This is a genomic window from Rhizobium sp. M1, from assembly GCF_002531805.1.
Taxonomy (GTDB): Bacteria; Pseudomonadota; Alphaproteobacteria; order Rhizobiales; family Rhizobiaceae; genus Rhizobium; species Rhizobium etli_C.
Window position 1 is genome coordinate 56,389 of sequence record NZ_NWSW01000009.1, and the last position, 115,343, is coordinate 171,731.

Sequence of the window (115,343 nt, forward strand, 5' to 3'; positions counted from 1 at the left end):
CGCTGGAAGAAGTCGGTCAGCCCTATCGGCTACGATTGCTGGCCTTCTCCGAAATGCGCCGTCCTGAATACCGCGCGCTCCACCCCTTCGGACAGATGCCGACCTATGAGGACGGGAATCTGGTGCTTTTCGAATCCGGTGCGATCGTCCATCACATCGCGCATACGTACCCTGGTCTCTTGCCGCTCGACCCGAACGCCCGGTCGCGTGCGGTCATGTGGATGTTTGCGGCGCTGAACACGATCGAGCCCTGCATGTCTTCAGGCAACGCCGACTATCTGTCTGCCCGGCTTAGGGAACTTTCCTCGAAGCTTGGCAATGCTGATTGGCTGGAAGGAGAATTCAGTGCCGCGGATCTGTTGATGGTGACAGTGCTGCGAGCGCTGCGCGGCACCGAATTCCTCGAGAATAACCCAAACCTTAAGAATTACGTCGCACGCGGTGAAGGGCGGCCGGCATTTCGACGGGCGCTGACAACGTCCGCACCTGCGATTCGATCCGCATGACTGCCCGAACGACGCACGCAAAAATCTTCTCATGGTCGTGGGGCATATCGAGCACTTGAAGGAGATCCATATGTCATATGAAACCAGCAGAATTTTCGTGATTGGTGCCACCGGAGCACAAGGAATGTCGGTGGTAAAGGGTCTGGTCGCTGACGGCAAATACGACGTTCTGGCACTTACCCGAGACAGTACGTCGGAGCGCGCGAGACAACTCGAGGAGATGGGCAATGTCTCCTTAATAGAGGGTTCATTCGCTGACGAAGAGGTTCTCCGCAAAGGCTTCCGTGCTTGCAATGGAGCTTTTGTCAATATCGACGGGTTCAACACGGGCGAGAAAACAGAAACCTATCTCGCGATGAGGACCTATGAAATCGCGATCGAGGAGGGGGTCAGGTTCTTCGTTTTCGGCAACCTCGACTATGTGCTGAAAAAGTCAGGATATGATTCGCGTTTCCGAACCGGCCACTATGACGGCAAGGGGCGCGTCGCAGAATGGATTCTGTCGCAAAACAAAGCCAATGCCGACAGGATGGGCGCAGCGATTTTTACGACCGGGCCGTACATGGAGATGGCGTTCTCGCCCTTTACGCCGATGACGCCCAGAATTGAGGAGGGCGTTGTTACCTGGAGGGTGCCGCTTGGGCGTGGAGCCGTTGTCCATGTCTCACTCGAAGATTGCGCATACTACGTCCGTTGGCTTTTCGACAACACCGAACGGTCTGTCGGAATGGACCTTGAGGTTGCCATCGAACATGTGCGTTACGACGAACTCGCTGCGGCGTTCGAGCGTGTGACGGGACATCCCGCAGGTTACATCGATACGGACGTTCATCAGTATTTCGGCGGACCTCTCAAGAACGCGGCAGATCGGCCAGCCGGCTACAATGCGGATCCCGCCGATAGGAGCACGATGAGTTTCAGGGACAACTTCACCGGCTTCTGGAACATGTGGAAACATGACATCACCAAACGCGACTACCTGCTTCTTGATGACATCCATCCCAACAGATTGAACTCGGCCGAGCAGTGGATACGGCGCCATGAGGATCTTGCCCGCCTAAACGGGTCACCCTCGCTCTGGGACAAGCTTCAGCCCGAGGCGTTGCAAAACAGCTTTTCGGTTCTGAAAAGCAGCGAAGATAGGCAGAGGGGAAATGTTGGCGGCCTCTGACACCTTGGCGATGCCAAGCGATGGCCCGAGGTCACGCCGAGGCGAAGACGCTAAAATCAGGAACCTTATTCTCAATCATGCCGAGGCATATATCCGCCGTATTGGCCACAAGAAAACCAACGTCGCCGATATAGCAGATAACCTGGACATGAGCCGGGCGAACATCTATCGCTTTTTCCCAACGAGAGCGGCCATAGACCATGGCGTTTTTGCCAGGCTTACCGACGAGACGCTGTCGGCGATCACGCATATAGCCGGCGGTCCTGATACCGCTCCGACAAGGCTGGTTACAATCCTCCAAGTCCTTCATCGTCGGGTTCGCGACGATCTTATCCATGCGCCGAATATCCACGCGCTCTACGTCGCAGCTTATTTGGACAACTGGATAGTAACGCGCCTCTATCTTCAACGATTGACCGCAATTCTCGCAAAAATCCTCCGCGAGATGAATGCATCATCTAAACAGAGCAATGATGGTTCAGCGGAAACCGCACAAGCTGTTGTCGACGCAATGAATCCGTTTCTGCATCCTCTTCTCGTTGAGTTACGCCTAAAAAACCAGAATGATGTCGACATGGAACTGAGAGGCCAGATCGCATTCGTCCTGAGCGCGCTGGGTGTTCGAGAGGCATAGTCCGTCAAAATGCGAAAATGAGTTGGGAGGGAGATGATGGAGATCGCTTTAAAAATAGCCGGCGGCTCATAAGCGTTCTCCGGGCCGCACGGTGGATCGATTGCGACAGTCCGGAAATCAATCACCCTTGTCGCGATCGCCCCGACCAACGCCCTCGAAAATCCTGCAACGCTGGCTGTCGCACCCAGGAAATTCATGCATGACTTGGCCGCCGCTGGATTGTGGTTGCGTCAACGTCCGCCAGCCTTGTCCTCGCCTCCACCGCTATTGTGTTTCGCCCGTCGGGGTTCGCTCGATGCCGGTCTGCGATTTGTGTATTGCAGAACGGCTGCCGATTGGTGTGTAAATAGGTAGACTGGTGAGATTATCCGGAAGCTAATACACTTCAAATTCTCGATCGCGGAGTGGCAGGCAGACAAGCAAGGTTCAGGCTTTGCACCGATGGTTTCGGGCATGGTCTTCTCATTGGAGCGATAGTGATGGTTTCCACATCTGCGCAGTGGCGAGTCCCACGTTTTTTTGTCTGCTTATTCCTGCTGATCGCGTGTCAAGTCTTCGCGGGACCTGCTCACGCAGAAAAGCGCGCGGCAATCGTCATAGGCAATAGTGACTATCCTTTTGCGCCGTTGAGCAATCCCCAGAATGACGCCAAGCTGATCGCCAATACCCTGACCGAATTGAATTTCGATGTGCTGTTGTTTTACGACCTGAAGAAAGAGGCGGTCAAGGATCTCAAAGAGACCGTTCGGACGCATCTGGTCGGTGCCGATATTGCCGTCTTCTACTATGCCGGCCACGCCTTGCAGGCCAGTGGCCGCAATCTCTTATTGCCCGTGGACGTCGATACCAGCTCTGCGCAACGGGTCGTCGCCGATGCACTCGTCCTCAATGATCTCATCGATATCGTCAAGAACGATCCTGTCGGGCTGAAGCTCTTCATTCTTGATGCATGCCGAAACAATCCGGCTGCAAATTTCCAAGGCCTTCGTCAGGGGCTGGCAGATACTGAGGCGGGAAGCGGGCAGGTCTTGGTGGCGTATGCAACGAGCGCCGGTGAAGTCGCCTATGATGGCACCGGGCTGAACAGTCCCTATTCGTCGGCGCTCGCCAATGCCCTGCAGCGACCGAACCTCGATGTTTATGACACGTTTCGAACGGTTCGCGGCGATGTCAGGCAAGCGACCGGCAATGCCCAAATACCTTGGATCACCGGCTCGATCGAAACGCGGTTCGTGTTCCGGCCACAGGCGGCAATCTTGAACGCGGAAGCAGTCGTTCCGCCCACCGAGACCTCGAGCCCGGTTAATATTGACGAGGTGCTGTGGACCTTCATCAAGGATAGTCCAGATCCTGCCGATTTCGAGCGCTTCGCAAAGATCTTTCCCCAAAGCGCGCACGCGGCCGAGGCGGAAGAAAAGAGCCGTGTCCAGGTTGCTGCCCTTTCGAAACGCGGGCTCTATATCCGCGAAAGCCTTGTCGCCTCATCCATCGCCAGCCAGGTGCCGAGCGCAGGCGACTCCGAGGCCAAGGAGTTCGTCTTCCAACAATCGGGCGAGCGAGCGGTGAGCGAAACGTTCAGGATGTGGCCGAGTTTACTGCCCGAGACGGCGGGCGGGATGCGCAGTCTTGTGACCGAATGCGATCTTTACGGTGCTGACCCGAACGATCCGCAGCGACAAGTCCCCGGCGTCAGTAATGGTCTCGTCAATGTGCGCGACGCGTTGCGGGCCTGCGCCTTTGCGCTTGCAGCAGACCAGAACAATCCCCGGCTGCAGTATCAGCTTGGGCGCGTTCTCGAGATCGCCGGTCGATACAACTGGGCGGAGTATTTCTACAAAGTCGCCGGCGGCCATCAGTATAGCGCGGCTCTCGTCAACCTCGGCTATATGGCACGCATGGGGATCGGCCGGAAGGTCGACTACGATCAGGCTCTCTCCTACTACATGGCGGCCGCAAAAATGGGCAACCTACGCGCGCGCACGAACGTCGGCACGGCCTATATTCTTGGCCAAGGTGTCTCGAAGGAGCCAGAAGAAGGCATTCTCTGGTATCGTCTTGCCGCTTCCAGCGGATGGGCGAACGCTATCACGGCGCTGGGTGACTGCTACAGGCTGGGCACGGGTGTAAAGCAGGATGCCTCGCAGGCGGTAGCGCTTTACATCGCGGCGGCCGACACTGGCCAGATCGACGCCATGGCAAATCTGGGTCAGGCCTATATCAGCGGAGAGGGCACCAAAAAGGACCTTCGACGTGGCTTGGAGACCCTGCTCAAGGCAACGGACATGGGCAACAAATACGCCCCCTATTATGCCGCGAGGCTGTACCTGAAAGGCGCCGATAAACTTCCTGCTGATCGAAATCGAGCGCTTTCCCTTTTCAAGTTATCTGCCAATCGCGGCCTTGAACTGGCCAACCTCGATCTTGCCTTCGGTTACGACAAAGGCAGCTTCACGGGAAAGGCGGATGTGCCGCTTGCCTATTATTATGGGGTGCTGGCCGAAAAGCTGGGCGTCAATCGAGCCGATGAAGCGCGCGCGGCGATCGGCAAGAAACTTGACACGGCAACACGGCAAAAGATGGAAGCTCAGGTCGATCTCTTTCTGGAACAGAACGGCAAATGACGGTCCGGAGCTGACCTGAACGGGGGGCAACGGCATGCGGATGCAGTATCGCTCGATATCGGATCTTCACAAAGCGATCGTCAACGGGTTGCACATGCTTCCTCGCGAGATCGATCTGGTCGTCGGCATTCCACGCAGCGGCTTACTGGCCGCCAACATGCTCGGCCTTGTCGCCAACCTACCGACGACCGACCTGGACAGTTTCATCGAAGGCCGCGTTTATTCGTTCGGTGCAACCAAGAATACGGCGTCGTTCAGGAGCGCATCGGATGTTCGAAAGGTTCTTGTCCTCGACGACAGCATCAACACCGGTGGCGCCATGCGGGAAGCCAAAGCCAAATTGATGGCATCCAAAACACGCGCTCAGTTTGTCTTCGCGGCGGTCTATGGCCTGCGCGATAGCGTCGAGGATGTCGACTTTATATTCGAGGTCGTCGAACAGCCAAGGCTCTTCCAGTGGAATTTCATGCATCACGGCCTGTTATCGAAGGCGTGCATCGACATTGACGGGGTGCTCTGCCTCGACCCGACCGATACTGAAAATGACGATGGTCCGGCCTATGAAGCCTTCTTGAGAAATGCGCGGGCGCTTCACAAACCGACGCGATTCATCGCCTATCTCGTGACCAGCCGGCTCGAAAAGTACAGGTCCTTGACCGAAACATGGCTTCGTACAAATGCGATCGACTATGGCAAGCTCATCATGCTCGATCTGCCGAGCGCGGCGGAGCGTCGGCGGCGGGGCACTCATGCAAGATTCAAGGCCGCCTTTTATCGGCGGTGCGACGCTGAGATCTTTGTCGAGAGCAATCTTAGGCAGGCGAACGAGATTGCCAGGATATCGAACAAGCCAGTCCTTTGCACGGAGACCCACCAGATGGTTTCACCGACCACCTCTTTGCGCCGCTTGTTCAATATGAGAATGCCTTTCGATGCTTTCGCGTTTTTGAGGCGAGAGCAGACAATGCCCGAGGAACTCCGCTATACGATTGCCGACGCGCATGACCGCGCAAAATCTCGAACGCTTGTCACCTGGTTCGGGCCGAGACCAGACGGCTTTCTCGAAGCCATCGAGTCCATTCGCAAGATCTGCACGGCCAAGAACGAATATCCGATCATTGTTCTTTCCGATTTCCATCAGGAACTCATGTCCCGGGCAGAGACGCCGGCCGAATTCATTCCGCAGGTGCACCACCTTCCGTCGCTTTCGCCCGGCCAATATCAGGACTATGTGCGCAGGCGTTACGACCTTATGTTGCGAAAGTGGGCGATCTCGCGTGAGGTGACATTGGGGTTGAGCTTTGAGGAATTCCTTGCCGAGCAATTGTCATAGCGAAAAGGCGGAGCACGCTTAGATAAACCCCTCAATTAATCTTCAGGGTTGAAACGTGCATCTATTCGTTGCTTAAAAAGCCAGGGAGGTCCATCGGGGCTGCATCGGGTCGTAGAAAATAATGAGTTTCAACTTGCGGCCATTGACTTTCGTGGTTTGTGAATGCTTACTAAAATAAGCTGCGGGGAGGGCAATATATGCTTCGCAAGATCTCTATCCTCGGAACGCTGATACTTGCCTCATGCACCTCTCAAGGCTCGAATATGACGCTGGCGTCGATGATCAGCGGTTACCGAGGTGCGCCGACCGCCGCTGAAGAAGTGGCCTGGCGCAACGCACGGCGAAGCAACACCGATCAAGCCTATCGCAATTTTATCAGCAGGTATCCGAACAGTTCCTATGTCGCAGTTGCGGCATCAAGGATCACCCGCTCGGTCAAGCCAAAGCCCGTTGCTGTCAGGAATTTGGAAAGTCCCGAACGTAACTCTTCTTTCGGCCGTAGCGGCAGCGCTTATTGAAGCAGCGGGCCTGACAACTGAGAAATGACTCTGGTAGCATTGATAGACCCAATCTGGCTTTCGAATGCATTTTGATATTGTCCATGCAGCCGATCCTCGATTTTATGGCGGCTCCTCATCCGCGGTGCGGGTCGAGATCCAATCCGCCCGGCAATTCGGCCTCTCGACGGCTCTGCTTCCATTTCTCGGCGTTTCCGACATCCGTTCCAGGCGGTTCGAGGAACGTCTTCTCGACGTTCTTGAGCGTCAGGAGGTGCCGTGGCTGACGGGCGAGGAGCCAGTCGAGTGCGACATTCTCTTCGCGCATAATCCCCTGGCGTTCGCGCACATGCCGGCACGGCCGCTGCGCCTCAGATCGAAGGTCGTCCTCCTTTCGGTCCAGCATCCGCCCTTCGACGGAGTGGGGAATGCGCAATACAATATCGACGTAGTGAAACGAAATCTGGAGAGAATGTTCGGGGCGCCCGTCATCTTCGCACCGGTCGGCCCCAAGGTGCGCCATCAGTTCGAAGACATCATCGCCGGCAGACCTGAGCTCTTGCGTCATGATCTCTTCAATCTCGTCGACCTTGACGAGTGGCCGATCAGGACCGCGCAGCCGCCGCGCGAACGGGCGGTTATCGGCAGACATTCGCGTCGCGATCTCCTGAAATGGCCGGACACCGAGGCTGAATTGCGCGCGGCCTATCCCGACCTTGGCAATGTCCAGGTTAAGGTCATGGGCGGTGTGCCAGACCAGATCGTGCCTTTGATTGGAGCCAACTGGAACATCTCGCCCTATTCGAACAGCGGTGTGCCTCAATTTCTGAACAGGCTTGATTTTTACGTGTTCTTTCACAGCCGGCAATGGGTTGAGGCGTTTGGCATTGGCATTGCCGAAGCGATGGCGAGCGGGCTTGTGACCATTCTGGACCCATCGTTTCGGGACCTGTTCGAAGATGGTGCGGTTTATTGCCGGCCTGAAGAAACAACCAACGTTCTGGAGAGATTTCTCGCCTCTCCCGAGGCCTTCAACGCACAGTCGGCAGCCGCGCGCGCATTGGTCGAGAAGAAGTTTTCGACGAGCCGATACCCGGAAAGAATGCATGCGCTCTATGACGAACTCGGGCTTAGCTCGCCTCCCGCGCTTGCCACGGTTGGCAAGGCCGTTGACGCTGACGCCTTCTCCGCGTCGAGCGGGCGCGCAACGGTCCGTTCCGGGCCGGGAAGACCGCAACGGTCGCTAATGGGACGTCGGCGTGTCCTGTTTGTCGCGACAAACGGCATAGGCCTTGGCCACATCACGCGATTGATGGCAATCGCCGAGCGCATGTCGCCTGACATGGAGCCCGTTTTCCTGACAATGTCGGCCGGATCTTCGATTATCGAAGCACGTGGGCACCCGGTCGACTACATACCGTCCGCCCCGAAGATCGGTGTCACGGACGACAGCTGGAATGAGGTCTTCGCACAGGAATTGCTGGCCGCCGTGGAGGCGTTTGCCATCAACAGCGTCGTCTTCGACAGCAACCATCCCTTTCCCGGCCTGCTGAAAGTGCTGGCCGCCCGTCCCGATCTGAACTGGGTCTGGATTCGCCGCGGGATGTGGGCTTCCCGTCATGGTCTCGATCCGTCGATGCAGCATCGGTTCGACATGGTGATCGAGCCGGGCGAGTTCGCCGCGGACGAAGATCACGGCATCACCGCGCAATTGCGCGCCGGCGTGATCGGCGTTTCTCCGATCCTCCTCGTTGACAATGACGGCAGGCTCTCGCGGGCAGAAGCTGCCTCGGCTCTCGGTGTCGATCCTGCCGGTCTCGTCGCCGTCGTGCAGCTCGGTTCGGAACGAAATTTTGACGTCAGCCGGCTGCGGCCGGCGATCATCGACGGGCTGCTCAAACATGGCGTCCAGATCATCGATGCGGTCAATCCCCTCGCCCCGAAGCGCGAGGATCATATTGGAGGCACCGTGCAAAAGGCGATCTATCCGATCGCCAGATATTTCAACGCCGTCGACCTGATGATAACGAATGCCGGTTACAACAGCTTCCACGAATCTATTTATGGCGGCATCCCGGCAATCTTCGTTCCTAATGAGGCGCCCGAGATGGACGAGCAGGCCATCAGAGCCGCCTATGCGCAAAGCTCCGGTTTGGGGCTCTGTCTGAGAGCGGTGGATGTCGAGCGAGCGCACGAGGCCATCGAACTCGCCCTGTCGGAAGATTTTCTCACCCAGTATCGTATGCGCGCAGCTCGCATCGTTTTTGCCAATGGAGCGCGTGAAGCGGCACTGGCGATTGAAGAGCTGGCATTCTCTGTCAGGACTGATCGCGCGCTTGGGGGATCGATCGCCCGTGTATGACATTTTCGCAGCGCCCGATTGCGCAGGTCAGACAGATCCCCTCCTTTCAGGCGTTGCGGTCTACCGGACGGCCACACGACAGGCATCGGATGGTTGCACTGTTGATGTCACTTCCGAGGCGACGGCCCTTTGTGCTAGGCTTCTCCATCAGGATCGCCGGCGTCACGAGACAGGGGCATTCTCCGCATGGCTGATGATCGCAAGACAACCGTCCAGACGCCGCTCGGATCCGAAGCGCTGACCTTCACGCATTTCATCGGCCGCGATGAGGTCAGCCGGTGTTTTGCCTTCACGGTCGGCTTCATCAGTTCCGATGAAAATGTCGACGCATTGAAGCTGCTCGGAAAACCCTTGTCGGTTGAAGGAGAAAGCGGAGACAAGAAGCGCTGGTTCAGCGGGCTCGTCACGGATTTTCGCCTGACGCGCATCGAGGAGAGGTTTGCCTACTACGAGGCGGAGGTGCGGCCCTGGCTTTGGCTGCTCGGCAACAGCACCGATTGCCGTATCTTCCAGAATATGAGTGTCGTCGAAATCGTCGAGAAGATCTTTTCGAAATACAAGGCGGCAAAATTCGAAAAGCGGTTGCAGGGTTCCTACGAGGCGAGGGAATACTGCGTGCAATATGACGAAAGCGACCTCGACTTCGTGCAGCGGCTGCTTGAGCACGAAGGCATCATGTATTTCTTCGAGTATGCCGAGGGCGAACACACCCTCGTCCTTGCCGATGCGATGAACAAGCTGAAGCCGGCGCCAGGCTATGGGAGCGTCAAGTTCCGGGCCGAGGGCGATCCCGTGCGTCGGGATGAGGAATATATGACGGACTGGGTTTCGACCAGTTCCGTCCAGCCCGGCATTTTCGCTCACACGGACTACGATTTCACCAAGCCGGGCGCCGACCTCATGGCGCAATCGGCGCAACCTTTCTCTCACGCAGAGGCGCAGGGTGAGCATTATCGCCATCCGGGCGCGCATCTGACGGTCGGCCGCGGCGATGCGGTTGCCGTCGTCCGGCGGGAGGAAATTCAGGCGGCACATCAGCGGATCGCTGCCGCCGGCACGGTACGTGGGCTTGCATCGGGCTCCACGTTCAAGCTTGAAAATTTTCCTCGCAAGGATCAGAACGCGGAATATGTCGTGCTTCGCGCCGACTACCGTCTGTTCGACCCCGGCTACCGGCCTGCCGCCGATGCAGGGGAAGAAACCTTCCGGGCAATTTTTCAGGTCGCTCCGACGTCCATCACTTATCGGCCGCCGCGCACCACGACAAGGCCGGTCATGCGCGGGCCACAGACCGCGACCGTGGTCGGCCCAGCGGGCGAGGAGATCTTCACCGACAAATATGCACGCGTGAAAGTGCAGTTCCACTGGGACCGCCTCGGCAAAAAGGATCAGAACAGCTCCTGTTTCGTGCGCGTGTCGCAGACCTGGAGCGGTGCCGGCTGGGGCTTCATCCAGATTCCCCGGATCGGCCAGGAGGTGATCGTCGACTTTCTCGAAGGGGATCCTGACCGACCCATCATCACCGGCAGGGTCTATAACGGCAAGGAAATGCCGCCCTACGAGTTGCCGGGAAACGCCACGCAATCCGGATTGAAGACGAATTCCTCGCCGGGGGGCGGTGGCTGGAACGAATTGCGTTTCGAAGACAAAGCCGGATCGGAGGAGGTCTATTTCCAGGCGCAGAAGGACCACAACCTTTTGATCAAGCACGATCGCAGCAAGCTCGTCCAGCACGACCAGTCGGACCGCATCGACAACAATGCCAAACACTCCGTCGGCGTGAACCTGGACGAGGATGTCGGCAACAACAAGACGACCAAGGTGGGTGTCGACCGCACCGTCAAGATCGGATCGAACGATACCGAGACGGTCGGGGTCAATCGATCTCTGACCGTCGGCGCTAACGAGACGATCAGTATCGGCTCAAACTCGACAGAGACGATCGGCGCCAGTCATACCCAGACCGTCGCAATCGTCCAGACGGTGACGGTTGGTGCCGCACGCGTCGATACCGTCGGCGCGACAGAGACCAGATCAGTGGGCGCGACGCAATCGAACACGATCGGCGCGTCCCGTTCCGTCAGCGTCGGTGCCGGCCAGAGCCACGACATCGGCGCCTCCGACAGCTGGAATATCGGCGCGGACCAGAGCGTGTCGATCGGCGGGGCGCAGACGAGCAGCGTTGGCAAGGCGCGTAGCGCCAAGATCAGCGACGACGATGCGACGGAAATCGGCGGCAGCCGGGCGGTGAAAGTCGCCAAGGGCAGTCTCGTCGAGGTGGGCGAGGATGGAGCGATCAAGATCGGACAGGACCTGCTGATCGAAGCGGGAGACTCGGTCGTCATCAAGTGCGGCTCGGCAAGCATCGCGATGAAGAAGGACGGCACGATCTCGATCGAAGGCAAGGACATTTCGATCAACGCGTCGGGCAAATTCAACGGTAAGGCCTCGGGAGAGGTCACATGGAAGGGCAGCAAGATCAATCATAATTGAGGACGGGTCATATGTCCGACATTCTGGAGCGGATTGAAGGAGTGGTCATCGGGCTGTTGCTGGGTTTCGATGCAGGCGTGCCACTGGTCGTCTTTCCCGGCAACCCCGAGGAGACAGCGCTCCGTGCGAAAAGCTTGGCAGAGCTCACGTCTGCCATGGTCGGGGCTGAGGTAGCGTTGCTCTTCGAGGGTGGGGACCCGTCTCGGCCGCTAATCGTAGGGCGCATCGTCGATCCGGCGCGCGGGGCGCCGGCGCCGAATGTTGTTCGTGACGGCGAGCGTGTGCAGATCACAGCCGGAGAGCGGATCGAACTTCGTTGCGGTAAGGCGACGATCATCATGGAAAGGGATGGGCACATTACCATTCGGGGCACGTATGTGACGAGCCACGCAAGTGCAGCCAATCGCATTCGCGGCGGATCGGTGAACCTCAACTGATGGCAGCCGCGCCCGTTCTTCGCGAAATCGTCCGCCAGCACGCTGAAATGGCTGCGTTCTTATGGACCGTCTACGATTATCACCTCCTTCATCCGGACGAAAATCCTGACATGGATGAGGAGCGGCTCGCTCGCCTGGTCGAGCGACTTGAGGCCCATCTCGATGGGCTACGAGTGGCAGGGGAAACAGGGCAGGAAATCGCCAAGGAGCGATATGCGGAGTTTCCCGAGGCAGGCGAGCTGTTTGTGGTGCGGATGCTGAGCGCCAGACGATCGATCCCTGTGAAAGAGCTGGACCTGGACAAGGTCAGGGAATATTTGACCGCCAACGGCGCAAGCGCTCAGAGATAGCGCGTGTTCATGTCGATGACCTGAATATACAGCTGTCCGTCGTAGCCAAACTCGAACCCCGACCAGGAATTTCCGTCAAACAGGAAGATCTCTTTCCACCCGGTGACGACGAGCAAATCGGGCGACGGCTGCATCGCATAGGCAAAGCCCAACGCCCGGAACTCTTTCAGGACGTGATTGTCCTGGACGAAAACCCCGAAGTCATTGTCGCCCCAAAACCGCGCGCCCTTGAAGTCACATATCGACATGAAATCACTATCGGGCGCCTTAATCTCTTTCAACACATTGTTTCGGTACTCAAAGCAGAAGCCGTCTTCGCAGCCGATGCTGATCGTCGCGTTGGGCGAGACATGGATCGCTTCGATTGAGCGGTTGAAATCGAGCGGGACCTGCCGCCAACGGTCCCCTTGCAGATGGAGGAGAGTGCCATTATTGCCCGCCACATAAAGGAGCTCGGCCGACGGGCCATGCATCGCCCGCAGGAATGACGATATCAAGGGTTGGATCGGCTGCCACGAAATGCCGTCAAAACGACACACGCAGCCGTCCTCGCCGTAGGTGAAGAGCGCCCCGTCGGGCAGGCGAAACAGCTTGTGAAAGAAGGGTTCCGGCGCCCGTGCGGTGCTGTGCGAACCGCCACGCAGGAAATGGGTCAGGCCGCCGACTTCCAGAAGCACATGATCATCCTGCGAACTGCTGATGTGCGACAACATCTGGTTTTCCAGCTGCAAGAGCACGTGAAACCGGGCGCTACGTCCTGTAAAATCCACCAACAGCAGATAGGAACGCCCGCGCTCCCTGTATTCATCGCTCAGTTCAATCGAAACACCAAAAAGCGTGCCGCCAAGATGAAAGCCACGCATCACCTCCAGGTAGACGTCTTGTGCGGGGACGCCATCTATCGTCTTGCGCCCGGTCATGCCACTGTCCTGTGACGCATCGTTCGCATCTCATTAAGCTCCTCCATTGATTTCTTGGGAGGCGGAGGACCGACGACGCTCTGAATGTAAGCCATAAATACCATAGTCAGACATTTCGCGACCTTCTCTTGCGTGGCAGGGCTGGAATTCTTGCACTCCTTGTGTTGTTCGGAGATTGACTTCGTTCCCTTGGCGACAGCTCCGCGTAGCTTAGGCGACCTGCCTGTCTGTGCCTCCAGTTTTGCGTTGTAGTCGTTGACCGCCTTTGTCTTCGTGTCATGGGGAGTGTCCTTGCGGCTCCCTTTGCCGGTTTCCTGGAACCCACCGCCCTTCTTGTGCTTCATCGAACGGATGCAGACACATGGGGCCGTGTGCACACTGTAATCCTTCCACTGATCGTACGAGGTATTATGAGCTCGATCGGGCTGGAAGTATTCGTTTCCGACATAGTGTTCCGATTGATATCCCTGCGGACATTTCTTCTTGTTATGCGGATGCAGACGTAAGTTCATCTTCTGCAGGAGTTTGCCGCACGTTATTCCTCCGACATTTGCCGAGAGCACATGAACCCAAGGTGGCGTGCCGGCCTGTGGCGATGCGTGGTCATTGGTCGCCATATCGCTGAAGCGAATGACCGGCTCGCCATCGAATTTGACGTCATTCGACCAAGAGTGGAAATACTCCTTGCCGATATTTTTGGACGTGATGAGGTTTTTCTTTGGTGCGCAGCCGGCTTCGGTGCCGGTTGTCTTCGACAGATAGGATTTGTTCTTGATGTTGACCGTCTGCCCCCCGATCTTGACCGTGCTCGTGCCCTTGTCGGTGTCGCTCGACGTACCGAAGCTCGGATAGGGAACGGGGACACCCGGTGGCGTCGCGGGCGTCTGAGGCGGAGTGAAACAGGTGTCGGGGAATGCGGCGATAGTCTTTCCATCGGTGTCCTTGCCCGAAATCTCCAATCCGTTCGCAAAGACATTTCCCATCACGGCACCCTGGATAAGAAGATCGCAGCACCGCAAGCACCATTGTCGCTGGATGCCTCGACGAGAACGGGGCTGCCGCCCGAATAGCCCTTGGCGGCTGCGGTCATCGCCATTCCGACCATGATCGGCACGACCGCGGCTCCCACATTGCCGAGCGATTCGGCGGGAGACCGGATATCCTGAAAGTCGTGGGCCCCGCGAACCAGCCGGATCGACGCAAGGGCTGATTGTCTGAACCAATATTGCTCGCCGATGAGATCTGCGATCCTGTAGCCAAGACCCGCCATTTCGATCCCGCATTCAGCCAAGGCCTCCCTGTAAGCCGCCGTCATGCCATCGCCACGCAATGGGAGATGCATCCCGTCTTCATCGAGCCCGTTGTAGATGAAAGCCTGTTCTCGACTGAGCCCCAGCCCAGCGAGTCGGAAATTGCCCTGTCCCGCCCGGCCGCAGAGGATCGCGCCGGCGGCTTCGCCCGGAATGAAACCATTGGCGTTGTCTGGCGTCAGCAGCCGGTTCTCGGCCAGATAGTGCGTGACCGTTCCGGCTGTGAGATAGCTGTCCACGCCAGCGATGACGACGTGTTCCGTGTCCGGATCGGCCAACAATCGCGCTGCTGTTCGCAAGGCGGCATGTCCTGCCGGCCTTCCTTCGCTGATCACGCGCGTGGAGTGGGTGGCCGAATTTCCAAGGAGATCGCCAATTCGGCGTACAAGCTGCAAGCTGTCTTCGATCGGAGAACCGGGACGACCTTCCTCGGGAATGCAAAGTACCAGCTGGGTGGCCATTGCACGGGCGGTGGACAAGGCATCCAAACTTTCTCGAATCGCAGCTGCGACCAGGTAGGCCATACGCTGCTCGCCCACAACTTCGTGGATCAACGGGATCGGAGCGCCGATGATCGGCTCATCCGGGCCCGACTGAAATCGGGTTTCCTGAAATCCATCAATGCGCGAGCGTATGGCAGCGCAGGCCGACGGCGCATCGAGACCAACGGCGGTTACCATCCCGCAGGCGAGGACATCAAGCGCGCGGGTCGTCATGCGCCCACCTCGTCATCAGCGATCATTTCCGTCTGCGTTGCCACGTCCCGGATATATTGCTTGCCTTCTTCCCGAGCCCTTCTCATCGTCGCAGTCGGAGGACCGACCCAGGCCTCCCCGAATTCGGTGATGACTTTTCGTATCCGCACCTCTGCTCGCCAGACCATTGATAGGCGCCTGCTCTCAATATCGAACAGCAGCGTGTCGGGTCGGATGGTCTTGTCGAGCACTATCTCGTCATCGCGAAAAATCGTCATTGGCAGTGCCGTATCGGGCAGCAAAAACCAGGTCTTTCCCTCGGGAGTAAGGTTGATGAGTATCACCTGCTCACCACCTTTGGGGTGAGATATCTGCTGATCGGATGGCGCCATCTGAAAATAGCGCTCATCGAAATCGGGAGGCAGGAACGGGAAGATGTTGTCGATCCAATTCTGGTCATAGGTCCCCGCGAACTCGATCCTGCCGGGACAACCTCGACCATAGGGGCCGAAACTCATCGGCCGATAGTCGCCGAACGGCGAGCGGATCTCTTCGTTGACAGCCTGCGTGTTCGGCAGCCTCAGGCCAGGAATAAAGCGCTGATTGCTCGTGCGCGCCCAACCGGTGCCGTAGGGGTTTTGCTTGTAACTTGCGGGCGTTTGTTCACCGGGATCGAGCCGGTCGATGCCACCCCAGGCCGTGTCGTATGAGAAGGGCTGACGCAGGAAGAGTTCAGCATCCGTCGCGACGAAGGTCGGGCCTCGAGCACGCCATTCGCGTTGACCGAGGACTTCGAAAACCTTTGACCAGTTTCCAATCTTGATTCCGACCGTGACGCGGTCGGCTGGACGGCCCTGCGGAGCGTAGGCGCATCCATTGGCGATGACGTCGCAGAACGCTTTGCGGAACGCGAAGTCGGATTCCCAAAGAGTTGCCGAATAACCCGGTTCGCCAGTGTAGGTGTCGGCCATGACCAGCGGGACTTGCTCGGGCGATTTCTGCGCGACGCCGCCCGCGACATCGGGAAAGTCGAAGGTTCCCTTGACGACGACGACAATGTATTCCCGACCCTGCTTGTCCATGCCCATCGTGAATTCGGTCGGGTAACCGGTCTGGTTCCAGATCCTCATCAGACATGGCTCTCGTCTTCGGGGAAAAACTGCCCAAGCGCGGCATCGGGCATGGCAGCGTCGATCGCGGTTACCTCACGCTCCCATGTCCAGAAAACCATGCCGCGAACCGGGCCATCGCACGCCTTGGACGCTGGGTAAGGCAGTGCCGCAAGGACGCTGGCCAACGCGTCGCCGTCCATTCTATCGTCTCTTGCTGACGTCCCTGTCGCTTCCAGCTGACCGAACCAGTCTGCGGCAACGCTTGCAATCTCAATGGCGGCAAGTGGGGGCGCTGCGGCGATGGTCAGCGGAAACCGCCTGCCGGCACGATCAGCGCTTGCCAGGATCACGCCAGTCATCGCGCCGAATGTCTCCCCGCCGAGCAGAAATCGCAGGACCGGAGCGTCTTCCATCGACCCTTGCGAAAATCGGTGAACCAGATGCTGGCTGATCCACCGATCCCACCGCCCGACGAAGGAGGCCGGCAGGCGGCGAGTGACGAAATCGCCCATCGCCGGCAGCTTTCCGAAGAATCCAGGCAGGATCAAAGCTGCGTCGGGCACGAGAACCTCCCAAACATCTTCAAGTCGAAGGGATTGGCGACACTTGCCGCGCGGAGCTCGAAATCGGCGTAGTAGCCCTGGGCGGCAAGGCGGAGCTTGAAGAGCTCGGCAAGATTGGTCCCGCTCAGCCGACCGGCGCGCAGCATCCGCAGAAACGCCCAGCTTCCAGTCTCGCTGACCATCACTTCCGGCGAACCGTCGAGGGGCTGAAAGGCGAGGGTGATCACACCGGTGCCATCCTTGCCGGGCCAGGTCATTGGCTGCGGGCGCGTCGGGTTGTTGAAGTAGGAGAGACTCTGACCGTCGACATTCAAGGTCACGCGGCTGACTGTCGGCGAAAGATCTTTGGGCTCGAGCGTGAAGGTCAGGATTGGCCCAGCGCCTCCCGGGAAGAGGCTGTCGCGGATCAGCCGCGCCTGTTCCAGCGCCGCCAGAGGGCGGGGATCGAGCTTGATGTCGGAGCGCCATTTCCAGGGGTGGCTGGTCGTGTCGATGTAGTTGACCAGATTATTATTGATAAAACTGTCGATCAGCCCGCCGGGACCGAAGACGCGCTGAAAATCGACGACATTGACATCGATTGCGCTGTCGGGGACGAACGGATAGCGGTTGGTAAGCGCTGCCTGGCAGAAGGGAAGCACGTCGGCACGCCAGATGGCATTGAGCTCTGAAGTGACCGCCCCTGTTGCCAGCGCGCTCGTATTCCCGGCCAATCCGGCCAGCCAGTCGTCTAGCGGATCGGGAAGGGTCACGGCTTGTTTTGCCACTGCACCGGTCAGTTCCGCCAGTCCGCCCTGTCTTTTCATTGCGTCCTGCGCATCCGGGCTTGCCGACACGGTTTGAAGCATGTTCGACAGCGCGGTCAAGGCTGCGACTGCATCATTGAGTGCGGGAGGCTGGCCATCGACCTCGACAATGGCCGCCCTGATGGGTTTGAAATGCTCGGCGACCAGCGCGCCCGAAAGATCTACATCCGACTTGGAGCCGGCTGCAGGCATCATCTTCACGCCCTTGGCGGCAAGTTTGCCGATCTTGCCAAGCTTGGACAAAAGCTTGGATGCTCCTGGCGGAGGAGCCTGGCCGCCGCCGCCGTCATCGGCACGGGTCAGTTCCGTCTCGCGCACGATTGCGGTCAGCAGACGCTTCATTGAGGAATCGGCGCTGGAGAGATCCTTGAGGTTTTCGCTGGCGGTCTGCAGGTCGGCCAGTGGTGCAAGCCTGATGTCACGCATGAAGCTGTCCCACTTGGCGATATAGTCGTCATAGTAAAGCTTGAGGATATCTTGCGAGAGGACGGCGACCGACGGGCTGGCGCTCTCGGAACATCCGCCGGCAAAAACCGAGCGGTCCAGCGCGGCCTGCGTTGCGACGTCTTCGAGCCGGGTTAGGATCACGTTATGGAATCCGTCATAGGTGAAGGCACCGCTGATGCCGACTCTCAGCGTCTTGTCGGAGCGCCGTGCCAGAACCTTCAGGCCATTCGGGCCGACATGATCTGCCGGGATCCATTCCTTCAGCGCCGTGACCTCCGGATCGGAGAGCAGTGCGCTATAGGCGCGCAGCGGCAGCGGGATCGAGCAGATCGTGCGGAGCGCTTCGCCCACCAGCGCTTCGTCAGGAGCGACGAAAGCCTGTTCCGTTGCCATATTGTCGATCGCCGCAAGCTGATGATCCGCTGCCATCTCGGTCTTGAAAGGTGGCACGGGGGCCGATTCAGGTAATTTCTCCGTCCACCATTGCTTGGCGAAGTCCGGGTCCATCGGCGACAGGCCGGTCATCATGCGATAGGTTTTCAGCGCGCCCAACTGGAACTCGGGGTCGCGGATCTGCCGCCACATCGTCGCCTCGAGCAGCGCGACCATGCGAGGTTCCAATATATTGCGCAGGGTGCGGTTATAGGCGTCCGACTGCGCCTGGCGAATTTCGGTTTCAGCGGAAGGACCTATCACGGCAGCTATTCCGCCTGGCTGGTCGGTCCGTGCATTCGCCACTTCCGTGGCGGCTTCGAGCGCCAAATCAAGGTCGAGTGGATCCACCGGCGCCTGGCGTGCTGCAACCGGCGTCAGGGGAAGCTGCAGGGCCTCGAGCTGTTCGGCCTGCGCCGCGAGGGCGGCATCGTTCTTCCGATAGGATATCGTGAACAACAGACCGGCAATGACCACGAACGCTGTTGCTGCTAAGGCGGCGCCACGCCATATCCAGATGCGCCGATCCTCTGCAGCCGGATCGAAGGTGCCGAGGCCCGCCTCCTTGAAAATGACCTTCGTCAGCAGGTCTTTGAGGAAGAAGCTGCGCTTTTCGGCCCGCAACATTGGTGCAACGGGTTGGGCAGGCAGGCCGAAGGATGAGGCCAATGCTGCCGTCAGCCGGTCGATTGCCGTACCTTCCTGGGTGGCGGAGGTCAGATAGATACCTCGCAACCAGGCGCTTTCCGCATATTTGCTTTCGCCGAAGACGGTCTCGATCAGCACACGAACCGGTTCTGAAAGGCTTTCGACCTGGGCTGGGAAACGAAATATTTCCGCCCGGGCGGTCAGGTTCTCCTCGCCTTCGAGACGCGGAATGAGACGTCGTTCGAGCACGCCGGCCAAGGCCGAGAATTCCTCGGTGACTTCGATGCCCTCGATGCGGGCGCGTGGCGGGAAGGTCACTCCCCACACTTGTTCACGATCGGCCGTCGAGAGCGCCCCGAAGAAGCTTTCGAAGCCCTTGATCAGGTCCGCTTTCGTCAGCATGAGATAGACTGGCAAGCGGATCCCGATGCGTTCCTGAAGCTCGGTCAAGCGTTTGCGGATCTGCCTTCCATGCATCCGGATCGCCGCATCGTCTTCCGAGAGCGTGTCTATGCCGAGCGCCACGATGACGCCATTTAACGCACGACGGCCCCTGTGCTTTTTCAAGAGATCGAGGAAGCCCAGCCATTCCGCTGCATCGACCTCCGGCTGGCTCTCCTGCTGAACGTAGCGACCGGCGGTATCGATCAGCACCGCCTCCTCGGTGAAGAACCAATCGCAGTTGCGCGTGCCGCCGACGCCATGAAGGTCGTCGGTGAGATCGATTGGAAAACTCAATCCGGATTGCCGGAGGGCTGTCGTCTTGCCCGTCGCAGGCGGGCCGATAATGACATACCAAGGCATCTCGCGGAGAAACTTTCGGCCGCCGACCTTCTGGCGTTTGAGATCCGCCATGACCTCCCGGAATTTCGCTCCGACGGCGGCAACGCCCTCTTCAGCTGGACTTGGCGGAGCCTCGGGCTGCGGGGCAATCTCGGAAACGAAGAGACGGTTGGCGCGCACCGCACGCCGCCGCGCCGCAACCCACCAGATGATGAACACGAGGAACAAAAGGCCGATGATGACCAGTCGCACGATCTCGGAAGCAAACGGCGCACTGTCTCCGACGCTGACGATAGGACCGAATATCCAGACGATGAGGGACAGCAAAATGAGCCCGATGAAGGTCCAGAGCCAGCGAGAGGTGAGAACAGCCCAGAGGAACCGGAAGATCGCCATCTCAGAGCCTCTTTTGAATAAGGATTTCGATGCGGCGGTTGGCGGCCCGACCCTCGCGGCTGTCGTTTGCGGCAAGCGGCTGTGTCGCCGCGCGTCCTTGCGATTTCAGCTGCCCTGTCGGCACGCCGGAGGCGGCCAGCAATGAGGCAATCGTCGCAGCGCGGGCTTCGGAAAGGCGCTGGTTGTTGGACAGCGGATTGCTCGCTTGCAGCGGGACATTGTCGGTGTGCCCGGTTATGGTAATACCGCCGATCAGCTCCGCATTCTGCTTGAGAACCGCTGCAATGGAAGCAACGAGGGGTTCAAAGCCCTTCGTCAATTCGGGTCTGGCAGACTGGAAAAGCTCCGGTGTGCTTGACTGCAAAAGAAGCGTGACCGAAGAGGCGTTTTCATTTCCCTTCAGGGCCGGCAGCAGGGAAGCGGGCGCTGCGGCGCGAAATTCCGGCAGCAATTGGAAAATAACGGGCTCTACGGGTGGTGCGTTCGGCGGTGGTGTCCGCTTCTCGGGGCGATATATTTCCGCCCGCTCGGGCGGCGGCAGTGCCCGCACCAGCGTTGCGAGCTCCTCAGCCTTGGTATCGAGCCGCATCGACAACAACATGTAAATTGCCGTCGACAGCGCTGCCGCAACGACGGCAAGGACCCAGATCGGCACGGCAAAACGGGATGGCTCGTCAGCCGCCGCAACGCCCTCCCATCTGGGCGAGAGCGGGGCAGCTTCAGCATCGGCGTCACGCAGGAAACGAGCCGCGGCGGCGCGAACGGCGCTGATCGAGCGGTCGCCAGCACGGCCGGGCACACGGTACTTGCCGCGAAAACCAAGCGCCAGGCAGAAATAATAAAGCTCGAGTAATTCCTGATCACGACCGGGATGGCGCTCCAATTCTTCCAACCGGGCAAAAAATTGCGCTCCGGCATCGACATCGCCACGGAGCATGACGACCAGCGGCTGGCGCGGCCACGCGCTTGCTCCACCCCAGGGCGTGTTCAGCGCAAGGTCGTCGAGAAGCGAGGCGACAGCCCAGGCAGCCGAGTCCGCCCGCGCAAGGGCCGAACCCGACGCCACCGCAGCGTCTCGCGCTGAAACGAGCTCTTCCATCAGTCTCGTTCGCAGCACTTCTGGATTGCTCGGTGGCAACGCACTTTCGAGTTCCGGTGCAAATTCGAGCAACTTTGCAAAGGCACTGATCAGTCTGTTTGGATGAGACCGCGCCCTTCTTGCCAGGATTCCGCCAGCAGGAAGCTGTCTTGCGCTCGCCGGGGGCGGGGGGCGGATGCGTGTACGACCCTTATCGCCTGAAAGACCGAATGGATCCTCACTTGCCATGGCGCTACCTGTTAACCGAATAGCAGTCGACTTGCGGTTCGCTGGGCAAAACGCCGGACACGCCGATTACGAAGCCGGGCGAACGCAGAAGGGATTCCCAATGTTCGCTGCGCTGATCGAGTTCAAGGCAGAGACGGTCACCGTCATAGGGGATCTCGCGAGGCTGCGAATGAAGCGGCTTTAGACGGATGCCCGGCAGTCGTGACTTCCACAGGGCCTCGAATTCGTCGGCAGCACCCACCGTCACCTGATCGACGAAGATTTTGCGCAGCGCCTCCTCGGACATGTCACATCCGACCCGCACGACAATGCGACTGGCGGTCAGCAATTCGGGATTGTCGACCCGAACCTTCCAGACATTGGTCGCGTGCTTGAGTACGGGAAGTGCCCGCGACTTCGGCTCGACATAACGCAGGCTGAGCAGCAGCGAACGCAATGTGTCTGCGAGTGCCGCAAAGGCAGGTCCCGGCGCCATGTGCTCATAGGTCGGGAGCTCGGTCAGTCGTCGGGAGCCGGAGCCGTAGGTCGCCATTCGCCCCGCAAGCCCACTCAGCTCGAGAAAGAGTTCAGCCGGGTGAAAAACCTCCTGGGGGAGCATATGGGCCAGCCGCGGACGCGCCGTGTTGGCAAGTTCGAGGACCAGCAGATTTTCCACGCTGCGGCCGGCGCCACCAAGAACCATCTTGCCATGTGCTTCGGCGATGCGGTCGAGCCCGGTTATCACCTCCTGCATCAACTGGCCGTAGAAGGCCACGGCGCCGGTCGTCAGGGCTGGTGGCAGAAAGTTTTCCCCCATCGCGACGCTGCCGTCGGCCAGCAGCCCGTCGACCTTCGCAGCCGGCATCGCGGTATAGCCGCCGGTCGCCTGCAGCGGCGACAGGAGCAGGGCTTGAGGGCGGGCGATCTCGATCTCTTCGGGATCGGCGCCACCATTGACGGCGTCACGCACGCGTTCGATCTGTCCCTTATAACGGGCTCCGGTCGGCTCGTTATGAGCGGCATCGAAACAAGCGCCGCCTGGCGGTTCCAGCGGCAGCGCAAGCTGCACCGCCCCCGCACCCATTTCGCGGGTGATGGTCAATGGCACCGGCGCATCCATCGTCTCGGGAATGGAAAAGGGCGTGCCGTCCGGAAAAATGCCGCGCGCCGACAAGACGGCAACGCGGCCTGCTTCAAGCTGTGCGGTATCCAGCGTAAGGGATCTAAAGCCGAAGGTCTGCAACCTCCCCGCCTGCAGCGCGCCGCGTATCAGGGCCTCGGTATACCGGTCTTGCTGCTGAAAATGCTGCGTCCGAAGGAAGAGTCCCTCGGACCAAAGCACCTTATTCGTATCCGTCATGCTGGAACGCCCTCCTTTCAGGCGAGCGCGAGCGCCATGCCGCCGCTACTCAATGCTACATTCGCCGTCACCGTCGATTCCGGCTTGACCGGGACTGCCTGTCGCCAGACACGGCCGCCGGGCGTCCTGAAAAACGCGACCACTCCGAGGAACGTGGCTTCCGGCGGGAACGCCACCGTCTTGGTGGCCGATCCGCCGGGAGAGACGGTCAATTGGTCGGAGCCGAGAAGGTCTGCCCCGAGTGCGGAAGCAGGGTCGGACTGGAGGGCGAAAATATCGGCAGAATTGAACTTCCCGACATCCTTGAGCCTGAGGACGAGCACGGTCACCGGGCGATCCCCGCCATCAGCGGCAAGATTCATCCCCGCCTGTCCTGTCGCCTTTACGGTCACGGTCGAGGATTTTGGCGGACCGCTCATGCAACCGGAAATCAAGCCTGTCGCACCGAGCATCATCAAGAAACCACGTCGGTTAAGCATCATTCATTCTCCCTCTCTTCATAGCCGTCCCGGAAATCGCTGCCGATTTCGCCGAGGAAGCGCGTTGATGCGCTCCTGGCAATTTCGCGATAGCGTTTCTCGTAAAGTTCCCAGAGCTTTGCCCGTCGCCCGCCGGCAAGCAGCGCGTCCCAGGCCGATTGAGACTTCAATTCGCTTTCTAGCGCCGCCGGATCGAAGCGCTCCACCATCCTTGCCAGCGCGGCCTGGACGCCGCGCCAGGTGCGCACGTGATGGTGGGCGAGATCGCGGATGGAGCCGTTGATCGCCGCTTCGGGCGGCAGGAAGCCGACATTGCGTTGCGTGAGGAACGTCGCGATGACGTCGTCGACGGTCGGCATGAATTTGAGAGGGTTGACCTCGGAGGCCCCGACAACAGTTTGTGCGATCCGGGCCTCGCCCTTTTCTTCGGCCCGCTTGCGCAGGAGATGGATCAACCCTTCCAGCATCATCCGGTACTCCCGGCCAAAATTCTCCATTTGGACGACGGGATCGGCAGACGGAAACTCCTCGCCACGGAAGCCCAATCCGCGCAGAAAGGCGTCGCGCAGGTCGGTCTCGATCGGCGCTGTCTTCTGCTGCCTCGGCTCCGTCTGTGGTTCCGGATTGGCTTGCGGCCCGACTTGTGGTGTGGCGAGCTCCGGAGCCGGCTGCTCTGCAGCCGTGCCCGTCGTAAAAAGATCCCAGGCCCGATTGTCCTGCCGCTGGGCCGGTAGCGGGTCGAGGCTGAACGGATCGTCGAACAGGGGCGCGCTTTTTTTCGGCTCCTGTCGGTCGGGATCGGCAAACGGCGCCGCAGCGGGGTGTTCGAACGGGTCAGGCAATCCGGCGGGTCGCCGGGGGGATTCAACCCGCTCGATGCGTTCCGAGAAGAAAGAATCCCCTTCGAAGCCGATCGGCGGCGGCGATGTCGTTTGTTCAGACGGGCGCTCTGCCTGCATGCTTTGCAGCTCGACACGGACGACATAATTGCCGAGCTGCAGCCGGGCGCCGTCATGCAACGGGGCGGAATTTCCCGCTCCAAGTGGTGCGCGCGCCCCGTCTACGAAGAGGCCGCCGCTTGACGTATCCGTCACCTGATATCGACCGTGAACGCAAGCAATGGTGCAATGGGCACGGGAAACATACATGTCCGGATCGTCGATCCGCCAGTCGGCGTCTGCGCTACGACCGATGACGAGCTCGCCCTCGACGAGCCGCATCTGGCGCACGGCCTGGGGCCTGGGGGACTGTTCGAGGGTAAGGATCAAGGCCATGCGGTGGCCTCCGCAATCTCAGGACGAAAACCAACGAGGGTGCGCATGCACAAATCGGCTGCGTCGCCTCGATCCTGTTTCGGAGCGAGCCAAGCGATATGCCCGAGCCGCGCTTGTCCCAGCTTGGCTGCGGGAACCTCGTCTCGTTTGAGCACGAGCCTGACATCCACATCGAGCCCGTTTCCCATCAGATCGCGGATTGCCGTTTGCAAGGTTGCGCGACGCTCGCTGCCAGGCAGAAAGGCTGCGTAATCTCCAAGCGTCAACGGTCCGACGGAAAGTTCGATCCGTTGCTGTCGCTGGAATGTTCTCGGCCCGATCGTGGCGCTTCTGGCAAGCTGTGCGTGGGCGCCGGCAAGGCGGGACTGGATCCTTAGCGGTATGTCCATCCAGACACCGACAAATTCGCGAAGCTTGAAAGGAACCTTGAAATGATCGCCAAGAAACTGCGTGAGCCTCTCAGGCCCGTCGACTTGATGGGCAAGGGCTGCGGCGTGAGCAAGCTTCGTCAGGTCGATCGCGGTCGGCTGACGCTCAGCCCTGCCTCGCAGGCCGATCCCTGCCATGGCCGCCGCCATGGCACGAATGCGACCGCCCTCGGCGCGCTCGATCTGGACGGCCGGGTGCGCATCCGCCCACGCCCGGTAGAAGAGTGCGATCATGCGATGTTGAAGCACATTGACGAAGTCGACGAACGTGGTGTCGCTGACCTCGCGCATGTCGGCACCGGCAAACCATCGCTGCGACAGGCGATCCAGCACCCAGCGCGTCAGATAAAGCGGCATCGGACCTTCGGGACCGAGCAAGCCGATCGTCGCCACCGTTACCCGGGCGGGCGCTGTTTCGGTGGAAGGCTCGAGCCTTGCGATGTCCTGCACGGCAAAACCAAGCCGTATGTGCTGTCCGAGCCGGGCCGGTTCCCGCTGCGGCGGGCCTGCCTGACCGAAGATCATGTCCGTATTCTCGAGCCGCCGCAGGAGCTCAAAAAAGTCGAACTGCTCGGCAGATCCGACGACTTCATTCTTCAGATCAGGAAGCGGTTGCCCGGCGTTATCGGCCATAGCACATCCTCCTGTTTCTGCAGGATCCGCGCTCTTGTGCGCACGAATCCGTTAATCGCCGCGTAGCGTGCAAAGAGCCTCGAGAGCAGCGCCGTAAGCAACAAGCTGCTATGCCCGGCAAGCACCGACTGGTCGACATGGAGCGTGATGTCGCTGCCGCGGGCAAAGCACATCGGCCCAGCGATCGGCAGGCGCTCGATGAGAGGCCGGGCCTCGACTCGCGCAATGGCGCGTACATGGCGCGAGAGGCTTGGATCTCCCCGCTGTGCATAAAGATCGAGCAGGGCGTGAAGAGGGTCGACCCCGCGGCCTTCCTCCGCCAGGCTGAGAAAATTCAGCGACAATTGCGCGATAAAGCGCCAGGCGAGTTCATCGGCTCTTGAGGCTTCGACGGCGCCGGCCGGAAGCGTTGCCGGAATGGCAGGCCAGGGCTGGCGTAGCGCGCCAAGCAATTGCACGGTCTCGACAGGATCGCCGCTTTCGAGCGTAAGGGAGGGCGTGTCGTCCAGTATCGGCAAGTCCCGGTTGGTGCAAAGGGCCGTCACCTCAATTCGCTTGAGCGGTCGCCCCGCTTTCGACTGTGCCGGGCGTGAGAGCGAGATGAAGACGTCGTCTCCGACATAGGATGTGCGGGTTTGTCCCTGACGAAGCTCGTCCTCGCTCGGCCGCCGTGGGCGACGTTCTGTAAAATAGACCCAACCGTTTGTTCGGTTTTGACCGAGACTGAAAAGAGCTGGTATCTCGGCGTCGGAGCCTTCGCCATCGGCGTCTTCCACACGCACCGCGCGATAGATTTCGAAATCGCGCGGCCGCGTTCGATCGGCGTGGAGGACCTGCCGGGTCCGCCGCGGATCGAACTCGATGACGCTGCAGGAGCGCTCGAACAGGTTGATGATCGGCGTTGCGAAAAGCTCCAGATCCTTGGCCGTGAGGCCGGCAAGCTCCGGAACGGGCCGACGAAGCAGGAAAACCAGTTCCAGCCTCTCGCCGCATTGGCGAACGACCGGCCGCATCCCCGTCACACGCGCATAGTGAAACCGCTCGGGGGCGATAAAATATTCGCGCAAAAGGCGGTAGCCCTCAAAGGTTTCGCGCGTGCGAGGCATGAGCGCCTCGTCGTCAGATATGCCGACCATCTCGGGCGCGGGCAGTGGCTTCAGGGGGTTGTCGCGCCCCTCCGGGCGCGCCCCAACGCCAGCGCAGGCGCCAAATAGCGTATCGAAGAGCAATGGCGCCTTGCTCTTCTCACTGAAATAAAAGTCCAGGCGATCGAGCGTCAAGTCGGCGAGCTTGCCCCTGCCGGTTCGATTGATGGTGATGCTCAACCCGGACGCGCCGGCAACCCCGTCAATGGCGCCGATCCCCGCCGCCGCAAGTGCGCTTCGGTCCTGTATGTAGGTCACGGACCTGATTGTAAGCGGCCAGAGCGTCACGTCCTGGACCGTGGTGAAGATGGATCTTGTCGAAATTCCAGGCCTCACGCTGGAAACGAGCCGCGTTCCCCGCTTCAAAAGGTGACCGGCAAACATGGTTTGAACTTGCTGGCCGGGCTTCAGCAAGGCCATGGCCGTTGCCGGTGCCGGCGAGACGAGGTCGGGATAGAAGTTTTCAAGCACGCTGCGGACATAGCGCGTGCTTTCTGCGTCCACCTTCTGGCGGGTGCGGGCTGCCAGAAACGCGACGCCGTCAAGAAGCCGTTCGACAAAGGGGTCCGGACACGGAATGGTATCCAGAGAAAGATTGCGCGCGATCGAGGGGTGCATATGGGCAAACTCGGCGGCAAGCGCGCGAATATGGCTGAGTTCCTCCTCATAATATTCAAGGAAGACCCGATCCATTTCAGGTGTCCTTCAACTCGGTTCTCGCCGAGCCGTTGTCGAGATCGAGAATGGTGCGGATGCGTAACCGTTCTGGCGCGGGCGTTGTCAGGAGAAGCGCGTCAATATCGATCCTGAGGCCAATCGACTTGTCGCCAAGGCTGACGGTCACCTTGGTTGCGCCTTCTTTGAGCCGGGGCTCGAATGCCGCAAGCACTTGTGCGATTTCCTTGGCGAGTTCCTCACGGTCGAAATCACGCGATGAGCGGCCCGAAAATGGCGGCACGCCGTAATTGACTACACTGCGGCGCACCAGCGGAAAATCTTCAAGCGAGGGAGGGTTCTCGCCTACCAGGTCGGCCTCCGCATCGGTCAAAAGGGGCGAGGATTCGAAACGTTGCACATTGAAAAGCGCCTCGATGTCGCGTCGCACCGCTTCACGAAGCACATCGCTCGAAACGACGACGCCGCGACTTTCCAGTTCCAGACGACGACGTTCCAGGGAAAGCAGACGATGGATGTTCTTCTTCTGCTCGAAACTGAGATCCGTCGCCGACTCTATTTGCCCGACGCCGCCGGCCACCATCGCGTCCAGCCGCTCTGCGTCTATCTCGCTTTGCAACATCTGCCGGAGATCTTTGATCTCGGAGCCGAGCCCCGGCAGGTCATTGACGAGGCGATCCCACAAGGATGGCTGGATCGTTTCGCGGGTTGCGCGCTGGTGCCCGCCAAGCGGTCTCAACTCTCTTCCAACTTCTTTTCGCCAGCCGTCACTTGCCGACATAGACATCCATTTCGACCTCGTCCTTGTCGTCGTAGTTGAAGGTGATGTTCTTGTAGGCGAAGCCGACGCGCTCCTCGATGAGATCGGGTTCGTCCTCGCTTGGCTTCATATTGTACTGGGTGACCGAAGCGTCCTTCAGCGTGATGACCAGATAATCGCTGGTCTCGCCTTCGATCGTTCTGCGCGCGGAGAACTTGACCTCGCCGAGAAGCGTGTTGTCGAACAGCGCCTTCTTCAGATAGGGCGAGGATTTGTCATAATGCTTGATGAAATTGATCATGCCCAGACTGACGCGGCCCCGTCGCGAGAGCGAATTGGGATCGTAGGGGGCGACCATTTCAAACTCCACGCCGTGGATTTCGATCTCGTCTTCGTGGCCATCGCGAACGCTCGGTCCGGTGATATCCGGCACCTTGAGAAAACCGTCAATTTTCATGAATAACCTCCCTTGTGAATTCAGGTCTTCGTCGACGGCAGCTCCGATACGAGACGCAGTGACGCATTGATGCCTTCCAACTGATAATGGGGGCGCAGATAAAACCGGGCATTATACCATCCCGGGCGGCCTTCGACGCTGTCGACCTGAACCTCGGCCGCAGCCAGCGGCCGTTTGGCGCGGGCCTTGTCGTCGGCAAAGGCAGGGTTGGCAAGAACGTAGCGATTGATCCACTCCGTCAGCCAGATCTGCATGTCGGACCGCTCCTTGAACGAACCGATCTTGTCGCGGGCGATTGCCTTCAGGTAATGGGCAAAACGCGAAACCGGGAAAAGATAAGGCAGATTTGCGCTCAGGCGTTCATTGGCCTGTGCATCCGGATCGACCAGGCGCCCGGCGCGCGTCTCGTCATCCTGTAGCGAATGCGCACCGATGAAGGCTGCGATGTCTGTGTTCTTGCGATGCAGGATCGGCATGAGCCCAAGCTTGGCAAGCTCTGCCTCGCGGCGATCGTCGATGGCGACCTCCGTCGGGCATTTCATCGCGACGGTACCATCGTCAGTCGGGAAATTGTGGACTGGAAGATTGATGACCGCTCCGCCGTTCTCGACGCCGCGAATTTGCGTGCCCCAGCCAAACAGCTTGTGGCTTCGATTGATATTGACCCCCATCGGGAAGGCGGCATTCATCCATACGTAGCGATGATGATCGCCCTGGACATCCTCCTCGAAGGCGAAGCTCTTTACCGGAATGGTTTCCGCGCCGTAGGGCAGGCGCGCAAGGACCCGGGGCATCGTCAGACCGATGTAACGCGCATCCTCGCTCTCTCGCAGCGACTGCCAGGACGCGTAGGCGGGCGACGAGACAATCTGTTGCAGATCCTGGGGGTTGGGCAGTTCCTGCCAGCTTTCCATGCGAAAGAGTCGCGGGGCGGCGGCTGCAATGAAGGGCGTGTGCGCCGACGCGCAGATGCCGGACATGTTGCGAAGGAGAGCGACGTCCTTCGGGTGGTTGGAGAACTCGTAGGCACCGATCAGGCAGCCGTACGGGCTGCCGCCAAGCATGGAATATTCGTCCGTATAGACTTTCTTGAATATGGGACTTTGGTCCCACATCTGGCCCTCATAGTCTTCGAGCGTGTCGGCCAGGGCTTCTTTTGAAATATTCATGACGCGGATCTTCAGCTTCTGATCCGTCTCGGTATTGTTGACCAGATACCACAAACCGCGCCATGTTCCCTCGAGCTGCAGCACTTCGGGCGCATGGAGAACCTCGTTGACCTGCTCGGTCAGAAGCTTGTCGATGCCGGAGATCAGGGATTTGATCGACTTGATCGCATTCGAGGAAATTGTCGTCGACTGCGAGCGCGCGCGCGCTGCAAGCGCGAGATTCTGCACCAGGGTTTGCAGCTTGTCGCTGTCATCCTTCTTGACCTTGAAGTCCTTTTCAAGAAGGTCGCTGAATTCCTGAAGATCGACGCCTTCGGCTTCCTTGACGTCGACAGCGGCGGTTCTTTCCTGTTCGGCCATGTTTCAGCCCTCCGACTTGCTGCCATCATCAATCGCCTGGTCGGCGATTTTTGCCAAAAGGGGCTCGTTGTTCAAAAGCTGGGCGATACGCTTTTCGGCGTCGACGCGGCCATCCATGAAGCCCAGCAATTCCTCAAGCTGGCGGCGCATCTTCAACAGTTCGGCGAGCTGCGGAACCTGTTCGGCGATCCGGTCCGGCGCGAAGTCACCCATGCTCGTAAAGGTCAGGTCGACGGCAAGTTCCTCGTCACGCTCTTCGCCGGGCGGTTGGGGAAGCGTGTTCTTGATCCGCGCCTTGACCCGCGGGCTCAGTGCCTCCATGAAGCGACCGAACCGGTTAGCGTCGGTTTCGACAAAGGTCCGGTCCCGCACGGATTTGAGTGCCTCTGGCGTTTGGGACGCACCGGCAAGATCTGCCATCACCCCCATCACGAAAGGCAGTTCGATCGTGGTCGGGCTGCCATATGTTTCCACTTCATAGGCGATCTGGACGCGAGGCGCCCTGTTGCGTTCGATTACCTTCGCCTTAGTTTCGCTCATTGGTGGTCACCTTTTGTCCCAGGGGCAGGTTTCTTGCTTTCCGAAACGCCGGCCAGAAGCCGGAATTCTTTCAGCCCGGAAGGAGCGAGGTCCTCCATGAGCTCGAGAAAATCCATTGGCACCATTCGCTTGATCCTGCGGGCCAGATGGGGAATGGGGCTTGATGGCTCCGTACGGTCGTAAAAGGCGATGATGAGGTCGATGCAGCGCGTGACTTCGTCTCGCGAGCTCAGGCGGGAGGGGAAGACTGTTGCCGGCTGGTTCGGGGCCCGGTCTGGCGCAGCGCTGGTGGCAGCCGACGCAGGTTCGTCGCCGGCGGTGTCCTCTTTCTGACTCTCCTGTTGCGCATTAAGCTTGGTACGCTCCAGGGTCGCCGCCACGCGCTGCAGAAACCGGCTCAGATCCGGCAGGGTAACGCGCAAGTCGCCGCCGATTTGCAGGTTGAGCGACTGTTCGGCCGCCTCCAGAGCTGCGACGGCAGTCCTTGCATCGGCGGCCAGCGCCGCGGCTTCATCAGCGGCCTGTTCGGCAAATGCCGCGCAACCGAACCGCACGCGATTGACCAATTGCTCATGTTCGCTGACGAGCGAGGCCTTCTCGGCCGCACTCAAACCCGGCGCCGCTTCGTTCAGAACGGTGCGGCTGTCGACCGCCCCCTGCTCCAGATCGCGTCCCGTCACCGGGCCAGCGCCACGAGGCGCAAAGAACGTCATTTTGCGCAGATCGCCGAGCAGACCATCCTTGTCATTTTGAAGCTGGATCAGTGCGTTGATGCGGCGAAGAGCGGCTTCGCGTGGAGGCAGGCCGTCGCGAAGCTCCGGGTGCATTGTCTGCCAGTGCATGTCGAAGGTTTGGCCGATCAGGTTCAATCCGTTGGCGAGGCCGGCCAGTCCTCGCTCATTCGCAAGGGCACGCGTTACAATCACGAGCAGCCTGAGATCGCGCCCGTGCGCTCGCAGCTCCTCTGATTTGCGAAGCACGGTCGACCAGTCGACCGGCACTTCCGTTCGTGCGACGGGGTTGTTGCGCTCGTCGCGGCTGATTTCGATCTGGGGCTGTACGAGGCGTTCGAGCTCGTGGAATCGTCCGTCGTTCCGTAGGCTTTCGCCGGACGGGTTGTCACCGTTTATCGGATTCAACCAGAGCGCAGAGTCGAACAACAGATCCCCCGCTTTACCGAATATTCTTCTCGCGATCCTGTTTTAGCATAAAATTTCGCTCTGTACTAATGCCACTTATCGACGAGCGGCATTAATTCCGAGTGTCGATCAATCGGGTCGTCGTCGATAGGATCGAAACCTTCCCGCTGGCAATAACCGCATGTAAATCCTCGGCAAAGGACTTTGTGGATTCAGTTGTGGGGCGAAGTTGCGAGAACAGAGGACGGTCGGTCTGCATCGCGATTATCAGGCTTCTACCGAACGTATTGTCGACCGCGAAGGAAAGCTTTGCGGGATCGGTCGCTCCATCTGCGGTGGAGTAGGCGACACGGATGGTACGCATGCCATCGGACACCGTCCCGAGACTGGCAAGCGCGTTGTCCGGGCGCTTGATGTTGGGAAGGACGTTGAACAGATTGCCGGTGACATCGGCAATCGCGACCCAGAGGTAGCCATCCGTGATCGCGGCCGGAGCCAGCACATCGATGACCGGATTGTCGCCAACCGAGTAGATGCCGGACATATTCGGTTCGGATTTGTCACCATAACCGAGCACGATCGTCATCGGCCCTTGTGGCACATCGGGCAACAATGACTGGACGACACACAACTGTTTGTTGAGCACTGTCGTATCAAATCGCAGATCGCGATCACCCAGACGCGGTGCGAGCCTTTGCCGGAGCGCTTCGATATCTCCGCTTGCCGCAACGTTTCCCCGAATGGCGACTGTCGAGCCAAGAGGAAAGTTTGCCCCTTCCGGTGTCTGGACGACAAGCGAACCGCAGGTCTCCAACGGTGTGATGGCAGATTTCAACTGGTCGGGCGTCAGGCTCCTCGGTCCTGCGGCAATCCGCACGACAGGTTGATAGCCGGCGGCCTTGCTCGCCTCGCTGAACCGGCTGACGACAGTGTCACGTGTTGTCTTGTCGGGAGCAAGGCCGGTCAGGCGGACGGTGCGGTCCGAGACATCGAGCCTCCACTCGTCGAGCCCGTCGGCGGCGGCGAAAAAGCTGTCGATGTCTTGTGCCCAGCGCTCGGAAGGTTCCCCTTTCGCAAGTGTAAGCGCACCCGTGGGTGCCGGCAGCCCGGCTGTGCGCGAAAAACCCGCCAATATCGCCTGTTGCTGGTCGGCATCGGGAGCAAAGCCGGACAAGGTCGGCTGGTGTTGCCCGTCGAGCCCGGCGCTGAGTTTATAGGGTGCCTGGACCGGAAGGCTTTTCACAAACAGGCTCTCGCCAAAGCCGGCAAACCAAAGTCCCGCGATCGCCGCTACGACAGCAGTGGCTAAGATTGCCGGCCAGTGCCACCAGCCCGGACGGGCGCCACTCCCACCTTCCTTCCGGCCGCTGCGATTGGTCCGCAACATCTCCCCCACCTGCTTGACGACGGCCGCAGCCGTTGGCGGGCGTCGCGATGGGTCGGGTTGGGTGAGATCGTCGATCAACGCCTTGAGCGGCTCCGGAACGCCCGCTGTATCCAGCCGGCGCTCCTTGTAGCGGACAACCTCGCCGGGACTCGTTCCGACGTTGGGAATTTTTCCGCGAAAGGTCGCAAGCAAGGATGCGCCGAGGGCATAAAGGTCTGATCGCGGCTCGGCCTGCCCGTGCAATTGTTCGGGCGCTGCATATTCATATTTTCCGGCAAACTCTTTGCCGACGATTGTGCGTGCGCCCGTCTTGCTGTCCTTGGCAATGCCGAAGTCGATGATGACGGCTTCCTCCGGCCGGCCGCTGCGCAAGATGATGTTGTCGGGCGACAGATCGCGATGGACGATCTTGCGTTCGTGTGTCGCAACCAGGCCCTCCGCCACTCTTTGGGCCACGACCAGCAGGTCTCTGGAAGAAATCCCGCCACGTTCGAGATAGTCGTTGAGTGGCGTACCTGCGACGTAATCCATGACCAGATAGACGTAACCCTCGGCTGTCTGGCTGCAGTCGGTATAACGCACGACCGCGTCATGCGAGATGCCGCGCATCTCCTCTTCCCGCTTCATCAATTCCAGATAGCCGGCATCGGCGGACAGCTCCCGCTTGAGTGCCTTGAGCGCCACGACACGGCCGGTGATCTTGTTGCTGGCGCGGTAGACTTCGCCCGTTCCGCCGCGGCCGAGCACACCCTCGATCTCGTAGGTATTGTTGAGGACCTGGTTCTTGCGAAAGATGTCACCGGGCAATGGGTCAATCATCTGCTAACTCCAAACCACGCGGTCACTATTCATCAAAGACATGCGGTTCGAATATTTGTCAAGAACACTATAATGTGGCAGTTTGCCATTGAGATTGAAGACTAGGCTCGTTCATTCGAGAGCACCTGGCAGGAGCCGACCGGCATGCAGCAGAACGTGTCTTCTCACAGCTTCAAACGTAAAGAACTCATCGGCAAGCTTGATCCGATATGTCTGCGCGCATTCAAGGCGGCAGCCGACGCCGCCAAGCTTCGGGGCAATCCCTATGTCGAACTCGTGCATTGGATCGAGCAGCTGGCGCTCGTCGACCGCGCGGATTTCCAGCTGATCCTTGCCGACGCTGGCGTGGACCTCGGGCGCCTTGCAGCCGACATGGCGCGGTCGATCGACAAGCTGCCCTATGGCGCGACGTCCATTGAAGAGTTCTCAGACCACATATTTCACGCTGTCCAGGAGGCCTGGAGTCTCGGCAGTCTTCAATTCGGCTCAGAAGAGGTGCGCGGCGCTTACGTCCTTCTGGCCTGTCGAAAGGTGCCGGTGCTTGATGGCTTGCTGTTGAAGATCAGCGGTGAGTTCGACCGGATCGAAACCGATTCCGTCCTTGCTCGCCTGGACGACGTACTGTCGCAATCGCTTGAAAATAAAGGCAGGCGCGAAGCTGGACAACCGGTGCGAAAGGAGCGACCCGCTGGCGGCGATTCCGCGTTGGCCAAATATGCGACTGATCTGACCAGGCGTGCTCGAGAAGGCAAGATCGATCCGGTTGTGGGTCGCGACCCGGAAATTCGCCAGATCGTCGATATCCTCATGCGCCGACGGCAGAACAACCCGATTCTGACGGGCGAGGCCGGGGTCGGCAAGACGGCGGTCGTTGAGGGCTTTGCGCTTCGCCTTGCGGCAGAGGACGTGCCGCCGCCCCTCAAAGGGGTCGCGCTCCACATGCTGGATGTGGGCTTGATGCAGGCCGGAGCGAGCGTCAAAGGCGAGTTTGAAAAACGCCTCAAGACGGTGATCGACGAGGTTCAGGCATCGGAAACGCCGATCATCCTCTTCATCGACGAAGCACATACGCTGATCGGAGCGGGCGGGGCTGCTGGAACGGGAGACGCCGCAAATCTTTTGAAGCCAGCATTGGCGCGCGGCGAACTTCGCACGATCGCCGCAACGACATGGGCGGAGTACAAACAGCACATCGAGAAAGACCCGGCGCTGACCCGGCGCTTCCAAGTGGTCAAGATTGAGGAACCCAGCGAAGAAAGCGCCGTTCTCATGCTGCGCGGCGTGGCGGGCATCCTCGAGAAACACCATCGGGTTCAGATCCTCGACGAGGCGATCGAAACGGCGGTCGGCCTTTCACATCGTTACATTCCGGCCCGTCAGTTGCCCGACAAGGCAGTCAGTTTGCTTGATACCGCTTGCGCGCGCGTGGCCGTATCACAGCACGCAACGCCGGCCGAGGTTGAAGATCTTCTGCGACGCAAACAGGCTCTCGAGATCGAGCAGGGGATCATCGGCCGCGAAAGGTCCATCGGCATTGAGGTTGCAGAGCGTCAAGCTAGAGTCGACAACGCCCTTGGCGCGGTGGAGACGGCCCTAGCCGAGGCGCAAGCCCGCTGGGAAAAGGAACGGTTGCTGGTGTCTGATGTTCTCGACCTGCGGGCCAGGCTGCGCAGCGAGGGAGTTCCCCTGGATGCGGCGTTGTCGCAACCGGGCGCTACCGCGCCCAATCCGACGGTCCCCGACGAAAATTCCTCAGCGACCCCGGAAGGCGAAAAGGAAGCCCCCGACGGAAATGCCGACCTTGTGCGCCTAAGGGCGATGACGCAGGAACTCGCCGAAATGCAGGGCGAAACGCCATTGATGCTGCTGTCGGTAGACCGCAACGCGGTCGCCTCGGTGGTTCAGGACTGGACAGGTATTCCCGTCGGGCGAATGCTCGCGGGCCAGACTGAAAGGGCGCTCAAGCTCGCCGGAATTCTGGGCGAACGTGTTGTCGGCCAGGACCTTGCCATGGAAGCGATCGCACGCCGCGTAAGGACCAGCCGCGCAGGACTAGGGTCGCCGGAAAAGCCGGTCGGCGTTTTCCTGCTTTGTGGACCGTCCGGTGTCGGCAAGACGGAAACGGCGCTTGCCCTTGCCGAGGCGTTGTACGGCGGCGAACAGAACCTGATCTCCATCAACATGTCGGAATTTCAGGAAGCCCATACGGTTTCGACCCTGAAGGGAGCACCCCCAGGCTATGTCGGCTATGGCAAGGGAGGTATTCTGACCGAGGCCGTTCGCCGCAGGCCCTATTCCGTCATTCTGCTCGATGAGGTCGAAAAAGCGCATCCCGATGTCCACGAGATTTTCTTTCAGGTCTTCGACAAGGGAATGATGGACGACAGCGAGGGCCGACGGATTGATTTTAGAAATACACTCATATTGCTGACCTCCAATGTCGGTTCGGATGTCATCATGAAGCTGACCGGCAACGGGCTCTCCCGAACGCCAGCCGAAGAACTCGAAGCTGCGTTGCGGACACCGTTGCTGCAGGTGTTCCCGGCCGCCTTCCTCGGGCGCGTCATCGTCGTGCCCTATTATCCCCTCTCGGATTCGATGATCGAAGCAATCACTCAGGCAAATTTTGCGAAGATCGCAGAGCGACTGCGGAAGAGCCATAACGCCGAACTGGTCATAGATGAGGGCGTTATCGACTTGATCAAGGCGCGCTGCACCGAAGTGGAGTCGGGTGGTCGCATGATCGATGCGATCTTGACCAACACGCTTCTGCCGGCCCTCAGCACCGGCATATTGAACTGGGCGCTGGATGGTAAGCGCTTGACGAAGGCGACGGTCGGGGCATCTGCGGAAGGCTTCAACTACGCCTTTGAATAGCGCTCAGATGGCATTTGCGGCAGCTGTGCGTCTTTAGCTGACTGCCTGGAATTCGACACGTCGGTTCTCGTCAGCTTTCGGCGTTTGTGGATCGAGCGGAAACTGCTCGCCAACGCCAACAGCCTCGAGCCGTTCACGAGGAATATGACAATCCTCTGTGAAGAAGCGCGCCACTTCCCTTGCACGCAGCATCGAGAGATTCTGATTGTACCTCGCTCCGCCGGAGGCATCGGTGTGACCGACAATGCGAATGAGCTTGATATCCATTTCTTTCACCACACTGCAGAGCTTCTGCAGCATCGGCTTTTGCTCGGGTGCGATGGCAGAGGAATCGAAAGCAAACTGCACGCGGTAGTTAACCTGATCATCGTCAGGTAGCTTCCAGTATGTCTGCGGTGTTGTTATCGTCGCTGCTGCAGTTGTTGGTGAAGTCGCCGCCGGCCCCTGTCCGGAAGTCGGACTGGCCTCGACAGTCTCCTCTTTAGCCGGATTTGCCGAAGCGTCCGGATTGCTGCTCGCTTGAGTGGAGCCGATCTTGGCCGGCGTGGTCTCGGGCGTGGCGATCGGCACTGGCGTTGCCTCCGGCGCAGGCCCGGAATTGGTCAGCACGAGGCCGCGGGACGGCCCCAGCTTGGCGGCTTTGAACAATTCCATTTGCCTCTGGAAACGTTCCTTGAGCGCCGTCTCGTTCAGTTCCTGTGCACGCAATTCACTTTGTAACGTGAAGAATAAAGCGAGAGACACCAGCAGCTTCAAAGTCAGCAGGCGCTTCATTTTAGGTTCCTCTCGGCAAAAATGTTTCGCCTGGCCAAAAAATTACTATAGGATGATCGTGGGTGCAACCGCTTCCGTGGCGGTCCTCACGGCGGAGCGAATGATGAGGTTCTTCCGGTCATGACCCCGGAGTATCCCGATAGCCCATCGACGCGGGTCCCGGGCAGGCCGAAAGGGGCCGGGCTGAGCCACACCGGTCATGTTCGCAACCGCAACGAGGACGCGATACTCATAGATCCCACAGGCGTGCTTTGGGCCGTTGCCGACGGAATGGGCGGTTATGGCCACGGCGACGTCGCGGCAGGCCTGGTGATCGAGCATCTAGCCCTGCTTCCCCATGCGCCAATTTCGAGCGCCGATCTGGTGGGCGCGCTCGAGGCCGCCAATTCCGCCATTCGGCGATGGGCAACCTCGGCCGACGTGGCACAGATGGGTGCAACCGTGGTGGCTGCGCTTCTGCACGGCGGCACTATTTCGCTTGCATGGGCGGGCGATAGCCGGGCCTACCGCTGGCGGGATCGAGAATTACAACAGCTGACGCGTGATCATTCGGTCGTGCAGGAGCTTCTCGACGATGGGCGCCTTTCTCCCGCTGCGGCCTGGCAGCACCCGCAAGCGCATGTTGTAACACGCGCTATTGGAGCGTCCGATCATCTTGTCGTCGAAACCACCGAAGTTTCGTTTTGCCCGGGTGATGTCCTCATTCTTTGCTCTGACGGGCTAACCGACTGTGTGGCGGACGCCGAGATCGCTGCCCTTACGAATGCCGGTTCAACCCCGGCGGCGACCTGTCAGCGATTGATCGATGCTGCTCTCGGTAACGGTGCCCCGGACAACGTCTCAGTGATTGTCGTCCAGATTGATGGAGCTGCGATATCTTGAGGCCAATGAATGCCATCGCGGCCATCGTCATCGGCATGAGCATCATTCTCGCAGCCGTCATCTTTGCGTTTGTCGGAAACCTCTTGCAAGATACGGAGCGTGATCCGAATGCGGGCAAGATAGATCGGCTTACACAGCAACTTGCCCAGCAGGACGGTGAAATTCGGGGGCTGCGCTCTGAATTGAACACCCTCAAAGGACAGATGGCGGATGTCGGCGGCAGGGTGACGGAGTTGGAAAAAGCTCCACCTCCCGAGCCTGCTCAGACAGCCCCTGTCATCAATCCGCAAGCCATCCAACAGACAGAACCTTCCCCCCTCTTCACGGACCAGTTCGGCGGTATGGCACCGCGTGAGGAAGAAGGAAATCTGACTGAACCGATGCAACTGGCCAAGAAGCGTTTCAATGAGAATGTCATACGCCCGACCCCGGCCGTGTTGCGACAGATATTGGGCGAACCGAGAAGCACCTATTCAACCACCTGTGCACCGGTCACCAATCCCAAATTGCTGCATGCACTCGAAACCCGCGACGTCGGCGGTATTCGTCTGACCATGATCAGGCCAGCGCTCGATTCGCTTCAGCAGATCATGGCGCGCCTAAAAAAAGAAGAGCCCGACATCTATGCCGCAATCGGAACCGCGGGCGCGCTCTGTGCAAGGTATGTACGTGGGTCGGCGAAGTCGGTGTCCTCACATGCGTGGGGGGCGGCCGTCGACCTGACGCTCAAGAAGAACCTCGACAACATGGGCGATAACAGCACGCAATTCGGGCTTGTGGTGCTCGCGGAGTTCTTCAACGAGGCTGGCTGGTATTGGGGTGCGGGCTATAGCCGCGAAGATTCTATGCATTTCGAGGTAGGCGAGGCGCTGCTGCGAAAATGGGCGGCCGAGGGCAAGCTGTGAAGAGCGTTTTCGAACCGCCGGGTCCAGCCGCTATGCAGGGAGATGTGCTCGCCGCCCTGGCGCAGCCGCTGCTGGATCTTGCAAAACGGGCCGAAAGCGAAAAGAACCCGGATCCACGCGAGCTTGCGGCAATGGCACGGACCCTCGTCGCCGCGTTCGAAACGGAAGCACGGCGCAGGAAGGTCCCCCAGGACTGGCTCCTGGATGCGCGCGATGCCCTTGTTGCTTTGGTTGATGCGCGAGCGCGCAACAATCCGGCATTGTCAATCCGAAAGTGGGAGCGCGCGCTGGCCGCTGCTCTTCCAATTGGGGGCGTTATGGCGGCCAGCAGCCTCGCCGAACGCGCGAGCGCGGCAGCGAAGGCAGGGCCGGCGAGCCGGGATCTCGCCCGCTTCCTCGGTCACTGTAACGACGCTGTCCAGGCGGCCCTTCTATCGGGCACACGGCATAAAACCCTCGCGGATCGCGGTCTTGCTGCTCTTGTGATCGGACTTTTCCTGGCAATTCTGGCGGTTTGGGCAGGATGGGCGGAATGGCGGTTTGGTGAGCGGCTTTTGTCGCAACTGCCCGATGTCGCACGTGTCGTAGAAGCCGGACGCATGGCAACACCGGCGGCGCGCGCAGCCCAACTCGATGCATTCCTTGCAGGAGTTCGACTTGTTGAGCAGGATGCGCAGCGTTCACCCCTTGGTCTCATTCATCGTTTAGGGATTTTCGATCCAGCAGAGGCCGCACGCCGGCGCTATGGCCAAGCCGTCGACGCCCTGGCCAGCGGCCCGCTTGCTGAAGCCCTTGGTGTTGCTCTCGCCACGGAAGGGGAGGCGACCGCACTTTACGATTCCTTACGCGCCTGGTCTATCTTGAAGGGCACATCGGACTGGCAGCCGCGGTTCCTGGCGGGCTGGATCGAAGATCGAGCCCAGACATTTCCCGGACTTGCCGGCATGGCAATGCATGTCGCTGCCATGTCCAGACCTCCAACAGATCTTGAAGAGCCGGATCCCGAGGCAATTGCTCAAGCAAGACAGTTTGCTTCAGAGGGTTTTGCAAACGAGCGCGCCATGCTGGAACTCGCCCGGGCCGAGAAAACTGCGGGCCTGCCTGCCTGGTCTCTCGGGCAGGCAGCACCTGGTCTCGACAGGATATTGATCCGCAGGTCCGGACTGCCCATCGAGCAGGCCGTGCCCGGTCTTTACACTGAGGCAGGATGGGCCCACGCGCGCTCTGGCGCTGCAGAAGAGGCGATCGGGAAGGCGAAAGCCGAAACTGCCATCCTCTTACACGCCGGAGCCGAGACAAGCGCTGATGCAGTCATGGACCTCCTTCAGAAGCGCACGCTGGAGACGTGGTCTCAATACCTCGGCGATCTTCGTGTTCGGCCATTCACCGACCAACCGAGCGCGGTTATTGTCAGCGGTGTGCTAAGCGCCACCAACTCACCGCTCTCGGCCCTGATCCGTGAGGCATGGCGTCAGGCGGGGGGCACCGACCGCAGCCGCAGCCATGCGAACCAGCTTCGAATTGCCGCGACACTCGGACCTGCCATCCAATTCGTGGAGCAGGGTCGCATGTCGGAAATCTCGCGCCTCTTTGTGTCGCTGAATGTCGCGCTTGCTCTTCTCGACGGAAATTCCGAAATCGGTAAAAAGTCGCTGATGGATGCGCAGGAGCGTGCCAATTCTGTTGTCGCCCTGCAGCAAGCGCCGCTCCTCGTCGTACAAATGGTCGAAGACGTGATCTCGCAGACGGCATCTCCAAAGGCGGTAGAAAAGGCCGAAGATCCTGTCCCGACAGCAAAGCCGCTAGGGGCTTGGGGCGAGATCGCTATGGCTTGCCAGGCTGCTGTCGCGGGCCGTTATCCGTTCTTTGACGGGTCGGACGCGGATATGGCTGAAGTCGCGCGCATTTTCGCGCCCAAGGGGCTCGTGGAGACCTATTTCCGGACGCAACTGGCGCCTTTGATGGATATATCAACGACGCCGTGGCGCTGGAAACCGGGAGCACGGCTTTCTGGTTATGCGCCCGAGAGTGCAACGTTCTTTCAGAAAGCTTCCGCGATCGGCGACGCGCTCTTTCGTCAGGGAACCTCGCCGCATCTCCCTGTATCGCTGGAGGCACTTGCACAACGCGGTGCGGCTACCATCTCGATCGGCGGCGCACACGCGCCGGTTACCACATCAGGCGGGGCAGTGACATTTAGCTGGCCGGGCGATCTGCCATCACGCGGCTTCGAAATCTCCTTCGATAGCGGTAGCGCGGTTGAGAAAAAAAGCACGCCCGGGCCGTGGGGTCTGCTGCGCTTTCTGGACGGGTCCCGCTTGCGGCCACGCGACGGCGGCCGGCGGTTTCTCATAGACGTGCGGGCAACCGGCGCACGCGCCTACCTGCAGATGTCGTTCGCCGAGCCTGCCAACCCCGTCTCCGTGCGCATTCTAATGCGGGAACTGACATGTCCATCGAGCCTCTGACGTCACCACGGATTTAGAGACGGAGGCACTTGTCTGACAAAGTCACATATGCCTCTCCGGCGGGCGACATCCCTTTCGCACTTGACGGCAAATCAAAGTTACTTAATCTAAGCTTCGGCAGGACCCGCTGGGAGGAGGGGCCGGCATATCGCGATCTCTGTCGCGCCATCTTCATCTCCCAAAGCCATGACTCCGGATCGTTCGCCGCCGATTTTTCAACAGGGATAGACCATGCCTCTGACCATTGCCCAACGCCTCGATCGCCTCAAAGTCCGCATCGCCGAGCTGGCGCATTGGCGGGATAGGCAGAGTAGCCCGATCGACGGCTGGACCTTCGAGGGCGAGCCGATCGGCCACCAGCAGGATTGGCCGCATCGCCAGGGCGTCGTGCATTTCGCTGCAAGCGCCGAGGTGCCGGCGGGCTGGCCGCTCGAGGATATCCGCCTGCAGCTCGATCTCGGCGGCGAGAGCCTGATCACGCTGAGCTATCCGGATGGCCAGAGCGAGACATTCGGGCTCGATCCCTATCATCAGGAATTTCCGGTCAAGGGCCGCCGCTTTTCGATCACGACGGAAAGCGTCGCGCGTTTTCCCTTCGGCGAACCGAACCGGGCGCCGAGACTGAACAGGGCCCGCTTCATCTGGCTCGACGGTCCGGCCCATCGCCTGCATCTTCTGTTGAAGCAGGTTTCCGAGGCAATCGAGGTGCTTGGCGATCATGAAGTCGTGCCGCATCTGGTCGATGCCGCCGAGCAAGCCTTGCGCAGCCTCGACTGGCCGTCGGATACGGCGGCCTACGTCTCCCGCACCGCCGATGCCGTGATGCAGCAGAAGATCTGGGAATTGCCGGAGCTTGAGGCGAACCCGGCGGGTCTCACCGACGAACAGAGTGTTTCGGCGGCGTCCGCCTTCGAGGCCCTGACGGCGCGGCTGAAGGAATTGCAGAAGCGCTATCCGCCGAATGGCGAATTGCTGCTGACCGGCCATGCGCATATCGACCTCGCCTGGCTCTGGCCCTATCGCGAGACGCGGCGGAAGATGCGGCGCACGTTCAACACGGCGCTGTCGCTGATGGAGCGCTCCGACGATTTCCGCTTCAACCAGTCGACCGCCCATTATTACGCGCAGATGGAAGAGGAGGATCCGGAACTTCTCGAGCGCATCAAGCAGAAGGTCGCGGAAGGAAAGTGGGAAACCGTCGGCGGCATGTGGGTGGAGCCCGACACCAACATGCCGACCGGCGAAAGCCTCGTCCGCCAGGTTCTTTACGGCCAGCGCTATTTCGAAAAGACTTTCGGCTTCCGTCATACGGTGTGCTGGCTGCCGGATTGCTTCGGTTTCTCAGGCGCGCTGCCGCAGATCCTGAGGCAGGGCGGCATGGACAGCTTCTTCACCATCAAGGTCAATTGGAGCGAGACCAACCATATTCCCTCCGATCTTTTCTGGTGGAAGGGCCTCGACGGCAGCCAGGTGCTGACCCATACCTTCGACAATCCGATGCAGGGCTATAACGGCTTCGTGCAGGCCGATTGCTACGTGCCGACCTGGAAGAATTTCCGCGGCAAGGTGCAGCATCACGCCTCGCTTCTCGCCGTCGGCTATGGCGACGGCGGCGGCGGCGTCACGCCCGAAATGGTGGAGCGCGAAGTGCAGCTGCGCGATTTCCCCGCCATCCCGCAGGCGCGCTGGGGCACGGTCAAGGGCTTCTACGAGCAGGCGCACGGCACGGCACGGGAAAAGAATCTTCCCGTCTGGGACGGCGAAATCTATCTCGAATTGCACCGCGCCACGCTGACGTCGCAAAGCGGCGTCAAGCGCATGCACCGCCACGCCGAACGCGCGCTGATCACCGCCGAGACCCTGGCTTCGCTCGCGCATTTGCTGGGCGCCGACAGGCCCAAAAGCCTCGAAGCGGATTGGCGGGTGGTGCTGAAGAACGAGTTCCACGACATTCTGCCGGGCTCGAGCATCCGTGAGGTCTATCAGGATGCCGAGCAGGAGCTCGGCGGTGTCATCGACCATGCCAAGGCCGAACAGGCCAAGGCCTTGCAGGCACTGTCGGCCCATCTGCCGAAAGGTAGCGTCGGCGATGCGCTTGTCGTCGTCAATTCGTCGCTTGCGCCGCGGCCGCTGAGCGCCACGCTTGCCGACGGCACTGTCGTCTCGGCCGCCGATATCGTCGCCCCTCTGTCCGTTGCGGTCTTCGACCGGCAGGTGCTGAAGCCGGCGGGCGGGCTGAAGGCAGGTTCCGATCGCCTCGAAAACGATCATCTCGCGGTCGTCATCGGCAGGGACGGTGCGGTTGCGAGCCTCGTTCATAAGGCGAGCGGCCGCGAAGCGGTCGACGGCTCGGCAAACCAGCTCTGGGTCTATCCGGCCGACAAGCCGCGCAATTGGGACGCCTGGGATATCGATGCCGATTATGCCGAAAAGGCCGTCCGTCTCGAAGCGCCCGAAAGCATCTCGCTCGTCGAAAGCGGCCCGCACCGCGCGGCGATCCGTGTCGTTCACCGCTACCGCAATTCGAGCGTCACCCAGACCTATGTGCTCAGCGCCAATGCCAAGCGGCTCGACATTGAAACGACGATCGACTGGCATGACCGCCGCACCCTGCTGCGCACCCTCAACCCGGTCGATGTAAAGGCCCGCAAAGCAACATTCGAATGCGCCTTCGGCATCGTCGAGCGGGCGACACACACCAACACCTCCTGGGAACAGGCAATGTTCGAGGCCGTTGCCCATCGTTTCGTCGATATCAGCGAGCCGGGCTTCGGTGTGGCGCTGCTCAACAATGCCAAATACGGTCATAGCGCCCGCGGCAATGTGATCGGCATGAGCCTGGTGCGCGGACCGATCTATCCGGATCCGCTGGCCGACGAAGGCGAGCAGAGCTTCACCTATGCGCTGATGCCGCATGACGGCGCATGGCATGAGGGCGGCGTTCTCGACGAGGCAATCGATCTCAACCAGCCGCTCGTCACAGCGGAAGCTCAAGACCTGTCAGCCGGCACTTTCGCGCCGCTCGCTGTCGACGGCACTCCCGTTGCCTTCTCTGGCCTGAAGCCGGCGGAAGAGGGGGATGGCCTGATCCTGCGCCTCTATGAACCTGCCGGCCGGCGCGGCCGCCTCTCCCTTGCGCTGCCGTCCGGATGGTCGGCCTCGCAGCCGCTCAACATTCTCGAAGAGCCGATGGAGCGGAAAGGACCTGCCGAGATCATGCCGTTTGAGATCAGGACCTGGAAGCTGCAAAGGGCCTGAGACTGCTGTTGAAAGATGACGCCTGGAACAGGATGATTTTAGGCCCGGCCGGCCTAAAAGCCGAATCCTGTTCTAAATTAAAGAGTTAGAGCATGATGTCGTCCGAAAACCGCTCACAGTTTTCGGCATCATGCTCTAGCCGCCTGGATGCTGGCGTTCACCGCTCCCGATCCGCGCCGTCACGCGAACCAGCCCGTTCCATCGGGCTGGTTCTCAGGCCTATCCGTTTTCGGCGCTTGATATCCCGATCGCGCATCCATGTTCCCGGCGCGGCGAAGGTGGAACTTTTTATTATATGTTTATCGCCTGTTAGTGGACCCAGGCCACGGCAAAAGGGCTGCCTTCGAAAGCGAAGGTGCTCTCAAAAGCCGGGCGCACAAACGGCGGTCGAATGAAGTCGATCACCCATTCCGTGGCGGGCAGGGGATATGAGGACTCCTGCTGCGCTCAGCAGGAACCGACACATGCCCGCAAGCATCTTTTCGCGCATCAGCACCAAACTGGCCACGCTTTCCGCCATCGGCATTTTCCTGGTGGCTGTCATGCTTCTTACCGTCTGGCAGGGCGGCCAGCATGTATACGAAAGCGCGAAATATCAGGAGGGCCAGCTGGTCGTTTCCCGTGATCTGGTCGATGCCAAGGCGTCATGGCGCGGCATGCAGATCGGGGTGCGCGATCTGCGTCTCGCCGCCTCCGCCGACGAGATTGCCAAGGCCGCCGATTATCTTGCGGCCCGCCACCACTCGGTGGTCAAATACCTCGACGATGCCATGGGCGGGCTGCGACTGCAGGTCAACAGGGACCGGATCGTGAAGCTCAAAACGCTGGCCGAGAGCCTTTTCAACGCCACCGGCGACATGGTCGACATCGCCAAGGCGAAGCTCGCCCTCAAAGCTGGTGACACGTCCCTCGACGCAAAGGAGAGGGACGCTCAGGCAAGGCTGACGGCGCTTTCGGATGAGGCGGCCAAGCTGATCGACGAAGGAGTGGATTCGGCAAAGGCGATGGCAACAAAGTCTGGCGAGGAGGCGGATACCGCCGCCGTTCTGGTTCTCTTTCTCAATCTCGGCATCGGCCTTTTGACCATCGCCACGCTGATCGGTGCTGCCGTCTTCGGCGCCCGGGTGATCGCAAGGCCGATCGGCCGGATCACCGCGAGCATGAACGATCTCGCCGGCGGCAATCTCGACGCCGACATTCCCTTCGCCGACCGAGGCGATGAAATCGGCCAAATGGCCCGTGCCGTCGAAGTCTTCAAACAGAACGGCGCCAAGGTGCGCGAACTCGATGCCGCCGGCGCGAACAAGCGGGCCAAGGTCATCGAAATGCAGAAGAGCGTCGACGCGGTCATCACGGCGGCGGCAGCAGGCGACTTCACCCAGCGCGCGCCTGAAGAGTTCGGCTATCCCGATCTCAATCGCATCGTCATCGGCCTCAATCAACTCGTCGCCTCGGTCGACCGCGGCGTTGCGGAAACCGGCCGGGTCGTTTCGGCGCTCGCAAATGGCGACCTGACCGAGAATATGCGCGGCGAGCTCCAGGGTTCTTTTGCGGGGCTGCAGAACAACGTCAACACAACGATGAGCAACCTGCGCTCCGTTCTTGGCGAAGTGCGGGCGGCCGTCAACATCATCAACGGCGGCGCCGGCGAGATGCGGACCGCTTCCGGAGACTTGTCGCAGCGCACCGAGCAGCAGGCGGCGTCGCTGGAGGAAACCTCGTCCGCTTTGGAGGAGATCACCGTCGCCGTGAAGCATTCGACCGCGCGGGCATTGGAAGCCAGCCACATGGTCGATGAAGCGAAGAAAGGCACCGGCCAGTCGAGCGACGTCGTCAGCCAGGCGGTTTCGGCGATGGGCCGGATCGAGCAGGCCTCGGGTGAAATCAGCAAGATCATCAGCGTTATCGACGAGATCGCCTTCCAGACCAATCTTCTGGCGCTGAATGCCGGTGTCGAGGCGGCGCGTGCCGGTGAAGCCGGCAAGGGCTTTGCCGTCGTGGCGCAGGAGGTGCGTGAACTGGCGCAGCGCTCGGCCAACGCCGCCAAGGACATCAAAGTGCTGATCAACCGTTCCAGCGACGAAGTCCATTCCGGCGTGAAGCTGGTGACGGCGACGGGCGAGGCGCTTGGCCACATCCAGGATCATGTGGTGAAGATCGACGAGCATGTCCGCTCCATCGCAACGGCCGCCAGAGAGCAATCGACCGGTCTTTCCGAGGTCTCGACCGCCGTCAATCAGATGGATCAGGTGACGCAGCAGAACGCGGCGATGGTCGAGGAATCGACTGCCGCGGCCAACCGGCTGGCGGAAGAGGCGGCCAAGCTCGCCCGACTGATCGCCCGTTTCAAGCTGGATGCCGCGCAGATGGCGCCACGCGCCGCCACCCCGCAAAGCAGACCCGTCGTCTCGCCGGCGCGCGCGCTCGGCCAGAAGCTCGCCGGCGCCTTTGGCGGCCGCGCCGCGACGGCGACGGCCGCGGCTGCTTCATGGGAGGAGTTTTGATAGCGGGATCCTGCTCCAGCCGACGAGCGCAGGCAGCCTTTTGTGCCTGCGCTCGTTCCGGTAATATGATTGGAAAGCGGCGCGCCCAGTGCTGAGCGCAGCAGGTGCTGCTACTTCGACAGGTCTGCCGTTGCCGCGAGAATAACTTTCGCAACGTCGGCCGGCTGCGACAGTTGCGGCGTGTGTCCTGCCGGCAAGCTCACGACGTGAGCCGAGATTTTCTTTGCCATCGCCTTCTGCAGGTCGGGCTGAATCATGTGGTCCTGCTCGCTGACGATGTACCATGAAGGCTTCGTCTTCCAGGCGGCATCGCTGACGTTCTCCTCGAAGTTCCTGCCGCGCACGGGACCTTGCGTCGCCGCCATCAGCCTCGTCTCATCGGCCGGAAGATCCTGGGCGAGGTGCTTTGCGACCCCTTCGAGACTGAGCGTCAGGAAACCCTCCTTGTCCGCGATGATGTGGGCGAAGCCCGAGGGAGCCGGATAATCCTTCGTCAGATCCGCAACCGATTGCCCTTCGGACGGAGCGAACGCGGCAACATAAACCAACGATTTGACATGCTCGTGCCGGCCGGCTTCCGAAATCACGACGCCGCCCCAGGAATGGCCGACCAGAACGACGGGGCCGGTTTGCGTGTCGAGTGCGCGCCGCGTCGCGGCGACGTCATCGGCCAGCGAAGTCAGTGGATTCTGCACGGAAACGACCGTCAGCCCTTCCGCTTGAAGAAGTGGAATAACCTTGTTCCAAGCCGAACCATCGGCAAACGCGCCATGCACAAGCACGACGGTTGGCCTTTGACTCTCCGACGTACCGACGGGTGCGGCGTTTGAGGCTAAAGCGGTGCTGCCCAAAGCAGCGGCCAGAACTGCTTTTTTCGCTAGAGATGACATCAAATACTCCTGTGACGGTTGAGCCAACCGCAGGTTCTGCGGAGGATGGCGGTGAGATGGGAGCATCTGTACGTATGAAATAAATCGGGATAAATGGTCATATCAGATCCGCATTCCAAACAAATCGGCTCAAATGGACAGATTGGCTTCCATGCAGGTTTTCATAAAAGCCGTTGAAACCGGCTCCATATCGGCGGCCGCTGAACTACTCAATTTGTCATCGCAGCTGGCGGGCAAGCAGCTGAGGGCGCTGGAGGATGGTTTGGGGATCAAGCTGTTGAACCGCACCACGCGCAGGCAAAGCCTCACCGACAGCGGTCGCATATTCTATGAACACGCGAAGAACATCCTGGCGGAGATGGAGGCAGCCGAGGCGCTGATCGCTGAAACCCGCTCGATCCCGCGAGGACGGCTTCGCATCAGCGCACCGATCACCTTCGGCAGCCACGCGTTGGCGCCTGAACTACCGGAATATCTGAAACAGCACCCCGAAGTGTCGTTGGACCTCAGCCTCACCAACCGGACAGTAGATCTTGTGGAGGAGGGTTTCGATGTCGCCTTCCGGACCGGTGAGCTTCCGGACAGCCGATTGCTGGCGAGAGGCCTTTCACCTCTTCGCCTGGTCCTGTGCGCGGCGCCGGCCTATCTCAAATCGGCGGAAAAACTGAACAGACCGGAGGATCTGCAACGGCATGAATGCCTGGTGTTCTCGCACACCTCACTTCGCACGCAATGGTCGTTCGAGGGGCCACATGGTCTTGTGTCGGTGCCGATCACAGGCCGATTTTCGACAGACAGTGGTGAGGCCCTTCGTGCCGCCGCAGTGGCAGGTATGGGCGTGCTCCTGCAGCCGCACGAACTGGTGGTCCGAGAGATCGAAGCTGGACGGTTGGTGAGGCTCTTGCCGGACTACGAGCCGCCCGCTCGACCTTTGCACGCGCTGTATGCTCCCGACAGACGAATGACACCGAAACTACGGAGTTTTATAGATTTTGCACTGAAGAAATTCGGCGCGGGGTGGCGGAGGACATCCGGATCACCGTGACCAGTGTGCTGCCGGGCGAAAAGCCTCGGGCCGGGCGGCAAAATTCTCGACGACGAAATCCACGAAAGCGCGGACTTTCGGCGAAAGCTGGCGATTGGAAGGCCAGACGAGCGAGAGCGAACCGAAGGGCGCCATGAAGGCGGTGAGGACGGGAACCAAGTTACCCGCTCGGATATGGGGCTGCGCGACATAGACGGGCAGATGCGCGAGCCCGAGGCCGTCCTGTGCCGCCCGCAGCCCGGCATCCGTATTGTTGAACGTCAGGTTTTTCGGCAAAAGCAGCCGCTCGTATGGGTCGCGGAATGACCATGGCGCGATGCGGCCGCTGGATGGATATTTGAAGTGAATGCAGGCGTGCCCCGAGAGGTCGTTCGGCGTCTGCGGCCGTCCGCGACGATCGAGATAATCGGCACTTCCGCAAACGACGAAATGCTGCTCGCCGAGATGGCGGGCGATCAATCGGGCATCGGCAAGTTCGCCGCTGCGCACGACGGCATCCAGGCCCTCGGCGACCAAGTCTACGACCCTGTCTTCGAAATCGATGTCCAGTTCGATCTCCGGAAATCGCGCGGCGAACATCGGCAGGATCGGCATCAGCAGGTGGTGTCCGACGATATGCGGGACGCTGACCCGGAGGCGTCCTCTCGGCCGCTGCCGGCTTCGCAGGATACCTGCCTCTGCGTCTTGCATATCGTCGATGATGCGCTTGTAGCGTTCGTAGAGGACCGCCCCTTCCTCGGTCAGGCTGATGCTGCGCGTCGTGCGATTGAAGAGCCGCACCCCCAGACGGCCTTCGAGGCGGGCGATCGATTTTCCGATCGCCGATGGCGAAATTCCGGCGACGCGCGCGGCTCCGACATAACTCTGCTGTTCGGCAGCGTATACAAGAGCGAAAAGGCTCGCGAGACCATCCATGCCAACATCCTCATTGGAGACATTTTGTCCGGTATCTAGTTCCATGCGCCGCCGTTGATCAACATTGGGTAGCAACTATCCTTTGTCCGTGAATGATGTCTGGCCTTATCGGCAGGAGTGAACGGCATGCGGGACTACGCAAAAGAACGACCGGAGCACACGGCGAGATACATCGGGGAAAACGACCTGTTTCTGGAAATATTTCGTGGAAGCGCCGGTTCGGAGCGGCCCGCTCGCCCGCCTTTGCTCTTCGTCCACGGCGCCTTCACCGGCAGTTGGATGTGGAGCAAGTACATTTCTCACTTCATGTCAGCCGGATGGAACGCCTACTGCATCAACCTGCGAGGCCATTACAAAAGCCGATCGGTCGATTTTACCAAAGTCACCTTCGAGGACTATCTGGACGACATCCGGCAGGTCATTTCCGAAATCGTTGAAGATTGCGCGGTCCCGCCTGTTGTAATCGGCTTCAGCATGGGAGGAATCCTCAGCCTGAAACTGGCGGAAAGCGTGGAGATTGCCGGGCTGGTGCTGATCGATTCCAGCATTTGCAGGCAGGTGCATGACGAGGTGCCCTATCTCGAGCTTGCGCCACGAATGCCTGGCCTTGTCGTGCCGGCGCCCGCGCGCGACGAGCAAGGCAGCGCCGATGAAACGCTCGAAGATATCGCGTTCCAGCGGAAATACCTGTCCATGGAATCCGGCAAGGCATTCGCTGCATTTTCCTTTCATTTCGGAGCGAAGGGAATTTCCATCGAAAGCGGCAAGATCACCTGCCCCGGCCTGGTCATAACAGCGGTCAACAATGAAGCCGACGATCGTCGGGGCCGGGCGACGGCACGGCATATTGGCGGCGAATATCTGGGTCTTCGAGGGACGACGCATACCGGTTTGCTCGTCGGGCAAAGGTATCGCGAAGCCGTAGGCCACATCATCGAATGGTTGGCACGCTTGGAAGATTGTTCCAGTCAGCCCTCCAAGCCAAGGCCCCGCCGGTAGCCAGCCGACATAGGCTTCCAGGCGCGACAATACCGAAGCTTCGGGCCGTTCATGATGCCATAAGTCGTATCTGGCGCGGTTCCCTTCAACCGGCAATCAGGCGGATAGCCTGGGAACGAGATGCCCTGGCAAGGTGACTGTTTCGACGGCGCGGGCTCCGATAATCATCTCTACGATCGTGTTGATCATTTCATAAGTGGGCTGCTCGTAAGTCGTCAGGCCATAGGCGGGCGCCGCGCCGAGCTCGATATTGTCGAAGCCGACCACCGCAAGGTCTTGCGGAACGCGGCAACCAAATTCACTGCGGGCCGTGGCCATGGCTCCTAACGCCAGAATGTCATTTTCACACATCAATACATCGACCCGTGAGGAGGAGGGGGTCGCGCTTAGATAGGCTCGCACCGCCTCGGCGCCCGCATCGGCACTGTACCGGTCTGCGTTCAGCTCTACGACGCTCCCCACGCCCTTCCGTCGCCAGAAATTCGCGTAGTGATGGCGCCTGCCGAGTGCCGTCGACAGGGTTCTTGCTCCCGTCATAAAACCCGGACGGCGATACCCCTTGTCGAACAGGTAATCGACCATTTGGCTGAGGGCGAGTTCAGCATCGCAGGCGACTGCAGGGACACCGGGAATCTGGCTGTCTCTTGCAAGAACGAACATCGGCGGAAAACCTGGGCCGAGGCGTCGATCGCCGAGAGTTTCCTCGCGAAACGCCGTACCGAACAGAATCACGGCGTCGAATTGCCGTTGGTCGGCATTGATCAGCGCGTGAACGTGATCGAAATGCCGATTGATATTGATCAATACCGTCAATAGTCCCTCCGCCTGCAAGCGCTCGGTGAGCATTTCCAGAACCGGAAGCTTGTGCGGATTGGCGAAGTCGTCGACGAAAACCGCCACTTGATGCGTGATGTTTGTCGCGAGGCTGCGGGCAAGCAGGTTCGGCGAATAGTTCAGCGCCTCGGCGGCCTGAAGCACTTTTTGCCGGCTGACGTCGGTGATGGATGCACCGGGTGTAAACGCGCGGATAACGGTCCATTTCGATACGCCGGCGGCTTCCGCCACCTCTTTCGCTGTCGCCCTTTTGCGCATGCCTATCTCCTGCCGACTGGAATGAATATTCCACAAAAAAATAAAAATGGAATGGATGCTTGATTTTTGCCGACAATAAAGTAATTTGTCGGAGTTTGCTACCGGTAGCAAAGGAGTTGCAACCGGTAGCAATCGCGGGTCCGCATGACGCGGACTGTTTTTGGGAGGGTTAAATGAAATTTGGTTTGAAATCGCTTCTCGCGGGGGCCGCGGTCGCGTTCATGTGCTCTTCAGCAATCGTCAACGCAGCGGACATTCGCATCGTTGCCGTCACCCATGGCCAGGCCAATGATCCGTTCTGGTCCGTGGTTAAGAACGGGGTCAACGCAGCTGCCAAGGATATCGGCGTCGGCGTCGACTATCGGGCGCCGGAAACGTTCGACATGGTGTCAATGGGGCAGCTCATCGATGCGGCCATCAATCAGAAGCCTGACGGCCTTATCGTCTCCATTCCGGACGCCTCGGCGCTCGGCCCGTCCATCAAGAAGGCCGTGGCCGCCGGCATTCCGGTTATTTCGATCAACTCCGGATCCGACGTTTCGAAGGAATTGGGGGCGCTTCTGCATGTCGGCCAGGACGAATACACCGCGGGCAAGGCCGCCGGTGCAAAGCTGCATGAGTTGGGCGGCAAGGAAGGTTTGTGCGTGAATCAGGAGGTCGGCAATGTCGCGCTCGATCTGCGCTGCAAGGGCTTCGCAGACGGTTTTGGCGGCAAAGTTACGGTTCTGCCCGTCAGCAACGATCCGGCCGACGTCCGGGCAAAGGTCAAAGCGGCGCTGAGTTCCAATGCCGCTGTCGATACCGTCATGGCGCTCGGCGCCGGCACCGCCGGCGAGCCGTCTCTGGCGGCTGTCGAGGATGTCGGAATGACCGGCAAGGTCAACGTGGCGACCTTCGACCTTTCGGCAGATTTCCTGAAGGCAGTGGCCGACGGCAAGGCAGCCTTCGCGATCGATCAGCAGCAGTTCCTGCAGGGCTATCTGCCCGTCGTGTTTCTGGCCAACTACGCCAAATACGGGCTGATCCCTGGAGGCAATGTGCCATCCGGCCCCAATCTTATCACCAAGGAAAAGGCCGCCCAGGTGGTCGATCTTTCCGCCAAGGGCATTCGCTGACCAGAACTGACGGAAGGCATTCTCTCAGAATCTCCTCCCCCTCAAGGGGAGGGGGTTCGTTGACAGAGCGCTGCCGAGCAGCGCCGCCGCTACCTCAAAACAAAGATTCCACGGGAGGAGTTATGGCTTCGCTTGAGCAGAACACGGCGGCCGCGCCGACGGTCGATGAGCGCGTCAAACAAGTGAGTTTTTTAACACATATGATGCGGCGGCCCGAATTGGGCGCCGTGGCGGGCCTTGTTCTCGTCATCGTCTTTTTCTTTCTCACTGCAGATTCGACGATGTTTTCTCTTTCGGGCCTGATGACCATCATGGCGCCGGCATCGCAATTGGGAATCCTCGCCATTGCGGCGGCACTGCTCATGATCGGCGGTGAGTTTGATCTCTCGATCGGCTCGATGGTGGCTTTCGCAGGACTGATCTTCGGCGTCATCCTGACCAATTTTGGTCAACCGCTTTCGGTTGCCATCGTCATGACAATGCTGTTTGCGGCGTTCATGGGCGCGATCAATGGGCAGATCGTCATTCACACCAGGCTGCCGTCGTTCATCGTGACCCTGGCATTTCTCTTCATACTGCGCGGCTTGACCCTCGTTGGTCTGAAATGGGCCACCGGCGGCTCCACGCAGCTTCGCGGCATCGGCGACCATGTGAAGGACAGTCCGCTGCTCGGGCTCTTTTCCGGCGATGCGCTGAAGGGCGTATTCGTCTGGCTCGCAGATCACGACCTGATCGGCAAGTTCCCGAACGGCCTGCCGAAGGTCACGGGCATCCCCGTGTCGGTCCTGTGGTTCGTCGTGCTTGCCCTGGCTGCAACATGGGTCCTGCTGCGCACCCGCATGGGCAACTGGATCTTCGCAGCCGGCGGCGATCCGAATGCAGCAAGAAATTCAGGTGTCCCGGTCCATAGGGTGAAAACCGGCCTGTTCGCGTTGACGGCGTGTGCTGCCGCGCTGGTCGCCATCATCACCGTGCTTGACGCCGGCTCAACCGACGCCCGACGCGGTTTTCAGAAAGAGTTCGAGGCAATCATCGCCGCCGTCATTGGCGGGTGCCTGCTCACGGGCGGCTATGGTTCGGCGATCGGCGCCTTCTTCGGAGCCATCATCTTCGGCTCGGTTTCCATCGGCTTGACCTATACCAAGTTCGACTCCGACTGGTTTCAGGTCTTCCTCGGCTCGATGCTGCTGCTGGCTGTTCTCTTCAACAATTTCATCCGCCGCAAGGTTACCGGGGAGCGCTGATCATGCCAGACGTCAACAACCGAACACCGATCATCGAAGTAACCGATATCGTCAAGCACTACGGCTCCGTGATCGCTCTCAACGGCGTGTCGATGCAAGTGTCGGCCGGAGAGGTACTTTGTCTCCTCGGAGACAATGGCGCGGGCAAATCCACCTTGATCAAGACGCTGTCCGGTGTCGTCCGGCCAAGCGGAGGTGCGTTTCTGGTCGAAGGCAAGCCGGTCAATTTCCGCAGCCCGCGCGACGCCCTCGATGCAGGGATTGCGACGGTCTATCAGGATCTCGCCATGATTCCGCTGATGTCGATCACCCGAAATTTCTTCATGGGGCGGGAGCCGCGCAAAGGCATCTTCCCATTCCGTCACTTCGACCTCGCGCACTGCAACAATGTCACGCGTGATGAGATGCGCAAGATCGGCATCGATATCCGCGATCCCAATCAGGCGGTGGGCACCTTGTCCGGTGGCGAACGCCAATGCGTTGCGATTGCTCGCGCGGTCTATTTCGGCGCAAAGATCCTTATTCTCGACGAGCCCACATCGGCGCTCGGCGTGGCACAAACCTCGATGGTGCTGAAATACATCCACCAGGTCCGACAGAACGGACTGGGCGTGATTTTCATCACCCATAACGTTCGGCATGCCTATGCCGTGGCGGACCGCTTCACCATTCTCAATCGCGGCCAGACGCTCGGCACTTTTGCCAAGGCGGATATCGCGATGGACGAGCTTCAGAACCTCATGGCCGGCGGCAAGGAACTGCAGCAACTCTCCGATGAACTCGGCGGTACCATCTAGCGTCCTGGCTTTACCCGGAGGCGGCGACCATTGGCTTTCAAAGGCTGCCCGCTTTCTCAGTCATCAAACATGGAAACGGTCATGAACGACGGTTCATCGAATATCTCATCCCCCTTCACGCTCGCGGTCTGCGCCGAGATGGTTTTCAAGTCGCTTCCTGTTGTCGACAGGCTGAAGCGGATCACCGAACTCGGCTTCCAAGCCGAGATCTGGGACTGGACGAAGCATGACATCGCAGCCCTTGCGAGATCCGGGGCGGTCTTCTCGTCGATGACTGGCTATGTGACCGGCACGCTCGCCGACGACGATGGCGCAGAAGAATTGCTGCGAACTGCGAAGCAATCGATCCCGATTGCCCGGGAGCTGAACTGCCCACGTCTCAACCTGCACGGTACGGGTCTCGACGGCAATGGACTGCCGGTCGTCAAGGCTGACGAAGTGACTGGTGCCATGTGGCTCAAGGCGCGCGATACACTGAACCGCATCGCCGACCTCGGGGAGCAGGAGGGTGTGACCTTCGTGCTCGAAAACCTCAATCAGGCAGTCGATCACCCCGGGACGCCGTTTGCCAAGGCCGAGGATACGCTCGCGCTCGTCTCGTCCGTCAACCGGCCGGCGTTGAAGCTCAATCTGGACCTCTATCATGCCCAGATCGGCGAAGGAAACCTGATCGAGCTATGCCGGCGTGCGCTGCCCTATATCGGCGAAATCCAGGTGGCGGATGTGCCCGGTCGCATGGAACCGGGAACCGGCGAGATCAACTACAAGGCAATTGCCCGCGCGCTCAAGGACATGGGTTATCGCGGCACGATCGGCATGGAGGCATGGGCGTCCGGAGACGATGAGACGGCGCTTGCCCGCTTCCGCGACGCCTTCACCGTTTGAATGTTTCGATAGTCAAGATTTACATATCATGGAGAGATATCAATGATCAGATTTGGAGTGATCGGCGCCGGCCGGATCGGCAAAGTGCATGCAACAACGATCGCGGCGAACCCCAATGCGAAGCTTGCCTATGTCGCGGATGCCTTCAAGGCATCAGCAGAAGAGCTTGCCGCACGGACGGGCGCCGAGGTTGCCGAGGCGGAGGATGTCATCAACTCCTCGAACGTCGATGCGATCCTCATCGCGACGCCGACCCCGAGCCACGCCGATCTCATCGAGGCGGCGGCGCGCGCCGGCAAGGCCATCCTCTGTGAAAAGCCGGTATCCCTGTCGGTCGACCGCATCAATGCCTGCCTCGAGATTGTCGAGAAAAACAGGTCGACCTTGATGATCGGCTTCAATCGCCGGTTTGACCCGAACTTCGCAAGTTTGGAGGCCCGTCTGCGCGCCGGCGATATCGGCGCAATCGAGATCGTGACGATCACCAGCCGGGATCCGGCGCCGCCGCCTGCCGACTACGTCAAATCCTCCGGTGGCCTGTTCCGTGACATGATGATCCACGACTTCGATATGGCCCGCTTCCTCATGGGCGAGGAATTCGTGGTCGTGAACGCACTCGGATCCTCGCTCGTCGACAAGGCGATCGGGGCCGAGGGCGATGTGGATACCGCCGCCGTCCAGATGCAGACGGCTTCGGGCCGCATTGCTGTCATCACCAATTCGCGCCGGGCGACTTATGGATACGACCAGCGCATCGAAGTCCATGGGGCTGCCGGTATGCTTGCAGCGAAAAATATCGCCGCGACGAGCGTCGAGCTTTCCAATGCGAACGGCGTCAGCGGCGATCCCGTTCAACATTTCTTTCTCGAACGCTACGCGCAGGCTTATGCCAACGAGATCAATGCCTTCATCGAAGCGATCGACAGCGGCAACCCATCGCCGAGGCCAGGTGGATTGGATGGGCTTCAGGCTCAAAAACTAGCGGAGGCCGCCACAGTGAGCTGGCAGACAGGCAGGCCAGTTGCCGTCGATTGACGTCAAGGCGGTGCAGTTCGCTCCTCGTGGCTCGCCTGCATCGCCCGACTCCACGAATGCATAATCGACTTGTGCTGCGCGAAATGCATCTGCCACGGAGGCGCCAAATGTCAGCCACGCGTCCTATGAAAGATCAACGTCCTCAAACCTTTCAGGAACTAAAGCAGTCCATTGCCGAAGGAAGGATCTTTTTCCCTAACCAGGTGGAACAGGTTGCAAGGCGGATGCTTGAGCATCCGGAGATGGTGGCCTTCGAAAGTGCTGCTTCAGTCGCAAAAAAATGCGGCGTCTCGCAAACGACAGTTATACGGCTGAGCAGCTTTCTCGGAATTGGATCATACCGCGGTCTGAAGGATCTCTGTGCCTGCTATATTCGAGAACGCTCCAAAGGCATGTCGCCGCCTTACCAAGTCCCTCAGCCGCCACCGCGCAATGTCGGGTAGGATGTCCGTTGCTTGAAGTCGCCGCCGGCAAGGAATGAGTAACCGCCAGGGGACGCATGAGGGGAGCAGGCAACCGCCGGCAGGCGACAAATGCCAGGCCCTTCGATCTGCACCCCATCCTCGTTCAGCCATCCAGACCGAGGCTCGTCTGCAGGCGGCTGACATAGGCTTCGAGCCCGCCGACCATATCGAAGCGATCGGGGTCGCGCAGCCAGAGCATCTGCAGGCCGTCCATTACGGCGATCAGTTCGGCCGCCATCGCCTTGCTATCGATGTTCTTGGCGAACGAGCCATCGGCGGCGGCGCGTTCGAAGGTCGCGGCGATATGCTTCTGCATCTGCGTGGCGCGATCGAGAAACCAGGCCTTGGCGGGGTGGTCCTTCATCAGGCTTTCGGCATTGAGGATGGCGAAAGCCCTGGTGACCTCGACCATTTCGGCGTTGCGACGGAAGACGGCGACCATGCCTTCAAGCAGGCCCCGAAGGTCCAAACGATAGTGGTCGATGAAATCTGCGCTTTCCAAATCGCGCTTGTCCAGAATGGCGAGCAGGAGATCGACCTTGGTCCGGAAATGGTGCAACAGGCCGGGCAGCGACAGGCCGACATCTTGGGCGATATCCCCAATGGCGGCATTCTGATAGCCGTCTTCGGCAAAGCGGCGCATCGCCGCCCCAAGGATTTCCGCTCGGCGCGCCTCCCCCTTGCTGGATTTGCGCCGCTGCTTTTCCCTCGGGCCGGTCCCTTGTTCTGCCATCGTCTCTTTCCGTTTGCCTCCTTTTAACGGCGACGCGCCAATCGGCAAGCCTGCAGCCCTGCAAGCTCTCTACCCATACACCAGACAGTGGCAGTTGACATCTTAAAAATATCGAGTAATCGGTAGGTTTAAGGATCAGAGCGCCCGGATCGCGTCTTGGATCCGGAGTCGTAGCAGGGAGGTTTGCATGATCGATTCCATTCTCGACCAGATGACGCTCGAAGAGCAGGTCTCGCTGCTGTCCGGCGCCGATTTCTGGACGACGGTTCCGGTCGAACGTCTCGGCGTGCCGAAGATCAAGGTGACGGATGGACCGAACGGCGCGCGCGGCGCCGGCTCGCTGGTCGCCGGCGTCAAGGCGACCTGCTTTCCCGTCGCCATCGCGCTGGGCGCCAGCTGGAATCCCGAACTTATCCATCAGATGGGCGCAGCCCTTGCGCGCCAGGCAAAGAGCAAGGGTGCCGCAGTGCTGCTGGCGCCCACGGTGAACATCCATCGCTCCGGCCTCAACGGGCGCAATTTCGAATGTTACTCCGAAGACCCGATGCTGACCGCCGAACTGGCCGTTGCCTATATCGAGGGCGTGCAGGGCGAGGGGATCGCGGCGACGATCAAGCATTTCGCCGGCAATGAATCCGAGATCGAGCGGCAGACCATGTCTTCCGATATCGACGAGCGGACACTGCGCGAAATCTATCTGCCGCCCTTCGAACAGGCGGTGCGTCGCGCCGGCGTCATGGCCGTCATGTCCTCCTATAACCGCCTGAACGGCACCTATACGAGCGAGCATCACTGGCTGCTGACCAAGCTGTTGCGCGAGGAGTGGGGGTTCGACGGCATCGTCATGTCCGATTGGTTCGGTTCGCATTCGACGGCTGAGACGATCAATGCCGGCCTGGATCTCGAAATGCCGGGTCCGGCGCGCGACCGCGGCGACAAACTGGTCGCGGCCGTGCGCGAGGGCAAGGTCGAGGCCGCGACGGTACGCGCTGCGGCGCGGCGCATGCTGCTTCTCCTCGAGCGGGTCGGTGCGTTCGAGAAGAAACCCGATCTGCGCGAGCGGGCGGTCGACCTGCCGGAAGACAGGGCGCTGATCCGGCGTCTCGGCGCGGAAGGCGCTGTGCTCCTCAGGAATGACGGCATCCTGCCGCTTGCCAAAACCTCTCTCGATCGCATCGCCGTCATCGGCCCCAACGCCGCAAGCGCGCGCGTCATGGGCGGCGGCAGTGCGCAGATCGCGGCGCATTATACAGTGAGCCCGCTCGAAGGCATCCGCGCCGCCCTCTCCAACGCCAACAGCATCAGCCACGCGGTCGGCTGCCGCCACAACCGCCTGATCGACGTGTTCAAGGGCAAGATCGCGGTCGAATATTTCAAGGGCCGCGGCTGCAAGGGCGAGCCGCTGCATGTCGAAACGGTCGACAAGGGCGAATTCTTCTGGTTCGAGCTGCCGTCGGGCGATCTCGACCCTGCCGATTTTTCGGCCCGGATGACGATGCAATTCGTGCCGGAGGAGAGCGGCGAGCATGTCTTCGGCATGACCAATGCCGGCCTGGCGCGGCTCTTCGTCGATGGCGCACTGATGGTTGACGGCCGCGACGGCTGGACGCGCGGCGAGAACTATTTCGGCACGGCCAATGACGAACAGCGCGGGGCAGTGCCGCTCGAGGCCGGCCGGTCATACAAAATCATCGTCGAATATGAGCCGTCCACCGCGACCGAGGAGGGCATTAACCTCATCGCCGTGCGCTTCGGTGTGGAAAAGCCGCTCAGCGAGGCCGATATCGAGGCGGCCGTCGAGACGGCGCGCAATGCCGATGTGGCGCTGCTCTTTGTCGGCCGCGACGGCGAATGGGATACGGAAGGGTTGGACCTGCCCGACATGCGGCTGCCCGGCCGACAGGAGGAACTGATCGAGCGGGTTGCCGCCGCCAACGCCAACACGGTGGTCGTGCTGCAGACCGGCGGTCCGGTGGAAATGCCCTGGCTCGACAAGGTTCGCGCCGTGTTGCAGATCTGGTATCCGGGGCAGGAACTCGGCAATGCCGTCGCCGACGTGCTGTTCGGCGACGTCGAGCCCGGTGGACGCCTGCCGCAGACCTTCCCGAAGACGCTTGCCGACAATTCGGCCATGACAGGCGATCCCGCCGTCTATCCCGGCCGGGATGGGCATGTGCGCTACGCCGAAGGCGTCTTCGTCGGCTATCGTCATCACGATACACACGCCGTCGAGCCGCTCTTCCCCTTCGGCTTCGGCCTCGGCTATACCCGTTTCCGCTGGAGCGAGCCGCGGCTGTCGGCCGGCGAAATGGGTTCCGACGGCGTCACCGTCAGCCTCGACTTGACCAATATCGGCGACCGGGCCGGCTCAGAACTGGTGCAGCTCTATGTGCGTTCGCCGAAGACCAAAGTGGCGCGGCCGGACAAGGAGCTGCGCGCCTTCGCCAAGTTATCGCTGCAGCCCGGCGAGACCGGCACGGCGATAATGCAAATCCGGCCGCGCGATCTCGCTTATTTCGACGTCGAAGCCGGCGCTTTCCGTGCCGAAGCCGGCAATTACCAGCTGGTCGTGGCGGCGAATGCTGCGGATATCAGGTTCGTGCGCGATCTGCCGTCACCATCCAGCTACGAGTTGCCGCCCTCTTAGAATAGGAGGCCCGGGATACGGTTGGCGCGTCTACGCGAGCGTCGAGTGGTCCAATCTGCGATCAAGCCGCGTCCGGCTGGGCACGCAGGTTGGTGACGACACGCCGGTTCTGCACCTTGCAGGAGCGGTCCGTGCAGTCGCGAACTTCTCGATCGTTGCCATAGCCCTTGGCCCACATGCGCTTCGGGTCGACGCCCTTCGAGGCGAGATAGGCCATCGCCGCGTCGGCGCGCTTCTGCGACAGCGTTTCCATCTGGGAGGCAGAACCGGAATCGTCGGCAAATCCCTGCAGCTTGAGCAGCCAGGTCGGGTTCCTGTTGAGCCAGGCGGCCTGGTTATCCAACGTTGCCATGGCGACGGAATCGAGGGTGGCGGAATCCTGCTTGAAGTAGATCCGCCGGCCGACATTGAGGATGAAATCCTCTTCGCTGCCGGCCGCGACGTTTTCAAACCCCGGCGCCGGATCATTGGTCTGGCCGGTCATCGGCGCCGCAGTCGGTTCTTCCAGGGAGGCGATCTCGGTGGTGGAGCAGGCGGCGAGCGCCAGGAGCATGGCCGCGGCGAGAAGGCGGCTCGTGTATCCGGTCGTAGCAGACATCAGGGGATATTCCTTATTCGACCGGGGTTGTTTGGCTGACCTGCGTGGCGCTTTCGGCCTGGTCGGCGATATGCGGCAGAACCTGTACCGCGGTGCCGATCGGGCAACGCTGGTAGAGGTCGATGGCGTCTTCGTTGAACATGCGGATGCAGCCGCTGGAGGCATCCTTGCCGATGCTCCATGGCTCCAGCGTGCCGTGGAACCGATAGCCGGTGTCGACGCCGTCGCGATGCAGATACATGGCGCGGGGGCCGAGCGGGTTCTTCGGAGAGCCGCCCGCCACGAATTCAGGCAGTTCGGGGTGGCGCTTGCGCATCTCCGGCGGCGGCGTCCAGCGCGGCCACAGCGATTTGGCGTCGATCGTGGCGCGGCCGAACCATTTGAACCCCTCGCGGCCGACGCCGACGCCATAGCGAATGGCGGTCTTGTTCTCCATGATCACGTAGAGAAAATGGTGCCTTGTATCGACGACGACGGTGCCGATCGGCTCGCTGCTGAAATATTTGACGACCTGGCGGTGCCACTTCCTGTCGATCTTGGCGAAGTTGGTCCTTCGGAACGTCACGCCATTGTCGACGAGGGTGCCGTCAAAATAGGACGACGCCGCGGCCAATGCCGGTTTCCGAACTGCAACGGCGCCAAGTAACGCCAAACCACCAAGCAAAATTTCCCTGCGTGTCCCCAGCATCGGCAATATCCCCCTTAAAGCCAAGCAGCGGAATATCAGTAAATCAGATTTTTCATTGGCGACAACAGAAAATTATTCTCCTTCCTAAAGACCGGGATCGAGTTGCGGTCTTCTGGATAGATTTGCTTCGATCGTTACCCGGGAGGAGAACGCTACACCCTGCAAACCCGCAGACCATTTGAACGGATGGATACTTGTCAGCAGTCCTGACACCGCTTCGAAAATATCTGCGTATGCGGTCGACCGCGCTCGCGGTTCCAGGAGCGAGTGCCGTTGTTCGGGTTATGCATCGTTGAGATGGCAAGCCGACAGGTGCCCCGGTGCAATTTCCTTTTTCACCGGCGCTTCCAGACGGCAGCGATCCATCGCAAACGGGCATCTCGGATGGAAGTGACAGCCTTCCGGCGGGTTTATCGGGCTGGGGAGTTCGCCATCGACGGGCTTGAACCGTCGCTTGCCGGGTTCAATGCGCGGCACCTCGGCCAAGAGCGCTGTCGTGTAAGGATGATTGGGCCGGCTGAAGACCTCCTCGACCGGCGCCTCTTCGACGATCCGGCCGAGATACATGATCGCAACGCGGTCGGAAATATGTTCGACGACGCCGAGATCATGGCTGACGAACAGGTAGGTCAGGTCAAGCTTGTCGCGAAGTTCCATGAACAGGTTGATGACCTGAGCCTGGATGGAGACGTCGAGCGCTGCGACGCTTTCGTCACAGACGAGGAACTTCGGCTGCACGGCGAGCGCGCGCGCAATATTGACGCGCTGCCGCTGGCCACCGGAAAATTGATGCGGGTATCGCTTTTTCATAGACGGGTCGAAACCGGCCAGCATCAGATATCTGTCGACATAGGCGTCGCGTTCCGTCGAGCGGGCAAGTCCATGCGTGCGAGGCGCCTCCCAGATAAGCTCCTCGACGGTCATGCGCGGATTGAGAGCGGCCATCGGGTTTTGGAAGATCATCTGGCTGGCGAGACCGAACTGATGCTGCTCGCCTTTCGACATGGCGCTTCGGTCGATCCCCTTCCAGAGAATATGGCCTTGGCTCGGCGACGTGATCCCTGCAATGGCGCGGCCGAGCGTCGACTTCCCGCAGCCGCTCTCGCCGACAAGGCCGACAACCTCTCCGGGTCGAATGCTCAGGTTGACATTATCAAGCGCATGAACAACAGGTGCCGGTTTGGCCAGCCTGAGCTTGAGCGCGATCTTGGCGGCGAGGTCGGGCTTGGCTCCGAAGCGCTGCGACACGTTCCTCGCTTCGATCAGGGGCGTGGCGATCGCCGTCATCATGCTATCTCTTTCGTAACGGGATGAATGCAGCGGAAGGAGCGGTCGCCTTCCGGCATGAGCGCCGGCATGACCAGACAGCCGTCGGTCGTCCGGTCACAGCGCGTACGAAAACTGCATCCTTGTGGAAGGCGGCTGATTGCCGGCGTCATGCCGCGAATCTGGTGGAGGGGCTCTCCGCGTCTGTTTTGCGAAGGAACGGACGCGATCAGGCCGGCGGTGTAGGGATGGTGAGGATCGGTCAGAACCTTGCCCACTGGTCCGGTCTCGACGAGGCGGCCGGCATACATGACGGCGATCTCGTCGGCCAATCTTGAAACGATCGCCAGATCGTGAGTGATCCAGATCACCGCCGTATTTCCTTCTTCCGTGAGCCTCTGGAATTCGGAAATGATCTGGCTCTGGATCGTCACATCAAGCGCCGTTGTCGGTTCGTCGGCGATGATAAGGTCCGGCTTGTGAAGAAGCGCAATGGCAATCGCCACGCGCTGGCGCATTCCGCCGGAAAACTGATGAGGATAGGCGGCAAGCCTTTCTTCGGGGCTTGGTATGCCGACCAGCGCCAAAGCATCCCGCGCCCGCTGCCGGGCTGCATCCTTCGAGACGCGGTCGTGCGCCTGGACGGCTTCCACCATCTGCGTACCGACGGTCAGGACCGGGTTGAGCGTCATCATCGGATCCTGGAATACCATGGCGATCCGCTTGCCGCGCAGCTGCCGCATCTCCTCGTCCGAATATTTCGCGATGTCGGCGCCGTCGAAGATGATCTGGCCGCCGGCCACCCGGCCGGGCCTGTCGAGGAGCCGCATGATCGAGAAGCCGGTTACCGACTTTCCGGATCCGGATTCCCCCACGAGACCAAGAACCTTGCCGCGCTCCACCGTGAACGATACGTCGTTGACGGCGCAAAGACTGGGGCGACCTTTGCCGCTGCCGAATTCGGTGACGAGATTGCTCACTTGCAGCAATGGGGTCATGACATGTTCCTCGGGTTGAGCACATCGCGCAACCGGTCGCCGACGAGATTGATCGCCGCGATCGTGATTAGAAGCGCAATGCCGGGGAAGAAGCTGATCCAGTAGAGGCCCGTCAGAAGATATTGGTAGCCGGTCGAGATCAGCATGCCGAGCGAGGGTTCGGTCACGGATGCACCCAGACCGAGGAAGGACAAGGTTGCTTCGAGACCGATTGCCCTGGCGATCTGCATGGTGGCGATGACGATGACCGGCGCAAGACAGTTCGGCAGCAGGTGCCTGAAGAGGATGCGCCATCCGGGCAGGCGCAGCATCCGGGCCGCCTCGATATATTCCTTCTCGCGCTCGACCAGAGCGGTGCCGCGGACCGTGCGGGCATAGGTCGCCCACTCGGCGATGATCAGTGCGATCACGACATTGGGCACGCCCTTGCCGAGCACGGCGAGCATCATCAGCGCCATCAATATGGTGGGAAAAGAGAGCTGCAGGTCGACGAGCCGCATCATCGCGGTTTCCGTGCGCCCTCCCATGTAAGCGGCGAACAATCCGGCCGAGGTTCCGATGATGGCAGCAGCGAAAGCCGACAGAACGCCTACCAGCAAAGAGGTGCGCAGGCCATAGAGGATGCCGGACAGGATATCGCGGCCCTGGCTGTCGGTGCCGAGGTGATAGACAAGCCCGGTCATGGATTCGGACCCCGGCGGCAGGCGACCATCCATGATGTCGAGCTGCATCAAATCATAGGGATTTTGCGGAGAGATCCATGGCGCAAACAGCGCCAGGCAACAGATGATCACCAGCGTGAGGAAGGCGATCACGGCTGCCGGAGAGCTGAAGAAATCCGCGATCCCTTTCGACAGACGACTGGGCTCGGGCGTTGGAGCGCTTGTGTCTTGCGTGTTTGGTTCGGCCATGGGTCAAGCCTTTCCTTCCAGCCGGACCCGCGGATCCAGAAGGGTATAACAGATATCGATGATGAAGTTGAGGACGACGAAGAGCAGGACCATCATCATCAGGTAGGCGACGATGACGGGGCGATCGAGAAGGTTGATCGAGTCGATGATGAGCTTGCCCATGCCCGGCCACGCAAAGATGCTTTCGGTGACGACCGAAAAGGCGATAAGCGAGCCGAACTCGAGGCCGATGATGGTCACCACCGGGATCATCAGGTTCTTGAGAACGTGCACGGAAATGATCCGCCGCTCTCGCAACCCCTTGGCGCGGGCAAACTTCACATAGTCCTGGGGCAGGACCTCTTGCACACCTGCACGGGTCAGCCGCAGAATGAGCGACGTCTTGAACAGAGCCAGGTTGAAGGCCGGCAATAAGAGGTGCCGGATGCCGTCCCCGGTCAGAAACGACCATTGTGCACCAAGTAGTTCCTGCGTCGGGCCGCGGCCATTCGTCGGCAACCAGCCTAGCTCGACGGAAAACACCATGATCAGCATGAGGCCGACCCAGAAGGTCGGAAGCGAGAAGCCCAGAATCGAGCCGCTCATGATGAGCTTGGAGGAAATCCGATTGGGGTAAAGCCCTGCATACAGCCCAAGCGGCAAGCCGAACAAGAGCGCGATGCCGAGAGCCGTGATCGCCAGTTCGAGCGTTGCCGGGAGACGTTCGAGGATCAGACCCAGCGCCGGCCGCCCATAAACGAAGCTGTTGCCGAAGTCCCCGTGCAGAAGCCCTTGGAGAAACAGCAGATACTGTTTCCAGAGCGGCTGATCCAGACCGTAATGCGCGATAACGAGTGCCCGCTCCGCCTGGTTGGCGTCGGGGTTGATGAGGATGTCGACCGGATTGCCGATCACATTGACGCCGATGAAGACAATGATCGTCATCGCGACAATGACAAAGAGCGCCTGTATCAATCGCCTGATAATGGATGTGATCATAGAACCTCTCCTTAGGCGACGGAGATCGCCATCCCGTCGCGCTGCGGATCGGCGGCGCCTTTAGAGACGCCGCCTTCAATCTTGATCGCGTGGACGGCGGCGAATGCGTATGTCTGCGGCGACCGCGCCACCTGGTAGCCCTGCGTCCGCAGCTCGTCCTCGACAGAGTGTCGAATACGATTGCAGATGTCGATCGTGTTTGACACCCCTACGATCCTCGGCGCCGAGACGGCTTCGAGCACCGACATGTCGAAATCGATCATGTTCATCAGGCATTGCGCAACGGCCGGCGCGATATAGCTGCCGCCCGGCGCTCCGATGACGATGCTGGGCTCGTCACCCTTGAAGACGATCGTCGGTGCCGCCGAGCTTGGACGCCGCTTGCCGGGCGCGATGGAGCCGGGTTTGCCCGGAACCGGATTAAAGCGGCTCATCGTGCCATTATACATGAAGCCGAGGCCATCGGTGATCGCGCCCGAGGGACTGCCGAGGGTGTGGGTCATCGCGACGGCGTTGCCGTCCTTGTCTATCACCGAGATGTGGGTGGTGTCGCGCTGCGAGCCATCAAGACGCGAAACGCTGGCGACCTCGCCTGCCTTGATCGCGCGGGCATGCGCCTGCGCATGCTCTTTCGACAGCAGCCTTTCATAAGGCACGTCGACATAGGCGGGATCGCCCATATGCGCGTCCTTGTCGATCGTCATTCGCTTCATGGCTTCGAACAGGATGCGGACATGCTCGGCGCTGCCATGCTGCAGCGAGCCGACGTCGAACTGCTCCATGATATGCAGGAGTTCCAGCATCGGGAAACCTGAGCCCGGGGGCGGTGAGGTGGCAATGCGGTTGTGGCGATAGTCGCCCCAAACGGGCTTTACCTTCGACAATTCGTAGCGCGCCAGATCTTCCCGATCGATCAAACCGCCATTTGCCTTGAAATCGTCGGCGATCTGTTCGGCCAGGTCGCCGTGATAGAAAATGTCCGACCCGCCGCTTTGCGCGATGCGTTCGAGGGTTTGCGCCATATCCTTGTTGACGAGCAGGTCGCCGACGTTCTTGAGCATGCCGTCGGCGTCGAAGTAGGTTTTCCGCCCCGTTGCGGAAAAGCGCAGCTTGTCGATCGTGTTGGCGAAACCGTCGTTCGCCTGGTCCTTGGCCCAATACCAATGCATGTGGTTTCGGATCATGAAACCGTTGCGGGTCAGCCGGATGGCCGGCTTGATGAGATCGGCCCACTCGAAGGTGCCGTAGTCGCGCAGCGCGGTCTCATAGCCCTTCAGCGAGCCGGGGGTGCAGACGGCAAGGTAGCCGATATCGGAGATATTGCCTTCAAGAACGTAGCCGAAGCCGTCGCGGCTCTGGTGCTTAATCTTGTCGAGCCACATGTCCGGCGCAGCCTTCAGCGGCGCGCGCGCATAAAATTCGAGGATCTCGTGCACGCCCTTTTTCGGCATGTAGACATGCATGGAGCCGAAGCCGCCGATGCCCGCCATTTGCGGGTCGACCACGCCCTGGACGAAGGCACAGGCGAGTGCTGCGTCGATGGCATTGCCGCCGCGCTCGAGAATTTCCGCGCCGGCTTCGACTGCCTCCGGCTGAGGCGCCACGATCGTTGCATTTCTCATTTCGCGCGCCGATCTTTCAGCACCTTTGCCAGGAAGGCCTTGACGTGACCGAGAACTTTCATCCGGTCGTGAGAGACACCCGGAACACGATCGAACGTCACAACGACACCCGCTTCGCGGAATGAGCTCGCCAGGGCGGCAAGCCGCTCGGGCCGCGTTTTGCCGGCATCGTTTGCGCCATCCATATAGTATTTGCCGCCCGGCTTATGGGTGATTTCCCAAGTCTCCAGATCGGCGTCGCCGACGATCATATGCACCGGCAGCTTGGCGAGCTCTTCGGGCCGGAAAGACTTGCCGAAGCGCGCCTCCAGATCCCGGATGCCGACCCACCAGTCACGCGTCGGATCCAGAAGGGTGACGGAACCCGGTGCGCCGATCGATGCCGCCCAGAGCTTTTCCGGATGCAGGATGGCGAAACGGTGCACGAAATGGCCGCCGCCGGAGAAGCCGAACATGGCGAATTTAGACCAGTCCTGACGGTATTTTTCGGCCACTTCCTCGACCATGGCAAGGACGACGCGATCGTAGCGGATGTCGCCTTCCTCGAGAAACTTGTAGCCCGAACGCGCACCATCACCGAGAACGCCAACCGGGAAGATCGGGCAAAGGATGGCACAGTCGTTGTAGAGCCCGAATTCGGCAAAACCGTCGCGGAAATCGATGGCTGACGTGCGCCCGGTGCCGTGGACCGCGACCAGGAGGTCGAGCTTGCGGCCATCTGCCGCCGTCGGCGGCACATAAAGCACCATATGGAGGCGGGGATCGGCCTGAGAGGCGAAGATGGCCGTCTGGCCATAGTCATAGATGGCCTTCGCCCGGGCGACGGCTTCGCCCGTTCCAAGTTCCTGCATGAATGTCTCCTGGGAGATGAAGAAAAGGGACGGCCCCTGGTGCGGCCCCATGCTGCTGTTTTAAACCGCGTCGCATCGAATGGATCGACGCGACGCACTTCAAATCTTTATTTGTCCCAAAACTGCGGCACGCTTTTGGACGACATGCATTAGTCCGCCGGCTTTACATCGTAAGCGAGCGTATATTTGTCGCCGCGCGGGGTGTAGGACACGGTCTTCTTTGCGCCCAGCACGACGTTTTCGTAGTGCATCGGGAGGAGCCAGAGGTTGTTGAAGGTCTCGGTCGACAGCTCCTCGAGAAGCGGCGCGCGTTGGGCTTCATCGAGCGTCGAACTGGCCTTGGCCAGCACCTCGTCGATCTTCGGATCGGACACGCCGCCGCCGTTATATCTGCCTGTCCCCTTTTTCTCGTCGCGCGTCGCGACGAGCGCAACAGTCGGATTGGTGGTTTCGCCGGTGTTCACACCCCAGGAGCCGAAATAGGTGCTGTAGGTGCCTTTTGAATAGGCTTCCGAATACATCGACCAGGGCAGGACCTCGACTTTCGATTTGATGCCGATGCGCGTGAACATCTGGCCGACCGCCTGCAGAACTTCGGCATCCTTGACGTAACGGCCAGAGGGACCATGCAGGGTCAGGCTGAAGCCATTCGGATAGCCGGCCTCGGCCAGAAGCGCCTTGGCGGCGGCGGGATCATAGCTCACCTTCTCGACTTTTTCGGAATAGCCCGCATAGCCTTGGGCGACGAATTGATCGGCCACCGTGCCGTTCTTCTGCATGACGCGGTCGACGATTGCCGGCCGGTTGATCGACATCAACATTGCGCGACGCACCCGTTCGTCCTTGAGCGGGTTCTTGTCGAGATCGGAACCATCCGCAGCCTTCACGAAAGGCGAAACATCACGGCTGACATCCAGGCCAAGATAAACGAAGCGGGAAGACAGGCCGTTGATGATCTGCAGATTATCGCTCGCTTCCACGCGTGCCATTCCATCGGCAGGAAGGGTTTCGACAATGTCGATCTCGTTGGAAAGAAGCGATGCCAGACGGGCGCCGTCATCGGGCAGGAAGCGGAGCGTGACGTTCGACCAGTGCGAGGGGCCGGCGAAATAGCTGTCATTGCGCTTCAAGGTCAGGTTGCTGCCTGGCGAATAGGAGACGAAGGAATATGCCCCGGTTCCGATTGCACACTTGCCGTTGTCGAAATCCTGGACCGGCGCCTCCTTGCAATCGGCGCTGATAATGCGAATTCGGCTGACGGAATTCAGCAGGATCGGATCCGGAACCTTGGTCTCGACGACGATGGTATAGGGATCCGTGGCCGTAACATTGACAATATTGCGGGTGTAGGAAGCAAAGCTCTGGCTGGGCTTGTCGCGGGCACGCAGAAGCGAAGCGATGACGTCATCGGCGTTGAACTCGCTGCCGTCATGGAATTTCACGCCCTTCCGCAGCTTGAATTCCCAGTGGGTAGGGTCGACGACCTTCCATTCGGTGGCGAGTTCCGGCGCATTTGCCGACGTTCCCGTGAGGTTTATGAGGCTGTCCCAGATATGGCGCGAGGTCGCATTGTTTGGCGCCGAACTGTCTTCATGGGGATCCAGCGTCGTCGGCGTCGTCGACATCCCGATCGTCAGCGGGGCCTCCTGTGCTGCGACCATTGCAGGAATAGCGATCGTTCCGAGCAGCCCGATCGCTGCCCGCGTCAATGTTTTTGCGGCCATTTCTTCCATCCCGGTTTAGCGTTTTTAGGCCGACCTAATTTGGTCGGTGCGAGCAGGTTCCCGTCTACTCTCGACACAAATTGGTAAGGAGGCCTCAAGGGGCTGTCAAACGCAAAACAAGCGCGTTACGATAGGCGTAATTCGAGAAGCCGCCATTTTTTCGGAATTCCTCACGGAGAAAACTTTGATCCCATGGACAAAACACCACCGTCGAAAAGCGATATCGTGCAATCTGTTGATGTCTGCATCGAGGTATTGCTGAATGTCGCCAAAAACCCGGATATCAGACTGACCGAGGTGGCGCAGAACCTCAGTGAAACCAAGCCGAGAATTTTGCGTATGTTACGCACACTGGAACGGCGCGGCCTGGTGCGGAAGAGCGATACCGGCACTTACCGGCTGGGGACGACTGCGATCATTATCGGAACCGCGGCGTCGACGCAGGTTGATCTGGTGCGAATAGCCAATCCTGTTCTTGAAGAAGTAGGCCAGAAGGCGAATGAAACGACCCAGCTCAGGATCATCGACAATGGGGAATCCCTGTGTATTGCAAAGTTCGAACCGATGCGCGACTTGCGGGTGCAGGCAATGATCGGTCGAAGACGGCCGCTCACGGCAGGCTCGTACAAGGTGCTTCTCGCCTATCTCCAGCCCCAGGTGCAGATGCAAATGATCCCCGAGACCTTGCCGCGGCTGACCAAGCGTACGATTACGGATCGAAGCAAGTTGGTTGCTGAATTGGATAAGATCCGCCGCCAGGGATTTTGCGTGAGTTACGGTGAAGTGAGCGAGCAGCTCGTCTCCGTCTCAGTGCCGGTTCTGGCATTCGACGGATCCGTGATCGCCGCGGTGAATGTCGGCGCACCGGCCTTCCGCACGCAAAAAAGCGACGTCGACCGCTTTATCGTTCTGCTGAAGGAGGCCGCCAGCAAGATATCGGCCCGACTGGGATGGTAGAGGTTTTCGGTTCGACGCCCCTCTGGCGAACCAAAGCTCAGCTCGTTTGTTAAGCAAACTTAGGCAGCGTCTCCCGGCGGCAACTGTCAGGTCGATATCATGGACCGCCGTAAAGCAGTGCGCGCGTGAGCGGCTTCATCGATTTCAATGTCAATGCCGGGTCGCTTTCTCGCATCGCCGATAAAGGCTGACCGTAGGATATCTGTCAAATGGTCAGGCTGGTGGTGGCGCGTCGGGCATATCCCTCGCGAAAAACGGCGTCCCCGGCGAGCGCATTGTCCACTTCCAATTTGGTGTTTGTGCGGTTGAACCCAAGGCAGAGACCGGGCCGAGCCTCGAAGACGCGTGCAACCTGTTCGGGAACGCCGCACATGCAAAAATCATCGATTAAAAGATGACAAAAATAATCATCTTATGTTGACAAGGCTTTCTTCGCTCCATAGGTTCCGCGCGCATCTATGACGTAGGGACCAAGCAATGGCGCGTGTTTTTTTGAACGTTTCTAATAATGTATCACGAATTTATAGAGATACCTTATTTGCCACGACGGCGATCGTCCTGACCGGCATCGCGGCATCGCCGGCTTCCGCCCAGAGCGCCACCACCGGCGACACGGCGACGACGCTGGAACCGATCGTCATCCATGGTGCAGCCTCTGATAGCAAGACGGACCGGACGTCGGTCACCGCCAAAAACAGCGCCGGCGCGACCAAGATCAGCACGCCGCTCGTCGAGACGCCGCGTTCCGTGTCGGTCACCACCGAGAAGGAAATCGAGCAGCGCGGCGCGCAGACGATCATCGAGGCGGTGCGCTACACCGCCGGCGTGACGACGGGAACGAGCGGCTTCGACCCGCGTTTCGACCAGATCTACATTCGCGGCTACAACGCCACGACGGTCGGTGACTATCGTGACGGATTGCGCCAGCCCTACATCAATTATGGGATGTTCCGCACCGATCCCTATCAGCTGCAGCGCGTCGAGGTGATCAAGGGACCGGTTTCCGTTCTTTACGGTTCCGGTTCGCCGGGCGGCCTCGTCAACAAGATATCGAAGCTTCCGACCGAGGAGCCGATCCGCGAAGTCGGCATTACCTACGGCACCAAGGACCGGGTGCAGGGGATGTTCGATTTCGGTGGGCCGATCAGCGAGGGCAACGACGATTTTCTCTATCGCATCGTTGGTGTCGCCCGCCGCGGCGACACGAATTTCGATATTGCCGACGACCGCTATTTGTTCGCGCCGTCCTTCACCTGGAAGCCTGATGAAGGCACGACTTTCACAGTGTATGGTCTGGCGCAGTCCGACGAGATCGACGCCAATGTCGGCGCGATCACAACGGTGGACGGCAGGATTCTCGATCTCAGGGCGAGCGATCCCGACTATGACTATCAAAAGGTCAAGCAGCAGCAAGTCGGCTATCAATTCGAGCATGAATTCGACAACGGCCTGACCTTCCGGCAGAACCTGCGTTATTCGCATCTCGATCTGGAGGCTCGCTACCTGGGTGTTACCAGCTGGACCGGGACCGTCGCGCATCGCGGCACCAACGCGATCCGGGACGAAATGAACGTTTTCCAGGTCGACAATCAGCTCGAGGCGAAGTTCGATACAGGCCCGCTTGCGCATACGATGCTGTTCGGGCTCGACTACACCAATCTCCAGTCGAGCTTTGGCTACGGCGCCGGAGCCGCAGATCCGGCATTCGACTTCGATATCGCCAATCCGACCTATGGAGTCTCGGGCGCTACGCCGGATTATAATATATTGGCGTCCGATGCCGACATGCGGCAGCTCGGCATTTATGTCATGGACCAGATCGAGGCCGGAAACTGGCGCTTCAACCTCGGCGGCCGGCAGACCTGGGTGAACCAGACGCGAGATTCGACCTTGCCCACGGTCAGCTCGGAGGACGTCGACAAAAATGCCTTCTCCGTGCAGGCTGGCGCGCTTTACCTCTTCGACAACGGCATCGCGCCCTTTGCTTCCTACGCTACCTCCTTCGATCCGGTCACCAACCGGTCGGCAACCAACACGATTCTTCCGCCGACGAAGGGCGAGCAATTCGAACTCGGGGTGAAATACCAGCCGCTCGGCTCCGACATCCTGCTCTCGGCTGTCGCCTATCACATCGTCGAGCAAAACAAGCCGAGGCTCGCCAACCCGCTGACCTTCGCCTACGACTCGCAGGGCGAGGTGACGGGAAAAGGTATCGAGCTTGAAGCCCGCGCGGCAATCGCCGACGGCCTCGATATTATTGCCGCATACACCTACAACGACTCGGAAATAACCGGGGGCGACAACGTCGGAAATACGCCCGCCATCACCCCGACCCATGTTGCGAGCCTTTGGGCGAATTATACCTTCCAGGAAAGCAACCCCTTCAACGGTCTGTCGATGGGCGCCGGCGTACGCTACATCAGCGAGACCTGGACGGATGTCGCCAACACCTCGAAGAATCCCGCAACTTTCTATGTGGACGCAGCCCTCGCCTATGATTTTGGGGCCGTCGACAAGAAATATGAAGGACTTACGGCAGCCTTCAACATCCGCAACATCGGTGATGAGCGCGAAACGGTCTGCGAAGAGGGCTTCTGCTACCTTGGCCAGGGTCGCAACATGACCGGCACCCTGAAGTATCGGTGGTAGCACCATGGCGGCAGAGATGAACGGGGCGGTCTCTCGCCCTTCGATCGCCGATCATTCTGTCGCCCACCAGGCCGTCGACCTCGACGGCCTGGTGGGCGATGGCCCGTTCTCTTATTGCCGCGGCAAGCTGCTTGCCTCTGCGCCGCCTACCGGGATTGTCATTCCCTGCAGGGATCTCGGCGATCGGGACGTGTTTGACGGCATCATCGCCCGCTATGCCGAAAAATTTCCGGGCAGCGATCGCCGCGCGATCGTCTCCATGTGGACGCTCTATTATTTCAGCATGCTGACGATCGCTCCGAGCGTCCATATGTTCGTGAACCGCATCGCGCTGCCGCTGGAGATGGACCGGCTGTCACTGGTCTGCAATGAGCAGACAGGCGAGCCGGAAGCATTCGTGATGTCCGATCGGCCGGAGGCTGCGGCCGATCCGGCAGCCGAGCTTCACCGGCTGATGCTCGGCCATGCCGAACCTGTCATTGCGGCGATCGCTGCCAATGCCGGCGTCGCGCCGAAGCTGCTCTGGAACAACGCCGCAGCCTATCTCTCCTGGATCCTGAAAGAGATCGCTCACCGCCAAGAGCCCGCCCTTGTCGAGGGCGGCATGGCGCTGCTGAACGATGCCGAGTGGCCGGGCGGCGGGCGCAACCCGATGTTCGGCATGATCCGCATGGCGCGCCAGCAATGCGGGCTGGAATTCGCCCGCCGTAAAGTCTGCTGCCTGCGCTACAATCTGCCGGGCGTCGGCGGCTGCGGCGAAGCCTGTCCGCTGCCGGACGGGCGGCATTGACGCAGATGCCGGCCGTCTCGGAGACGGCCGCGATCACGACCTTCGTCTGAGAATGATGAGCAACATCGGGGCTCCCACGAGAGCCGAGATCAATCCTGCCGGGAGCTGATAGGGGAAGGCGATCATGCGCCCGGTCCAGTCGGCGATGACGAGCAGGATCGCCCCGATCAGGGCGGCCGCGAGAAGCTGGCCGGAGGGCCGGCGAAGACCGAGCCCTTGGGCGAAGTGAGGAGCCATCAATCCGATGAAGCTCAAGGGGCCGACGACCAGCGTGGATGCGGCCGTCATGAGCGCGCAAAGCGCAAACAACGTGCCGCGTGCGGGAGCGATCCTGAGCCCGAGTTCGCTCGCCGTCTCCGATCCGAGTTGCAGAAGGGAAAGCCATCTACTGGCGAGGAAGGCTGCGGCCAGGCAGGCGAGCGCGACCAGCAGGGCGCTTGCGGCAACGGTGTTGTCGACGAAATAGGTCGAGCCCGACATCCAGCGGATGAGCGCCAATCCGCGCGGGTCGCCGCTGGCGGCAAGAACGCCGATCCCGGCGTCGAGGATCGCGCCGAAGGCAATCCCGGCGAGCAGCACACGGATCGGGCCGAAGCCCGAACGCGCGCCGAGGAGGAAGATCAAGGTCAGCACGAGGAGAGCCCCGCCGCCGGCAAAGGAAAGCTGAATAGTCAGTCCCGGTGCAGCAAAGACGAACATGGAGGCGGCAACGCCGAGTGTTGCTCCCGCTGATACGCCGAGCACCTCGGGGCTTGCCATTTCGTTTCCGGTCAGCCGCTGCAGAATGAGGCCGGTGACGCCAAGCACGGCTCCCGCGCCGAAGGCGGCGGCGACTCGCGGTAGCCGAAGAGGAAGGATGTCATCCCATGAGGCTGCGGGCAGCCATGTCCAGGCTCCATCAGGCGCGCGGCCGAAGAAGATTGCGGCAATCGCCAATGTGACGACCAGGGCAAACAGCAGAGCAAAGCTTGCTGCTCCGTTGCTGGCCACATGCCGTGGGGAGGCCAACTCGGGCAGCGCGCGCGTTGTTGTCGCCAGACGCGGCAGCAGAGCGATCAGGATCGGTCCGCCGAGCAGCGCGGTTACTGCCCCCGTCGGCACGAAGTCGCCGGGAGCAAGGAGCTTGATCGCCTCATCCGTCAGAAGAAGAAGGCCGGCGCCGGCAATGGGCGACCAGATCAATTGGCTGACGACGCGGCGTGCGCCGGCCAGCCGGACGATCTGCGGGGCGACCAGCCCGATGAAGCCGATGACGCCGACGGCACTGGTGACCAGCGCGCTCAGCGCAATTGCGATCGCCAGGATGACGCCGCGCGACCATTTGATCGGCAGACCGAGGCTCGTCGCGCCAGCATCGCCGAGCTGGCTCAGCGCCAGCGGCCTCGCGGCGAGAAAGGCAAGGCCGGCGAGGAGGGCGACCTTAGGCAGCAGCGATATCGGGATCGCCCAGCTTTGCTGCGAGAGCGATCCGGCGCCCCAGATGAAGATCCCGGAGAGATATTGATCGTTCATCAGAATGAGAATGGCCGCCGCCGCGCCGCACCACAGGCCGATGATCATGCCCGACAGGATGAGGGAAAAGGGCGAGAAGCCGTGCCGGGCGCTGATCGAGAAGATGGCGAATGCGGCAACAGCACTTCCGGCAAGCGCGACCGCGTCGCGGCCCCATCCCGTCAGCGACGGAAAGGCGAGCATGACGGATACCAGCGCCAGATTGGCGCCGGCCGAGACGCCGAGCGTCGTCGGCGAAGCGAGCGGATTGCGAAGCACCTGCTGCAGGATCGTGCCCGAGAGCGCGAGGGCGGCGCCGGTGATCAGGGCCGTCGCCATGCGCGGAAGCGTCGAATAGAGAAGGAGAAGGTGTTGGGCGTCGTATCCGCCGGCGGCTTCCAGATGCGGCAGCGCCGGCAGCAGGTCGAGGAGAGCCAGGCCGAGGCCCGAAAACAGCAGCAGCGCCGCGAGGGCGGGCGCGCCAAAGCCGGAAATTTGCGCTTTCATCAGGCGGCAGTCTCCAGAACGTCGACCATCAAAGTCGAAAAGCGCAGGGCTTCCTGGGCCATTCCAAACATCAGCACGCCTGGAACGACCGAGATCCGCTGCCGCCGGACGAAGGGAAGGCTGGTCCAGAGCGGGCTTTCGGAAAGCCGGGTCAGGACATCGGGCGGAAGCAGTGGCGAAACGACGACAAGATGCGCCTCTTCATCGAGTTCGGCGAGCTGTTCCAGGCCGATCGTCTGAAATCCCCAGTAGCTCGCCTCGCCTTTCCAGGCGTTCTCGAGGCCGATCCGGCGCATGGCGCCGCCGTAAAGTCCGGGGCCGCCATAGATGCGCGCATGCCTCTGGTCGATGAAGTTGATGACGGCGACTGGCGGCGCGGACAGGCTCTTCATCCGGTCGCGCAGCCGGCCGAACGTGGCGTCGGCGCGGGACAGAAATGCCTCCGCTTCCCTCTGCCGCCCGATCATGGCGCCGAGACGCAGTGTTTCGGCGTAAGAGCGGTCGAGCGCGTCGCCATTCTCGGCATAGACGGTGAAGGTTTCGACCGGCGCGATCCGGGACAGTTTTTCGTCCAGCGCCGCAAGGAAGGGCGTGCTGAGGATGAGCGATGGCCGCAGACTTGTCAGGACTTCGAGATTGATCTCGGCGGTGGTACCGATATCGACGACGCCTGAGGGCATCGCCGGCTCGACCACCCATTCCGGCCAGTTCCTGAGGGAAGCGATCGCGCGCGGCACGCTGCCGAGTGCCAGCATCGTCGATGCCAGTCCATAGTCGAGCGAAACGATGTTGGCATCGCCGGCGCGCGCGATGGTGGGCGCGCCGGTCATCGCCAGCGCGCCAAGAAGAAAGTCACGTCGTCTCAAAGCGCGGTCCTGCCCGGCTGCGTCTCCGCGAGCGGTTTGACCATGAAGAGGCACGGATGGTCCTCATGCCAGAGTTTCGGAAAGACCTCGGCCCTGACGAAGCCGGTCCGGTCATAGAAGCGCCGCGTCGCTTCGAATTGCGGCTCGTCGCGGCCGCGCGGCGCCAGCGTCTTGACCGTCAGCAGCCGGGCGCCGGAGTCATGGGCGAAGCGCTCGGCCGCATCGACGAGATGGCGCCCGGCGCCACGGCCATGATATTCGGGCCGCGTCGCGATCAGCGCAATCTCGACGGCGCCGGGCAGGTGCGGCTTCAGGGCGATCAAGGCGGTGACGACATCCGCTTCGATATATCCAAACACCGGCAGGTCCTCGACCGCAAGGGCGCTTGCCTCGATCACTTCCGGCTCTGAAAACCAGTCGGGCAGGGCCCCCATGATCGATCGGCAGAGCTCTGCCTTGCCCGTCAGGATCTCAACTGTTCGTCCCATTTTTTCTCGCCTTCGTTCGGTCGATTTAAACTTGACTCCTGTTATCACCTTAAAATAGACACTGCAATCACATCGTGTAGCTTCCTTCGAGAAAGGAACGCCAAGACCGCACTCACCAGCAACGACAGAGCCTGATTTTCCATTTGTAAAAAGGGTACAGGACAATGCGAGCATCGCATCGTGATGTGAATGGAAATGCCGTGGTCAACGCCATGATCGAAAACAAGGATAAACTCCTTAAAACGATTGAAAGCGTTGTCAAATCAAGGTCATATTCTGAGGATATATTTCAGGACGGAGTGATAAAAGCTTACGGGGTCAAAACCGACGACATCCGTTGCCCGATCGGTTACGCATTTCGGATGGTGTATAATCTCGCCCTCGACGAGAGCCGCCGACGACGCCAGCAGGTGAACAACTATAGGTCGATTGACCAGGTTCAAGAAATGACGGCGCCCATCCCCACCGTTCTCGATCAACTGGTCGCCGCAGAGACCCTGCGCGATGTACTTGCCTCGCTCGAGGCGCTGCCGAAGCGCACCAACGACGCCTTCATCCGTCATCGTTTGAACGGTGTGCCGCAGAAGGATATCGCCGCCGAACTCGGCGTCTCCAGAACCCTCGTCAACTTCATGATCAAGGCGGCGGAGCAGCATTGCCACCTGGCAATCGCCGAGCCCGGCCGCCCCGATCACGAGCGCCTGCGGGATATTACCGCTTCGCGGCGTGCAGCGCCTGCTGCAAATCGCTCCACAGCAATTCCGGTTCTTCCAGCCCAACGGCGAAACGGATCGTCTGCTCGCTCACGCCGAACCGGATGAAGGTGGTCATCCGGTCAGGGATCTGCAGTGCGACCTTGGCCGGAACGACCAGCGTTTCCGGCCCTCCCCAGCTGACCCCGAGGCGGATTTCGCGAAGCGCGTTGACGAAGCGCGCGACATCGATATCGGGCGTCAGGTCGAAGGCGAAGAGGCCGGCATAACCTGACAGCGTCGCCCGCCCGGGATGATCCTGAAAGGCCGGATGGCGGACGCGGGCGATGTCGGGATGCTGCTTCAGCCGATCGGCGAGCAGAAGCCCGCTGCGCTCGTGCTCCTTGAGGCGGACGCGCAGCGTGCGCATGCCGCGCAGCAGCAGCCAGGCCTCGAAGGGCGAGAGCTTGGCGCCGACATAGGGATAGGAAGTCGAATTGATCTTCGCGATCGCCTCCTTCGTGCCGACGACGACGCCGGCGACCGTATCGCTGTGGCCGCCGAGATATTTCGAGGCGGCGTGAATGACGATATCGACGCCATGCTGGATCGGCTTCTGGAAGAGCGGCGTCGCCCAGGAATTATCGATGATGGTCGTGACACCGGCCTCTTTCGCCATGGCCGACAGGGCCACGATGTCCTGAAGCTCGAAGATGAAGGAAGACGGATTTTCGAGATAGAGCAGCTTGGCGCCCGGCAGCGCCTTGCGCACCTCGTCATGATCGGAGGGATCGACGAAATCGACGGTGACGCCGAGCCTGCCGAGCAGCTTCACCAGAAGGCGGTAGACGTCATTATAGAGGTGGCGGACGGCAACGACCCGGTCGCCCGCTTCCACCAGGCTGAGAATGGTCGCGGTGATGGCGGCCGTTCCGCTGGAAAAGGCGCGCCCGTCTTCGGCGCCCTCGAGGCGGGCAACCAGCAGTTCGAACTCGCGGACGGTCGGATTGTCGCCGCGCGAATAGATGAAGTTGCGCGTCCGGCCGGCGAAGACATCCTCCATCGCCTCGTAGCTGTCATAGGTGAAGAGCGAGGTCTGGAAGATCGGCGGCGAGACGGCGTTGAATGCCGCCGGATCGACGGGGGTGAAGAGATCGTCGGCGGCCGCATGGGCGCCAAGGTCGCGGGGGCTGAACGACTGGTTCATGATAATCCTCTCATGGGCAAAAGCTGGGATAGGGATTGAGGGCGGCCAGATCGTCGGCCGAGGGCTGCCGGAGCGCGCTGAGCGATCTCGCCAGGCAGAAACATGACAGCAGGCCGGTCAGCGCCGAGGCCAGGAACATGGCCGCGAGCAGACCGGAAAAGCCGAAGAAAGGCGGCAGGAGTGCAAGCAGCGGAAAGAGAAGATACCCGTTTTGCGCCAGGCCGACGGCAAGCGCGGCTTTCGGCCTGCCCTGAGCCTGGAAGAGGATCAGCACGGTCTGCCGCAGGCCGAACAGCAGGAAGGGAAGATGGGTTGCAATGATCGCCTGGCCGGCGATCGTCAGCACGGAAGCTTCGTCGGTGAAGAACGAGGCAAGACGCTCGGAAAAGATGATCGCCGTCAGTCCATAGACGCCGCCGACCGCGCTCGTGACCACGGAAAGCATGCGGGCTGCCGCCAGCACCCGGGATATATCCCCGCGGCCCCAGGCAAAGCTCAGGATCGACTGCGCCCCGAGTGAAATGCCGATGACCGGGAGTGCGCCGACCGCGAGCAGCCGCAAGGCGATGCCGACACCGGCGATGCCGTCTTCGCCGTGATAAGTGCCGGCGACCGACAGCATCGCAGCAATCGCGCCAGCCGTTGCGAGGCTCGTCAGCGTCGTCGGCGCGCCGACCGCAAGGACCGGCTTGAGGTGCTTGATATCGGCGATCCGCCAGCCGAGCGTCAGCCGGATCGTCCCGAGCCGCCTCGCATGATAGGCGCCGTAGATTGAGAGCGCCACGAGCTGGGAGAGGATGGTTGCCATCGCCACGCCCTGCAGGCCGAGACCGAAGCCGAAGATCATGATCGGGTCGAGAATGATGTTCAGCGCGAAGCAGGCGACCAGCGTCCACATGCTGAAGCGGGCATTGCCCTCGGCGATCGCCAGGAAATCGAGAATGATCTGCGCCATCGTCAGCGGTATCGAGACCGCGATGATGAGGAGATAATGCTGCGCGAGCGGCTCGATCGCGGCCGTGGCGCCGAACAGCAGGGCCGAGGGAAAGGCGACGATCGCCACCGCGCTTGCCGCGCCGAAGGCGATGCCGGCGGCAAGGCTGACCGAGGCAAGGGTGCTGGCTCTCGACCGGTTGCCGGCGCCGAGCGCGCGTCCGACCTCCGTCGCCACACCAACGCCGATGCCTTCGCCGAAGGCGGCGACGAGCATGAGGATCGGCAGCACGATCATGATCGCGGCGATCTGGTCTTCGCCGATCATGCCGACGAAGATCATGTTGATCGTGTGATGCGCGGCGTTGATCGACAGGCCGAACATGGCGGGCAGCCCGAGCCGCAGCAGCAACCTGAACAGCTGCGGGCTGGCAAGATCTTCCGGCGCAAGCCGCCGCTTCCGCAGGCTGCCGCTCATCTCGCTCATATCGTTCATGATGCGGGCACCCAGAGATGATCGCCGAAGAAGCGCTCGCGGGTCAGCATGACGAGAAGCGCCCGCTTATGCGGAAAATCGAAATGCTTGACCTTGGCGAAGCCCGAGCGGTCGAGATTGCGGATCTGCTGCTCGTGGCTGGCGCGCGGCTCGCCGACGATGCGTTGGGTGCGGGGATCGTCGAGGAAGATGAAATGCATCAGCGAGGGAAGCCAGGCGCTGATCCATTTCTTGCCGCGATAATCGGGTTCGCCGATCGCCACGTGCCAGCCGCGATCATAATCGTCGGCATCGTAGAAGGGACCGAGGCGGTTCTCCTTGGCCCAGTAGATCTCGAAATAGCCGAAGGGGATATCGGCGAAACTGCCGATCAGCGGCAGCACATGCGGATCGGCGAGCCGTTCTTCCAGGATCTCCCGGTGCTTGTCGAGCGAGCCCGCATCCTCCCAGATCGTGTTGACTTGTTCGTCGTTCATCCAGCGGTGAAAGGCGGCAAGATCGGTCTCGGGATCGGCCACCCGGAAGGCGATGTCCCGCTCCAGCCAGGGAATGAACCGCTGGTAGACGGTGCCCTTCGGCTTTGCCGGCCGGCGCGGATGATAGCGGCCCGCGGTCATCTCGCGTACGGGCGGCAGCGGATAGGAGAGCTGCGGCAGCCATAGCGACGGCCATTGCCAGAGGATCGCGGAATCGAGCTTTCCCGCGCTCGAAATATGTCTGGGAAGACTTGCCTGATGGCCTTCGAAGGCGACCGACTTGATCGAGCGATCCTCCGCCGTCACCGCTTCGGCGGCGGCCATCAGAAGCTCCGCCGATTGCGGCGGCTCGCCGTGGTAGAAGGTAATCGTTGCGACGCCGGCCTCGACCTCGAAGGCGGCTTCGTGGTGTCCGTGCGCGGCTTTCAGATGGACGAGATTAGGGGCGAGTTTGATGTAGCTCCGCGACTGCAGAGCCCGCCTTTGTTTGGCGGCGTCGAAATCCATGATGTTCTCCTTGATCGACAGGGCTTTTGATGCTGCGAGCATGAAGCCCGCTCCCGTGCCGATTTGGTAGAATGACGATCCATCTCTGGCCCGATTTAGGGTTAAGCGAAGAAAAAAATTCTCATCAATTTTCTAAACTGCAACCTGCCCGATCCGTCATTTGCGCATGACGTCAATCTCAGCAGGAGCTTCGAATGGACAATCTTGAGCCCCGCGACGATCTCTGGATCGTCGTCTACGACACCGAGCGCCACTACTCGGTCTGGCCGCAGGACAAGCGGATTCCGGTGAGCTGGGAGGCCGCGGGCTTTGCCGGTTCGCGCCAGGAATGCCTGGCCCATATCCGCGAAATCTGGACCGATCCCCGCCCGCTCTCCCTGCGCTCGGCAATGGCCGCTGACGCACGTCTCTGAAAACCGTTTGGATGGCAAGATGAACAAGCAGATCACCAATTTCGCCGATGCCCGCCCGACCGACGCAGTGGATGCCGTCTTCGAGAGTTTTCCGCTGACGATCGCGCAGAAGCGCATCTGGTCGCTGGAGCAGATCGGCAATTACACCGTCTTTCCCGACCAGGTCATCGGGCTGCGACTGAGCGCAGCAATCGACGTCGAGACGATTGCCGGGGCCTGCCGGGCGCTCGTGGCGCAGAATCCGTCACTTGCCTCGCGTTTCCGCCGGCTGGCGGGCGGCCGCATCGAGCAATACCGCGCCGCATCGAACGCGGTGCCGATCGAAATCCTCGGCAAGGATGACGCGGCCGTTTCCGAACCGGATGCAGCGGCCGCACGGAAGGCTTTCCGCGACAAGCGCTTCGATCTCTTGGAAGGTCCCGGTGCGCGTATCCAGGTCATCCGGCTTGCCGAGGGGCAGTCGCTGCTGACGATCGTGCTGCATCCGATCATCTGCGACGACTGCGAAAAAACCGTTCTTGCCGGCTCGCTGGCCCGCATTCTCGATGGCGAACCCGCCGGCGACATGCATCCGGTGGAAATCGCCGCCGGGGCGCGGGAGGCCGATTGGCTGGAGACGGATGAGGCGCGGCAAGCGCTTGCCTATTGGCGCGATGCGATCGGCCTCGACTATGCGGCCTCCACCTTCCCGACCCGCTTCAACAGCGGCGGCCTGGCCGGTGTGGCACGCGCCGAACATCGGTTTTCGATCGAGCCCGACCTCTGGGATAAACTCGAACGGCATGCGAGGGGGAAGGGCGTTCAGGTCGAGCGCGTGCTTCATGCCGCTTTCTGCGCTCTGCTGGCGCGCTACAGCGGCAACTACGCCTTGCTGACCGGCCTCCTCGTCGCGCGGCCCCGCACCGAACATTTCGCCAGCCGCGGCCGCGCCGAGCAGGTTCTTCCCCTCGTGCTTTCGCTGACCTCCAGGCATTCTCTCGACGATGTCGTCGCGGCGATCTCGTCGGTGACGGAGGAGGGGCTTGCCCGCCTCGTGCCGCTGGAGCGCATCACGCAGGAGCTGGTCGTCGACGAGGCCGCCGCCCAGGAGGCCGTGGTCAAGGCCTTGTTCGAATTCCGCGAGCCCTACCCCGTCGCAAGGCAGGCGACGAACCTGGAGCCTTCAGGCGCACGCGCCGACAGCGAGCTTTCCCTGGTGATCGAGGCGCGAGCCGATGGCGCCGCGCACGGGCTGATCGACTATGCCGGGGATCTCTATGACGGCGCCCTGATTGCCCGTGTCTCCCGGCATTTTTGCCTGGTGCTGGAGCAGATCGTCGCTCAGCCGGATCTCAGGATCAAGGATATCGAACTCATGGGCAGCGACGAGCTCGACTGGCTGTCGGCGCCCTATGAGGATGACGTCGTCAACGACGACAGGCCGGTGCACGAGCTGATCTCGGCCCATTCGCGCCGCACGCCCGACAAGACCGCGATCGTCTATGGCGACGAGGAATGGAGCCATGGCTGGCTGGAGGCGAGCACCAACCGCCTCGGACATCGGCTGCGGCAGCTCGGCGTTCGCGCCGAAGTGACGGTCGCGATCTTCATCAAGCGCTCGCCGGAGGCGGTCGTCGGCATCCTCGCGACGCTGAAGGCCGGCGGCGCCTATATTCCGGTCGAGCCAGACCATCCGCCGGTGCGCAACCACCACATCCTGCGCGATGGCGGCGTCAAAATCGTGCTTACCCATAGCTGGCTGCGCCATCGCCTGCCGGAGGAGCTCGATGCCATCGTCCTCGATCTCGACAAGCTCGATCTCGACGGCGAGCCGGATACGCCGCTTTATGTCCCCACGCACAAGGACCAGCTCGCCTATGTCATGTACACGTCGGGATCGACGGGATTGCCGAAGGGCGTCGCCGTCGAGCACGGGCCGCTGACGCATCATCTGCAGAATACTTCGCGCGTTTATGGCATGAGCTCGGAATCGCGCGAGCTGCCCTTCCTGCCCTTCAGTTCGGACGGCGGCCATGAGCGGTGGATGAACCCGCTGATGGAAGGCGGCAGCATCATTCTTCCCGACCAGCCGCTGTGGACGCCGGAAGAGACGCTGACAGCGATGCGCAAGCATGGCGCCAACAATGCGAGCATCCCCACAACCTATCTGCAGCAACTGGCGGAATGGGCCGATATCACCGACTGCGCGCCGCCGATGCGGCTCTATTCCTTCGGCGGCGAGGGACTGGCGCAGTCGACCTTCGATCTTCTGTCGCGGGCGCTGAAATCGGAGTGGCTGATCAACGGTTACGGACCGACCGAAACGATCATGACGCCGATGGTCTGGAAGGTCAGGGCCGGCACGAAGTTCCAGGGCGTCTATGCCCCGCTCGGCCGCGCCGTCGGGCTGCGGCGTGTCTATGTGCTCGACCCCGACCTCAACCTGTGCCCGATCGGCGTGACCGGCGAACTCTATATCGGCGGCGAGGGCATTGCGCGCGGTTATCTCGGCAAAGCGGACACGACGGCGGACCGCTTCGTCCCCGACCCGTTCTCCAACGAAGGCGGCCGGCTCTATCGCTCCGGCGATCTGACGCGTTGGCGTGAGGACGGAACGGTCGAATTCGTCGGCCGCGTCGACCATCAGGTCAAGCTGCGCGGCTATCGCATCGAGCTCGGCGAGATCGAGGCCGCACTGCTCCAGCAGCCCGGCGTCGGCGAAGCCCTGGTCGTGCTGCGCGATGACGATGCCGGCGGCGAAAAAGCGCTGGTTGCCTATGTCGTTCCGAAGAAGGATGAAAGGCTGGATGTCGAGACGGTCCGCGCCGGACTCGAACGCAGCCTGCCATCCTATATGGTGCCGGCGGCGGTGGTCGAACTCGAGAGGATGCCGACCAATCCGAACAGCAAGCTCGATCGCTTCGCGCTGCCGGCACCCCAGCCGGTTAAACGCGCCATCATCGAGCCGGCGACTGCGCTCGAAGAAGAAGTGCTGGATGTCTGGCGCCAGGTTCTCAAGCTGGAAGCGATCAGCGTCGAGGACAATTTTTTCACGATCGGCGGCAATTCGCTGGGCGCGATCCGCATCCTTTCGCAGCTGCGGCAGCGCCGGCCGAAGGTTCCGCTGACGGTCGCCGATATCTTCAACAACCCGACCATTCGCGCCTTCGCCGGCGTGATGGAGCAGGGGGAAGAGCGGGATCTTTCCGAGGTGATCGTGCTGCGCGCCTCCGGCGCCAAGCCGCGGCTCTATTGCTTCCCGGGGCTTCTGGTCAGCACCCGCGAATATGTGAAGCTCGTCGATTATCTCGGCGCCGACCAGCCGGCGACCGGCTTCATTTGCCATTCGCTTTCCGAAAAGAAGGAAGTCGGCGCGCCGATCGAAGAGATCATCGAGAGCTATGTCGATTATATCAGGACGCATAGCAAAGGTGCGCCCTGCTATTTCCTCGGCTGGTCCTGGGGCGGGCTTCTCGCCTATGAGGCTGCCCGCACTCTCGGCAACGAGGTCGACGTCAGGATGATGGCGATGGTCGACGTTTGCGATCTCGGCTCGGAATTCGCGATCGGCGCCAAGCCGCGCTTCCGCCCCGGCGAACGCGACGCGCTGCATCGGGACGTGCAGGCATGGCTGCAGAAAACGGCGATGCGCCCCGAATGGGACCGGCTGCTTTCGACGATGGACGCGGATACTTACGAGCAGTTTCTGCGCTTCGTCGGCGATGAGAAGGATCCGCTTCCGACCGACGGGCCTGATATCAGCAGCCGCGAACATACGTTCTGGGTGCTGATCGACAATGCCCTGATCTTCCGCAAGCATCGGCTCGTTCCCCATGACGTGCCGATCTATCCCTGGGCGGCCGACGACAGCCTCAACCGCGGCCTCAACCTGATCGATTGGCGCCGCCTGTCGCCGCGGGCGCGTGCGGCCGAAATCATCACCGGCACCAACCATCTGCACATGATCGGGTCTCCCGCCTTCCACTCAAGGCTTGCCCTGCGTCTCAAGGAAACAGAGAAGGATAACGCATGACCGTCGCTTTTACCCGCAGGGATGCCCTCAACGAGCCGCTCGATCTTGCCGGCATCGGCATCGGTCCCTCCAATCTGAGCCTTGCCTGCCTGCTGGAATCCGTGCCCGAAGTGCGCAGCCGCTTCTTCGAGCGGCGAGCCTCGTTCGATTGGCATCCCGGCATGATGATGCCCGGCGTCGAGCTGCAATCGTCCTTCCTGAAGGACCTCGTCACCCCGGTCCTACCGACAAGCCGCTGGTCCTTCGTCTCCTATCTGGTGGCGCATAAGCGGCTCTATGCCTTCCTGAACGCCAATTACGAGGCCGTTCCCCGGCAGGAATTTGCGCGCTATCTCGCCTGGGTCGCCAATGGCGTTGACGGCTTGCGTTACGGAACGGAGATCCGCGACGTGGAGCACCGCGACGACCGTTTCGTCCTGCGCTTCGACAACGGCCAGGAAGAAGCGAAGAACCTGGTGATCGGTACGGGATCTTCGCCCTTCGTGCCCGATTGGGCGAAACCCTTCCTTGGGTCCGATTGCTTCCACAACAGCGAGGCCAAGTCGCGTCTCAAGGATCTTCGCGCCGCCCGCATCGTCGTGGTCGGCGGCGGCCAGAGCGGCGGGGAGGTGGTCGAAGCGCTGCTTGGGGATGCCAGCTCGATGAAGGAGCTGACCTGGATCAGCCGGCGCCACAATTTCGAGCCGATCAACGACACGCCGTTTTCGAACCAGGTCTTCTCGCCGGAATATGTGCAGGCCTATCTGAAGCTCAGCGGCGAGCAGAAGCAGGCGGCGCTGAAGAACTCGATCCTGACCAGCGACGGCCTGTCGATCTCGACGATCCACTCGATCTACCGCCGCCTCTACGCGCTGCGTTATCTCGAGCCGAACACGCTGAATGCATCTCTGTCGCCGAACCGCGATGTGATCCAGATGGAGCGGAACGGCAATGCCTATCGGCTGATCGTCCGCAACCACTTCGACGGCGGGATCGAGGTGCTGCATGCCGATGCGGTGGTGCTGGCAACCGGCTACAGGTTCCGTTTGCCGGATGCGCTCGGATCGCTCAGCGAAAGGATCAGCCTCGACAGAAACGGCTATCCCACCTTGAACGACGACTACACGATGCAGTGGACAGGTCCGAGGACCAACCGGCTGTTCGCACAGAATGCCGGCCGATACTCCCACGGCATCGCCGACTCTCAGCTCAGCCTGATGGCGTGGCGCAGTGCAAGCATCGTCAACGCGCTTCTCGGCCGGCAGCATTTCGATGCCGAACCCGACAATGCACAGCTAGTCTGGGCGACGGAGGCAGCTTCGGCCATGCCGCATCAGCTCCGGGCCGGCTATTCGGACGGCATGCTGTCATCCTGAAACGTCAGGACATGAATGCCGGGGGAGCCTGATTGGGAGCGGACGGCCAGCGCGACGACGTGCTGGCCGCTGCCCTCGATCAGGCGGTGATGCCATTGCCGGTCCGGTTCACCGCTCTGAACCATGACAGGGATGCCGTCCTGCCAGGAAAAGGCGACGCTGCGGGGATCTTCGCGCAGGCCCACCCCGAGTGCCTTGAGATGGCTCTCCTTGAGCGTCCAAAGTGCAACGGCTGCCCGCGGCCCTGCGCCCGCAGGCATATGATCGAGCCAACGCCGTTCGTCCGGACTGCAGTAGCTTCCCAACGCCGCCGCTTCGATTTCGGCGTCGGCGCGTTCACAGTCGATGCCGATGCGCTCGCATCCTGAGGCGATGGCGACCGCCACCAGCCCGTCGGCATTGGAAAGGCTGAATTGCAGCCCATCATGACCGGCGACTTTCAGCTTGCCGTATGCGTCCGCCACCAACACGAGCTTGTCAGGCGGAGTTTGCGTATGCACGCCCAGCCGTTGCCGCAGCAGATACCGGCCGGCAATGAACGAGGTCCGGTCCCGTTCGAACCGGTAGGTCGTGGCGCGCTCCCGCTCATTCGATGAAAGCGACCGCATCCAGCGCTTCTCATCGCCTTCGTTCTGCGGATATTGCCAGAGCGCGACGTCGATGGCGGCTGGTTGACTGTCTGATTGCTGCATCAGGCCAGTATGCGTACCGCGGACCGATTGGCAATCGCCGCGGGGTCTACTCCGCGGCTTCGATGAAGCGGTGGCGCTCGTAAAGGAACTTGAGCACGGCCTCGCGGCATTTGAGATATGTCCGGTCGGAGGCGAGTTCGATGCGATTGCGGGGGCGGGGCATGGTCACGTCGAGCACTTCGCCGATGCGGGCCGCCGGGCCGTTGGTCATCATCACGATGCGGTCGGAGAGCAGCACGGCTTCATCGACATCATGGGTGATCATCACCATCGTATTGCCAAGCCGGGCGTGAATTTCCATCACCGCATCCTGAAGATGGGCGCGCGTCAGCGCATCGAGCGCGCCGAAGGGTTCATCGAGGAGCAGGATCTTCGGCTCCATGGCAAGCGCGCGGGCAATGCCGACGCGCTGCTTCATGCCTCCCGATATTTCCGCGGGCCGCTTGTCTCTCGCATGCGCCATCTGCACGAGGTCGAGATTGGTCATGACCCAGTCATGCCGCTCGGCCCTGGTCTTCGTTCGGCTGAAAACCTTGGAGACGGCGAGATTTACGTTCTCATAGACCGTCAGCCAGGGCAGCAGCGAATGGTTCTGAAAGACGACGGCGCGTTCCGGACCCGGTTCGTTGACCTCGCGATTTTCCAGGAGCACGGCGCCTGAAGACACCGGCGTCAGGCCGGCGATGAGATTGAGAAGTGTGGATTTGCCGCAGCCGGAATGGCCGATGATCGAGACGAATTCGCCCTCTGATATCGTCAGGTTGATATCCTTCAGGACTTCGGCGCGCACGCCGCCGCGATCGAAATGCTTGTCGATATGGTCGAGCTTGAGATAGGCGTTCATCAGAATGGTCCTCAGTTGGCCATGGCGCCGCGGGTGACGAGTTTGCCGAGCGCGGCCACCAGCTTGTCGAGAACGAAACCGACGATGCCGATATAGGCGAGCGCGACGATGATGTCCGAAAGGCGCGAGGAGTTCCACGCGTCCCAGATGAAGAAGCCGATGCCGACGCCGCCGGTCAGCATCTCGGCCGCGACGATGGCGAGCCAGGAGAGGCCGACGCCGATCCTGAGGCCGGTGAAAATGTAGGGAGCTGCGGACGGCAGCATGATCTTCCAGAAGAATTCGAACTGGTTGAGCCGCAGCACTTCGGCGACGTTGCGATAATCCTGCGGAATATTGCGGACGCCGACGGCGGTGTTGATGATGACAGGCCAGATCGAGGTGATGAAGATGACGAAGATCGCCGAAGGGTTGGAATCCTGGAAGGCGGCGAGCGACAGCGGCAGCCAGGCGAGCGGCGGCACCGTGCGCAGCACCTGGAAGATCGGATCGAGGCCGCGCATCGCCCAGACCGATTGGCCGATGATCGCCCCGATGATGATGCCGGTAACTGCGGCAAGGCCGAAGCCATAGGCGACGCGTTGCAGCGAGACCAGCACGCGCCAGCCGAGCCCTATATCCTGGGAACCGTAGTTGAAGAACGGGTAGGCGATCAGATCGTAGCTATCCTGCCAGACCTGATGCGGCGACGGCAGAGAGGCATCCGCCGATGAACAGAGCACCTGCCAGAGAATGAGGACGAGTGCCAGCACGACGGCCGGCGGAACGACATTGTGAAGTGCGGTCAGCGCCGCACGGCGAAAATCGAACCGCGACCCTTGCTTGCCGGAGAATGACAGAACCTTCGCCGCCGGCTTGGCGGAGGCGACGATCGAGGGATTTTCTTTATTTGCCAGGGCGGACATCAGCGCGCTCCTCACGGGAATGGAAGGCCGGCGCGCCGCGCGCGCCGGAGGCGGGATCAGGAGACGGCCTTGATCGAAAGGCTGTCGAGATAGGCGGAGGGATTTTCAGGATCGAAGACTTTGCCGTCGAAGAAGGTCTCCGTGCCGCGCGACGAGGAGGCGGGAATGTCGGCCGCGGCGACGCCCAGATCCTTGGCGGCCTCGCGCCAGATGTCCTCGCGGTTCACCTGGTTGACCAGCGCCTTGATGTCGGTTGTACCAGGCAGATTTCCCCAGCGGACATTTTCCGTCATGAACCAGGTGTCGTGGCTCTTGAACGGATAGGAGGCGCCATCCTTCCAGAATTTCATATAGAGGTCGGTAGCCTTGGCCTCGCGGCCGTTGCCGTAGTTGATGTCGCCCTTGAGGCGGCCGAGCACGTCCTTGGTCGGAACGTTGAACCATTGGCGCTTGCCGAGGATCTCCGCCATCTCGGCCTTGTTCTCCATGCTTTCGCACCATTGCTGCGCCTCCATGACGGCCATCAGCAGGGCCTTGGCGGCATTGGGGTTCTTCTCGATCCACTCGGCGCGCAGGCCGAGCGCCTTTTCGGGATGGCCCTTCCAGAGTTCGCCGGTGGTCGCGGCGGTGAAGCCGATGCCCTGGTTGACGAGCTGCTCGTTCCACGGCTCGCCCACACAGAAGACGTCCATATTGCCGACCTTCATGTTGGCCACCATCTGCGGCGGCGGCACGACGATGGTCGAAACATCCTTGTTCGGATCGATGCCGCCGGCGGCGAGCCAGTAACGGATCCAGAGGTCGTGGGTGCCGCCCGGGAAGGTCATGGCGGCCTTGATCTCCTTGCCTTCCGCCTTCTTTTTCTCGAAGGCGGCCTTCAGCTTGGAAGCATCGAGCTGCACGCCGGTCTCGGCATATTCCTTGGCGACGGAGATGCCCTGGCTGTCGAGATTGAGCCGGGCAAGGATCGCCATCGGCACCGGCTTGTTGTTCTGCGTCACCTTGCCGGTCTGCATCAGGTAGGGAAGCGGCGAGAGAATGTGGGCGCCATCGATGCCGTTGGCCGCGCCGCCGAGCACCAGATTGTCGCGGGTGGCACCCCAGGAGGCCTGCTTGGCGACATCCGTTTCCGGCAGGCCGTGTTTGTCGAAAAAGCCTTTCTCCTTGGCGATGATCAGAGGCGCGGAATCGGTGAGGGCGATGAAGCCGAGCTTGACGCCTTTCACTTCAGGGCCCGCTCCGGCTGCGAAGGCGCCGGAGGGAAAGGCGGTCTTGACGGCGCCGATGAGGGCGGCCGCGGCCGTCGTCTTCAGCATGCCGCGGCGGGTGATGCCGGTTGTCGAAATCCCAGTCGTCGAAATCTTTTTCATCTGCAGGTTCCCCTCTGCTTGGTGAATTCGGACGCAAAAAAACGCCGCCGGCATTTGCGTTCGGGATGGGAGATCCCGGACGGCAAAAACCTTGCGACGTCGGTGTCGAAGTCGGCGCCTATGCCGCGCCCATCTGCCCCAATCGCCGTTGACCGGGGCGTTTAGGAACCTGCAACTGGCATGCCAATTCTAACGAGGGTCAGTAACGGCATGAAACAAAACAAAAAAGTCGGAAATTTCAGACGTGATTATTTATTGTGCATGTCTAAAATGTGGTGATGATTTGTGCGATTGCGAATGTGGATGCATTCTTGACGCGCCATATTTGTGCAGCGCACATACGCAGCCACGTACATTTGGCCTTCCCCTTCGGAGGCTCACGCGCGCATTCATCCGCCGAAAGCGACAGCATCCAGTGGGCCGTTGCATTCAAACGCTCTCGGTCTGAGGAGTTGCGATGCAGGGCAAGCCTGAACGCGCCCGCCGCAGCAATGTCCGCTCCTGGCAGAGTCGGTGCCAAAGACCTGTCGAAGCAGTTCGGTCGAGGAGGCTGCACGGTTGCACTTGCCGGACTTATCAGCAAAATCGACGCTTGATCGGTAGCGGCTGTTTTGCGGACACATGATGAACGACACGGTTATCCTTTTTCATGGTATTGCCCGTACGAAGAAGAGCATGGAGAAGCTCGCCGGGTTCCTGTCCGGCCACGGCTACCGCGTCGTGAATGTCGCCTACCCCTCCACCAAATTTTCGATCGAGGAGCTCGTCGGTTTCATCCGCCCGGAGATAGAAGGGGTTTCGGCGGACGCGGGCGAGGGCCGTGTCCATTTTCTCGGCTATTCGATGGGTGGGCTGATCATTCGTGCTCTTCTCAAGGATTATCGCCCTCACAATCTGGGAAGGGTGGTCATGGTCGGAACACCGAACAACGGCAGTCAGGTTGCCGACTTCCTCAGGGACTGGCCCTTGTACCGCAAGCTCTATGGACCGGCCGGGCAGCAGCTGGTTACGGATCAAACCGCAATGATCGATCTCTTCGGTGTGGTGGATTACGAACTTGGCATCATCGCGGGAAATCGGACGATTGATCCGGTTTCTTCCCTTATCATTGGTCTTGGGGTCCCGAATGACGGAAAGGTTTCGGTCGACAGCACGCGTCTCGACGGCGCGACCGCCCATATCGTATTGCCGGCAAATCATACGTTTTTCCCGGTGAATAAAACAATGTGGCGCCAAGCCCTCTCGTTTTTCAGAGACGGGCGGTTTCTGAGCTGACACGGAGGCCCTGCTCCGGTTCCGACGTCAGAGGTCACGGCGATTTGCGACGGTCGGATTGCCGCCGGCGGCTGCTCTCGATTAGCACTCTTTAAAATATTCAATGCGACATTCGGGCGAACGAAATAGCGAGATCGCCTTGAGCAGCAAACGATCCAGAACAAATGTCGAGCTTGAGAACCTGCTTCGTCAGCTTGGACTGGCTCTTGAAGCGTCCGGGATCGGGATCTGGCAGCACAACATCGCAAAAAACCAGACGCGATGGGATGAACAGCTCAAGTCGATCTATGGCGTTCCGAAAGCGCCGCTCGATGTCATCTGGCTCGACAGTATCCACCCGGACGACCTCGTGCCGACCAATGAAATCTTTCTCCGCGCGATCGAAACCAAATCGGATTATGCATCCGAGTTTCGCATTATTCGGCCGGATGGAGCGACCCGCTATCTGCGTTCGCGCGCCCGCTATTTCGTCGACGCGGCCGGCGACCCGTGCTTTGTCGGCGCCGAATGGGATGTGACGGACGATGTGCTTCTCAACAAGGAGCTGGAGAGGAGCCGGGCGGAGGCGCGGTTCGCGGCCGATCACGATCACCTCACCGGCCTGTTGAATCGGCGCAGCTTCGATTTCGCCCTGTCCGAACTTGCCAGGCAGGAGAGCGTCAAGGTTGCACTTCTTCATATAGACGTCGACCATTTCAAGGAGATCAATGACCGCTTCGGACATGCGGTCGGCGACCTCGTTCTCTGTCACGTCAGCAAAATTCTGCTGGAGGCCATTTCCGCTGGTGACGTCGCGGCACGGCTCGGCGGCGACGAGTTCGCTGTCGTCATCACCGAGGACGAATGTGACAAGACGATTGCGGTGCTCGATCATATTCAGAGACGTCTGGAGAGCCCGCTTCCTGTCGGCGATCAGACGCTGATCGTGCGGTGTTCGATGGCGTTGCGAGCGCCATGAGCGCCGATTTCGCCAGGCTGCTCTCCCAATCCGATCTGGCGCTGTACCATGCCAAACGCAACGGTCGGAATCGGGCCGAGATTTTTTCCGACGAAATGGCTTCGACGCTGGCGAATGAAAGGCAGCTCGCCCAGGATCTGCGGGCCGGACTGGCGCTCGGTCAGATCCGCCCATTCTACCAGGTGCAGGTCGACGCCAAATCTTTCCGGGTGAACGGTGTCGAAGCTCTGGCGCGGTGGCATCATCCCACCCGAGGAATCCTCGCCCCGGCGCATTTCCTGTCCATCGCCTCGTCGAATGGTTTGGTCGCAGAGCTTGACGATGTCGTTCTGAAGGCTGTTCTGTCGGACATGAAATCCTCCGTTTCCCCTCTGGAGGGCATCCGGGTGTCCGTCAATCTGTCCGCCGATCGTCTCGACGATCCGGAGCTGACGGCGAAGCTGGACGGCTATGACATCCCGCCCGGCCGGTTGAGCTTCGAGCTGATCGAGACGATATTCCTGGACAGCCTGAGTGACCAGGTGCGGCAGAACATCCAGGCGATCAAGTCTTTCGGTATCGACATCGAAATCGACGATCTCGGGTCCGGGCATGCTTCCTTGCTGGGTTTGCTCGAGCTGCGGCCGGATCGTGTCAAGATCGATCGCCAGCTTGTGACGCCGATCCTGCAATCGGTGCCCAGCCGCCGGCTGGTGGGCTCATTGGTCGACATAGCGCGGGCGCTGGATATGGAGGTGATCGCCGAAGGCGTGGAAACCCTCGAGCATGCCAACGTGCTTGCCGCTCTCGGCGTCCACACCCTCCAGGGTTATGCGTTCGGACGACCGCAGTCGTTTGCCGACCTGTCGGCGCGTCTGGAGCAGGAGATATTCGATTGCGAGCGGGCCGAAGTTGTTGGGGCCGGTCGATAACGTCGAAGCGATCAAGCGACGGCAGTTCAATGCCTGCCGGCCGAATGGACAACCTATTGGACGCTCACATCTAGCTTGCTTTCCAGTTCGCATTATTGGGGATTGACCGCTGAGGCACGACGACCTGGATGATGGACGGACTGTTCAGGTTTTCTTTGGCGCCATTTATGGCGTCCTGCAGTTCGCCATAGGTATCCACTTTCCAGCCCTGGCAGCCAAAGACCTCTGCCAGCTTGCTGTAATTCCATCGGTGCAGGATGCATGAATTGTAGAACGGCTTGTTACCATGGAAAACCGATGCGTCGGCAAGCCATTGCTCCACGCCATAGATGCCGTTGTCCATCACGAAGATGATCGGGTTGAGATTGAAACGGGTTTGTGTCGAGAGGCATTGAGCGGTCATCTGAAACCCGCCATCCCCGGCAAAGACCAGCAGCCTCTGGTTATCTTGCTTCGCCAGCGAAACCCCGGTCGCGGCCGGGCCGATATAACCGATCGCCGAATAAGATGACTGGACGATGAAACCGCGGCGAGCCCCCACTTCAAGAAGCAGGCTGCCGAAATAATTCAAACTGGCGTCGGCACCAACGATGGTATTGCCGTCGATCTGCTGCTGAATGAAATCGTAGAAGCCCTGATAGGTAATTTCGTCTGCCGGATTCACCACCGGCGCTTGCCGGGTCGTTTTCGCCGGAACAGTTTGGGCTTTGCATGTCAGCCTTTTGTCAATCAAGCCGTTGACGAGATCCGCCAGCGAAACCTGGGCGTTGAAGATCGTGCCGTATTTCACCGTATCCCAGGAGGCGAATGCGGTCTTGGCGAGATCGATAGGCCAGCCCAAATCGTTGATATCGGTCAACCAGACGCCCAGCGCCAATACGAAGTCGGAGTCTTCGACCAACGACTGGACATAAGGTGACGACGATTTGCCGTCAAACACGCCGGTAAATTGGACATCGTCTTCCGACAGGATGGCCTTGCTCAAAAGCTCGGTCACGTAGGGGATTTTGAGGTCCCGAATGAGCCGCTCCGCCTGGTCGTGAAGGCCAAACCGGTCGATCTCGACGCCGATCCAGAGCAGGGGTTTGGCGGCATTCTGCAATCGTTCGCTGATTTGCGCGATCGACTGATTGAGACTGTCCTCGTCGGATATATCTGGCGCCGCCTTTAATGCATTCGACGGACGCGTGCATTGCAGGTCGACCATATCCTCCAGCAACTCGATATAAACAGGACGTCTTTCCGTGATGCACTGCGTCAGCGCATAATCTATGAGCATTGGCGCAAGATGAGGGCTGTCGATGCGGACGGCAGCGGCGGTTATGTATTCGAACACCTGACGATCCGTTTCCCGTCCGCTGATGAAGTGATGCGAACTGTAGCCGGTTTGTTCGAATGTGAGCGTTTTCTGGATGCTTGGCGTACCGTTGATCAGAACGACCGGCACCTTCTCGACATAAGATCCGGCGATCGCATTTGTTGCGCAAAGCGAGCCTGCGGAATAGGTGACGCACAGCGCGCCAATTCCCTTCACTCTCGCATAGCCGTCGGCCGCATAACCGGCATTCAGTTCATTCACCTCTTCGATGACCTGAATACCGCTTTTTTCGACATAGCTGTTCACCCATTCGATCGAATAATCGCCCGCCACGGAAAACAGGTGCCCCAGGCCCAGTTCGCGAAGTCTGTCGACCAGATATTGCCCAACCGTGTATGTATCGCCCATGTTCCAACGGCTCCCCTGTTGACGAGAATTGACGAATCTTAGAACTCGCTCGCGTTATCGAATAAGCGCGGTATGTATATGTCGAATATTCCGGGGCATTTTCGTTCGGGAAATCTTTCCAGCAGGAAGCGCGTGAAAGCATCATTGGTGAGTCCGTTGCCTGCGGCCTCCATGGCGACGGACAAATACTCTATATTTTTGGCAACCTCGTTTTTGTCAGCGGGAAAGCCGTGACCGGGAAGGAACAGGTCATAGTCGGACAGCAGCATGCCCTGCAAAATCCCGATCCAATGCTCCATGTATTTCGTCAGATAAAGGTGCGTTCCGCTGTAGATCAGGTCTTGCGCAATAAAAACGCCCACATCAGGAAGACCTATGGTGAGGAGAAAATCGATCTCCGTATCAACGACTTCCTCAAATACGTATTTGACTCCGTCGATGATCTCGTGGCCGGCGCGGACGGTATGTTCGGGAATGACCAAGCTGGTCGGAGCGAGGTTGCCCAGTTTCCAATGGTCATTCAGGGAATCCTGCCCATGCTGCCTCAGGAACTCCTTTGTTTCCGACAATGCATGAATCGGAATGTCGCTGAATGCGGCTCCCAGGCCGAACCAATGGTCGGGGTGCCTGTGCGACAGGTAAATCCGGTCGATCTTCTTGCCGAGACTGTCGGCATAGGCCCTGAATTGCAGCGCATAGGGAACGAGGAATTGCCCATCGACAAGAACAAGCTTGTTCCTGCTTTCGATGATGTGCGTTGCATTGGCGATATTGTCATCCGTGAAAGCTGAAATGAACGTATGAATACGGACATCGCCTGCTCGCATGACGATTTTAATGGGTTCCGGCAATTGCGTCACCATCGGTATCTCCCTGTTTAAAGGTCGTTTGCTGAGGTTTGACGTTCACCTGGGGATGGCGGAGATATGGTTCCCCAGCATTCCCGGGCTGTTTCCAACATGTGCGCCGGAGCGCCATCACGGATGAGATCGACGGCCGTGGGACGCGATCTCTTCCTCCAATGTCCTCAGGGCGGCGCGCGCAACGTCGTAGGCGCTGTCGACATCAGCCTCCGGCGCATCCTCGCCGGGCCGCCAGAAGCGTCTGCGCGTCATTCGCATCGAGCTCTCGAAAGGGGGAATCGCGTTGAAGACTTCGACGAGATAGGGGCCGGAATAGACCGGCTCGATTTCGTCCAGCATGATCTCCCAGGGAATCCAGCTATCTCTAACAGCGCCCCGGTCCGGCGCTGAGATATGAACGTAATTCAGCCGGCTTTGCTGTACTGCCCGGGCGACATTTTTCCTGAAGATTGCCGGCCCCTGGCTTTCCATCACGACCTGGGCTGTATCGATCGTGACGCCACAGACCGGAATGTCGGCGCTTTCGAGAAAATTCAGCGCTTCCGAGACCATGGTCGGCCCGGGCGTTTCCCAATTCTTGACGGGTTCGATGGCGAGCTTCACCCGCTTCTCGGCGGAATATTGCGCCAATTCCCGGAAGATGGGGGCTGCCGCCGCATATCGCGGCTTCATCCAATCCTGAAGCGCGTCGCTCCATATCCCTTCACCGTCATCCGTCAGCGGAAAGATGCCATAGGGGTAGAGGAACGGCCCCGACATGATCGTATTCTCCCCGCCCAGCACCGAGGTGATGTCGACGCGGGATTTGAGATAGGACAGAGCCTGCTTGCGCTGTTCCTCGTAGGGCGAGGTCGGATCGAAGGTCCGCGTGGTCCCCACATTGGTTGTGAACTTCACATCCCGGAAGCCGGCCTGATCGAAGGCTCGTCTGAGGCTGATATAGCTTTCGACCTCAGCATGATGACCGACATGGGCCGGTCCTGGGGCGATATGCACATCGAAGCCGGTGTAGCCAATCTCGGTAAGAGCTTTCAGATGTCTGACGAGAACCTGGGTATAGGCCGCGTCATTCGGCCTCAAGTCCGCTGTAAACATAAAGAAGCTGAAATATATATCTCGCCTGCGTGCCTCTTCCATCTTCATCACTCCAGCTGTGGCTATCCAGGAATGCGTGGTTCAGGATGATGTCTCGCCTGGCATTGTGATGAGGCGAGATCCGTCCCCGCCTCCTTCACATTGCCATCGGGCTGAAACAAACGGTCTGCGCCGGGCTACCATCCAAGCAGCTTGCGCAGATATTCGCGGCCCATTTTCGCGTATTGCAGCGGATTGGCCTTGGCCGGGTCCTGCTCTGCCTCGATGCAGATCCAGCCGGCGAAATCCGCCTCGGCCAACGCATCGAGGATTTGCGGAAAGGTCTCTATGGAGCCGTCGCCCGGCACGGTGAATATCCCCGCCTCGATCCCTTGCTGGAAGGACAATTCTCTATTGTGAATGTTCGTAACCACCTCGCCGCGAATGTCTTTCAGGTGAACATGCTTGATGCGGTGGGCGTATTTTCTGGCGAGCGCCAGCGGATCGACGCCGGCAGCCGCCTGGTGCGCGGTGTCGAGAAGCATGTTGACCAGGCGAGGATCCGTCTCGTCCATGAGCCGGTGGATCGCTTCCGTCTTCATCACCCCGGTTCCGAGATGCGGGTGATAGCAGAGCCGGCGGTTACGGGCCCTGGCTTTCTCTCCGGCGGCATGCAGGCCTTCGATCAGCTGTTTCCACTGGTCCTCGGAGAATTCGGGGCAATTGGGAAACAGGGCGACCGGAAGCGGATTGACCGCTCCGCCAAACTCGGCGACGACAAGATCGGCCCTGCGCGGATCGTCGCTGCCGCCTTCCATGGCTTCGAGGAAGTCGAGCTGAGCATCGACGCTTTCAAGCGTATGACGATTCATCGCCTTGATGGTGAAGTAGGTGCTCACCCAAGGCTCCGAAATCCGCAATCCCCTGAGTTCGAGGACGGGGCGCAAGATTTTCGGATCCGTCGGATATTTATGGCCGACGCCGCACCCGACATAGCCGGCGAGCGCCATTTCACTCAGAGCCTGCTCGTAGGGGATGCCGATGTCGATGTTGATGAAATCGTCATTCCACCAGAGCGTGGGGATGACACCGAGCCAGACCTTGTCGGGCGTCAGTCGATGCAGATGTGTCGTCATGGCAATGATCCAGTTCTGTGAAGACAAACGGAAGCGGCGTCAGGTCAGGTTGTGGAATCGAGAGCCGGAGAAAGCCGGAATTTTCGGCGGAGAGGCCCAGGAGCCGAAACCAGGCCCCTTGGCGCCTGCAGGGTGGGCTCCGATCGCCTTCCAGAGCAGACCCTCGATATAGGCGTCGGGAGAAACGACGAAGGTGATATTCGCAGGCCTGGGGCCAAAGCGCTCCGTCCAGGCGGTGGGCAACTCGAACCAGGTGCCGGAATACCAGAGCTTGATCAGCGCACGGGCCACGTCTCCCAGCAATTCATTGCCGAGAATGGTCGTGCGAACGGCCTGGATACGGGCCTCACCTTCCGGCGGCGGCAGGGCGGTGAAAGCGGCCAGCAACGCGTCGGTGATCTCGCTGCCGACCACCTTGTCGAGCGTGGCGAGATAGCGTTCCGCCAGGCCGGTTCCCAGAAGATCGAAGTGGGAGAAGGCCGTCAATTCGACGGAGAGACCCAGAAATGGTTCGAAACGGCTGCTCATGCGTTCACCTCCGCCTGCCGGGTGACGGCTGGCTGTGTCATACCGCCGGGGATCTCATAGGTGGGGCTGCCGTTCTTGCCGGGATGCTTCGGCAGCGGATTGCGGATGAGTTCGAGGATCATGTTGCGGAATTCGAACATCATCGGAACGGCTTCCAGCAGCAGGTGTGGCTGGCCGTTATAGGCACGCGTCAAAAGCTGGAGAAATTCGCCATAGCGCGTGTTGAAGGCGATCGCCGCCTCACGCAGTTCCGAACCTTCGAGTATATCTTTTACTTTCAGGTTTCCTTTTATGGGATAGGCGCCCTCCCAATCGACCTGTAAGTGCGGACCCGTGGGCTGGCCGGGCTGGTCGCCCTTCTGGTAGTAGCGGCCTTTGACCAGCTCCTCGAAACGATAGTAATGGGCCAGTTCGTGGTCGTTGTCGTCGTAGATACCGCCGCCGTCGCCCTCGCCCTGTTCGATGATGAGCTCGATGGCTTCCTGGGCGCTTTTCAGATCGGTCACGGGAAACAGCTCGCCGCCGCCGGAGTAATAATATTCCGAGGTGATCTGGCGCGACCTGTCGCCGGTAAAGATAGTTGTGCCCGCCCCATGCGCTTCGGCTTCCAGATATTTGATGCCTTCCGCAATGGCCGAGTAGAACTCGCCGATACTGTAGAAATGGAGGTCCTCATGGCTCGGATGGCTGGCAAGCGCGGTGATGTCGGCGGGAGTTTTGCGGTACATCAGGCCCTTGCCGACGAGATGTTCGGGACGGTGGGCCGGCCGCTCGATTTTCAGGAAAGTCGCCAGCGCCTCACGGCCGAATGCCTGGATGCCGACCTTGAAATCGGTCTCGCCGTCCGGCAGGGCGGCCGGATAGCTGGCTACGAAGTCCGGCCTGACTAGATCCGGCTTGCCGCCGATGGCATTGAGAATATTGGCCGCGATCGTCAGATGCAGCATTTCTTCCACGACGATCACGCGCAGAACCTGGGTCGCATCCTGGTTGACGCCGGGCTTGATCGAGTAAAGCGCCGTCAGATACGGCGGAATCGTCGCATGTTCGAGCTGCATCGCCCGGTAGAGAAACTCTTTCAGCTCATCGAGCGTCTTGATACTGTAGGAATCCATGCTCAAGCTCCATGAAAGATAAGTTGGGTGCACCGGCCGGCTTTGTGTCGCATCGGTTCCGCGCAGCGGATGCCGGTCTTCGTTCAATGCAGAGACTTCAGAATGTCGCGACCGCTTCGGAAGCACACGGCGGCCAGCGTCAAGGTGACATTGGCCGTGCCGATCGTCGGCATGCTGCCGCCGCCCACGAGATAGAGGTTTTCGTGGTCCCAGCTGCGCTGGTTCTTGTCCACGACGGAATTGGTCTTCGTCGTTCCCATGATATGGGTGCCGGCCAGATGATTGCCGCCGCGGATCGCATAGCCTTGTCCCTCATAGGCCACATAGCCGAAATCGCTGGGGTCGTAATGGGTATGGTCCTGCGCGCCCAGGCGGGTAAAGACGGTGCGCGCAAACTGGCGGCCATAGGCGGCGCCCTTCATGGTATATTCCGGAACCGTGAAGGACAGGATGGGCCGCATGTTGCCCAGCGCATCGGTATATTGCGGATCCACCGTGATGCGGTTGCTGTCGACGGGCATGACCTCGATCATGAACGCCAGCAGCAACTGCCGCGAAACCTGGTCGACCATGCCGCGCCGAAGATCCGCGCCGTAGAGGTTGCGATCGTCCACCAGTTCCAGAAGGTCGGAGGTCGGCGCACCCGTGGCCCAACCCCAGCCGTCGTTATGGATATCGATGGCGAAGGCGGCCTGCTTTTCCCGGAAGGGGCCGTCCCGCAGGTCGACGATACCGCCCGTCGAGCTGGTTCCGCGCATCGTGCCGCAGATTTCCGGCATCAGCGCCCAGTTCAGCAGATAGGCGTGGTCCATCAGATTGCGTCCGACAAGACCGCTGGTGCTGCGCAGGCCGGAGGCCAGCATAAGACGCGCGGTTTCGATGGCGCCTGCCGCAAGCACGAAAATCTTTCCCTTGACGGTGATGGTCTCGTGAGCCGGTGAGGCCGGGTCCTTGTAAATCTTGACCTCGAGAGAGCGGACTTTCCCGCTATCCGGATCGATGTCGACCTTCGAAGCGACCGCCTGCGGCAGCAGTTCGACAAGCTGCTCGCCGCCTTTCCCGTTTGCGGTGAACGCCTTGGCAAGCGTTTTGCCGGAGTGGTAGCGCGCTTGCACGGGACAGAGCGGTACGCAGTTGGTGTTGCCCTGGCACCGGCCGCCCTCTTCGACCTGATGCGTATCAACGGCGCCGATTGGACGGTAGCCCTTCCCACCGTCATAGGCCGGGTTGGGTATGCTGTTGCGACCCTGCGGATAAGGCCTGACCTTCAGGGGATAGGTCTTGTCGTAAAGTTCGACACTGGTGCCTTCGATGCCCTTGTTGACCTGCTGATCCAGATAGGAAAGCGGCAGGCCGCGCATGGGAAAGACATAGTCGTCCGGGAAGGTCTGCCCGAGATATTGCTGATCTTCGACATTCGCCGATACGCCGATTTCCCGCTCGGCCAGGCGGTAATCCTCCTCGACTTCCTCAAAGCTCAGCGGCCAGTCCAGCCCGTGGCCGAAAATGGTGCGCGTCTTGAAATCGGAGCGAAGCAGGCGGGGCGTTTTCGCCTCCCAGTGCATGGTCGTTCCGCCGAAAATACGGGTATATACCGTATCACTGACATAAGGGCCGGATTGAACGATATAGGTCGAACTATCGGTTTCCCCCGCCTGCAGCTTGCGAAGCTGCGGGCTGCGGGGAATGGCCGCGTTCGCATTCAGCGGAAAGGGCGACTGGTTGTCCTTGGAGGCTGCCGAATAGAAAGTCGTCAGCAGATTGTTATAGCCTGCCAGAGTGACATTGGAACCGGTTCCGGCTTCAAGGATAAGGACACGTTTGCCCGCTTCCGCAGCCTGCTTGGCAATGATTGCTCCGGAAATGCCGCTGCCGACGATCACGATATCGTAGTCGCCAGACTCTGCGACGGTCTTGGCATCGGCTCTTATCGCCGATTCGAGGGGAAAAAGCACTTTGGTCCTCCATTAGTCCCGGAAAGCCGCTTCAGGCTTTGCGGATCATGCCGTTCTGGACGCAATCGGGATTTCAGGCCGGACGGCCTGAAATCGTCATGATTTCGGGCCGCGGGAGTTTCGGGGTTTGGACTTGGCGGCCGGGGCGGCGGCGGAGCGGGCTCTGACGGCCGAGAGGAAGGAGGCATAGCTCCAGGTCAGATTCCGGACGCTTTTCTCATAGCCGACGGTTCCATCGAACTGTTCGCTCAGCTCATAGTGATCGCTGTGATAGACGATGGCGCGCAGCATGACGTCGGACGAAGCCCGCAAGGCAGCCGACGCGTCGGCGGCGCTGCTCGATGCGCCAAGTCCCAGTTCCGCGAAGAAGGGTTCGGAGAACTGATCGAGGGGGATGGCGCCGCTGGAATCGATGGCATTGGCAAGCCGATATTGAAACTCGGCGAAGTTGGCGGTGCACAGAGCCCAGGGATGCCCGCCAACCACCGGAGCGGCCACATCGCCATCGTAATGGTCGCCTGGATAGCGCCCGAAGAGCGGTCCGAGCCCGTTGGCCGCGTCGGCGCCATTGACCGGGTAATAGTTCGAAGACGAAGGATCGGCCCACTGGCGCCGCAGGATGGCCGCCGTTGCCAGAAGCTTCGTATCGGTCGGCTCGATGCCGCCATAGCAGACCGAAGAGACGATATCGATGTTCGCGTCGTAACCGGCTTGCTCCGCCGCGGCATCCAGAATGCTCACATAGAGCTGCCCGTTCCAGTGGCTGGCCAGCTGGCTTTCCAGCCAGGAAATGGCATCGGCCACCCCGGCAGGCACGGCAATACCGATCGTGTTTGTGGAAATTTCCCGGAAAAAGCGCAGCTGTACGGCTCTTGCGAAAAACGAATAGCCCTCATATTCCTCCCAGAGATTTGTGGTCTTGTTCTGGTAAACTTCGAGAAGATAAGCGAGGTTGGCCTGGACCAGTTGTTTGGCGATCGTCTGCGTGGCGCCATCCAGCTGTTCGAACAGGGTCAGGATCGCAATCGACTGAATGGCCGGCCCGTCATTCTGCTCCGACCACGGACGAACCTCGCCGGTGATGGTGAAGCAGGCGTGGCCAAGTGTGACGGTGTCGGAATTCTTCGCATTCGCCTGGCAGAGCGCGGCGAAGTTCACGTAGTCGACAAGGCTCGGCAAAACTCCGCCCGGAACAGGCAGCAAGCCGGCAAGCGCGATCTCGATGGCCGTAATCGCCCCGTCGCGGACCCAGTTGAAAACATAGTCCTGGTCGACACCAGGCGTGTTCGCTGGATAGGAGGGTGCGGCGATGACGCAGCCGGGGGCAGAGAAGACGCCGGGCGATGTGGGATCCTCGATGACATAGCCATCGCTGGTGATGTTGCGCATCATCAGAAGAGAAAAATAGCGCGACAAAGCGACCAGATCGGTCTGCGCGAAGGCAGGCCTCGGTTTGACTGTCGGCGCATTGGCGCCGATATGGGCCGGGTTCGCACCCGTCATTGACTGACTCCACAGCGCAACTGTCATCGACTGACTCCAAAATCGGTTGAGACTTGCCGGGACCAGATCGAGAAAATATTCCGGACCCGGATGGGAGAAATATTGCGGCCGAATGGGCGTTGAGAGTGAACACAAGGTCTCTGCGGCGAGGGGCAGGGTGGCTGGCCGCCCGCCGCCCCGCCCTCGCCGCCGCTGAACCTTTAACTAGAAAGATCGTCGAGGATCTGCTTTTTATCAACCTAAACGTGTTGACCTCAGGTCAAAAAATCCCAGGGAATTGCGCTTGGCGTTACGGGTGCTCCGGCGGGATGGATTCGACCAGCCCGACGAGATTGGAGCGTGTTGCCGCAGACCGGTTGCGCAACGCCAGTACCATTTGCAATTCCGTGGCGGAGATCGCGCTGTTCCTATGCCAGTCCATCGTGCCGCGCCCGAGCAGCAGCCAGTCGAGGGAGACATCCAGCAGGTCGGCGAGCGCGCAGGCGCTTTCCAGCGAGGTATGACCGCCATTCTGCCAGCGTGAGACGGCGGCGACGGACACGTCCAGTTCGGCCGCCAGGGCGTGAACTTTCCGGAACTTGCCGCGGGATATCGCCTCTCGAATACGTCTGCCGCGTGCCATGTCGTGGGTCATCAACAATCCTCCCCGTTGTTGCGTTAAAATTGGCAATTACCAAGAGCTTTCGATCGACGAACATCAGAAACTTCTTATGGAAGGGGACGGCAAAGCCAAGCACCGGTCAACCTGGTGAAATATCCAGATTGCGCCCGCTCGGCCTCCTGTTGTGAAACGTCAGAACATCAGGAGGGACGGATATGTTGCGGATACTCACCAAAGACATGCTCGAGACCGATCGACGTGCTTTCGATGAAATGTTTCGGGCTCGTGCCGCCGTTTTTCGCGATCGGCTGGGATGGCAGGTCGATGTCCGGGATCAATGGGAGAGGGACCGATACGACGAGGCCGAAGATCCCGTTTATCTCGTCACGCAGCGACCTTCCGGCACGCTGACCGGTTCGTTGCGCCTGCTGCCGACCACGGGAGCGACGATGCTCAAAAGCGAGTTCCGGCATTTCTTCGATCAGCCTATCGACGTCGATAGCCCGACGACCTGGGAATGTACCCGCTTTTGCCTTCATCCGCATGCCGGACACATGGAGCAATCGCGCGCAGTCGCCACGGAGCTGCTCTCAGGGCTTTGCGATCTTGCGCTCGACACCGGTATCGAGAGCATTGTCGGCGTCTATGACGTCGCGATGGTCGCCGTATACCGCAGGATCGGCTGGAGGCCGACGCCGCTTGCCCGATCCCGGCCCGAGATCGGCAAGCTGTATGTCGGACTATGGGATGTGACGGCGGAGAATTGTCGAACACTTCGGGCCAACCTGTCCCGATTTCTGGAGCAAGCCTCTCCCTATCCTGCCGGAGCCCTTGTCGATGGCGGCATGCGGTAAGCGCAGTCACTGTCCCGCCGCCCGGCATGGGATAGGGTCTCGTCGGTCTTTAATCTGTTCTTCACGTCGCGCCATGGTTGCCAAAAAATATGCTGTTCTCGGTAGTCGCGAAATGTTACCATTACGAGCAGTCATGAAATCACGCAACCACGAGTCCATCTCATGCTGAGCAGTTCTCGTTTTTTCTACTGTCTGGACCGGATCTCCGCATCGCCGACATTGCAGGATCTGGAAACGACGCTGGACGAAGTCCGCCACATCTATGCGATATCGCACATGGTTCTGCATGTGACCCGCTCCTCGGGGATGGCGGACAGCAATCCATTGCTGATGCTGACCTACCCGCCCGAGTGGGTGAAGCAATATCGTGACCGGGACTACTTCAGTATCGATCCCGTCGTGCGTCTCGGCCGGCGCGGCTTCCTGCCCGTGGAATGGTCCGCATCAAAATGGGATTCAGGCCGAGCCTATGGCTTCTTCAAGGAGGCGATGGCCTTCGGTGTCGGCCGGCAAGGCGTTACCCTGCCGGTGCGGGGACCTCAGGGGGAGCGATCGCTGTTTACCGTGACCTCCAATCATCCCGACGCCTACTGGCGGCAGTTCCGCATGGACAGCATGCGCGACCTCCAGTTTCTCGCCCACCATCTCCATGACAGGGTCATGGTGCTGTCGGGCATGAGGGAGATTGCGGATTTTCCGCAATTGTCGCGCCGCGAACTGCAATGTCTTGAAATGACGGCCAGCGGCCTAATGGCAAAGCAGATCTGTGCCCGCCTGTCCATTTCGGTGAGTGCGGTGCAACTCTATCTCGCCTCGGCACGCCGGAAGCTGACTGTCGCCACGACGAGCGAAGCGGTTGCCAAGGCCACGGCGCTTGAATTGATATGAGAGTGGGATCGCGGTTCAGCGCCTGCCTCGGGTGCGCGTCGCCAGAACGTTGCGGATCGAGAAGCTGGAATGGATCCTGAGAACGCCGGGCAAGGTCGACAGGATCTCCTTGTGGATGCGTTCGAACTCGCCCGCACTGGCAACCTCGACGCGCAGCAGGTAGTCGGAGCCGCCCGTCATCAAAAAACATTCGCGGATTTCGGGATGCCGGCGGACCGCCGCCTCGAAGCGGTCGAGATGGTCCTCCGTCTGCCGCTCGAGGGTAATGTTGATGATCACGGCGATCATCTCATCGGCATTGCCGGTGTCCACCAGCGCCGTATAGCCACGGATCACGCCTGATTTTTCCATGATCTTGATGCGTCTGAGACAGGCCGACGGCGAAAGGCCTATCTCGGCGGCGAGCTTGGCGTTGCTCATACGCGCGTCAAGACGCAACAGCCTGAGGATATTGCGGTCGACCGTGTCGAGGGCGGGCATGACGGTATCCTTCACATCTTGGCTGATTATGCGAATAATATCCAATACGTGCAATAATCAACGACAAAATCATCGGCAATTTCGCTCATTATTTCATAAGCTGCTGATATCGAGATGGGGTGGACATGGATAGCGATATTTTGGTTTCCCGCGCACGCACCGCGACGATCACGCAGGGAGCCACGGGCTATCTGACGATCGATCTTGCAGCACTCGGCCGCAATTATTCGAAGCTTGCATCGATGCTGGCGCCGGTCCGCGCGGGAGCCGTCGTCAAGGCCGACGCTTATGGCCTCGGTGCCGAACGGGTCGCCCAAACGCTCTACGATCAGGGCTGCAGGCACTTCTTCGTCGCCCAGTTCGTCGAGGCCGTGAGGCTGCGGCCGGCCCTTGCCGAGGGTGCCCAGATATTCGTGCTGAATGGCTTGCAGCCCGGCAATGGGGTCGCCTGCGCCGAAAGCGGCATCGTTCCGGTTCTCAATTCGCTCGCGCAGTGGCGGCAGTGGTCGGCGACCGCGCGCCGGCTGAAGCGCTGCCTTCCGGCCGTTCTGCAATTTGATACCGGCATGTCGCGGCTCGGCTTTCCCGAGGAGGAGCGACCCGAATTGGCCGCGGCCCTTCGCGACGGCGCCAATGTCGAAATCCTGTTCATCATGAGCCACCTGGCCTGCGCCGACGACCTGGAGAGCAGCCAGAACGGCGAACAGTTTGCCGAGATGGCGCGCATTGCCGATGAATTTCCGGGCTTCGACATCTCCTTCGCCAATTCCGGCGGCGTCTTTCTCGGCGATGCCTATCATGGCGTGCTCGCCCGCCCGGGCATCGCCCTTTATGGCGGCGCACCGAGTGCCGGCGGCACGAACCCGATGGAGCCGGTCGTCAGGCTGGACGTCGCCGTCGTGCAGACGCGCACCGTACCTTCAGGCGCCAAGATCGGTTATGGCGGCACGCATGTGACGCGCAGCGAAACCCGCCTTGCCACCATCGCCGCCGGCTACGCCGACGGCCTGCCGCGCAGTCTCGGCGACTGCGGCGCCGTTTATCACAAGGGCATCCGTCTGCCGATCGTGGGGCGCGTGTCGATGGACAGCGCGACCGTCGATATCACGGCCTTGCCCGTAGGGGCGCTGGGCCTCGGCAGCCTTGTCGAAGTGCTTGGCCCCAACCAGACGCTTGAAGACGTGGCTGGCGACGCCGGAACGATATCTTACGAAATACTAACCGGTCTGGGCGATCGTTACGACAGGCACTATTGCTGAGAGCCGGCCGGCTTTGTTCTTGAGGAAATCATGAAAGTCATCGTTCTGGGTGCCGGTATCGTCGGCGTCACATCCGCCTATCAGCTGGCCAAATCAGGTCATGAGGTTACCGTCGTCGACCGGCAATCGGGGCCGGCGCTGGAGACGAGCTTTGCCAATGCCGGCGAGGTCTCCTTCGGTTATTGCTCGCCCTGGGCAGCCCCCGGCATTCCTGCCAAGGCCATGAAATGGCTGTTCATGAAACATGCGCCGCTCATCCTGCGCCCGAAATTCGACATGGCCATGCTCGCCTGGATGACGAGGATGCTGTCCAACTGCACCTCCGAGCGTTACGCAATCAACAAGAGCCGCATGCTGCGCCTTGCCGATTACAGCCGCATCGCGCTCGCCGAGCTTCGCACGGAGACCGGCATTGCCTACGACGAACGCATGCAGGGGACCCTTCAGCTGTTCCGCACGCCGCAGCAGCTCGAGGCCTCGGCCAAGGACGTCAAGGCGCTGGCCGCCGACGGCATCCCCTATGAGGTGCTGGACCAGGACGGCTGCATTCGTGTCGAGCCGGCGCTGAGGCACGTGCGCGACAAGATCGTCGGCGGCCTTCTGACGCCGAAGGACGAGACCGGCGACTGTTTCAAATTCACCAATGCGCTGGCCGCCAAAGCCGAGGCGCTCGGCGTCCGCTTCGCCTATGGCACGACGATCAAGGCCCTGGACGTCGAAGCCGGCCGGGTGCGCGGGATCATCACCGATCGCGAGCGCGAACGGATGAGCGCGGACGCGGTGGTGGTTGCGCTCGGCAGCTATTCGCCGCTGCTGCTCAAGCCGTTCGGCATTAGCCTGCCGGTCTATCCGGTCAAGGGCTATTCGCTCACCATCCCGATCACCGACACGTCGCGCGCGCCGGAATCGACCGTCATGGACGAAACCTACAAGATCGCCATCACCCGGCTCGGCGACCGCATCCGCGTCGGCGGCATGGCCGAAATATCAGGCTATACCAACGATCTCGGCCTCGCCCGCCGCGGCACGCTGGAACATTCCGTCACCGATCTCTTTCCCGGCGGCGATGTGTCCAAGGCTTCCTTCTGGTCGGGTCTGCGCCCGATGACTCCGGATGGCACGCCGGTCATCGGTCCGACGAAGATCGTCGGCCTCTTCCTCAATACCGGTCACGGCACGCTCGGCTGGACCATGAGCACCGGCTCGGCAAGGCTGATCAGCGACCTCGTCGGCGCCCGCACGCCTGAGATCGACGCGCGGGATCTTGCGATCAGTCGCTACGCCTGAAATCCAAACGAGAGAACGCAAAAAGAGAAGCGTTTATCTACGGGAATCGATTATTACTCACAGGAATTCAACTCGAGGTCGTGAATGTCCGTTAATTCCGAGGTACATGCCGCTGGCGGCTTCCTCCACCATCCGGCGGCGCAGAGCCCGATCTTTTCGGAAACGGCATACAGCGGAACGGACCCGGATGCCCTCTCGGAAATATTGTCGACCTCGACCTCTCCGATCAAGGCTGCGGCGCAAGCCAATGCCTCCATCGCATATCGCTGCAATTTCGTCTCGGCGGGAGATCTGGCCATAGCCGATTGCGCCTATGAGGGCGCGATCTCGCTCAGGCGGGAGGCGCCGAACAGCAAGGTGATCATATTCCTGCCGGTGGAGGGAGATGCGGTCTTCGGTGACGGGCAGGAGCCGATCCATTCAGTTCCCGGTCGCGGCGCCATTCTGGGAGCAGGTCGCGCCACCGGCGCCCGCCTGCTCGGCCGTCGCCGCCATCTCGGCTTGTTCGTCGATCAGGCGAGGATCAACGGGCACCTCACACATATGTTCGAACGAACGATCACCGGTGACGCCGATTTTCATCCCCATATCGATCTGACGACCGGCCCGGGGCTGTTGTTGCAACATCTCGTTACGAACCTGCATCGCGGACTTGGCGGGGGCGGGCTGTTGCAGGAGTCGCCGCTGGCCGTCAGCGCGCTCTGCGACGCGACGATCTATCTGCTTCTCGAGAACTTTCCCCATCGCTATTCGAACGAGCTGGCGCTTCCTGCACCGGCGCCGGCTCCACGCCATGTAAAATGGGCCATCGATTTCATGCACGCGCACATCGCCGAACCGATCTCGCTCAGCGAGATTGCGACGGCAGCCAAGGTCAGCATTCGGACTTTGCAGCAGGGTTTCCGGCAGTTCAGGAATACCACTCCGATCGGCTACCTCCACGAAATCCGGATGGTCGCTGCCCATCGCGACCTGCTCGAATCCGGTGCGAAGCAGGCCGTCGCCGATATCGCGCTCAGATGGGGATTTACCCATCTCGGGCGTTTTGCCGCCGAATACAAGAAGCGTTTCGGTGAGCTGCCGTCGCAGACGCTGAGGGGTTGATCGAGGCGAGGCGCCCATGACCAGCCGCGTGTCCGGCGGTGGTCATGGGCATCATGTGTTTCGCGTCAGCTGCGTGGGTTCTTCAGCGTGCTACGGCCGGGGACCGGCCGGCAGCGTCAGAATTCCTCCCATTCGCTGCTCGCGATGGCGGTGTTGCCATGGCTCGGATAGACGGCGCCGAGTTTCGCCCGCAATGCGCGCGCCGGTGATTCAGCCGTTGCGGACCCGGTTCCCTGCCTGGCCGGACGTATCTGGGACGCTGCGGATTTTCCGATGTTGAACGCGCTGAGCATCTGAGCGATATGGCCGACCTCGCGAACCAGGGCGTGGCTGGCGGCGGTGGATTGTTCGACCATGGCGGCGTTTTGCTGGGTACCCTGATCCATGGCATTGACGGCGGTGTTGATCTCGTGGAGCGCCGTTGCCTGCTCGCTCGACGCCCTGACGATGGCGCCGATGTGCCGGTCGATCTCCTGGACCTCGTCGACGATCACCGTCAGCGTCTCGCCGGTCTGCCCAACCAGGGAAACGCCGGCTCTTACCTGCTCGCCCGAATTGTTGATCAGCCCCTTGATCTCTTTCGCCGCCTTGGCAGACCGTTGCGCCAGTTCACGAACCTCCTGTGCAACGACGGCGAAGCCCTTTCCTGCCTCTCCCGCGCGGGCGGCCTCGACGCCGGCATTCAGCGCGAGAAGATTGGTCTGGAAGGCGATCTCATCGATGACGCCGATAATATTGGAGATTTCCCGCGACGAACTGTCGATTGCCCCCATTGCGGCGACCGCCTGCTGGACGATCTGCCCCGATTTTTCGGCGCCGATGCGGGCCTTGGCAACCAACTGGCCGGCCTCTTCGGCGCGCCGGCTGGAGTCTTTCACGGTGGTGGTGATCTCTTCGAGTGCCGCGGCCGTTTCCTCGATCGAGGCGGCCTGCTGCTCGGTGCGCTTGGCGAGATCGTCGGCAGCGGAACGGATTTCCTGCGATCCGGCATTAATCTGGGAGGCCGCTCCGCTGATCTGTTCGATGGTCGTCGACAGCTGTTTCAGCGCATTGTTAAAATCGTCGCGCAAGGCGTGATAGGCCGCCGGCAGATCGTCGTCGATCCGATAGCTGACGTCCTTGGCGGCAATGGCCGCCATGGCCTTGCCGAAGGTGGAGCAGACGAGCTGCCGTTCCGCCTCGATCGCGTCCGCCTGTGCCTTCTGCTTGGCGACTTCGGCCTCGTCGATATAGACGGAAATGGCGAGATCCATGTCCAGCATGACGGCTTTGACGAGGCTCGCCAGCGCCTTGCCGAAATCGGCCGGCTTCATCGTCTTTTTCGAAAACACCCCGCCCTTCGGGAAGATCTCCTCAACGGCGCTGTTGATCAGATGGTCGAGAATGATGGCGTAGCCGCCGATATACCATTGCGGTTCCAGCCCGATGCGGGCGTGAACGGTTCCGATCGTCTTGACCTTGGCGACGTAATCCTCGTTGAAATTGCCGTCGGCGATATTGACCCAATGGCCCGCCTGCGCGCCCTTTGCCCGCGCGATGTTCTCCTCCGTCGAAAAGAAACGGCTGACTTCCGGGCTCTTACGAAGCTGCGCGTAGAATTTGTCCAGCCCGTGCGGCAGCTCGCGTTCGATCAGCGTCTTCAGGGCGCGGATGCCGGCGCGCCCCTGTTGGTCGAGCTGCATGAAATCGAGACGGCGTTCGACGCTGCGGCTTTTGGTTTTGGCGGCTCCGCTGTCGTAACCGTGGGCGGGATTGCTGCTGGCATGCATATGGGAATGACTCGACATTCTTGACCTCAAGACTGGAAACCGTGATTGGGCACGTGCCTCAATCACATCGAAGCCCGCCGTCATGTCGGAACTCGGCGTCCACCCGCCTGATCGATGACCCCAAATTTGGGATAGTTGGTTTATTTGCGGTTAACCAAGCCGGCTCATGAAATGGATTTCGTCAAATTTTTCGGTATCTGGATACGCTCTGCGATTTTTTGAACGAAGCAGCCTTGAGCAACCCGCTGCCGCGTACCTCAAAACAGCAACAGGCGGCCCCGATTCTCCGAGCCATGTCATGATTCGGGAGTGCCCAGTCTCAGCTTATGAGCTGACGGCGGATCGCTTCGGCGATCGCATGGGCGCGATTGGCCGCCCCGAGCTTCTTCGTCGCACTCTTCAGATAGCTGTTGATGGTCTCGGTGCGGTAGTCGGACGCATCGGCGATCTCCTCGCTCGTCAGCCCTTTTCCCGCGAGTTCAAGGCAGCGCAGTTCGCCGCTGGTCAGGCGAAGGGCGCCGGCCGCAAAACGGTCCATCAGCGGTTTGGTGATCGCCCGATGCAAAGGTTCGGAAAAGAAGACAAGCAATTCCAGCTCGCTTGCCGTGAACGGTTTTTCTCGGGTGAAGCAGACGCCGCCATAGACAACGCCATGCCTGGACAGCGGAATCTGCACCCGCTGCCCAATCCCGTAGGATCGCAACAGATACCGCAAGCGTTGTGACGGGGCCATGATCGCGAAGGCTTCTTCTTCCGTCAGTGGTGTCGTTCTGTGAAGAGACTGAACGACAAGCG

The 115,343-nt window shown here is 60.5% G+C and carries 95 protein-coding genes (2 of these 95 only partly in view); 40 read left to right on the forward strand and 55 right to left on the reverse strand.

Features of this window, described 5'->3' with window-relative positions; translation table 11 throughout:
• The 6 genes from CO655_RS10305 to CO655_RS10330 form a co-directional block, all read left to right on the forward strand.
• A protein-coding gene (locus CO655_RS10305; RefSeq protein ID WP_097664586.1) for a glutathione S-transferase family protein crosses the window boundary here: on the forward strand, positions 1-506 show its 3' portion. The gene continues 79 nt to the left of window position 1, outside the view; only the last 506 of its 585 coding nucleotides appear in the window; its start codon lies beyond the left edge, outside the window; its stop codon occupies positions 504-506.
• A gap of 70 nt (positions 507-576) precedes the next feature.
• Positions 577-1,677 carry an NmrA family NAD(P)-binding protein gene (locus CO655_RS10310; RefSeq protein WP_097664677.1) on the forward strand — a complete coding sequence of 367 codons (1,101 nt, stop codon included), beginning with the start codon at positions 577-579 and terminating at the stop codon, positions 1,675-1,677.
• Positions 1,661-2,311 carry a TetR family transcriptional regulator gene (locus tag CO655_RS10315; RefSeq protein ID WP_097664587.1) on the forward strand — a complete coding sequence of 217 codons (651 nt, stop codon included), beginning with the start codon at positions 1,661-1,663 and terminating at the stop codon, positions 2,309-2,311. Before CO655_RS10310 ends, CO655_RS10315 begins: the two co-directional genes overlap by 17 nt.
• 479 nt (positions 2,312-2,790) lie before the next feature.
• A complete protein-coding gene (locus CO655_RS10320) occupies positions 2,791-4,932 on the forward strand; it encodes a caspase family protein (RefSeq protein ID WP_097607451.1) in 2,142 nt (713 codons plus the stop codon).
• Between the two features lie 40 nt (positions 4,933-4,972).
• Complete coding sequence (locus CO655_RS10325) at positions 4,973-6,265, forward strand: phosphoribosyltransferase family protein (protein WP_245423772.1); 1,293 nt, start codon at positions 4,973-4,975, stop codon at positions 6,263-6,265.
• 197 nt (positions 6,266-6,462) lie between these two features.
• Positions 6,463-6,783 carry a hypothetical protein gene (locus tag CO655_RS10330; protein ID WP_097664589.1) on the forward strand — a complete coding sequence of 107 codons (321 nt, stop codon included), beginning with the start codon at positions 6,463-6,465 and terminating at the stop codon, positions 6,781-6,783.
• 115 nt (positions 6,784-6,898) lie between these two features.
• Here CO655_RS10330 and CO655_RS34295 read toward each other — a convergent pair whose 3' ends face one another.
• Entirely contained in the window at positions 6,899-7,414 is a 516-nt protein-coding gene (locus CO655_RS34295) for a hypothetical protein (protein WP_245423773.1), read from the reverse strand.
• 42 nt (positions 7,415-7,456) lie between these two features.
• Between CO655_RS34295 and CO655_RS10335 the strand changes: the two genes are divergently transcribed.
• From CO655_RS10335 to CO655_RS10350, 4 genes are all read left to right on the forward strand, one after another.
• Complete coding sequence (locus tag CO655_RS10335) at positions 7,457-9,124, forward strand: glycosyltransferase (RefSeq protein WP_245423774.1); 1,668 nt, start codon at positions 7,457-7,459, stop codon at positions 9,122-9,124.
• Positions 9,125-9,310: 186 nt separating this feature from the next.
• Positions 9,311-11,617 (forward strand): type VI secretion system tip protein VgrG, encoded by a 2,307-nt coding sequence (tssI, locus tag CO655_RS10340; RefSeq protein ID WP_097664592.1) that lies wholly within the window; start codon positions 9,311-9,313, stop codon positions 11,615-11,617.
• Between the two features lie 11 nt (positions 11,618-11,628).
• Positions 11,629-12,054: a DUF6484 domain-containing protein gene (locus CO655_RS10345; protein ID WP_097664594.1), complete on the forward strand. Its 426-nt coding sequence runs from the start codon at positions 11,629-11,631 to the stop codon at positions 12,052-12,054.
• Entirely contained in the window at positions 12,054-12,404 is a 351-nt protein-coding gene (locus CO655_RS10350) for a hypothetical protein (RefSeq protein WP_097664595.1), read from the forward strand. Before CO655_RS10345 ends, CO655_RS10350 begins: the two co-directional genes overlap by 1 nt.
• On the opposite strand, the gene CO655_RS10355 is transcribed toward CO655_RS10350, so the two are convergent.
• From CO655_RS10355 to CO655_RS10440, 18 genes are all read right to left on the reverse strand, one after another.
• A complete protein-coding gene (locus CO655_RS10355; protein WP_097664596.1) occupies positions 12,395-13,324 on the reverse strand; it encodes a hypothetical protein in 930 nt (309 codons plus the stop codon). The two genes, CO655_RS10350 and CO655_RS10355, sit on opposite strands and share 10 nt — an antisense overlap.
• The gene (locus CO655_RS10360) at positions 13,321-14,307 is read right to left on the reverse strand and encodes a DUF4150 domain-containing protein (RefSeq protein WP_097664597.1); all 987 of its coding nucleotides are present in this window, start codon (positions 14,305-14,307) and stop codon (positions 13,321-13,323) included. The genes CO655_RS10355 and CO655_RS10360 overlap by 4 nt, the downstream gene beginning before the upstream one ends.
• Positions 14,307-15,350 (reverse strand): 3-oxoacyl-ACP synthase, encoded by a 1,044-nt coding sequence (locus tag CO655_RS10365; protein WP_097664598.1) that lies wholly within the window; start codon positions 15,348-15,350, stop codon positions 14,307-14,309. The genes CO655_RS10360 and CO655_RS10365 overlap by 1 nt, the downstream gene beginning before the upstream one ends.
• Positions 15,347-16,459, reverse strand: a complete 1,113-nt coding sequence (locus CO655_RS10370) for a DUF2169 domain-containing protein (protein ID WP_097607459.1) — start codon at positions 16,457-16,459, stop codon at positions 15,347-15,349. Before CO655_RS10370 ends, CO655_RS10365 begins: the two co-directional genes overlap by 4 nt.
• Positions 16,459-17,004 (reverse strand): type VI secretion system-associated protein TagF, encoded by a 546-nt coding sequence (tagF, locus tag CO655_RS10375; RefSeq protein ID WP_097664599.1) that lies wholly within the window; start codon positions 17,002-17,004, stop codon positions 16,459-16,461. Before tagF ends, CO655_RS10370 begins: the two co-directional genes overlap by 1 nt.
• Complete coding sequence (gene tssM, locus CO655_RS10380) at positions 16,986-20,516, reverse strand: type VI secretion system membrane subunit TssM (RefSeq protein ID WP_097664600.1); 3,531 nt, start codon at positions 20,514-20,516, stop codon at positions 16,986-16,988. The genes tagF and tssM overlap by 19 nt, the downstream gene beginning before the upstream one ends.
• Position 20,517: 1 nt before the next feature.
• Positions 20,518-21,843 carry a type IVB secretion system protein IcmH/DotU gene (gene icmH / locus CO655_RS10385; protein WP_097664601.1) on the reverse strand — a complete coding sequence of 442 codons (1,326 nt, stop codon included), beginning with the start codon at positions 21,841-21,843 and terminating at the stop codon, positions 20,518-20,520.
• Between the two features lie 4 nt (positions 21,844-21,847).
• A complete protein-coding gene (gene tssK, locus CO655_RS10390; protein ID WP_097664602.1) occupies positions 21,848-23,182 on the reverse strand; it encodes a type VI secretion system baseplate subunit TssK in 1,335 nt (444 codons plus the stop codon).
• A 17-nt stretch (positions 23,183-23,199) separates the two neighbouring features.
• A complete protein-coding gene (tssJ, locus tag CO655_RS10395) occupies positions 23,200-23,661 on the reverse strand; it encodes a type VI secretion system lipoprotein TssJ (RefSeq protein WP_097581222.1) in 462 nt (153 codons plus the stop codon).
• On the reverse strand, positions 23,661-24,935 hold the full coding sequence (gene tagH / locus CO655_RS10400; RefSeq protein WP_097664603.1) for a type VI secretion system-associated FHA domain protein TagH: 1,275 nt from the start codon (positions 24,933-24,935) through the stop codon (positions 23,661-23,663). Before tagH ends, tssJ begins: the two co-directional genes overlap by 1 nt.
• The gene (gene tssG, locus CO655_RS10405) at positions 24,926-25,996 is read right to left on the reverse strand and encodes a type VI secretion system baseplate subunit TssG (RefSeq protein WP_097607465.1); all 1,071 of its coding nucleotides are present in this window, start codon (positions 25,994-25,996) and stop codon (positions 24,926-24,928) included. Before tssG ends, tagH begins: the two co-directional genes overlap by 10 nt.
• Positions 25,960-27,834, reverse strand: a complete 1,875-nt coding sequence (tssF, locus tag CO655_RS10410) for a type VI secretion system baseplate subunit TssF (protein ID WP_097607466.1) — start codon at positions 27,832-27,834, stop codon at positions 25,960-25,962. Before tssF ends, tssG begins: the two co-directional genes overlap by 37 nt.
• Before the next feature lies 1 nt (position 27,835).
• Complete coding sequence (gene tssE / locus CO655_RS10415) at positions 27,836-28,597, reverse strand: type VI secretion system baseplate subunit TssE (protein WP_097607467.1); 762 nt, start codon at positions 28,595-28,597, stop codon at positions 27,836-27,838.
• Entirely contained in the window at positions 28,584-29,033 is a 450-nt protein-coding gene (tssD, locus tag CO655_RS10420) for a type VI secretion system tube protein TssD (RefSeq protein ID WP_097664604.1), read from the reverse strand. Before tssD ends, tssE begins: the two co-directional genes overlap by 14 nt.
• A gap of 20 nt (positions 29,034-29,053) precedes the next feature.
• Positions 29,054-30,562, reverse strand: a complete 1,509-nt coding sequence (gene tssC, locus CO655_RS10425) for a type VI secretion system contractile sheath large subunit (protein ID WP_097664605.1) — start codon at positions 30,560-30,562, stop codon at positions 29,054-29,056.
• A gap of 3 nt (positions 30,563-30,565) precedes the next feature.
• On the reverse strand, positions 30,566-31,102 hold the full coding sequence (gene tssB / locus CO655_RS10430) for a type VI secretion system contractile sheath small subunit (protein WP_097607469.1): 537 nt from the start codon (positions 31,100-31,102) through the stop codon (positions 30,566-30,568).
• A complete protein-coding gene (gene tssA / locus CO655_RS10435) occupies positions 31,099-32,262 on the reverse strand; it encodes a type VI secretion system protein TssA (RefSeq protein ID WP_097664606.1) in 1,164 nt (387 codons plus the stop codon). The genes tssB and tssA overlap by 4 nt, the downstream gene beginning before the upstream one ends.
• 91 nt (positions 32,263-32,353) lie before the next feature.
• On the reverse strand, positions 32,354-34,375 hold the full coding sequence (locus CO655_RS10440; protein WP_245423775.1) for a serine/threonine-protein kinase: 2,022 nt from the start codon (positions 34,373-34,375) through the stop codon (positions 32,354-32,356).
• Between the two features lie 216 nt (positions 34,376-34,591).
• Between CO655_RS10440 and tssH the strand changes: the two genes are divergently transcribed.
• A complete protein-coding gene (gene tssH / locus CO655_RS10445; RefSeq protein ID WP_097664608.1) occupies positions 34,592-37,324 on the forward strand; it encodes a type VI secretion system ATPase TssH in 2,733 nt (910 codons plus the stop codon).
• Positions 37,325-37,357: 33 nt separating this feature from the next.
• On the opposite strand, the gene CO655_RS10450 is transcribed toward tssH, so the two are convergent.
• Positions 37,358-38,098, reverse strand: a complete 741-nt coding sequence (locus CO655_RS10450) for an OmpA family protein (protein ID WP_097664609.1) — start codon at positions 38,096-38,098, stop codon at positions 37,358-37,360.
• Between the two features lie 120 nt (positions 38,099-38,218).
• On the opposite strand from CO655_RS10450, the gene CO655_RS10455 reads away from it, so the two are divergent.
• The 5 genes from CO655_RS10455 (at position 38,219) to CO655_RS10475 (ending at position 48,115) form a co-directional block, all read left to right on the forward strand.
• A complete protein-coding gene (locus tag CO655_RS10455) occupies positions 38,219-38,980 on the forward strand; it encodes a SpoIIE family protein phosphatase (RefSeq protein ID WP_097664610.1) in 762 nt (253 codons plus the stop codon).
• A 5-nt stretch (positions 38,981-38,985) separates the two neighbouring features.
• Positions 38,986-39,885, forward strand: coding sequence for a M15 family metallopeptidase (locus CO655_RS10460; RefSeq protein ID WP_097664611.1), 900 nt, complete (start codon positions 38,986-38,988; stop codon positions 39,883-39,885).
• A 32-nt stretch (positions 39,886-39,917) separates the two neighbouring features.
• On the forward strand, positions 39,918-42,353 hold the full coding sequence (locus CO655_RS10465) for an ImcF-related family protein (protein WP_097664612.1): 2,436 nt from the start codon (positions 39,918-39,920) through the stop codon (positions 42,351-42,353).
• 231 nt (positions 42,354-42,584) lie between these two features.
• Positions 42,585-45,611 (forward strand): glycoside hydrolase family 38 C-terminal domain-containing protein, encoded by a 3,027-nt coding sequence (locus tag CO655_RS10470; RefSeq protein WP_097664613.1) that lies wholly within the window; start codon positions 42,585-42,587, stop codon positions 45,609-45,611.
• Between the two features lie 464 nt (positions 45,612-46,075).
• Positions 46,076-48,115 carry a methyl-accepting chemotaxis protein gene (locus CO655_RS10475; RefSeq protein ID WP_097664614.1) on the forward strand — a complete coding sequence of 680 codons (2,040 nt, stop codon included), beginning with the start codon at positions 46,076-46,078 and terminating at the stop codon, positions 48,113-48,115.
• A 110-nt stretch (positions 48,116-48,225) separates the two neighbouring features.
• Here the strand turns inward: CO655_RS10475 and CO655_RS10480 are convergent, their stop codons facing one another.
• Positions 48,226-49,071, reverse strand: coding sequence for an alpha/beta hydrolase (locus CO655_RS10480; RefSeq protein ID WP_245423777.1), 846 nt, complete (start codon positions 49,069-49,071; stop codon positions 48,226-48,228).
• Between the two features lie 67 nt (positions 49,072-49,138).
• Here CO655_RS10480 and CO655_RS10485 point away from each other — a divergent pair, with 67 nt between their 5' ends.
• Positions 49,139-50,050: a LysR substrate-binding domain-containing protein gene (locus tag CO655_RS10485; RefSeq protein WP_097664616.1), complete on the forward strand. Its 912-nt coding sequence runs from the start codon at positions 49,139-49,141 to the stop codon at positions 50,048-50,050.
• Here the strand turns inward: CO655_RS10485 and CO655_RS10490 are convergent.
• On the reverse strand, positions 50,042-50,965 hold the full coding sequence (locus CO655_RS10490) for a LysR family transcriptional regulator (RefSeq protein WP_097664617.1): 924 nt from the start codon (positions 50,963-50,965) through the stop codon (positions 50,042-50,044). The two genes, CO655_RS10485 and CO655_RS10490, sit on opposite strands and share 9 nt — an antisense overlap.
• A 126-nt stretch (positions 50,966-51,091) precedes the next feature.
• Here CO655_RS10490 and CO655_RS10495 point away from each other — a divergent pair, with 126 nt between their 5' ends.
• Positions 51,092-51,964 (forward strand): alpha/beta fold hydrolase, encoded by an 873-nt coding sequence (locus CO655_RS10495; protein WP_097664618.1) that lies wholly within the window; start codon positions 51,092-51,094, stop codon positions 51,962-51,964.
• A gap of 96 nt (positions 51,965-52,060) precedes the next feature.
• On the opposite strand, the gene CO655_RS10500 is transcribed toward CO655_RS10495, so the two are convergent.
• Positions 52,061-53,056 carry a LacI family DNA-binding transcriptional regulator gene (locus tag CO655_RS10500; protein ID WP_097581175.1) on the reverse strand — a complete coding sequence of 332 codons (996 nt, stop codon included), beginning with the start codon at positions 53,054-53,056 and terminating at the stop codon, positions 52,061-52,063.
• A 173-nt stretch (positions 53,057-53,229) separates the two neighbouring features.
• On the opposite strand from CO655_RS10500, the gene CO655_RS10505 reads away from it, so the two are divergent.
• The 6 genes from CO655_RS10505 (at position 53,230) to CO655_RS10530 (ending at position 58,575) form a co-directional block, all read left to right on the forward strand.
• Complete coding sequence (locus CO655_RS10505) at positions 53,230-54,171, forward strand: sugar ABC transporter substrate-binding protein (RefSeq protein ID WP_097664619.1); 942 nt, start codon at positions 53,230-53,232, stop codon at positions 54,169-54,171.
• A 122-nt stretch (positions 54,172-54,293) separates the two neighbouring features.
• On the forward strand, positions 54,294-55,415 hold the full coding sequence (locus CO655_RS10510) for an ABC transporter permease (RefSeq protein ID WP_097581173.1): 1,122 nt from the start codon (positions 54,294-54,296) through the stop codon (positions 55,413-55,415).
• A gap of 2 nt (positions 55,416-55,417) precedes the next feature.
• The gene (locus tag CO655_RS10515; protein WP_097664620.1) at positions 55,418-56,212 is read left to right on the forward strand and encodes an ATP-binding cassette domain-containing protein; all 795 of its coding nucleotides are present in this window, start codon (positions 55,418-55,420) and stop codon (positions 56,210-56,212) included.
• A gap of 81 nt (positions 56,213-56,293) precedes the next feature.
• On the forward strand, positions 56,294-57,097 hold the full coding sequence (locus CO655_RS10520; protein ID WP_097664621.1) for a TIM barrel protein: 804 nt from the start codon (positions 56,294-56,296) through the stop codon (positions 57,095-57,097).
• A gap of 42 nt (positions 57,098-57,139) precedes the next feature.
• Positions 57,140-58,132, forward strand: coding sequence for an inositol 2-dehydrogenase (gene iolG, locus CO655_RS10525; protein WP_097664622.1), 993 nt, complete (start codon positions 57,140-57,142; stop codon positions 58,130-58,132).
• A gap of 107 nt (positions 58,133-58,239) precedes the next feature.
• Positions 58,240-58,575, forward strand: coding sequence for a hypothetical protein (locus CO655_RS10530; protein WP_097607289.1), 336 nt, complete (start codon positions 58,240-58,242; stop codon positions 58,573-58,575).
• 124 nt (positions 58,576-58,699) lie between these two features.
• Here CO655_RS10530 and CO655_RS10535 read toward each other — a convergent pair whose 3' ends face one another.
• A complete protein-coding gene (locus CO655_RS10535) occupies positions 58,700-59,329 on the reverse strand; it encodes a TetR/AcrR family transcriptional regulator (protein ID WP_097664623.1) in 630 nt (209 codons plus the stop codon).
• 187 nt (positions 59,330-59,516) lie between these two features.
• Here CO655_RS10535 and CO655_RS10540 point away from each other — a divergent pair, with 187 nt between their 5' ends.
• Complete coding sequence (locus CO655_RS10540; protein WP_097664624.1) at positions 59,517-61,976, forward strand: glycoside hydrolase family 3 C-terminal domain-containing protein; 2,460 nt, start codon at positions 59,517-59,519, stop codon at positions 61,974-61,976.
• Positions 61,977-62,037: 61 nt separating this feature from the next.
• Here the strand turns inward: CO655_RS10540 and CO655_RS10545 are convergent, their stop codons facing one another.
• From CO655_RS10545 to CO655_RS10585, 9 genes are all read right to left on the reverse strand, one after another.
• A complete protein-coding gene (locus CO655_RS10545; protein WP_010031899.1) occupies positions 62,038-62,574 on the reverse strand; it encodes an OmpA family protein in 537 nt (178 codons plus the stop codon).
• A 13-nt stretch (positions 62,575-62,587) separates the two neighbouring features.
• Complete coding sequence (locus tag CO655_RS10550; protein ID WP_097664625.1) at positions 62,588-63,262, reverse strand: L,D-transpeptidase; 675 nt, start codon at positions 63,260-63,262, stop codon at positions 62,588-62,590.
• 282 nt (positions 63,263-63,544) lie between these two features.
• Positions 63,545-64,549 (reverse strand): ABC transporter ATP-binding protein, encoded by a 1,005-nt coding sequence (locus CO655_RS10555; RefSeq protein ID WP_097664678.1) that lies wholly within the window; start codon positions 64,547-64,549, stop codon positions 63,545-63,547.
• A complete protein-coding gene (locus CO655_RS10560; RefSeq protein ID WP_097664626.1) occupies positions 64,549-65,526 on the reverse strand; it encodes an ABC transporter ATP-binding protein in 978 nt (325 codons plus the stop codon). Before CO655_RS10560 ends, CO655_RS10555 begins: the two co-directional genes overlap by 1 nt.
• Positions 65,523-66,437, reverse strand: a complete 915-nt coding sequence (locus CO655_RS10565) for an ABC transporter permease (RefSeq protein WP_097664627.1) — start codon at positions 66,435-66,437, stop codon at positions 65,523-65,525. The genes CO655_RS10560 and CO655_RS10565 overlap by 4 nt, the downstream gene beginning before the upstream one ends.
• 3 nt (positions 66,438-66,440) lie before the next feature.
• On the reverse strand, positions 66,441-67,415 hold the full coding sequence (locus tag CO655_RS10570) for an ABC transporter permease (protein ID WP_097664628.1): 975 nt from the start codon (positions 67,413-67,415) through the stop codon (positions 66,441-66,443).
• Positions 67,416-67,426: 11 nt separating this feature from the next.
• On the reverse strand, positions 67,427-69,037 hold the full coding sequence (ggt, locus tag CO655_RS10575) for a gamma-glutamyltransferase (protein WP_097664629.1): 1,611 nt from the start codon (positions 69,035-69,037) through the stop codon (positions 67,427-67,429).
• Positions 69,034-69,888 carry a hydrolase gene (locus tag CO655_RS10580; protein WP_097664630.1) on the reverse strand — a complete coding sequence of 285 codons (855 nt, stop codon included), beginning with the start codon at positions 69,886-69,888 and terminating at the stop codon, positions 69,034-69,036. Before CO655_RS10580 ends, ggt begins: the two co-directional genes overlap by 4 nt.
• A 149-nt stretch (positions 69,889-70,037) precedes the next feature.
• Complete coding sequence (locus tag CO655_RS10585) at positions 70,038-71,612, reverse strand: ABC transporter substrate-binding protein (protein ID WP_097664631.1); 1,575 nt, start codon at positions 71,610-71,612, stop codon at positions 70,038-70,040.
• 192 nt (positions 71,613-71,804) lie between these two features.
• On the opposite strand from CO655_RS10585, the gene CO655_RS10590 reads away from it, so the two are divergent.
• The 3 genes from CO655_RS10590 (at position 71,805) to fhuF (ending at position 76,008) form a co-directional block, all read left to right on the forward strand.
• A complete protein-coding gene (locus CO655_RS10590; RefSeq protein ID WP_010033788.1) occupies positions 71,805-72,569 on the forward strand; it encodes an IclR family transcriptional regulator in 765 nt (254 codons plus the stop codon).
• Between the two features lie 477 nt (positions 72,570-73,046).
• Complete coding sequence (locus CO655_RS10595) at positions 73,047-75,218, forward strand: TonB-dependent siderophore receptor (protein WP_097664632.1); 2,172 nt, start codon at positions 73,047-73,049, stop codon at positions 75,216-75,218.
• 4 nt (positions 75,219-75,222) lie between these two features.
• Entirely contained in the window at positions 75,223-76,008 is a 786-nt protein-coding gene (fhuF, locus tag CO655_RS10600) for a siderophore-iron reductase FhuF (protein WP_097664633.1), read from the forward strand.
• A gap of 33 nt (positions 76,009-76,041) precedes the next feature.
• Here the strand turns inward: fhuF and fhuB are convergent, their stop codons facing one another.
• Genes fhuB through CO655_RS10615 form a run of 3 tightly spaced genes read right to left on the reverse strand, consistent with a single transcriptional unit; the run spans position 76,042 to position 79,360 of the window.
• The gene (fhuB, locus tag CO655_RS10605) at positions 76,042-78,006 is read right to left on the reverse strand and encodes a Fe(3+)-hydroxamate ABC transporter permease FhuB (protein ID WP_097664634.1); all 1,965 of its coding nucleotides are present in this window, start codon (positions 78,004-78,006) and stop codon (positions 76,042-76,044) included.
• Entirely contained in the window at positions 78,006-78,836 is an 831-nt protein-coding gene (locus CO655_RS10610; protein WP_097664635.1) for an iron-siderophore ABC transporter substrate-binding protein, read from the reverse strand. The genes fhuB and CO655_RS10610 overlap by 1 nt, the downstream gene beginning before the upstream one ends.
• Positions 78,837-78,868: 32 nt before the next feature.
• On the reverse strand, positions 78,869-79,360 hold the full coding sequence (locus tag CO655_RS10615) for a GNAT family N-acetyltransferase (RefSeq protein ID WP_096764118.1): 492 nt from the start codon (positions 79,358-79,360) through the stop codon (positions 78,869-78,871).
• Between the two features lie 164 nt (positions 79,361-79,524).
• Between CO655_RS10615 and CO655_RS10620 the strand changes: the two genes are divergently transcribed.
• Complete coding sequence (locus CO655_RS10620) at positions 79,525-80,181, forward strand: sigma-70 family RNA polymerase sigma factor (protein ID WP_096764119.1); 657 nt, start codon at positions 79,525-79,527, stop codon at positions 80,179-80,181.
• Here the strand turns inward: CO655_RS10620 and CO655_RS10625 are convergent.
• The 3 genes from CO655_RS10625 to CO655_RS10635 are packed head-to-tail and all read right to left on the reverse strand — an operon-like array spanning position 80,072 to position 83,671.
• Positions 80,072-81,259 (reverse strand): PLP-dependent transferase, encoded by a 1,188-nt coding sequence (locus CO655_RS10625; protein ID WP_096764120.1) that lies wholly within the window; start codon positions 81,257-81,259, stop codon positions 80,072-80,074. The genes CO655_RS10620 and CO655_RS10625 overlap by 110 nt on opposite strands.
• Before the next feature lie 10 nt (positions 81,260-81,269).
• Positions 81,270-82,688 carry an MATE family efflux transporter gene (locus CO655_RS10630; RefSeq protein WP_096764121.1) on the reverse strand — a complete coding sequence of 473 codons (1,419 nt, stop codon included), beginning with the start codon at positions 82,686-82,688 and terminating at the stop codon, positions 81,270-81,272.
• Positions 82,685-83,671, reverse strand: a complete 987-nt coding sequence (locus tag CO655_RS10635) for a GNAT family N-acetyltransferase (RefSeq protein WP_170965012.1) — start codon at positions 83,669-83,671, stop codon at positions 82,685-82,687. Before CO655_RS10635 ends, CO655_RS10630 begins: the two co-directional genes overlap by 4 nt.
• 194 nt (positions 83,672-83,865) lie before the next feature.
• Here CO655_RS10635 and CO655_RS10640 point away from each other — a divergent pair, with 194 nt between their 5' ends.
• Genes CO655_RS10640 through CO655_RS10650 form a run of 3 tightly spaced genes read left to right on the forward strand, consistent with a single transcriptional unit; the run spans position 83,866 to position 89,451 of the window.
• Positions 83,866-84,084 (forward strand): MbtH family NRPS accessory protein, encoded by a 219-nt coding sequence (locus tag CO655_RS10640; RefSeq protein ID WP_096764123.1) that lies wholly within the window; start codon positions 83,866-83,868, stop codon positions 84,082-84,084.
• A 19-nt stretch (positions 84,085-84,103) separates the two neighbouring features.
• Positions 84,104-88,096, forward strand: coding sequence for a non-ribosomal peptide synthetase (locus CO655_RS10645; RefSeq protein WP_097664679.1), 3,993 nt, complete (start codon positions 84,104-84,106; stop codon positions 88,094-88,096).
• On the forward strand, positions 88,093-89,451 hold the full coding sequence (locus CO655_RS10650) for a SidA/IucD/PvdA family monooxygenase (RefSeq protein WP_097607270.1): 1,359 nt from the start codon (positions 88,093-88,095) through the stop codon (positions 89,449-89,451). The genes CO655_RS10645 and CO655_RS10650 overlap by 4 nt, the downstream gene beginning before the upstream one ends.
• On the opposite strand, the gene CO655_RS10655 is transcribed toward CO655_RS10650, so the two are convergent.
• The 4 genes from CO655_RS10655 to CO655_RS10670 are packed head-to-tail and all read right to left on the reverse strand — an operon-like array spanning position 89,424 to position 93,262.
• Complete coding sequence (locus CO655_RS10655) at positions 89,424-90,143, reverse strand: 4'-phosphopantetheinyl transferase superfamily protein (RefSeq protein ID WP_097664636.1); 720 nt, start codon at positions 90,141-90,143, stop codon at positions 89,424-89,426. The genes CO655_RS10650 and CO655_RS10655 overlap by 28 nt on opposite strands.
• Before the next feature lie 46 nt (positions 90,144-90,189).
• Positions 90,190-90,987: an ABC transporter ATP-binding protein gene (locus CO655_RS10660; RefSeq protein WP_097664637.1), complete on the reverse strand. Its 798-nt coding sequence runs from the start codon at positions 90,985-90,987 to the stop codon at positions 90,190-90,192.
• An 11-nt stretch (positions 90,988-90,998) separates the two neighbouring features.
• Positions 90,999-91,892: a nitrate ABC transporter permease gene (ntrB, locus tag CO655_RS10665; protein ID WP_097607267.1), complete on the reverse strand. Its 894-nt coding sequence runs from the start codon at positions 91,890-91,892 to the stop codon at positions 90,999-91,001.
• A 56-nt stretch (positions 91,893-91,948) separates the two neighbouring features.
• Entirely contained in the window at positions 91,949-93,262 is a 1,314-nt protein-coding gene (locus CO655_RS10670) for a CmpA/NrtA family ABC transporter substrate-binding protein (protein WP_097607266.1), read from the reverse strand.
• A 624-nt stretch (positions 93,263-93,886) separates the two neighbouring features.
• On the opposite strand from CO655_RS10670, the gene CO655_RS10675 reads away from it, so the two are divergent.
• The 3 genes from CO655_RS10675 to CO655_RS34765 all read left to right on the forward strand — a co-directional run bounded on the left by CO655_RS10675 (position 93,887) and on the right by CO655_RS34765 (position 96,406).
• Positions 93,887-94,537, forward strand: coding sequence for an alpha/beta fold hydrolase (locus tag CO655_RS10675; protein ID WP_097664680.1), 651 nt, complete (start codon positions 93,887-93,889; stop codon positions 94,535-94,537).
• A 139-nt stretch (positions 94,538-94,676) separates the two neighbouring features.
• Entirely contained in the window at positions 94,677-95,495 is an 819-nt protein-coding gene (locus CO655_RS34760; protein WP_348628148.1) for a diguanylate cyclase, read from the forward strand.
• Positions 95,492-96,406: a GGDEF domain-containing phosphodiesterase gene (locus tag CO655_RS34765; protein WP_348628149.1), complete on the forward strand. Its 915-nt coding sequence runs from the start codon at positions 95,492-95,494 to the stop codon at positions 96,404-96,406. Before CO655_RS34760 ends, CO655_RS34765 begins: the two co-directional genes overlap by 4 nt.
• A gap of 70 nt (positions 96,407-96,476) precedes the next feature.
• On the opposite strand, the gene CO655_RS10685 is transcribed toward CO655_RS34765, so the two are convergent.
• The 9 genes from CO655_RS10685 to CO655_RS10725 all read right to left on the reverse strand — a co-directional run bounded on the left by CO655_RS10685 (position 96,477) and on the right by CO655_RS10725 (position 106,940).
• Positions 96,477-98,132, reverse strand: coding sequence for a thiamine pyrophosphate-dependent enzyme (locus tag CO655_RS10685; protein WP_097664638.1), 1,656 nt, complete (start codon positions 98,130-98,132; stop codon positions 96,477-96,479).
• Positions 98,133-98,170: 38 nt separating this feature from the next.
• Positions 98,171-98,995, reverse strand: coding sequence for an MBL fold metallo-hydrolase (locus tag CO655_RS10690; RefSeq protein ID WP_097664639.1), 825 nt, complete (start codon positions 98,993-98,995; stop codon positions 98,171-98,173).
• 114 nt (positions 98,996-99,109) lie between these two features.
• Positions 99,110-100,138: a TIM barrel protein gene (locus CO655_RS10695; protein ID WP_176539235.1), complete on the reverse strand. Its 1,029-nt coding sequence runs from the start codon at positions 100,136-100,138 to the stop codon at positions 99,110-99,112.
• A 128-nt stretch (positions 100,139-100,266) separates the two neighbouring features.
• A complete protein-coding gene (iolE, locus tag CO655_RS10700) occupies positions 100,267-101,205 on the reverse strand; it encodes a myo-inosose-2 dehydratase (RefSeq protein WP_097664640.1) in 939 nt (312 codons plus the stop codon).
• A gap of 39 nt (positions 101,206-101,244) precedes the next feature.
• The gene (locus CO655_RS10705; protein ID WP_097664642.1) at positions 101,245-101,733 is read right to left on the reverse strand and encodes a hypothetical protein; all 489 of its coding nucleotides are present in this window, start codon (positions 101,731-101,733) and stop codon (positions 101,245-101,247) included.
• Positions 101,730-102,848: a ferritin-like protein gene (locus CO655_RS10710; protein ID WP_097664643.1), complete on the reverse strand. Its 1,119-nt coding sequence runs from the start codon at positions 102,846-102,848 to the stop codon at positions 101,730-101,732. The genes CO655_RS10705 and CO655_RS10710 overlap by 4 nt, the downstream gene beginning before the upstream one ends.
• Positions 102,849-102,931: 83 nt before the next feature.
• Entirely contained in the window at positions 102,932-104,803 is a 1,872-nt protein-coding gene (locus CO655_RS10715) for a GMC family oxidoreductase (protein ID WP_097664644.1), read from the reverse strand.
• 96 nt (positions 104,804-104,899) lie between these two features.
• A complete protein-coding gene (locus tag CO655_RS10720) occupies positions 104,900-106,333 on the reverse strand; it encodes a glycoside hydrolase family 15 protein (protein ID WP_097664645.1) in 1,434 nt (477 codons plus the stop codon).
• 262 nt (positions 106,334-106,595) lie between these two features.
• Positions 106,596-106,940, reverse strand: coding sequence for a helix-turn-helix domain-containing protein (locus CO655_RS10725; RefSeq protein WP_020919472.1), 345 nt, complete (start codon positions 106,938-106,940; stop codon positions 106,596-106,598).
• A 182-nt stretch (positions 106,941-107,122) separates the two neighbouring features.
• Between CO655_RS10725 and CO655_RS10730 the strand changes: the two genes are divergently transcribed.
• Together CO655_RS10730 and CO655_RS10735 are read left to right on the forward strand one after the other, a co-directional pair.
• Complete coding sequence (locus tag CO655_RS10730) at positions 107,123-107,761, forward strand: acyl-homoserine-lactone synthase (RefSeq protein ID WP_010033377.1); 639 nt, start codon at positions 107,123-107,125, stop codon at positions 107,759-107,761.
• Positions 107,762-107,923: 162 nt separating this feature from the next.
• Positions 107,924-108,649, forward strand: coding sequence for a LuxR family transcriptional regulator (locus tag CO655_RS10735; protein WP_010033374.1), 726 nt, complete (start codon positions 107,924-107,926; stop codon positions 108,647-108,649).
• 15 nt (positions 108,650-108,664) lie between these two features.
• On the opposite strand, the gene CO655_RS10740 is transcribed toward CO655_RS10735, so the two are convergent.
• Entirely contained in the window at positions 108,665-109,129 is a 465-nt protein-coding gene (locus CO655_RS10740) for an Lrp/AsnC family transcriptional regulator (RefSeq protein ID WP_010033371.1), read from the reverse strand.
• A gap of 125 nt (positions 109,130-109,254) precedes the next feature.
• Here CO655_RS10740 and alr point away from each other — a divergent pair, with 125 nt between their 5' ends.
• The 3 genes from alr (at position 109,255) to CO655_RS10755 (ending at position 112,779) form a co-directional block, all read left to right on the forward strand.
• Positions 109,255-110,388 (forward strand): alanine racemase, encoded by a 1,134-nt coding sequence (gene alr, locus CO655_RS10745; RefSeq protein ID WP_097664646.1) that lies wholly within the window; start codon positions 109,255-109,257, stop codon positions 110,386-110,388.
• Between the two features lie 30 nt (positions 110,389-110,418).
• Positions 110,419-111,675 carry a D-amino acid dehydrogenase gene (locus CO655_RS10750; protein WP_097607256.1) on the forward strand — a complete coding sequence of 419 codons (1,257 nt, stop codon included), beginning with the start codon at positions 110,419-110,421 and terminating at the stop codon, positions 111,673-111,675.
• A gap of 84 nt (positions 111,676-111,759) precedes the next feature.
• Complete coding sequence (locus CO655_RS10755) at positions 111,760-112,779, forward strand: AraC family transcriptional regulator (protein WP_097607255.1); 1,020 nt, start codon at positions 111,760-111,762, stop codon at positions 112,777-112,779.
• 116 nt (positions 112,780-112,895) lie between these two features.
• On the opposite strand, the gene CO655_RS10760 is transcribed toward CO655_RS10755, so the two are convergent.
• Entirely contained in the window at positions 112,896-114,566 is a 1,671-nt protein-coding gene (locus tag CO655_RS10760; protein WP_097664647.1) for a globin-coupled sensor protein, read from the reverse strand.
• 301 nt (positions 114,567-114,867) lie between these two features.
• Positions 114,868-115,343: the 3' portion of a LuxR C-terminal-related transcriptional regulator gene (locus CO655_RS10765; protein WP_245423783.1), read on the reverse strand. Its footprint extends 106 nt past the window's final position; only the last 476 of its 582 coding nucleotides appear in the window; its start codon lies off the right edge, out of view; the stop codon is at positions 114,868-114,870.

Excerpts from the sequence above, each read along its gene's own strand:
- CO655_RS10690 (WP_097664639.1), bottom strand. The coding sequence starts at position 98,995 with ATGGTGACGCAATTGCCGGAACCCATTAAAATCGTCATGCGAGCAGGC.
- tssJ (WP_097581222.1), bottom strand. The coding sequence starts at position 23,661 with ATGCTTAACCGACGTGGTTTCTTGATGATGCTCGGTGCGACAGGCTTG.
- CO655_RS10355 (WP_097664596.1), bottom strand. The coding sequence starts at position 13,324 with ATGACCGGGCGCAAGACGATAGATGGCGTCCCCGCACAAGACGTCTAC.
- CO655_RS10465 (WP_097664612.1), top strand. The coding sequence starts at position 39,918 with ATGCAGGGAGATGTGCTCGCCGCCCTGGCGCAGCCGCTGCTGGATCTT.
- CO655_RS10350 (WP_097664595.1), top strand. The coding sequence starts at position 12,054 with ATGGCAGCCGCGCCCGTTCTTCGCGAAATCGTCCGCCAGCACGCTGAA.
- CO655_RS10325 (WP_245423772.1), top strand. The coding sequence starts at position 4,973 with ATGCAGTATCGCTCGATATCGGATCTTCACAAAGCGATCGTCAACGGG.
- CO655_RS10650 (WP_097607270.1), top strand. The coding sequence starts at position 88,093 with ATGACCGTCGCTTTTACCCGCAGGGATGCCCTCAACGAGCCGCTCGAT.
- tssD (WP_097664604.1), bottom strand. The coding sequence starts at position 29,033 with ATGAAAATTGACGGTTTTCTCAAGGTGCCGGATATCACCGGACCGAGC.
- CO655_RS10735 (WP_010033374.1), top strand. The coding sequence starts at position 107,924 with ATGCTGAGCAGTTCTCGTTTTTTCTACTGTCTGGACCGGATCTCCGCA.
- CO655_RS10565 (WP_097664627.1), bottom strand. The coding sequence starts at position 66,437 with ATGGCCGAACCAAACACGCAAGACACAAGCGCTCCAACGCCCGAGCCC.
- fhuB (WP_097664634.1), bottom strand. The coding sequence starts at position 78,006 with ATGAAAGCGCAAATTTCCGGCTTTGGCGCGCCCGCCCTCGCGGCGCTG.
- CO655_RS10675 (WP_097664680.1), top strand. The coding sequence starts at position 93,887 with ATGAACGACACGGTTATCCTTTTTCATGGTATTGCCCGTACGAAGAAG.
- CO655_RS10540 (WP_097664624.1), top strand. The coding sequence starts at position 59,517 with ATGATCGATTCCATTCTCGACCAGATGACGCTCGAAGAGCAGGTCTCG.
- CO655_RS10705 (WP_097664642.1), bottom strand. The coding sequence starts at position 101,733 with ATGAGCAGCCGTTTCGAACCATTTCTGGGTCTCTCCGTCGAATTGACG.
- CO655_RS10660 (WP_097664637.1), bottom strand. The coding sequence starts at position 90,987 with ATGAACGCCTATCTCAAGCTCGACCATATCGACAAGCATTTCGATCGC.
- CO655_RS10490 (WP_097664617.1), bottom strand. The coding sequence starts at position 50,965 with ATGGATGGTCTCGCGAGCCTTTTCGCTCTTGTATACGCTGCCGAACAG.
- CO655_RS10640 (WP_096764123.1), top strand. The coding sequence starts at position 83,866 with ATGGACAATCTTGAGCCCCGCGACGATCTCTGGATCGTCGTCTACGAC.
- tssK (WP_097664602.1), bottom strand. The coding sequence starts at position 23,182 with ATGACGGATACGAATAAGGTGCTTTGGTCCGAGGGACTCTTCCTTCGG.
- alr (WP_097664646.1), top strand. The coding sequence starts at position 109,255 with ATGGATAGCGATATTTTGGTTTCCCGCGCACGCACCGCGACGATCACG.
- icmH (WP_097664601.1), bottom strand. The coding sequence starts at position 21,843 with ATGGCAAGTGAGGATCCATTCGGTCTTTCAGGCGATAAGGGTCGTACA.
- CO655_RS10760 (WP_097664647.1), bottom strand. The coding sequence starts at position 114,566 with ATGTCGAGTCATTCCCATATGCATGCCAGCAGCAATCCCGCCCACGGT.
- CO655_RS10655 (WP_097664636.1), bottom strand. The coding sequence starts at position 90,143 with ATGCAGCAATCAGACAGTCAACCAGCCGCCATCGACGTCGCGCTCTGG.
- CO655_RS34295 (WP_245423773.1), bottom strand. The coding sequence starts at position 7,414 with ATGTCTGCCGATAACCGCCCGTTCGCGCGGCGGCTGCGCGGTCCTGAT.
- CO655_RS10365 (WP_097664598.1), bottom strand. The coding sequence starts at position 15,350 with ATGACGACCCGCGCGCTTGATGTCCTCGCCTGCGGGATGGTAACCGCC.
- CO655_RS10500 (WP_097581175.1), bottom strand. The coding sequence starts at position 53,056 with ATGCGCAAAAGGGCGACAGCGAAAGAGGTGGCGGAAGCCGCCGGCGTA.
- CO655_RS10645 (WP_097664679.1), top strand. The coding sequence starts at position 84,104 with ATGAACAAGCAGATCACCAATTTCGCCGATGCCCGCCCGACCGACGCA.
- tssE (WP_097607467.1), bottom strand. The coding sequence starts at position 28,597 with ATGTCGGCAAGTGACGGCTGGCGAAAAGAAGTTGGAAGAGAGTTGAGA.
- CO655_RS10595 (WP_097664632.1), top strand. The coding sequence starts at position 73,047 with ATGGCGCGTGTTTTTTTGAACGTTTCTAATAATGTATCACGAATTTAT.
- CO655_RS10585 (WP_097664631.1), bottom strand. The coding sequence starts at position 71,612 with ATGGCCGCAAAAACATTGACGCGGGCAGCGATCGGGCTGCTCGGAACG.
- CO655_RS10695 (WP_176539235.1), bottom strand. The coding sequence starts at position 100,138 with ATGAAGATGGAAGAGGCACGCAGGCGAGATATATATTTCAGCTTCTTT.
- CO655_RS10560 (WP_097664626.1), bottom strand. The coding sequence starts at position 65,526 with ATGACCCCATTGCTGCAAGTGAGCAATCTCGTCACCGAATTCGGCAGC.
- fhuF (WP_097664633.1), top strand. The coding sequence starts at position 75,223 with ATGGCGGCAGAGATGAACGGGGCGGTCTCTCGCCCTTCGATCGCCGAT.
- CO655_RS10755 (WP_097607255.1), top strand. The coding sequence starts at position 111,760 with ATGTCCGTTAATTCCGAGGTACATGCCGCTGGCGGCTTCCTCCACCAT.
- CO655_RS10530 (WP_097607289.1), top strand. The coding sequence starts at position 58,240 with ATGTCAGCCACGCGTCCTATGAAAGATCAACGTCCTCAAACCTTTCAG.
- tssB (WP_097607469.1), bottom strand. The coding sequence starts at position 31,102 with ATGAGCGAAACTAAGGCGAAGGTAATCGAACGCAACAGGGCGCCTCGC.
- CO655_RS10535 (WP_097664623.1), bottom strand. The coding sequence starts at position 59,329 with ATGGCAGAACAAGGGACCGGCCCGAGGGAAAAGCAGCGGCGCAAATCC.
- tssG (WP_097607465.1), bottom strand. The coding sequence starts at position 25,996 with ATGGCCGATAACGCCGGGCAACCGCTTCCTGATCTGAAGAATGAAGTC.
- CO655_RS10360 (WP_097664597.1), bottom strand. The coding sequence starts at position 14,307 with ATGGGAAATGTCTTTGCGAACGGATTGGAGATTTCGGGCAAGGACACC.
- tssI (WP_097664592.1), top strand. The coding sequence starts at position 9,311 with ATGGCTGATGATCGCAAGACAACCGTCCAGACGCCGCTCGGATCCGAA.
- tssC (WP_097664605.1), bottom strand. The coding sequence starts at position 30,562 with ATGGCCGAACAGGAAAGAACCGCCGCTGTCGACGTCAAGGAAGCCGAA.
- CO655_RS10740 (WP_010033371.1), bottom strand. The coding sequence starts at position 109,129 with ATGCCCGCCCTCGACACGGTCGACCGCAATATCCTCAGGCTGTTGCGT.
- CO655_RS10485 (WP_097664616.1), top strand. The coding sequence starts at position 49,139 with ATGGACAGATTGGCTTCCATGCAGGTTTTCATAAAAGCCGTTGAAACC.
- CO655_RS10580 (WP_097664630.1), bottom strand. The coding sequence starts at position 69,888 with ATGCAGGAACTTGGAACGGGCGAAGCCGTCGCCCGGGCGAAGGCCATC.
- iolE (WP_097664640.1), bottom strand. The coding sequence starts at position 101,205 with ATGACGACACATCTGCATCGACTGACGCCCGACAAGGTCTGGCTCGGT.
- CO655_RS10725 (WP_020919472.1), bottom strand. The coding sequence starts at position 106,940 with ATGACCCACGACATGGCACGCGGCAGACGTATTCGAGAGGCGATATCC.
- CO655_RS10480 (WP_245423777.1), bottom strand. The coding sequence starts at position 49,071 with ATGCTCCCATCTCACCGCCATCCTCCGCAGAACCTGCGGTTGGCTCAA.
- ntrB (WP_097607267.1), bottom strand. The coding sequence starts at position 91,892 with ATGTCCGCCCTGGCAAATAAAGAAAATCCCTCGATCGTCGCCTCCGCC.
- CO655_RS10470 (WP_097664613.1), top strand. The coding sequence starts at position 42,585 with ATGCCTCTGACCATTGCCCAACGCCTCGATCGCCTCAAAGTCCGCATC.
- CO655_RS10730 (WP_010033377.1), top strand. The coding sequence starts at position 107,123 with ATGTTGCGGATACTCACCAAAGACATGCTCGAGACCGATCGACGTGCT.
- CO655_RS10450 (WP_097664609.1), bottom strand. The coding sequence starts at position 38,098 with ATGAAGCGCCTGCTGACTTTGAAGCTGCTGGTGTCTCTCGCTTTATTC.
- tagH (WP_097664603.1), bottom strand. The coding sequence starts at position 24,935 with ATGGCCTTGATCCTTACCCTCGAACAGTCCCCCAGGCCCCAGGCCGTG.
- CO655_RS10635 (WP_170965012.1), bottom strand. The coding sequence starts at position 83,671 with ATGGATTTCGACGCCGCCAAACAAAGGCGGGCTCTGCAGTCGCGGAGC.
- CO655_RS10720 (WP_097664645.1), bottom strand. The coding sequence starts at position 106,333 with ATGACAGTTGCGCTGTGGAGTCAGTCAATGACGGGTGCGAACCCGGCC.
- CO655_RS10545 (WP_010031899.1), bottom strand. The coding sequence starts at position 62,574 with ATGTCTGCTACGACCGGATACACGAGCCGCCTTCTCGCCGCGGCCATG.
- CO655_RS10475 (WP_097664614.1), top strand. The coding sequence starts at position 46,076 with ATGCCCGCAAGCATCTTTTCGCGCATCAGCACCAAACTGGCCACGCTT.
- CO655_RS10510 (WP_097581173.1), top strand. The coding sequence starts at position 54,294 with ATGGCTTCGCTTGAGCAGAACACGGCGGCCGCGCCGACGGTCGATGAG.
- CO655_RS10610 (WP_097664635.1), bottom strand. The coding sequence starts at position 78,836 with ATGACCGGCGCGCCCACCATCGCGCGCGCCGGCGATGCCAACATCGTT.
- ggt (WP_097664629.1), bottom strand. The coding sequence starts at position 69,037 with ATGAGAAATGCAACGATCGTGGCGCCTCAGCCGGAGGCAGTCGAAGCC.
- CO655_RS10550 (WP_097664625.1), bottom strand. The coding sequence starts at position 63,262 with ATGCTGGGGACACGCAGGGAAATTTTGCTTGGTGGTTTGGCGTTACTT.
- CO655_RS10460 (WP_097664611.1), top strand. The coding sequence starts at position 38,986 with ATGAATGCCATCGCGGCCATCGTCATCGGCATGAGCATCATTCTCGCA.
- CO655_RS10345 (WP_097664594.1), top strand. The coding sequence starts at position 11,629 with ATGTCCGACATTCTGGAGCGGATTGAAGGAGTGGTCATCGGGCTGTTG.
- tssF (WP_097607466.1), bottom strand. The coding sequence starts at position 27,834 with ATGGATCGGGTCTTCCTTGAATATTATGAGGAGGAACTCAGCCATATT.
- CO655_RS10590 (WP_010033788.1), top strand. The coding sequence starts at position 71,805 with ATGGACAAAACACCACCGTCGAAAAGCGATATCGTGCAATCTGTTGAT.
- tssH (WP_097664608.1), top strand. The coding sequence starts at position 34,592 with ATGCAGCAGAACGTGTCTTCTCACAGCTTCAAACGTAAAGAACTCATC.
- CO655_RS10315 (WP_097664587.1), top strand. The coding sequence starts at position 1,661 with ATGTTGGCGGCCTCTGACACCTTGGCGATGCCAAGCGATGGCCCGAGG.
- CO655_RS10710 (WP_097664643.1), bottom strand. The coding sequence starts at position 102,848 with ATGGATTCCTACAGTATCAAGACGCTCGATGAGCTGAAAGAGTTTCTC.
- CO655_RS10630 (WP_096764121.1), bottom strand. The coding sequence starts at position 82,688 with ATGAACGATATGAGCGAGATGAGCGGCAGCCTGCGGAAGCGGCGGCTT.
- CO655_RS10330 (WP_097664589.1), top strand. The coding sequence starts at position 6,463 with ATGCTTCGCAAGATCTCTATCCTCGGAACGCTGATACTTGCCTCATGC.
- CO655_RS10750 (WP_097607256.1), top strand. The coding sequence starts at position 110,419 with ATGAAAGTCATCGTTCTGGGTGCCGGTATCGTCGGCGTCACATCCGCC.
- CO655_RS10615 (WP_096764118.1), bottom strand. The coding sequence starts at position 79,360 with ATGGGACGAACAGTTGAGATCCTGACGGGCAAGGCAGAGCTCTGCCGA.
- tssM (WP_097664600.1), bottom strand. The coding sequence starts at position 20,516 with ATGGCGATCTTCCGGTTCCTCTGGGCTGTTCTCACCTCTCGCTGGCTC.
- iolG (WP_097664622.1), top strand. The coding sequence starts at position 57,140 with ATGATCAGATTTGGAGTGATCGGCGCCGGCCGGATCGGCAAAGTGCAT.
- CO655_RS10625 (WP_096764120.1), bottom strand. The coding sequence starts at position 81,259 with ATGAACCAGTCGTTCAGCCCCCGCGACCTTGGCGCCCATGCGGCCGCC.
- CO655_RS10670 (WP_097607266.1), bottom strand. The coding sequence starts at position 93,262 with ATGAAAAAGATTTCGACGACTGGGATTTCGACAACCGGCATCACCCGC.
- CO655_RS10520 (WP_097664621.1), top strand. The coding sequence starts at position 56,294 with ATGAACGACGGTTCATCGAATATCTCATCCCCCTTCACGCTCGCGGTC.
- CO655_RS10620 (WP_096764119.1), top strand. The coding sequence starts at position 79,525 with ATGCGAGCATCGCATCGTGATGTGAATGGAAATGCCGTGGTCAACGCC.
- CO655_RS10505 (WP_097664619.1), top strand. The coding sequence starts at position 53,230 with ATGAAATTTGGTTTGAAATCGCTTCTCGCGGGGGCCGCGGTCGCGTTC.
- CO655_RS10370 (WP_097607459.1), bottom strand. The coding sequence starts at position 16,459 with ATGAGGATCTGGAACCAGACCGGTTACCCGACCGAATTCACGATGGGC.
- CO655_RS10310 (WP_097664677.1), top strand. The coding sequence starts at position 577 with ATGTCATATGAAACCAGCAGAATTTTCGTGATTGGTGCCACCGGAGCA.
- CO655_RS10555 (WP_097664678.1), bottom strand. The coding sequence starts at position 64,549 with ATGACGGCGATCGCCACGCCCCTGATCGAAGCGAGGAACGTGTCGCAG.
- CO655_RS10570 (WP_097664628.1), bottom strand. The coding sequence starts at position 67,415 with ATGATCACATCCATTATCAGGCGATTGATACAGGCGCTCTTTGTCATT.
- CO655_RS34765 (WP_348628149.1), top strand. The coding sequence starts at position 95,492 with ATGAGCGCCGATTTCGCCAGGCTGCTCTCCCAATCCGATCTGGCGCTG.
- CO655_RS10495 (WP_097664618.1), top strand. The coding sequence starts at position 51,092 with ATGCGGGACTACGCAAAAGAACGACCGGAGCACACGGCGAGATACATC.
- CO655_RS10455 (WP_097664610.1), top strand. The coding sequence starts at position 38,219 with ATGACCCCGGAGTATCCCGATAGCCCATCGACGCGGGTCCCGGGCAGG.
- CO655_RS10685 (WP_097664638.1), bottom strand. The coding sequence starts at position 98,132 with ATGGGCGATACATACACGGTTGGGCAATATCTGGTCGACAGACTTCGC.
- CO655_RS10515 (WP_097664620.1), top strand. The coding sequence starts at position 55,418 with ATGCCAGACGTCAACAACCGAACACCGATCATCGAAGTAACCGATATC.
- CO655_RS10320 (WP_097607451.1), top strand. The coding sequence starts at position 2,791 with ATGGTTTCCACATCTGCGCAGTGGCGAGTCCCACGTTTTTTTGTCTGC.